109 protein-coding genes and 1 tRNA gene (2 of these 110 running past the window's edge) are annotated in these 111,414 nt (G+C 72.0%); 46 read left to right on the top strand and 64 right to left on the bottom strand.

Annotated elements, in window-relative coordinates; translation table 11 throughout:
* Both ACZ6B8_RS14915 and ACZ6B8_RS14910 read left to right on the top strand, forming a co-directional pair.
* A protein-coding gene (locus tag ACZ6B8_RS14915; RefSeq protein ID WP_471607448.1) for a YveK family protein crosses the window boundary here: on the top strand, positions 1–411 show its 3' portion. Its footprint begins 240 nt before the window's first position; 411 of the gene's 651 nt are visible here — the last part of the coding sequence; its start codon lies off the left edge, out of view; the stop codon is at positions 409–411.
* Positions 408–1,532, top strand: a complete 1,125-nt coding sequence (locus tag ACZ6B8_RS14910; protein WP_471087182.1) for a GNAT family N-acetyltransferase — start codon at positions 408–410, stop codon at positions 1,530–1,532. The genes ACZ6B8_RS14915 and ACZ6B8_RS14910 overlap by 4 nt, the downstream gene beginning before the upstream one ends.
* A gap of 30 nt (positions 1,533–1,562) precedes the next feature.
* Here the strand turns inward: ACZ6B8_RS14910 and ACZ6B8_RS14905 are convergent, their stop codons facing one another.
* On the bottom strand, positions 1,563–2,882 hold the full coding sequence (locus ACZ6B8_RS14905; RefSeq protein WP_471607447.1) for a glycoside hydrolase family 26 protein: 1,320 nt from the start codon (positions 2,880–2,882) through the stop codon (positions 1,563–1,565).
* Between the two features lie 102 nt (positions 2,883–2,984).
* Here ACZ6B8_RS14905 and ACZ6B8_RS14900 point away from each other — a divergent pair, with 102 nt between their 5' ends.
* Both ACZ6B8_RS14900 and ACZ6B8_RS14895 read left to right on the top strand, forming a co-directional pair.
* On the top strand, positions 2,985–4,328 hold the full coding sequence (locus tag ACZ6B8_RS14900) for a carboxylate--amine ligase (protein ID WP_471607446.1): 1,344 nt from the start codon (positions 2,985–2,987) through the stop codon (positions 4,326–4,328).
* Positions 4,321–5,589: an FAD-dependent oxidoreductase gene (locus ACZ6B8_RS14895; protein ID WP_471607445.1), complete on the top strand. Its 1,269-nt coding sequence runs from the start codon at positions 4,321–4,323 to the stop codon at positions 5,587–5,589. Before ACZ6B8_RS14900 ends, ACZ6B8_RS14895 begins: the two co-directional genes overlap by 8 nt.
* A 294-nt stretch (positions 5,590–5,883) precedes the next feature.
* Here the strand turns inward: ACZ6B8_RS14895 and ACZ6B8_RS14890 are convergent, their stop codons facing one another.
* From ACZ6B8_RS14890 to ACZ6B8_RS14880, 3 genes are all read right to left on the bottom strand, one after another.
* Positions 5,884–7,236 (bottom strand): chaplin, encoded by a 1,353-nt coding sequence (locus ACZ6B8_RS14890; RefSeq protein ID WP_471607444.1) that lies wholly within the window; start codon positions 7,234–7,236, stop codon positions 5,884–5,886.
* A gap of 96 nt (positions 7,237–7,332) precedes the next feature.
* A complete protein-coding gene (locus ACZ6B8_RS14885; RefSeq protein ID WP_471087676.1) occupies positions 7,333–7,524 on the bottom strand; it encodes a chaplin in 192 nt (63 codons plus the stop codon).
* A 309-nt stretch (positions 7,525–7,833) separates the two neighbouring features.
* Complete coding sequence (locus ACZ6B8_RS14880; protein ID WP_471087167.1) at positions 7,834–8,244, bottom strand: rodlin; 411 nt, start codon at positions 8,242–8,244, stop codon at positions 7,834–7,836.
* 198 nt (positions 8,245–8,442) lie between these two features.
* Between ACZ6B8_RS14880 and ACZ6B8_RS14875 the strand changes: the two genes are divergently transcribed.
* Both ACZ6B8_RS14875 and ACZ6B8_RS14870 read left to right on the top strand, forming a co-directional pair.
* The gene (locus tag ACZ6B8_RS14875; RefSeq protein ID WP_471087164.1) at positions 8,443–8,868 is read left to right on the top strand and encodes a hypothetical protein; all 426 of its coding nucleotides are present in this window, start codon (positions 8,443–8,445) and stop codon (positions 8,866–8,868) included.
* Positions 8,869–8,944: 76 nt separating this feature from the next.
* Positions 8,945–9,355 (top strand): rodlin, encoded by a 411-nt coding sequence (locus ACZ6B8_RS14870; protein ID WP_471087161.1) that lies wholly within the window; start codon positions 8,945–8,947, stop codon positions 9,353–9,355.
* 92 nt (positions 9,356–9,447) lie between these two features.
* Here the strand turns inward: ACZ6B8_RS14870 and ACZ6B8_RS14865 are convergent, their stop codons facing one another.
* Positions 9,448–9,594 (bottom strand): hypothetical protein, encoded by a 147-nt coding sequence (locus tag ACZ6B8_RS14865; protein WP_471087158.1) that lies wholly within the window; start codon positions 9,592–9,594, stop codon positions 9,448–9,450.
* Positions 9,595–10,019: 425 nt separating this feature from the next.
* Between ACZ6B8_RS14865 and ACZ6B8_RS14860 the strand changes: the two genes are divergently transcribed.
* From ACZ6B8_RS14860 to ACZ6B8_RS14850, 3 genes are all read left to right on the top strand, one after another.
* Positions 10,020–10,427 (top strand): rodlin, encoded by a 408-nt coding sequence (locus tag ACZ6B8_RS14860; RefSeq protein WP_355810763.1) that lies wholly within the window; start codon positions 10,020–10,022, stop codon positions 10,425–10,427.
* 245 nt (positions 10,428–10,672) lie between these two features.
* Positions 10,673–11,068, top strand: coding sequence for an ATP-binding protein (locus ACZ6B8_RS14855; protein WP_471087154.1), 396 nt, complete (start codon positions 10,673–10,675; stop codon positions 11,066–11,068).
* 163 nt (positions 11,069–11,231) lie between these two features.
* Positions 11,232–11,726 (top strand): hypothetical protein, encoded by a 495-nt coding sequence (locus tag ACZ6B8_RS14850; protein ID WP_471087151.1) that lies wholly within the window; start codon positions 11,232–11,234, stop codon positions 11,724–11,726.
* Between the two features lie 9 nt (positions 11,727–11,735).
* Here ACZ6B8_RS14850 and ACZ6B8_RS14845 read toward each other — a convergent pair whose 3' ends face one another.
* From ACZ6B8_RS14845 to ACZ6B8_RS14835, 3 genes are read right to left on the bottom strand one after another with little or no spacing between them, the layout of a single operon-like run.
* Positions 11,736–12,095, bottom strand: a complete 360-nt coding sequence (locus ACZ6B8_RS14845; protein WP_471087148.1) for an Asp23/Gls24 family envelope stress response protein — start codon at positions 12,093–12,095, stop codon at positions 11,736–11,738.
* A complete protein-coding gene (locus ACZ6B8_RS14840; protein ID WP_471607443.1) occupies positions 12,092–12,763 on the bottom strand; it encodes an Asp23/Gls24 family envelope stress response protein in 672 nt (223 codons plus the stop codon). The genes ACZ6B8_RS14845 and ACZ6B8_RS14840 overlap by 4 nt, the downstream gene beginning before the upstream one ends.
* Entirely contained in the window at positions 12,754–13,308 is a 555-nt protein-coding gene (locus ACZ6B8_RS14835) for an RNA polymerase sigma factor (RefSeq protein WP_471087142.1), read from the bottom strand. The genes ACZ6B8_RS14840 and ACZ6B8_RS14835 overlap by 10 nt, the downstream gene beginning before the upstream one ends.
* Before the next feature lie 251 nt (positions 13,309–13,559).
* Here ACZ6B8_RS14835 and ACZ6B8_RS14830 point away from each other — a divergent pair, with 251 nt between their 5' ends.
* The 5 genes from ACZ6B8_RS14830 to ACZ6B8_RS14810 all read left to right on the top strand — a co-directional run bounded on the left by ACZ6B8_RS14830 (position 13,560) and on the right by ACZ6B8_RS14810 (position 17,378).
* Positions 13,560–14,120 carry an Asp23/Gls24 family envelope stress response protein gene (locus ACZ6B8_RS14830; protein WP_471087139.1) on the top strand — a complete coding sequence of 187 codons (561 nt, stop codon included), beginning with the start codon at positions 13,560–13,562 and terminating at the stop codon, positions 14,118–14,120.
* Positions 14,121–14,181: 61 nt separating this feature from the next.
* Complete coding sequence (locus tag ACZ6B8_RS14825) at positions 14,182–14,367, top strand: hypothetical protein (RefSeq protein ID WP_471087136.1); 186 nt, start codon at positions 14,182–14,184, stop codon at positions 14,365–14,367.
* Positions 14,364–15,437, top strand: a complete 1,074-nt coding sequence (locus ACZ6B8_RS14820) for a DUF6286 domain-containing Asp23/Gls24 family envelope stress response protein (RefSeq protein ID WP_471607442.1) — start codon at positions 14,364–14,366, stop codon at positions 15,435–15,437. Before ACZ6B8_RS14825 ends, ACZ6B8_RS14820 begins: the two co-directional genes overlap by 4 nt.
* A 5-nt stretch (positions 15,438–15,442) precedes the next feature.
* Positions 15,443–16,072: an alkaline shock response membrane anchor protein AmaP gene (locus ACZ6B8_RS14815; RefSeq protein ID WP_471607441.1), complete on the top strand. Its 630-nt coding sequence runs from the start codon at positions 15,443–15,445 to the stop codon at positions 16,070–16,072.
* A gap of 364 nt (positions 16,073–16,436) precedes the next feature.
* A complete protein-coding gene (locus ACZ6B8_RS14810) occupies positions 16,437–17,378 on the top strand; it encodes a hypothetical protein (protein ID WP_471607440.1) in 942 nt (313 codons plus the stop codon).
* Between the two features lie 72 nt (positions 17,379–17,450).
* Here ACZ6B8_RS14810 and ACZ6B8_RS14805 read toward each other — a convergent pair whose 3' ends face one another.
* Complete coding sequence (locus ACZ6B8_RS14805) at positions 17,451–18,266, bottom strand: RNA polymerase sigma factor SigF (RefSeq protein WP_471087125.1); 816 nt, start codon at positions 18,264–18,266, stop codon at positions 17,451–17,453.
* Positions 18,267–18,601: 335 nt separating this feature from the next.
* Here ACZ6B8_RS14805 and ACZ6B8_RS14800 point away from each other — a divergent pair, with 335 nt between their 5' ends.
* From ACZ6B8_RS14800 to ACZ6B8_RS14790, 3 genes are all read left to right on the top strand, one after another.
* Positions 18,602–19,135 (top strand): GNAT family N-acetyltransferase, encoded by a 534-nt coding sequence (locus tag ACZ6B8_RS14800; RefSeq protein ID WP_471087122.1) that lies wholly within the window; start codon positions 18,602–18,604, stop codon positions 19,133–19,135.
* A gap of 91 nt (positions 19,136–19,226) precedes the next feature.
* A complete protein-coding gene (locus tag ACZ6B8_RS14795; protein ID WP_471607439.1) occupies positions 19,227–21,056 on the top strand; it encodes a S9 family peptidase in 1,830 nt (609 codons plus the stop codon).
* A 503-nt stretch (positions 21,057–21,559) separates the two neighbouring features.
* Positions 21,560–22,420 carry an SURF1 family protein gene (locus ACZ6B8_RS14790; protein WP_471087116.1) on the top strand — a complete coding sequence of 287 codons (861 nt, stop codon included), beginning with the start codon at positions 21,560–21,562 and terminating at the stop codon, positions 22,418–22,420.
* 67 nt (positions 22,421–22,487) lie between these two features.
* Here the strand turns inward: ACZ6B8_RS14790 and ACZ6B8_RS14785 are convergent, their stop codons facing one another.
* The 8 genes from ACZ6B8_RS14785 to ACZ6B8_RS14750 form a co-directional block, all read right to left on the bottom strand.
* Complete coding sequence (locus ACZ6B8_RS14785; RefSeq protein WP_471087113.1) at positions 22,488–23,660, bottom strand: hypothetical protein; 1,173 nt, start codon at positions 23,658–23,660, stop codon at positions 22,488–22,490.
* A 56-nt stretch (positions 23,661–23,716) separates the two neighbouring features.
* Positions 23,717–24,379, bottom strand: a complete 663-nt coding sequence (locus tag ACZ6B8_RS14780) for a SigE family RNA polymerase sigma factor (protein ID WP_471087110.1) — start codon at positions 24,377–24,379, stop codon at positions 23,717–23,719.
* A gap of 361 nt (positions 24,380–24,740) precedes the next feature.
* On the bottom strand, positions 24,741–25,802 hold the full coding sequence (locus tag ACZ6B8_RS14775) for an aspartate-semialdehyde dehydrogenase (protein WP_471087107.1): 1,062 nt from the start codon (positions 25,800–25,802) through the stop codon (positions 24,741–24,743).
* Positions 25,799–27,070: an aspartate kinase gene (locus ACZ6B8_RS14770; protein ID WP_355810719.1), complete on the bottom strand. Its 1,272-nt coding sequence runs from the start codon at positions 27,068–27,070 to the stop codon at positions 25,799–25,801. The genes ACZ6B8_RS14775 and ACZ6B8_RS14770 overlap by 4 nt, the downstream gene beginning before the upstream one ends.
* Positions 27,071–27,316: 246 nt before the next feature.
* The gene (locus ACZ6B8_RS14765; RefSeq protein ID WP_471087104.1) at positions 27,317–27,847 is read right to left on the bottom strand and encodes a Uma2 family endonuclease; all 531 of its coding nucleotides are present in this window, start codon (positions 27,845–27,847) and stop codon (positions 27,317–27,319) included.
* Positions 27,848–27,873: 26 nt separating this feature from the next.
* Entirely contained in the window at positions 27,874–28,710 is an 837-nt protein-coding gene (locus ACZ6B8_RS14760; RefSeq protein ID WP_471087101.1) for a hypothetical protein, read from the bottom strand.
* A gap of 407 nt (positions 28,711–29,117) precedes the next feature.
* Complete coding sequence (locus ACZ6B8_RS14755) at positions 29,118–29,306, bottom strand: DUF397 domain-containing protein (protein WP_471087098.1); 189 nt, start codon at positions 29,304–29,306, stop codon at positions 29,118–29,120.
* Positions 29,303–30,097, bottom strand: coding sequence for a helix-turn-helix domain-containing protein (locus ACZ6B8_RS14750; RefSeq protein WP_471087095.1), 795 nt, complete (start codon positions 30,095–30,097; stop codon positions 29,303–29,305). Before ACZ6B8_RS14750 ends, ACZ6B8_RS14755 begins: the two co-directional genes overlap by 4 nt.
* A gap of 83 nt (positions 30,098–30,180) precedes the next feature.
* Here ACZ6B8_RS14750 and ACZ6B8_RS14745 point away from each other — a divergent pair, with 83 nt between their 5' ends.
* Positions 30,181–30,588, top strand: a complete 408-nt coding sequence (locus ACZ6B8_RS14745) for a hypothetical protein (RefSeq protein ID WP_471087092.1) — start codon at positions 30,181–30,183, stop codon at positions 30,586–30,588.
* A 77-nt stretch (positions 30,589–30,665) separates the two neighbouring features.
* The gene (locus ACZ6B8_RS14740) at positions 30,666–30,968 is read left to right on the top strand and encodes a hypothetical protein (protein WP_471087089.1); all 303 of its coding nucleotides are present in this window, start codon (positions 30,666–30,668) and stop codon (positions 30,966–30,968) included.
* A gap of 58 nt (positions 30,969–31,026) precedes the next feature.
* On the opposite strand, the gene ACZ6B8_RS14735 is transcribed toward ACZ6B8_RS14740, so the two are convergent.
* The 3 genes from ACZ6B8_RS14735 to ACZ6B8_RS14725 all read right to left on the bottom strand — a co-directional run bounded on the left by ACZ6B8_RS14735 (position 31,027) and on the right by ACZ6B8_RS14725 (position 32,690).
* Positions 31,027–31,686 carry a DUF5063 domain-containing protein gene (locus ACZ6B8_RS14735; protein WP_471087086.1) on the bottom strand — a complete coding sequence of 220 codons (660 nt, stop codon included), beginning with the start codon at positions 31,684–31,686 and terminating at the stop codon, positions 31,027–31,029.
* Complete coding sequence (gene recR / locus ACZ6B8_RS14730) at positions 31,679–32,278, bottom strand: recombination mediator RecR (RefSeq protein ID WP_471087083.1); 600 nt, start codon at positions 32,276–32,278, stop codon at positions 31,679–31,681. Before recR ends, ACZ6B8_RS14735 begins: the two co-directional genes overlap by 8 nt.
* Positions 32,279–32,348: 70 nt before the next feature.
* Positions 32,349–32,690, bottom strand: coding sequence for a YbaB/EbfC family nucleoid-associated protein (locus ACZ6B8_RS14725; RefSeq protein ID WP_358709940.1), 342 nt, complete (start codon positions 32,688–32,690; stop codon positions 32,349–32,351).
* Between the two features lie 241 nt (positions 32,691–32,931).
* Between ACZ6B8_RS14725 and ACZ6B8_RS14720 the strand changes: the two genes are divergently transcribed.
* Positions 32,932–33,708 carry an SLATT domain-containing protein gene (locus tag ACZ6B8_RS14720; protein WP_471087078.1) on the top strand — a complete coding sequence of 259 codons (777 nt, stop codon included), beginning with the start codon at positions 32,932–32,934 and terminating at the stop codon, positions 33,706–33,708.
* Between the two features lie 37 nt (positions 33,709–33,745).
* Here ACZ6B8_RS14720 and ACZ6B8_RS14715 read toward each other — a convergent pair whose 3' ends face one another.
* The 6 genes from ACZ6B8_RS14715 to ACZ6B8_RS14690 all read right to left on the bottom strand — a co-directional run bounded on the left by ACZ6B8_RS14715 (position 33,746) and on the right by ACZ6B8_RS14690 (position 40,986).
* Complete coding sequence (locus tag ACZ6B8_RS14715) at positions 33,746–34,390, bottom strand: dihydrofolate reductase family protein (protein ID WP_471607438.1); 645 nt, start codon at positions 34,388–34,390, stop codon at positions 33,746–33,748.
* Positions 34,391–34,480: 90 nt separating this feature from the next.
* Entirely contained in the window at positions 34,481–35,131 is a 651-nt protein-coding gene (locus ACZ6B8_RS14710; RefSeq protein ID WP_471087072.1) for a hypothetical protein, read from the bottom strand.
* A gap of 153 nt (positions 35,132–35,284) precedes the next feature.
* Complete coding sequence (locus ACZ6B8_RS14705; protein ID WP_471607437.1) at positions 35,285–37,696, bottom strand: dolichyl-phosphate beta-glucosyltransferase; 2,412 nt, start codon at positions 37,694–37,696, stop codon at positions 35,285–35,287.
* Positions 37,693–38,388 (bottom strand): GntR family transcriptional regulator, encoded by a 696-nt coding sequence (locus ACZ6B8_RS14700; protein ID WP_471087066.1) that lies wholly within the window; start codon positions 38,386–38,388, stop codon positions 37,693–37,695. Before ACZ6B8_RS14700 ends, ACZ6B8_RS14705 begins: the two co-directional genes overlap by 4 nt.
* A 190-nt stretch (positions 38,389–38,578) precedes the next feature.
* Complete coding sequence (locus ACZ6B8_RS14695) at positions 38,579–39,937, bottom strand: aminotransferase class III-fold pyridoxal phosphate-dependent enzyme (RefSeq protein WP_471087063.1); 1,359 nt, start codon at positions 39,935–39,937, stop codon at positions 38,579–38,581.
* Positions 39,938–40,479: 542 nt separating this feature from the next.
* Positions 40,480–40,986, bottom strand: a complete 507-nt coding sequence (locus ACZ6B8_RS14690) for a hypothetical protein (RefSeq protein ID WP_471607436.1) — start codon at positions 40,984–40,986, stop codon at positions 40,480–40,482.
* Positions 40,987–41,070: 84 nt separating this feature from the next.
* Between ACZ6B8_RS14690 and ACZ6B8_RS14685 the strand changes: the two genes are divergently transcribed.
* Positions 41,071–41,820 (top strand): response regulator transcription factor, encoded by a 750-nt coding sequence (locus tag ACZ6B8_RS14685; protein WP_471607435.1) that lies wholly within the window; start codon positions 41,071–41,073, stop codon positions 41,818–41,820.
* Positions 41,821–41,823: 3 nt separating this feature from the next.
* The gene (locus ACZ6B8_RS14680) at positions 41,824–43,188 is read left to right on the top strand and encodes a sensor histidine kinase (RefSeq protein WP_471087054.1); all 1,365 of its coding nucleotides are present in this window, start codon (positions 41,824–41,826) and stop codon (positions 43,186–43,188) included.
* Here ACZ6B8_RS14680 and ACZ6B8_RS14675 read toward each other — a convergent pair.
* Both ACZ6B8_RS14675 and ACZ6B8_RS14670 read right to left on the bottom strand, forming a co-directional pair.
* Positions 43,127–43,933, bottom strand: coding sequence for a VTC domain-containing protein (locus tag ACZ6B8_RS14675; RefSeq protein ID WP_471087051.1), 807 nt, complete (start codon positions 43,931–43,933; stop codon positions 43,127–43,129). The genes ACZ6B8_RS14680 and ACZ6B8_RS14675 overlap by 62 nt on opposite strands.
* Entirely contained in the window at positions 43,930–44,577 is a 648-nt protein-coding gene (locus tag ACZ6B8_RS14670) for a DUF4956 domain-containing protein (protein ID WP_471087048.1), read from the bottom strand. The genes ACZ6B8_RS14675 and ACZ6B8_RS14670 overlap by 4 nt, the downstream gene beginning before the upstream one ends.
* A 140-nt stretch (positions 44,578–44,717) precedes the next feature.
* On the opposite strand from ACZ6B8_RS14670, the gene ACZ6B8_RS14665 reads away from it, so the two are divergent.
* Together ACZ6B8_RS14665 and ACZ6B8_RS14660 are read left to right on the top strand one after the other, a co-directional pair.
* On the top strand, positions 44,718–45,323 hold the full coding sequence (locus tag ACZ6B8_RS14665; RefSeq protein WP_471607434.1) for a DJ-1/PfpI family protein: 606 nt from the start codon (positions 44,718–44,720) through the stop codon (positions 45,321–45,323).
* A 14-nt stretch (positions 45,324–45,337) separates the two neighbouring features.
* Positions 45,338–45,832 carry a MarR family winged helix-turn-helix transcriptional regulator gene (locus tag ACZ6B8_RS14660; protein ID WP_471607433.1) on the top strand — a complete coding sequence of 165 codons (495 nt, stop codon included), beginning with the start codon at positions 45,338–45,340 and terminating at the stop codon, positions 45,830–45,832.
* Here ACZ6B8_RS14660 and ACZ6B8_RS14655 read toward each other — a convergent pair.
* Positions 45,800–46,966 (bottom strand): helix-turn-helix domain-containing protein, encoded by a 1,167-nt coding sequence (locus ACZ6B8_RS14655; protein WP_471087039.1) that lies wholly within the window; start codon positions 46,964–46,966, stop codon positions 45,800–45,802. The two genes, ACZ6B8_RS14660 and ACZ6B8_RS14655, sit on opposite strands and share 33 nt — an antisense overlap.
* A gap of 158 nt (positions 46,967–47,124) precedes the next feature.
* Between ACZ6B8_RS14655 and ACZ6B8_RS14650 the strand changes: the two genes are divergently transcribed.
* Both ACZ6B8_RS14650 and ACZ6B8_RS14645 read left to right on the top strand, forming a co-directional pair.
* Entirely contained in the window at positions 47,125–47,643 is a 519-nt protein-coding gene (locus ACZ6B8_RS14650) for a hypothetical protein (RefSeq protein WP_471607432.1), read from the top strand.
* Positions 47,644–47,940: 297 nt separating this feature from the next.
* Complete coding sequence (locus ACZ6B8_RS14645) at positions 47,941–49,932, top strand: serine/threonine-protein kinase (RefSeq protein WP_471607431.1); 1,992 nt, start codon at positions 47,941–47,943, stop codon at positions 49,930–49,932.
* A 60-nt stretch (positions 49,933–49,992) separates the two neighbouring features.
* Here ACZ6B8_RS14645 and ACZ6B8_RS14640 read toward each other — a convergent pair whose 3' ends face one another.
* Both ACZ6B8_RS14640 and ACZ6B8_RS14635 read right to left on the bottom strand, forming a co-directional pair.
* Positions 49,993–50,604, bottom strand: a complete 612-nt coding sequence (locus tag ACZ6B8_RS14640) for a Uma2 family endonuclease (RefSeq protein WP_471607430.1) — start codon at positions 50,602–50,604, stop codon at positions 49,993–49,995.
* Positions 50,605–50,770: 166 nt separating this feature from the next.
* A complete protein-coding gene (locus ACZ6B8_RS14635; RefSeq protein ID WP_471087027.1) occupies positions 50,771–52,054 on the bottom strand; it encodes an adenylosuccinate synthase in 1,284 nt (427 codons plus the stop codon).
* A gap of 176 nt (positions 52,055–52,230) precedes the next feature.
* Here ACZ6B8_RS14635 and ACZ6B8_RS14630 point away from each other — a divergent pair, with 176 nt between their 5' ends.
* Positions 52,231–53,217, top strand: coding sequence for a diacylglycerol kinase family protein (locus ACZ6B8_RS14630; RefSeq protein WP_471607429.1), 987 nt, complete (start codon positions 52,231–52,233; stop codon positions 53,215–53,217).
* 415 nt (positions 53,218–53,632) lie between these two features.
* On the opposite strand, the gene ACZ6B8_RS14625 is transcribed toward ACZ6B8_RS14630, so the two are convergent.
* The 7 genes from ACZ6B8_RS14625 to ACZ6B8_RS14595 form a co-directional block, all read right to left on the bottom strand.
* Positions 53,633–54,859: a cytochrome P450 gene (locus ACZ6B8_RS14625; protein ID WP_471607428.1), complete on the bottom strand. Its 1,227-nt coding sequence runs from the start codon at positions 54,857–54,859 to the stop codon at positions 53,633–53,635.
* Between the two features lie 44 nt (positions 54,860–54,903).
* Positions 54,904–55,572 carry a response regulator gene (locus ACZ6B8_RS14620; protein ID WP_471087018.1) on the bottom strand — a complete coding sequence of 223 codons (669 nt, stop codon included), beginning with the start codon at positions 55,570–55,572 and terminating at the stop codon, positions 54,904–54,906.
* Positions 55,569–56,999: a sensor histidine kinase gene (locus ACZ6B8_RS14615; protein WP_471607561.1), complete on the bottom strand. Its 1,431-nt coding sequence runs from the start codon at positions 56,997–56,999 to the stop codon at positions 55,569–55,571. The genes ACZ6B8_RS14620 and ACZ6B8_RS14615 overlap by 4 nt, the downstream gene beginning before the upstream one ends.
* Positions 56,996–57,874, bottom strand: coding sequence for an alpha/beta hydrolase (locus ACZ6B8_RS14610; protein WP_471607427.1), 879 nt, complete (start codon positions 57,872–57,874; stop codon positions 56,996–56,998). The genes ACZ6B8_RS14615 and ACZ6B8_RS14610 overlap by 4 nt, the downstream gene beginning before the upstream one ends.
* A gap of 92 nt (positions 57,875–57,966) precedes the next feature.
* Entirely contained in the window at positions 57,967–59,184 is a 1,218-nt protein-coding gene (gene kynU, locus ACZ6B8_RS14605) for a kynureninase (protein WP_471087012.1), read from the bottom strand.
* Positions 59,177–60,049, bottom strand: coding sequence for a tryptophan 2,3-dioxygenase family protein (locus ACZ6B8_RS14600; RefSeq protein WP_471087009.1), 873 nt, complete (start codon positions 60,047–60,049; stop codon positions 59,177–59,179). Before ACZ6B8_RS14600 ends, kynU begins: the two co-directional genes overlap by 8 nt.
* A gap of 171 nt (positions 60,050–60,220) precedes the next feature.
* Complete coding sequence (locus ACZ6B8_RS14595) at positions 60,221–60,808, bottom strand: CGNR zinc finger domain-containing protein (protein ID WP_471087006.1); 588 nt, start codon at positions 60,806–60,808, stop codon at positions 60,221–60,223.
* A gap of 111 nt (positions 60,809–60,919) precedes the next feature.
* On the opposite strand from ACZ6B8_RS14595, the gene ACZ6B8_RS14590 reads away from it, so the two are divergent.
* Entirely contained in the window at positions 60,920–62,059 is a 1,140-nt protein-coding gene (locus ACZ6B8_RS14590; protein WP_471607426.1) for an oxidoreductase, read from the top strand.
* Positions 62,060–62,304: 245 nt separating this feature from the next.
* On the opposite strand, the gene ACZ6B8_RS14585 is transcribed toward ACZ6B8_RS14590, so the two are convergent.
* From ACZ6B8_RS14585 to clpB, 11 genes are all read right to left on the bottom strand, one after another.
* Entirely contained in the window at positions 62,305–62,718 is a 414-nt protein-coding gene (locus ACZ6B8_RS14585; protein WP_471607425.1) for a DUF3151 domain-containing protein, read from the bottom strand.
* 77 nt (positions 62,719–62,795) lie between these two features.
* Positions 62,796–63,827 carry a class II fructose-bisphosphate aldolase gene (gene fbaA, locus ACZ6B8_RS14580; protein ID WP_471086997.1) on the bottom strand — a complete coding sequence of 344 codons (1,032 nt, stop codon included), beginning with the start codon at positions 63,825–63,827 and terminating at the stop codon, positions 62,796–62,798.
* A 127-nt stretch (positions 63,828–63,954) separates the two neighbouring features.
* Positions 63,955–64,506, bottom strand: a complete 552-nt coding sequence (pyrE, locus tag ACZ6B8_RS14575) for an orotate phosphoribosyltransferase (RefSeq protein WP_471086994.1) — start codon at positions 64,504–64,506, stop codon at positions 63,955–63,957.
* Between the two features lie 103 nt (positions 64,507–64,609).
* Positions 64,610–65,398 carry an aldose epimerase family protein gene (locus tag ACZ6B8_RS14570; protein ID WP_471086990.1) on the bottom strand — a complete coding sequence of 263 codons (789 nt, stop codon included), beginning with the start codon at positions 65,396–65,398 and terminating at the stop codon, positions 64,610–64,612.
* Between the two features lie 25 nt (positions 65,399–65,423).
* Entirely contained in the window at positions 65,424–66,314 is an 891-nt protein-coding gene (locus tag ACZ6B8_RS14565) for an SRPBCC domain-containing protein (protein WP_471607424.1), read from the bottom strand.
* Between the two features lie 59 nt (positions 66,315–66,373).
* Positions 66,374–67,942: a polyamine aminopropyltransferase gene (locus ACZ6B8_RS14560; protein WP_471086984.1), complete on the bottom strand. Its 1,569-nt coding sequence runs from the start codon at positions 67,940–67,942 to the stop codon at positions 66,374–66,376.
* A 102-nt stretch (positions 67,943–68,044) separates the two neighbouring features.
* Complete coding sequence (locus tag ACZ6B8_RS14555; protein WP_471086981.1) at positions 68,045–68,569, bottom strand: DUF2617 family protein; 525 nt, start codon at positions 68,567–68,569, stop codon at positions 68,045–68,047.
* Between the two features lie 381 nt (positions 68,570–68,950).
* Entirely contained in the window at positions 68,951–69,244 is a 294-nt protein-coding gene (locus ACZ6B8_RS14550) for a hypothetical protein (protein ID WP_471086978.1), read from the bottom strand.
* Positions 69,245–69,405: 161 nt separating this feature from the next.
* Complete coding sequence (locus ACZ6B8_RS14545) at positions 69,406–70,617, bottom strand: aminotransferase class I/II-fold pyridoxal phosphate-dependent enzyme (protein WP_471607423.1); 1,212 nt, start codon at positions 70,615–70,617, stop codon at positions 69,406–69,408.
* A gap of 213 nt (positions 70,618–70,830) precedes the next feature.
* Positions 70,831–71,373: a YbjN domain-containing protein gene (locus ACZ6B8_RS14540; RefSeq protein WP_471607422.1), complete on the bottom strand. Its 543-nt coding sequence runs from the start codon at positions 71,371–71,373 to the stop codon at positions 70,831–70,833.
* Between the two features lie 240 nt (positions 71,374–71,613).
* Positions 71,614–74,229 (bottom strand): ATP-dependent chaperone ClpB, encoded by a 2,616-nt coding sequence (gene clpB, locus ACZ6B8_RS14535; RefSeq protein WP_471607421.1) that lies wholly within the window; start codon positions 74,227–74,229, stop codon positions 71,614–71,616.
* 188 nt (positions 74,230–74,417) lie between these two features.
* Between clpB and ACZ6B8_RS14530 the strand changes: the two genes are divergently transcribed.
* Positions 74,418–74,843: a pyridoxamine 5'-phosphate oxidase family protein gene (locus tag ACZ6B8_RS14530; protein WP_471086966.1), complete on the top strand. Its 426-nt coding sequence runs from the start codon at positions 74,418–74,420 to the stop codon at positions 74,841–74,843.
* A 142-nt stretch (positions 74,844–74,985) separates the two neighbouring features.
* Here ACZ6B8_RS14530 and ACZ6B8_RS14525 read toward each other — a convergent pair whose 3' ends face one another.
* Positions 74,986–75,345 (bottom strand): hypothetical protein, encoded by a 360-nt coding sequence (locus ACZ6B8_RS14525; RefSeq protein ID WP_362374287.1) that lies wholly within the window; start codon positions 75,343–75,345, stop codon positions 74,986–74,988.
* A complete protein-coding gene (locus tag ACZ6B8_RS14520; RefSeq protein WP_471086962.1) occupies positions 75,342–75,587 on the bottom strand; it encodes a hypothetical protein in 246 nt (81 codons plus the stop codon). The genes ACZ6B8_RS14525 and ACZ6B8_RS14520 overlap by 4 nt, the downstream gene beginning before the upstream one ends.
* Positions 75,588–75,718: 131 nt before the next feature.
* Here ACZ6B8_RS14520 and ACZ6B8_RS14515 point away from each other — a divergent pair, with 131 nt between their 5' ends.
* A complete protein-coding gene (locus ACZ6B8_RS14515) occupies positions 75,719–76,702 on the top strand; it encodes a helix-turn-helix transcriptional regulator (protein WP_471086959.1) in 984 nt (327 codons plus the stop codon).
* A gap of 112 nt (positions 76,703–76,814) precedes the next feature.
* The gene (locus ACZ6B8_RS14510; protein ID WP_471086956.1) at positions 76,815–77,720 is read left to right on the top strand and encodes a helix-turn-helix transcriptional regulator; all 906 of its coding nucleotides are present in this window, start codon (positions 76,815–76,817) and stop codon (positions 77,718–77,720) included.
* A 47-nt stretch (positions 77,721–77,767) separates the two neighbouring features.
* On the opposite strand, the gene ACZ6B8_RS14505 is transcribed toward ACZ6B8_RS14510, so the two are convergent.
* The 5 genes from ACZ6B8_RS14505 to dnaK all read right to left on the bottom strand — a co-directional run bounded on the left by ACZ6B8_RS14505 (position 77,768) and on the right by dnaK (position 82,613).
* Positions 77,768–78,274, bottom strand: a complete 507-nt coding sequence (locus ACZ6B8_RS14505) for a hypothetical protein (protein WP_471607420.1) — start codon at positions 78,272–78,274, stop codon at positions 77,768–77,770.
* A gap of 85 nt (positions 78,275–78,359) precedes the next feature.
* Complete coding sequence (locus ACZ6B8_RS14500; protein ID WP_355811350.1) at positions 78,360–78,812, bottom strand: heat shock protein transcriptional repressor HspR; 453 nt, start codon at positions 78,810–78,812, stop codon at positions 78,360–78,362.
* Positions 78,813–78,816: 4 nt separating this feature from the next.
* Positions 78,817–80,010 carry a molecular chaperone DnaJ gene (gene dnaJ / locus ACZ6B8_RS14495; protein ID WP_471607419.1) on the bottom strand — a complete coding sequence of 398 codons (1,194 nt, stop codon included), beginning with the start codon at positions 80,008–80,010 and terminating at the stop codon, positions 78,817–78,819.
* Positions 80,011–80,052: 42 nt separating this feature from the next.
* Positions 80,053–80,751, bottom strand: coding sequence for a nucleotide exchange factor GrpE (gene grpE, locus ACZ6B8_RS14490; protein ID WP_471086947.1), 699 nt, complete (start codon positions 80,749–80,751; stop codon positions 80,053–80,055).
* Positions 80,751–82,613, bottom strand: a complete 1,863-nt coding sequence (gene dnaK, locus ACZ6B8_RS14485; RefSeq protein WP_471607418.1) for a molecular chaperone DnaK — start codon at positions 82,611–82,613, stop codon at positions 80,751–80,753. Before dnaK ends, grpE begins: the two co-directional genes overlap by 1 nt.
* A 305-nt stretch (positions 82,614–82,918) precedes the next feature.
* Between dnaK and ACZ6B8_RS14480 the strand changes: the two genes are divergently transcribed.
* Positions 82,919–85,207 carry a (Fe-S)-binding protein gene (locus ACZ6B8_RS14480; protein WP_471607417.1) on the top strand — a complete coding sequence of 763 codons (2,289 nt, stop codon included), beginning with the start codon at positions 82,919–82,921 and terminating at the stop codon, positions 85,205–85,207.
* Positions 85,208–85,293: 86 nt separating this feature from the next.
* On the opposite strand, the gene ACZ6B8_RS14475 is transcribed toward ACZ6B8_RS14480, so the two are convergent.
* From ACZ6B8_RS14475 to ACZ6B8_RS14465, 3 genes are read right to left on the bottom strand one after another with little or no spacing between them, the layout of a single operon-like run.
* Complete coding sequence (locus ACZ6B8_RS14475) at positions 85,294–86,085, bottom strand: ABC transporter permease (RefSeq protein WP_471086938.1); 792 nt, start codon at positions 86,083–86,085, stop codon at positions 85,294–85,296.
* Positions 86,082–87,029 carry an ATP-binding cassette domain-containing protein gene (locus ACZ6B8_RS14470; protein WP_471607416.1) on the bottom strand — a complete coding sequence of 316 codons (948 nt, stop codon included), beginning with the start codon at positions 87,027–87,029 and terminating at the stop codon, positions 86,082–86,084. The genes ACZ6B8_RS14475 and ACZ6B8_RS14470 overlap by 4 nt, the downstream gene beginning before the upstream one ends.
* A 45-nt stretch (positions 87,030–87,074) precedes the next feature.
* Positions 87,075–87,746 (bottom strand): DUF4097 family beta strand repeat-containing protein, encoded by a 672-nt coding sequence (locus ACZ6B8_RS14465; RefSeq protein WP_471086932.1) that lies wholly within the window; start codon positions 87,744–87,746, stop codon positions 87,075–87,077.
* A gap of 287 nt (positions 87,747–88,033) precedes the next feature.
* On the opposite strand from ACZ6B8_RS14465, the gene ACZ6B8_RS14460 reads away from it, so the two are divergent.
* From ACZ6B8_RS14460 to ACZ6B8_RS14435, 6 genes are all read left to right on the top strand, one after another.
* Entirely contained in the window at positions 88,034–88,798 is a 765-nt protein-coding gene (locus ACZ6B8_RS14460; RefSeq protein ID WP_471607415.1) for a GbsR/MarR family transcriptional regulator, read from the top strand.
* A 1,876-nt stretch (positions 88,799–90,674) separates the two neighbouring features.
* Complete coding sequence (locus tag ACZ6B8_RS14455) at positions 90,675–92,045, top strand: FG-GAP repeat domain-containing protein (protein ID WP_471607414.1); 1,371 nt, start codon at positions 90,675–90,677, stop codon at positions 92,043–92,045.
* A 138-nt stretch (positions 92,046–92,183) separates the two neighbouring features.
* Complete coding sequence (locus tag ACZ6B8_RS14450) at positions 92,184–93,617, top strand: FG-GAP repeat protein (protein ID WP_471607413.1); 1,434 nt, start codon at positions 92,184–92,186, stop codon at positions 93,615–93,617.
* A gap of 189 nt (positions 93,618–93,806) precedes the next feature.
* On the top strand, positions 93,807–95,294 hold the full coding sequence (locus ACZ6B8_RS14445; protein WP_471607412.1) for a VCBS repeat-containing protein: 1,488 nt from the start codon (positions 93,807–93,809) through the stop codon (positions 95,292–95,294).
* A gap of 118 nt (positions 95,295–95,412) precedes the next feature.
* Positions 95,413–96,903 (top strand): FG-GAP-like repeat-containing protein, encoded by a 1,491-nt coding sequence (locus ACZ6B8_RS14440; protein ID WP_471607411.1) that lies wholly within the window; start codon positions 95,413–95,415, stop codon positions 96,901–96,903.
* Positions 96,904–97,053: 150 nt separating this feature from the next.
* On the top strand, positions 97,054–98,094 hold the full coding sequence (locus ACZ6B8_RS14435) for a Yip1 family protein (RefSeq protein WP_471607410.1): 1,041 nt from the start codon (positions 97,054–97,056) through the stop codon (positions 98,092–98,094).
* Positions 98,095–98,191: 97 nt separating this feature from the next.
* On the opposite strand, the gene ACZ6B8_RS14430 is transcribed toward ACZ6B8_RS14435, so the two are convergent.
* From ACZ6B8_RS14430 to ACZ6B8_RS14420, 3 genes are all read right to left on the bottom strand, one after another.
* Positions 98,192–98,689, bottom strand: coding sequence for a phosphoribosyltransferase (locus ACZ6B8_RS14430; RefSeq protein ID WP_471086911.1), 498 nt, complete (start codon positions 98,687–98,689; stop codon positions 98,192–98,194).
* Between the two features lie 8 nt (positions 98,690–98,697).
* Positions 98,698–99,273 carry a dCTP deaminase gene (gene dcd, locus ACZ6B8_RS14425; RefSeq protein ID WP_362376648.1) on the bottom strand — a complete coding sequence of 192 codons (576 nt, stop codon included), beginning with the start codon at positions 99,271–99,273 and terminating at the stop codon, positions 98,698–98,700.
* Between the two features lie 167 nt (positions 99,274–99,440).
* On the bottom strand, positions 99,441–99,599 hold the full coding sequence (locus ACZ6B8_RS14420) for a hypothetical protein (RefSeq protein WP_471086908.1): 159 nt from the start codon (positions 99,597–99,599) through the stop codon (positions 99,441–99,443).
* Positions 99,600–99,880: 281 nt separating this feature from the next.
* Between ACZ6B8_RS14420 and ACZ6B8_RS14415 the strand changes: the two genes are divergently transcribed.
* The 4 genes from ACZ6B8_RS14415 to ACZ6B8_RS14400 all read left to right on the top strand — a co-directional run bounded on the left by ACZ6B8_RS14415 (position 99,881) and on the right by ACZ6B8_RS14400 (position 101,477).
* A tRNA-Gly gene (locus tag ACZ6B8_RS14415) sits at positions 99,881–99,951 on the top strand.
* Positions 99,952–100,135: 184 nt separating this feature from the next.
* A complete protein-coding gene (locus ACZ6B8_RS14410; RefSeq protein WP_471607409.1) occupies positions 100,136–100,483 on the top strand; it encodes a transcriptional regulator in 348 nt (115 codons plus the stop codon).
* A complete protein-coding gene (locus ACZ6B8_RS14405; protein WP_471607408.1) occupies positions 100,480–101,151 on the top strand; it encodes a nucleotidyl transferase AbiEii/AbiGii toxin family protein in 672 nt (223 codons plus the stop codon). The genes ACZ6B8_RS14410 and ACZ6B8_RS14405 overlap by 4 nt, the downstream gene beginning before the upstream one ends.
* Before the next feature lie 137 nt (positions 101,152–101,288).
* Positions 101,289–101,477, top strand: coding sequence for a hypothetical protein (locus ACZ6B8_RS14400; RefSeq protein ID WP_471607407.1), 189 nt, complete (start codon positions 101,289–101,291; stop codon positions 101,475–101,477).
* 46 nt (positions 101,478–101,523) lie between these two features.
* Here the strand turns inward: ACZ6B8_RS14400 and ACZ6B8_RS14395 are convergent, their stop codons facing one another.
* Positions 101,524–102,213, bottom strand: coding sequence for a hypothetical protein (locus tag ACZ6B8_RS14395; RefSeq protein ID WP_471607406.1), 690 nt, complete (start codon positions 102,211–102,213; stop codon positions 101,524–101,526).
* Between the two features lie 238 nt (positions 102,214–102,451).
* Between ACZ6B8_RS14395 and ACZ6B8_RS14390 the strand changes: the two genes are divergently transcribed.
* The gene (locus tag ACZ6B8_RS14390) at positions 102,452–103,132 is read left to right on the top strand and encodes a DUF4232 domain-containing protein (RefSeq protein WP_471607405.1); all 681 of its coding nucleotides are present in this window, start codon (positions 102,452–102,454) and stop codon (positions 103,130–103,132) included.
* 7 nt (positions 103,133–103,139) lie between these two features.
* Here the strand turns inward: ACZ6B8_RS14390 and ACZ6B8_RS14385 are convergent, their stop codons facing one another.
* Positions 103,140–106,280: a hypothetical protein gene (locus ACZ6B8_RS14385; protein WP_471607404.1), complete on the bottom strand. Its 3,141-nt coding sequence runs from the start codon at positions 106,278–106,280 to the stop codon at positions 103,140–103,142.
* A 533-nt stretch (positions 106,281–106,813) separates the two neighbouring features.
* On the opposite strand from ACZ6B8_RS14385, the gene ACZ6B8_RS14380 reads away from it, so the two are divergent.
* The 3 genes from ACZ6B8_RS14380 to ACZ6B8_RS14370 all read left to right on the top strand — a co-directional run.
* Positions 106,814–107,821, top strand: a complete 1,008-nt coding sequence (locus ACZ6B8_RS14380; RefSeq protein WP_471086891.1) for a helix-turn-helix domain-containing protein — start codon at positions 106,814–106,816, stop codon at positions 107,819–107,821.
* Between the two features lie 406 nt (positions 107,822–108,227).
* A complete protein-coding gene (locus tag ACZ6B8_RS14375; protein ID WP_471607403.1) occupies positions 108,228–110,420 on the top strand; it encodes an McrB family protein in 2,193 nt (730 codons plus the stop codon).
* On the top strand, positions 110,417–111,414 hold the 5' portion of the coding sequence (locus ACZ6B8_RS14370; protein WP_471607402.1) for a 5-methylcytosine restriction system specificity protein McrC. 316 nt of this gene lie beyond the right edge of the window; 998 of the gene's 1,314 nt are visible here — the first part of the coding sequence; its start codon is at positions 110,417–110,419; its stop codon lies beyond the right edge, outside the window. Before ACZ6B8_RS14375 ends, ACZ6B8_RS14370 begins: the two co-directional genes overlap by 4 nt.

Here is a 111,414-nt window from a genome sequence, read left to right as displayed (position 1 = left end):
CAGCTCGCGGTGCTGGCCGACGCTCAGGTGGCCGCGGGCATGTCGCCCGCGCAGCTCCAGGACAGCGTGAAGGTGGCCACCTCGCCCGACGCCCCGATGATCGCGGTCTCGGCCACCACCGCCGCCCCGGACACCGCCGCCGTCACCGCCAACGCGGTCGCCCGCTCGCTGGCCGACAGCGCCAACCACTCCAAGGACAGCACCCAGGTCAAACTCCTCGCGTTCTCCCGCGCCCTGGAGCCGAACGCCCCCTCCTCGCTGTCCGCCGGGGTGACGTCCCTGGTCGGCGGCTGCGCCGGCGGGCTGCTCGGCGGCCTCGCCCTGCTGGTCCGCCCGCGCGCCCGGACGGAGGCGGTGCCGGGCGCCTCCGTTCCCGGTCCCGCGTCGGCCCTGGTGAGGAGCGCCCCGTGAGCGACGTGACGCCGGACGCGTACCCCCGGGCCGAACTGTGCGTGGACGAGGACGAGTTCGAGGCGCTGGCCGAACCGTGGAGCCGGCTGTACCGCTCGTGCCCGGCGGCGACGCCGTTCCAGAGCCATGCCTGGCTGTCGTCCTGGTGGCGCTCGTACGGCGTCCCCGGGCGGCTGCGCGTGCTCCTGGTCCGCGACGGCGGGCGGCTGATCGCCGCGGCGCCGCTGATGCGGGTGGACCGGCCCGTGCCCGCGCTGAAGCCGCTGGGCGGCGCGATCTCCGACTTCACGGACGTCCTGCTCGACGGCTCCTGCTCCGAGGAGGGCGTGGACGCGCTCCTGTCGGGCCTGTACGCGCTGGCCCGTACCGCGGTGATCGACTTCGGTGAGGTGCGGCCGGGGGCCTGTGTGGAGCGGCTGTACGAGCGGTGGCCGGGCCCGCGCAGGACGCTCTCCGACTCCGCCTGCCTCGAGCTGCCGGGGCTGCCGATGGACGATCTGCTCAAGCGGCTGCCGACGCCGCGCGCGCAGCGCACCCGGGCCAAGATGCGCAAGCTGGCGGCGCTCGGCGTGGAGAGCCGGGTCGTCCCCGTCGAGGAGGTGGAGACGTCGGTACGCCGGCTGCTGCACCTGCACCAGTTGCAGTGGCAGGGGCGCAAGGTGACCACCGAGCACCTCCAGCCGCGCTTCCACGAGCACCTGCTCCGCTCCATGCGCCCGATGGTCGCGGCCGGCGAGGCGGTGGTGACCGAGTTCCGGCTGGACGGCGAGGTGATGGCCGCGGACCTGACGCTGCTCTCCGGCACGCTGGCGGGCGGCTATCTGTACGGCGCCCACCCCCGGCTCAGGGAGCGCAAGGTGGACGTCGCCACGATGCTCCTGGACGCGTGCACCCGCCACACCGGCGGCGAACACCCGCGCGCGCTGAGCCTGCTGCGCGGCAACGAGCCGTACAAGCACCACTGGCGGCCCGAGCCGGTCACCAACCGGCGCTATCTGCTGGCCCGCAGGCGCACCGCCGCGCTGGTGTCGGCGGTGACCTGGGGCGTCTCGGGCCGCGAGTGGGCGAAGCGGCGCCTGCGCGACCGCAGGGCGCGCCGCGACGGCGGAGCCTCGTCGTGACGGCTCACGCCACCGCGGCGGCCCGGCGCCTCAGGAGCGCCGCGGCGCCTTCCACCAGTCGAACCGCAGACACAGCTTGCCGCCCATCCACTGCTCGACCCACGCGCCGAGGTCCACCGGCGAACAGCCCGGCGGCTTCCCCGGCGGCGTCGGACCGGTCGGATCGGCCGGTCCGGTCGGATCGGTCGGCAGCACCTCACGGCCGGAGAGCAGATCGCGGTAGACCTTCGACGCGCCGGGGTTGCTCTTGCACTGCCACACGCCGTGCGGGCAGTAGTCGGTGACGGTGTTGTACAGCGGCTTCTTCTCGTCGATCCACTGCAGCATGCGGCGCATGTACTGCTCGTTGTCGCCGTTGCGGAAGAGCCCCCACTCCGGGTACGAGATGGGCTTCTTGTGGGCCGCCGCGAAGTCGACGTGCTCCTGAAGTCCGTACGGCTCCTTGATCTGCTCGTCGAACGACATGCCGCGCGGCTGGTCGTACGAGTCCATGCCGATGATGTCGACGACGTCGTCGCCGGGATAGCACTGGGTCCAGGGCACGGCGTCCCGCCCCCGGCTCGGCGTGAAGTCGAACCGGAACTTCTGCCCCGGTACCGAACGCATCGCGGTGACCGCCCTGTTCCAGTACTTCTTCCAGGACTCCGGGTCCGGGCCGCAGCGATGGGTGTAGGTCGTGCCGTTCATCTCCCAGCCCAGCACGATCACCGTGTCGGGCACGCCCAGGTCCACCAGACGCTTGCCGAGGGTGCGGAAGTGGTCGTCGAAGTCGCCGGCCGCCCCTTGCCGCAGCAACCGGGTGACCTCGCCGTCACCGACGCCTTCCTCGTTGCGTTCGAGCATCGGGACGTTGAGGACGAAGAGCCGGTCGTTCTTGCCCTTGCGCCACTCGGCCCACTTCTCCAGGAAGTTCGGGGCGCCCTCGATGTTGCTCCAGCGATCACCCGGGAGATAGGTGTGACCGACCCGCAGTTCGGCCCCGCCCAGCCAGCGGCTGAGCGCCTTCATGCGCTCGACGCCGCGCGGGCCGTAGTCGAGATACGCGCCGAAGGCGGGCCCCTTCTGCCCGGCCGCCGGGCTCTCGGCGGGCGCGGTGGGGACGGCCGGAGCCGCCGGGACCGTGGGGGCCGCCGGGACCGTGGGGCCCCCTGATGCCGCCGGGAGCGGCGGCTCGGCCGGCGGTGCCGGGGCGGTCGGAGTGGCGGGCGCCGCGGGCGCCGGGCCCGGAGGGTCGGCGTCACGCACGACACCCACCGTGTGTCCGGGCACGGATGCCAGGGCCACCGACGAGACGATCCCGGCAGCGATGAAGGCGACACGTTTACCGCGCTGACGACGCCGTGGGGACATATCTGCACCTCGTTTTCCGACCGCACTTCACTGACACCTCGTCATATGTATTTCTATTGCGCCAATCGAGTTTCTAATCCTGCCTTTCCCCACATCGCCCGCATGGGTGACCGACAAGCGAGAGTGACGTTGCAGCCTCCTCTGGACACCCGCATTCCTGCGGTCCTGTTGCGGATCGACAGGAATCCCTTTCACCACGGAACCCTCGGCGCCGTGCGCTCCCTCGGCCGCGCCGGCATCGAGGTCCACCTGGTGGCCGACGACCGCGAGAGCCCCGTACGCCGCTCCCGGTACCTGCACCGGATGCACGCGCCGCCCGCCCCGGGCGCCTCCCTCGCCGAGGTGGCCGCCGTGCTGCGCCGGGTCGCGCACCGCCTCACCGGACCCGCCGTCCTGATCCCCCTGGACGACGCCGGCGCCCTCGCGGTCGGCGCCCTGTACGCGGAGCTCACCGACCGGTTCCTGCTGCCCCGGATGCCCGCCGGGGTGGCCGAACGCGTGGCGGACAAGGCGTCCCTCGCCGAGGTCTGCGCGCTGGCCGGCGTGGCCCATCCCACGACGCTGGCCCCCGAGTCCGCGGCGGAGGCCGCCGGCGCCGTGCACCGGCTCGGCTCGCCCGCGGTGGCGAAGTGGAGCCGCCCCTGGCTGCTGCCCCGCGACACCGGCCTGCGCAGCACGACCGTGATCGGCTCCCCGCACGAGGCGGCCGCCCTGTTCGAACGCCGGGCCGAGGCCGGCAGCCCGCTGCTGCTCCAGGCGTTCGTGCCCGGGGCCCGCGGGGCCGACTGGTTCGTGCACGGCTGCGCCGGCCGGGACGGCGTCGTGCGCGGCGGCGGTACGGGCCGCAAGCACCGCTCCTGGCCGCGCGCGGCGGGCCTGACGGTGAGCGGCGAGTGGTCCGCCGACCCCGCGCTGCGGGCTGCCGCCGCACAGGTGGTGTCGGCCCTGGAGTACCGCGGGATCTTCGACCTCGACTTCCGCAGGGACGCCGCCACCGGCGCCTACCACCTCATCGACTTCAACCCGCGCCCCGGCGCCCAGTTCCGCCTCTTCACCGACGGCGCGGACACCGACGTCGTCCGCGCCCTGCACCTCGACCTGACGCACCGCCCCGTACCGGCCCCGGTGCCGCTGCCCGGCCGGGCCTTCGTGGTCGAGAACTACGCCCCGCTGGCCGCGCTGCGCCTGGTCTCCCGGCCCGTGCGACTGCCGGGTCAGCGCACGCCCTCCCCCGCCGGCGAACTCGCCTGGCACGCCGGCGACGACCCCGGGCCCGGCGCGGCCCTGCGCCGGCAGTGGCGCCGCCACCTGGCGCGACGGCTGCGCGAGGGCCTCGGCCGCCGCGCCCGCACGATCCTGACGTCCCTGTCGAGCCGGGCGCGGGAACACGCGCCCGCCGTCCTGCCCGGCCAGGCCGGCAGAGAGCGAGCGGTCACCGATGCATGACCTGCTGATCGTCGGCGCGGGCCCCTACGGCCTGTCGATCGCCTCGCACGCCGCCGCGGCCGGCCTGGACGTACGGATCTTCGGCCGGACCATGGCGTCCTGGCGGGACCACATGCCGCGCGGCATGTTCCTCAAGTCCGAGCCGTGGGCCTCCGACCTGTCGGACCCCGCGGGCCGCTACGGCCTCGCCGCCTTCTGCGCCCGCGAGGGCCTGCCCGCCGAACACGGCCGTCCGCTGCCCATCGAGCACTTCGCGTCCTACGGCCTGTGGTTCGCCGAGCGGGCCGCGCCCCCGGTCGACGAGCGCCTCATCGGCAGCGTCCGTCCCGCCCCCGACGGCGGCTACGAGGCGCGGACCGAGGACGGCGAGGTCCGCCGCGCGCGTGCCGTGGCCCTCGCGGTGGGCGTGCTGCCCTTCACCGAGATCCCCGCGGCCGTACGGGACCTGGGCCCCGCCCACGTCTCGCACAGCAGCCACCACGCCGACCTGCGGCGCTTCGCGGGACAGGACGTGACGGTGCTCGGCGCCGGACAGGCGGCCCTGGAGACCGCGGCCCTGCTCGCCGAACAGGGCACCCGGGTCCGCGTCCTCGCCCGCTCCCCGCGCGTGAACTGGAACACCCTGCCGCCGCCCCTGCGCCGGCCCTGGCGGGAGTCGCTGCGCGCCCCGCACACCGGCCTCGGCTGCGGCTGGCGCAACACCTTCTACGCCCGCACCCCCGGCCTCTTCCGACTCCTCCCGGAGCCGTCCCGCGCCCGGGTCGCCGCCGACGCGCTGGGCCCGGCCGGGGCGTGGTGGGTCAGGGAACGCGTGGAAGGCGCCGTCGACGTGCGCGTCGGCCACCGCGTCGAGTCCGCCGCACCCGCTGGCGGCCGCGTCCGGATCCGCACCTCCGCCCGCACCGGCGAGAGCCTGAGCTTCACGACGGACCACGTCATCGCCGCCACCGGGTTCCGCGCGAGCACCGACCGCCTCACCGTCCTCGCCCCGGACCTGCACGCCCGCCTGCGCTCCCTCACCGACGGCACGCCGTACGTCGGCGACCGCTTCGAGACCTCGGTCCCCGGCCTCTTCCTGGCCGGCCTGACGACCGCGTCGAGCTTCGGCCCGGCCATGCGCTTCGTATACGGGGCGGCGTTCACCGCGGAGCGTCTGGTGCGGGGTGTGGAACGGCACGTACGCAGCGGACGGCACGCCGCCCTTCCGGCGCGGCCCCACCCGGGCGCCGAGCCGGTGGGTTCCGGCCGCACTTCTGAGTGACAGGGCGGGCGAACGGGTGAACCTCGGTTCCGCGGCGGGTCATTCGGTGGTGCACTGAACGGGCTTCACTGGGACAGCCTCGAATCGCTCCCCGACAGCCGCCGGCATCCATGCCGTGAGGGCGCGACACTACCGACGGGCTGATCACCACCTCCTTTTGCGCCGGCAGGAAATCCGCTCCTCGGAGCATTCCTGCCGGCGCACTGCTGTGCCCCGGAACGACGAATTCCCCGTAACCCACTGCGGGTTACGGGGAATACGGGGGGACGGATTCACGGCATCACGGGGTCACCGCTATCGCCGGGAACCGGTGAGCCCGCGGCGGTAGAGGATCGCTCCGCCGAGCAGCAGGCCCATGCTGGCGGCCGCCCCACCGATCAGCGAGGAGTCCGCGCCGGTCTCGGCCAGCTGCTCCTGCGCACCGGCCACCTGGACCGGCCGGTCGGCACGCGTGCCGTGCTGCGCGTGGTGAGGCGCCGGTGCCGGATGGGTGACGATCCGGTCGTCGCCCGGCGTCACGGGACGGGGCACGGAGGGCATCGCCCGGGGCCGCGGGCCGGGGGACTCCGGCGTGTGGGCGACGGGCGGCGCCGTGGTGTGGTGGTGCGGGGCGTCGTGGTGCCGCGGGGTGTCGTGGTGGCGGGGCTCCTCGTGGCGGGGGTGGTCCTGGTCCCCGCCCGGGCACGTGTTGCCCATGGTGGGCGACAGGAGCCCGATGACACCGACGGTGTTGCCGCAGGCCTGGACCGGCACGTCCGCCGGGGCCTTGGCGTTGTTGCCGCCCAGCACGCCGGGCGAGTTGGCGGAGTCGCCGTGGGCGGCCGAGCCGCTCCCGGTGTGATCGCCCCCGCTGTGCTCGCTCCGGGTGTCGTCACTGCCGTAGCCCTCGTGCCGCGTCCGCTCCGGCGCCTTGTGGGGCGCGGTCCTGGCCTCGTGCTGCGGCTTCGGCGCGGCGTGCTTCGGCTCGTGCTTGCGCACGGGGTGGGCCGGCTCGTGCTTCGGCGCGGGCGCGGCATGGCTCGCCGTGTGCTCCGGCTCGTGCTTGGGCTTCGGCGCGGCGTGCTTCGGCTCGTGCTTCTGCGCCGGGTGGGCCGGCTCGTGACGCGGCGCGTGGTGCTGCGCCGCGGGACGGTGCTCGTGGTGATGCGCGGCAGGAGCGGGCGCGGGGTGGCTCGCCTCGTGCTTCGGCTTCGGCTTGGGCTTCGGCGCGGCGTGGCTCGGCTCGTGCTTCTGCACCGGGTGGGCCGGCTCGTGACGCGGCGCGTGGTGCTGCGCCGCGGGACGGTGCTCGTGGTGATGCGCGGCAGGAGCGGGCGCGGGGTGGCTCTGCGGGGCGCGGGCCTGCGGGGCCGGGGCCGGCGGGACGGGGCTCGGCATGGCCGGGGCGGAGTAAGCGGAGTGGGCGTAGGAGGTGGCGCACGCGTTGCCGAACGCCGGGTTGAGTCCCGCGGCGGCGTCGACCGAGTTGCCGCACGCGTTCACCGGCACCTCGACCGGGGCCTGCACGCTGTTGCCCGACAAGAAGCCTGGCGAGTCCAACGCCTGCCCGTTCGCTTCGGAAGCGGCGAACGCGTGGGTGCCGGACAGGGACAGGATGCTCGTGGCGGCCGCGGCGGAGAGCATTCCTTTGCTGAGGGCCTGTCGCAATCTAGTGGTCTTTCTCTGTCCGATGGGGAGCCGGCCCTGGCCCCGGGAGGGATGCCAGGGCCGGCTGGGCACAGCAGAAGCAGCTGGGCCGTTACGTCAGTCGTTGGCGCACTTGTTGCCGAACGCCGGGTTCAGCAGACCGATGACGTCGACGGTGTTGCCGCACACGTTGACGGGAACGTGGACGGGAACCTGCACGGCGTTGCCGGAGAGAACGCCCGGGGACCCGACGGCCGCACCCTCGGCACCGGCGTCGGCGAACGCCGGGGCGCCCATGCCCAGCGCCATGACGGCACCGGCGATGATCGTTGCGCTCTTCTTGAGCTTCACAGCTTTTCCCTTCTTTCGGGTCACGTCTAAACGCCGGCCGAGACCGGGCGGGCAGTTCCTGTTCCCGCACCGTGACCTGAGCTCTACTTAACGAGCGATAGGGGCGGAAGAAACCGTGAAGTTGACACCCCTCGGAAGTTCACTCGAATGCGACCCCTACCGAATTACCCCCGCATCAAGGCACGTTGTGCCCCGGCATGAGAAAGCCCGGGCCGCCCGCGGAGGAAGGAGAACGGGCGGCCCGAGCCGACTCGGCAGTGCGGCAGATCAGCCGTTGTTCACGCCGTTGCCGGACAGCGCCGGGATGTCGCTCAGGATGTGCGACAGCGGCTCGTCGCCCTTCGCCTGGGTCGAGTTCTCGGTGCACTGCTGGTTCTGCGGCGCCGACAGGATCGGGATGTCCTGGACGGCGATCGGCACGAGGCCGACGAGGGAGCCCACGTTGGCCTTGACCGGGAGGCCGATGCAAGGCTTGTTGAGCGAGCCCTGAACCGCCGTCAGCTGCGGGCTCATGTTGCCCTTGATGGCGGAGTTGCCGAACGACTGCTTGGCGCCGTTGCCGCTCAGCGACTGGGTGCCGCCGTCGTCACCGATGGCCATCGCGGCAGGCGAAGCGGCAGCAGAAATACCAACGACGGAGACGGCGACCGCGGCCGCTGCCATTGCCTTCTTGAGCATTTGATGTTCCTTTTCTGGCGGACGCTCAGGTTACTGCGAGCTGTTCAACTCGCCCTGCCACGTTTGGTTCCGGTCGTTCACTCCATCGGATCTTTCCCGTATCGCCGTGCTGCCGGGCGGTACGCCGCGCGTCCCACCCCCGTTCGGCATGAAGGTCGGATTATCCTCAGATCATCCGGCCGGTCCTGGAAGGAATTCATGAAACGTGTGAAATGCAAGCCCGCCGATTCCCGATCCCTTTCCGCGGCGCCGTGGAGCGAACGGGAACTGCGGTTGGTGGAGCGGCTGGCGACGGTGCACCAGGAGCTCGCGCGGGTGCGCCGGGAGCGCGCGGCACTCGTCTCCTACGTATGGCGTCTGCACGGCGGGAGCCTCGGTGTCCCGGACCGGGCCGGCGGGCGCGCGGTCCAGGTCGACACGGCGGCCGGCAGCCTGTCGTGGCGCATCGACGCCGAGGACACGGACCTCCTCGCCGAGACCGGCGGCCGGGCGCCGGGGCCCGCCGCCACGCCGGCCGAGACGCTGACCCGGCTGTCCTTCCTTCATCTGCACCGCAGGCCCAACCGCCCGACCCGGCACAAGCGGACAGCGGGCGCCGCGCTTGGCAATGGGCCATCGGAGTGAATTCCAGGAACTACTCACTGCCGCGGCAGTTGCTCAGGTTGCTCCTTGGACGGGGCTCACTCAGAAGGGAAAACCTGTGCTGAAGAAGGTTATGTCCGCCGCTGCGGTCACGGCTTCCGTCGTCGGCATGTCGGCTGCTGCGGCCCCCACGGCGCTCGCCATCGGCAACGACGGTGGCACCGAGACCATGAGCGGCAACAACGCCATGCAGTCGTTCGGCAACTCCGCCACGTACGGAAACATGAGCCCGCAGATGGCGCTCATCCAGGGTTCGCTCAACAAGCCCTGTATCGGCCTGCCCGCGAAGGCGAATGTCGGTTCCCTCGTCGGCCTGGTGCCGATCGCCGTCCAGGACATCCCGATCCTGTCGGCGCCGCAGAACCAGCAGTGCACCGAGAACTCGACCCAGGCGAAGGGCGACGAGCCGCTGTCGCACATCCTGAGCGACCTGCCGGTCCTTTCCGGCAACGGTGTGAACAACCACTGACCCGCAACACCGTTCAGCGGGCCGCCATGGTGTCGATGGCGGCCCGCTGCGCTGTTTCCGCCGTGCCGTTCTCCGCGGAGCCGAACGGCCGGTCAGTAACGCGGCCACGGATCGCGGTCGACCAGGCGCGTCCACTCGGGATCGGGGCGTCCGGGAAGAGTCTTTCCCTGCTCCCGCCAGTTCCTGATCAGGGATTCGTAGATGGGATCCGTACGGTGGTCCGGGGATTGCCTGCTCACCGGAATGACACCTTGCCGCTTCCAGGGTCCTGCGCGGTCAGCCATATGTCCTCGTCACGAGTGGGGGCGTCTGGCGATGTCGTTCCTGGCGACGTCGGAAACGAAACAGCACCGTCGCGGCGAACGAGTCGTTCGCCCGCGTCGGACACCTCTTTCCGTTCAACGCCCCGAAGGTCCCGGCGGCATGGAGAATCGTCCGAACGACGGACCCGGCGCGTTCCGCCGTCTGCACCGCCGTGCGGGACGGGCCATATTCCGTGTCACGTACGGGAGTTCGCGGGAACTCGAAACCGGAGATCATCCGCCCTGGCGTTCAGCACATTAATGCTCTGAACGGGTCACTGGCCGCAACCGCTGCCCCCTCAGTCAGTTGATCGTCATGCGGCTCCGATGCGGAGCCTCTCTTCGAAGGGAACCTCACCATCATGAAGAAGCTGTTCGCGACGGCCGCCCTCGCCGCTTCCGTCGCCGGTATGTCCGCCGCCACCGCCCCGCAGGCCCTCGCCATCGGCGACGACCAGGGCACCACCTCGGTCAGCGGCAACGGCGCCGAGCAGACCTTTGGCAACTCCTCCACGCACGGCAACATGAGCCCGCAGATGTCCCTGGTCCAGGGCTCGCTGAACAAGCCCTGCATCGGCCTCCCGGCCAAGGTCAACGCCGGTTCCCTCGTCGGCCTGGTGCCGATCGCGGTCCAGGACATCAACGTCCTCTCCGCCCCGCAGAACCAGCAGTGCACCGAGAACTCCACCCAGGCCAAGGGCGACGAGCCGCTGTCGCACATCCTGGAGGACATCCCGCTGCTCTCGGGCAACGGCACCGCCAACCACTGATCCGAACGCACCCCGCCGTGGCCGGGGGGCATTGCCGGGGAAGGCCCGCAGCACATCGCTGACGGCGCCTTCCCCGTCCCTTTTCTGGTCCGATTTCTGGTCAGAGCGGAAGCGCACGACCTTCTGGGCCCGGGCCTCCATTTCCTCCCTAAACGGGCGAAAGGCCCGAACGATGCGTGTGGTCACACCGACCCGGGGCAAGCGAACGGAAACAGCCCCCACGCGATCGGTGGAAGTGATGCGCTGTGACCACTGTCAGCAGGCCGGAACCCACCCTCCCCACCTGTCCCCAGAGCCCGTCCGCGGCCCGGGAAGCCGTACGTGACCTGCTGCGCGAGCACCGGCCGGTCGGTGAGACGGCCTTCACCGACGCCGTTCTGGTCACCTCGGAGCTGGTCACCAACGCGATCCGGCACGCGGGCGGCGTACGCGGATTCGAGTGCCGGGTGCGGTCGGGGCGCGTCGAGATCGCCGTCGAGGACGGCAGCGACGAGGTGCCGGTGACCCGCCCGCGTCCGAGCCTCCTGATGAGCGGCGGCCACGGCTGGCCCACCGTCCGCCGCCTCTGCGACGACGTGACCGTGACGCGCCTGCCCGGCGGCGGCAAACGCATCGTCGCCCGCGTCCCGCTGGCCGCCTAGGCCCCGGTCCCCCGCCCCCGTCCGGCTCCCGGCCCGCCACCCTGCCGGCCCAGCACACCCGCACGTCACCGTGTGGCTACCGGGAAGCCCGGCGCGGGCGGGGTTCCATGGGGAGGCCATGTCTCCCCTCCCGGAAGGGCCGGTTCCCGCGGTGCAGCGAAGCGTGAAGACAATCCTCGTGACGACGGTGGCCGCGCTGACGGCTCTGGCGCCCGGCGCGGCGAGCGCCGCCGAACGGCATGCGCTCACCCTCGACACCACGGCCCGCACCAGCGCGGACGGCTCGCGCGCGGTGCTCTCCGGCACGTACACCTGCGAGGGCTTCACCGGCCCCGTACGGCTGCGGGTCGCGCTGCGGACGCAGCAGACGCGGCCGCTCACCGCGGCCGAGACCGAGACGGTCAAGAACCTCTACCAGTGGCTGGGCGTCCCCGGCACGCCCGTCCCGAAGACGTCCACGTCGAACACCGCCATCCAGCACACGTTCACCGCGTCCTGCGACGGCAGCGCCACCGCCCACCGGTGGGAGCGCGGTCTCTCCGGGGCAGGACCGAAGGGCACCAAGGCGTCGGTCACCGTGACGATGCTGGACGAGAACGCCCGTACGCCCGAACGGAACCCGCTCGCCCGCACCTCCGCCGAAGTCACCTTCGCCTAGCCCGTACCGTCACACGCGGCCGGTCACCGTCACCGAGACCCGCGGGGGCTGCGCGTCGCCGGTCAGCCCCAGGAGTGCCTCGGTCACCGCGGCGCGCACCGCGCGGGTGACGTCCAGGGCGCGGTGGCCCCGGCGCAGGACCACGCGGATGTCGGCGTTCCAGGGTTCGCCGCCGCCGCCGGTGACCCGTACCCCCGAGGAGCGGGACGAGGTGCCGAGGGCGGCCGCCGCTCCCGCGGTCCTGGTCAGCGGGTTGGACGCGCGCAGGAGTTCGGCCACGCCCGGCCGGAGGAAGGCGACGCCCGGGGTGCCGAGCACCGCTTCCCGTACGGCCTCGGCGAGCGCGCCGGAGGTGGGTCGTTCGGTCACGGCTGCCGCCTCTCCACGCCGTCGCGCGGGGTGTCGGGGTCGTCGGTGTCGTCCATGAGGTCGGCGATCGTCACGTCGACGGTCGCGACACGCATCCCCAGCTCCTCGTCCACCGCGCTCAGGACCCGGTCACGGACCTGCTCGCCGACCTCCTGGAGGTTCCAGGTGAGGGCCACGGCCACCGAGATCCGGATGCGCACCGGCTCGCGCGAGCGGCGCGCCGGCGCGAGGAGCGCGCGGTCCTCGCCGTCCAGCGGCTCGATGCGGCAGCTGCCCGCCCGTACGCCCGGCAGGGTCTCCGCGGCGGCGCGGACGGTACGGGCCGCCGCCGCCTCCACGATCCACGCGTCCTCCGCCCGCTCGCCGAGCGGCAGGGTGCGGCCCGGCCGCAGTTCGAGGCGCACCACGTCCATGACGCGGCCGACCAGGGCGGCGGCGTCGGGTTCCGGCTCCCGCGGGTCGCTCTCGCGGGCCGCCGACACGACGTCCTCCAGGCGGCGCAGCGTGTTCAGCGCCTCGGCGCAGTGCGGGCAGGTCTCGGCGTGCGGATCGGGCTCGCCGTTCTCCGCGCGCTCCCAGACGCTCCACACGTCCCGGCCGCACGGCAGCAGTTCGTTCGGTTCGTCCGTCATCCCGTGGTCCGGCCCGTACTCCTCGTTCACCGCCATGCGGCCATCGCCTCCGTGAGATAGCGCCGCGCCCTGAAGACGCGGCCCCGTACCGCCTCCGGACTGATGCCGACCGTCTCGGCGATGGTTTCGTAGGCGAGGCCGTTCAGCTCGCGCAGCACCCAGCACACGCGCTGCTCGGGAGAGAGGCCCTCCATCGCCCGGCCGAGGTCCGCCACGGCCGCGTGCGACTCGGCCACCCGGGAGGGCGACGCCTCGTGCTCGGGCGCCTGCGGCTCGGGCACCTCGCCCAGGTCCACGGAGGGCCGGCGGGCCCGCAGCACGTTGAGGCACCGGTTGGTGACGATGCGGTGCATCCACGTGCCGAACTGCGCGTCCTTGCGGAACTCGGGCAGCTTGCGCCAGGCGCTCACGAAGGACTCCTGCACGGCGTCCTCCGCCTCCGTCCGGCTGCCGAGCAGCCGCGTCGCGAGCCGCAGCAGGGACGGCACGTGATGGCGCACGAGCGCCTCGAAGGCCTCTTCGTCGCCCTCCGCTGCCCGTACGGCCAGCAGTCTGTCCTCGCGGCGGGAGGAATCGTCCACTTCCTCCCGCGCACCGTCCCGGTCCCCCGGCACACGCGGCTCCTCTCACTCGGGTCGTACTCCTACGACACTGCGGCGTCCGGCCGCGTTACGCGAGGCGGGCGGGTGACCCGGGCGGAGAAGAGATTCGGCCGACCCGCGTAACGAATCGCGTACCCGGGTGTCAGACGAGCAAGGGAAGGGGCACCCGGCTTCCGAGCGATCGGACAGCAGGCGGTCAGCGACAGGTTCCGACGACGAGGAGATGGCTCATGACAACTCAAGAGACCGGTTCGAAGACGTTCACGTCCGGCACCCCCGGCACCTCCGGCACGCCCGGCACCTCCGGCGGCGAAGGGCGGGGCGCCGTCACCGGCACCACGCACCAGACCGTGCCGGGCAGCACCACCGTGACGGGGCGCACCGGCGCCGCCGAACCGGCCGCGACCCGCGGGAAGACCTCCATCGCCGACGTCGTGGTGGTGAAGATAGCCGGGACGGCCGCACGCGAGATCCCCGGCGTGTTCGACATGGGCGGCGGCCTCTCCCGCACCCTCGGGGCCGTCCGCGACCGCGTCCCCGGCGGCCGCCCCAACGTCGGACGCGGCGTGAAGGTCGAGGTCGGCGAGCGGCAGACGGCCATCGACCTGGACATCGTCGTCGAGTACGGCGTGCCCATCACCGACGTCGCCCACGACGTGCGCGAGAACGTCATCGCCGCGGTGGAGCGCATCACCGGCCTGGAGGTCGTCGAGGTCAACGTCGCGGTCAACGACGTGCGCCTGCCCGAGGACGACAGCGTGGACTCCACCGGCGAGACGCGCGTGGAGTAGGCATTCCACGTCCGGCCCGGGGTACGGCAGCGATGTCTTCTTCTGCGGTGAGGGGTGAGTGGTGAGCACAGCTCTGGTGGGCATGGTGGCCGGGATGGCGCTGGGATTCGCCGGGTGGTTCGGCGGCTTCGGGGCCTTCCTCCTGGTCGCCGCGCTGGGCGCGGTCGGCTTCCTGGTGGGGCGCCTCGTGGACGACGGCACGGACATACGGGGCTTCCTCGGCGGCCGTGACCGGAGGCGACGATGAGCACCCCGGCCGGGGAGCGCGGCTCGACGACCGTCGCCGACCGCGCGGTGCGCCGCATCGCGGAGCGGGCCGCCACGGAGGCGCTCGCCCCCGAGGAGGTGCGGGCCACCCGCGGTTCGGCGTCGGTGCGCGGGCGCCGGGCGCGGGTCGCCGTCACCGTGACGCTGCCGTACCCCGAGGTCCTCGACGACGCGGGGGAACGCGTGCGCTCACACGTCGCCGACCGCACGCGCCGGCTCACCGGGCTCGTGGTGCCCTCGCCGCGGATACGGGTGGGCGGGCTGCGGGTGCGGGGCGCCGGGCAGGCCGTCGAGGAGGCGGCGGCCGGCCGCGGGGCCCGCGAGACCGGGCGCCGGGTGCGGCGGCCGTGGGGGCAACGGCGGCTCCCCGTCGGGGTTCTGGCGCTGCTCGCCGCCCTGGCCTGCGGGGTTCTGCTGTACGACGTGCTCGCCGTGCACGCGGCGGGACGGCCGCCCGCGTGGTGGCGGACGGACCTGCTGCGGTGGCTCACCACACACGGCCCGGACAGCAGCGCCTGGCCGGGCCTCGTGGCCGCGCTCGCCGTGCTCGTGCTCGGCGTGTGGCTGCTCGTGCTCGCCGTCACGCCGGGCCTGCGCGGCCGGCTCCCGATGCGCGAGCCCCTGCCGGACCTCCGCGCGACCCTCGACCGGGGCGCGGCGGCCACGCTGTTGCGGGACGCGGTGTCGGACCTGCCCGGGGTCGCCCGGGTCCGGGTGTCGGTCGGCCGCCGGGCCGTCCGGGTGCGCGCCGGGCTCACTTTCGGCCAACTGGACGCGGCGCGGCAGGCGTTGCGGGATGTGGCGGAACGCACGGTGGCGTCCTGGGGAACGGCACGACGGCCACGGCTCCACGTACGGCTGACCCCGGAGCCGACGTGGCGCGACGCGGCGGGGGCGGACACGGCTTCGGGGGTGGCCGCGACGGGCGGTGCGACCGCCGGCGCGGGCGCGATCCCGGTGACGGAAGGCGCGGCGCCCATGACCGGCGGTGGCACCCCCGTGGCGACCGCGCCCGATGACCTTCCGGGGCAGGGCGGCGGGGTCCGGTGAGCCGGATGCGGGGCCCCCTCAACCGGACCGTCCTGCTCTGCTCGGCGGCGGCGCTGCTCGCCGCGGGGGCCGCCCTCGCGTCCGCGACCGACCCCGTACGGGACCGGCTGCCGACCGGTTCGCCGCGGCTCGGCGCCGGCCGGGTGTGGCTCGACGCGGACGACCTGAGCCGGTGGCGCGGCCACGACGGGTGGACGGCGCTGGTCGTCGCCGCGCTCTCCGTCGGCGTCCTCCTGTTCCTCCTCTTGGTCCTCGCCCAGCTCCGCGGCGGCCGGCTGCGCGAACTGCCCCTCGGCAGCCCCGGCATCACCCTCTCCGGGCCCGCGCTCGCCGCGGCGATGACCGAACGGACCCGCGCCGTCCAGGGCGTCGCCCACGCGCGTGTACGCCTCCGGGGAAGCCGCAGGAGCGGTCGGCGCGGCAGCCGTCGGGCCCGCCGGCGAGGGCTGCGCGCCCGCATCACGGTCGTCCTGCGGCCGGACAGCGCCCCGGAGGACGTCCTGCGCCGTCTGGCCCGGGAGACGGTGGCCGAGGCGCGCGCCGCGGTCGCTCCCCGGCCGCTGCGCGTCGACGTACGGCTCGTCACCCGGTCCCACACCAAGGGCCCGGCCCGGGGCGCGCGGCGGCTGCGCTGAACGGGTCACCCGGCGCCCCGGGCGCCCGCCCCGCCGTCACCCGCGCGTGCCACCCCGCCTCACCCGGCGGGATCGCATTGTAAGAACGATTCTGCACCGTCAGGGGTCGGTTGAGCGGTCTTCCATCTCAGCGGACCGTATGGCCGTAGGGCCGGAGAACAGACCCGAACGGCGGGCGCCTCACCCGCTCGGCCGCCCCGGACGGCGCAACCGTCCGACCAGCAGCCAGACGGTAAGAATGACTCGCCTGCTGATCGTAGGAGTAGGGCCGACCGGAGTACTCGACGGCAACCGCCATTTCCTTCAAAGACGTTGATCCGTTCAGCCGGTCATGGAACTCAGGGACCGGCTTGAGCGACATGCCGTGCTCGCAGACATGTACTGCGAGGCCAACGAACGTGTCGTGGACGCGCAGTTGACACTCGAGGAGCTGAGAAAGAACAGAAACCGTGTGCTGGCGGCGCTCGCCGTGACCCTCGGCAGCGACACCGGAGCCGCGCACGTGCTCGGCCTGCCGGAGCGCGACGTCCGTACGGCACGCAAGTCCGTGAACCGCGAGGAGGCCCTCGACCTGGCGACCAACGCGCTGGAGCTGCTGGCCGCCGAGTCGGCCGCCGCCCCCGCGTATCCGGCGTACGCGGAACGGCATTCCGTCGCACCCGACCCGCCCGAGGCACCGGACACCGGCCCCGCGCCCGAACCGGCCGCCCCCGCGCCGGAACCCGCGGTGGTGCACGCCCCCGCCCGGGAGGCCGTCGCACCCGCGCCTGCGCCGGTGGCGGCGCCTGCCCCGGTGGCCGCGCCCGCTGCCCCGCACGTGCAGGTCGCGGCCCCCACGGCGGTACCCGACACCGTCTCGTGGACCGCGCCGATGGACCAGCTGCTGGTCCAGGGCTGGCACGAGGGGGTGAACCCCAGCGTGCTCGCCACTCAGCTGGGCTGCGATCTGTCGGCACTGGCGCTCAGGGTGCAGGAGCTCTCGTACGCGGAGAGCGCACCCGCCCAGGCCGTCTCGGCGCAGGCCGACGTCCGGACGGGAGGTGACACTTGGGAGCCCGCGCAGGCTCCCTCGCGACAACCCGGGCGCCACCGGCGCCACCGAGCCAACGGGTCTGCTCATGGCCTTTTCCCGCAAGAGACGATGAGCCACCAGAGCCATCAGGGACACCAGAGTCACCAGGGCCACCAGCAGGAGCTGCGCCAGCCGCCGGACCACCTGGCCTATCACCCCTCGTACGCCCCCCAGGGGCAACCGGCCGGCTACCACCTGCCCTACGGGGACCACGCGTACTCGGTCGGCATGTGAGCGGCGCCGGAGCGGGGCCGGCGCCGCGCCGCCGGAGCGGGTGGGTCAGGCGGTTCAGGTGGGTCAGGTGGATCAGATCTCGGTGAGCATGCCCGAGCGCAGCTTGGCGAGGGTGCGCGTGAGCAGGCGCGAGACGTGCATCTGGGAGATGCCGAGCACCTCGCCGATCTGCGCCTGGGTCATCTCGCGGCCGAAGCGCATCTCGATGATGTGGCGCTCGCGGTCGTCCAGTTGCTCGATGAGGGGCGCCAGGGTGTGCAGCTCCTCGAAGAGGTCGAGCGCGGGGTCGTCCTCGCCGAGGACGTCGGCGTAGTCCCGTCCCTGGGTGCCGTCGTCCTGGCCGACGGGCACGTCGATGGAGCCCGCCGTATAGCCGTTCGAGGCGACGAGGCCGTCGTTGACCTCGCGCTCGGTGAGGTCGAGGTACTCGGCGAGCTCGCGCACGGTGGGCTCGCGGTCCAGCTCGCCGCCGAGCTGCTCCTTGGCCTTCACCAGGTCGACCCGGAGCTCCTGGAGGCGGCGCGGCACGTGCACGGCCCAGGTGGTGTCGCGGAAGAACCGCTTGATCTCGCCGGTGATGTAGGGCAGCGCGAAGGTGCTGAACGCGACGTCACGGGAGAGCTCGAAGCGGTCGATGGCCTTTATCAGGCCGATCGTGCCGACCTGCACGATGTCGTCGGAATCCGTGCTGCCGCCGCGGAACCGCGCGGCAGCGAACTGCACGAGCGACAGGTTCATCTCGATCAGGGTGTTGCGCGCGTACTGGTACTCGTGGGTGCCCTCTTCGAGGGTCTGGAGCCGGTCGAAGAAGATCTTCGACAGGGCGCGCGCGTCCTGCGGCGCGACGCTGCCCGCGTCTTCGACCCACGGCAGTTCGCTGCCGGACATCTCTTCCCGGGGGCCCGCGGGGCGCGCCGCCTCATGCGTGGACGCGGCAGTCAACTGTGTAGGCGGCCTCACAAGTTCACCTTCGGTCGGGGACATCGAACGGGGACGACAACAGCCGCCTGCCCGTTTCCGCCCAGGTTAAGCTCCCGACCGGAAAAGGGAGTTCACCGACCCGGCTTCCACGAGAGCTTCCGACCCGGCTTCCGCGACCGCTTCCCGCCCGGCTTACGGCCCGTCGCCCCCGTTCCGCTGGCCGTTCCGTGCTGACACCATGCGGAGTCCAGGGTGTCAGGGTGTGGGGGTACGCCCTCGGCAGGGCGGACGGGGAGGCGCACATGCCAGAGGTGTTCCTGCGACGGCTGAGCCGTTGGCAGGCGGAGCAGCAGCGCGAGGCCGTGGCCGACCTCTACGTAGAGGCCTTCCGAGGGTCGGCCGGGGCCGGGCAGCGCAGTCGGCAGGACTTCCTGCGGCGGTTCGAACACGACGTGCAGCAGACCGACTTCGACATGGTGGTGGCCGACGCGGCGGGTCTCGTCGGCTGCCTCTACGGGTACCGCGCCGAGCGCAGCGGCGAATGGTGGGAGGGGTTCCGGGGCGTCCTGCCCGCGGAGGTCGCGGAACAGACCGCGTCGGGACGGGTCTTCCGGCTCGGCGAGCTGATGGTGGCGCCCGCCGGGCGCAGGGCGGGCGTGGCCGCCCGGCTGCGGACGCTGCTCCTGACCCGGCACACGTCCGAGGTCGTCGTCACCGTCATCAAACGGGACGACGACCTGGGGCGGGAGGTGCTGCGGGCGTGGGACTGGCGGGAGCTCGGCGAGTTCGCGCCCGAGCGGGAGGGCTGGCTGCGGCCGCCGTCGCCGCTGCCGTGAGGGCGGGGACAGGGGCAGGGGCATCGGCGAACGGAGAGTTATCCACAGGCTGGGGACTCCTGCCAGCGGTTTGTCGCCGGTGGCGTGCACTATGGGGGGCATGAGCGATACGGGTGCCGAGAAGGCGACAGGGTCGACGTCCATGCCGGACTGGGAGAAGCGGTTCAGGGCGCCCCGGGTGTCGCTGCCGGACTGGGCGGAGGACGCCCCGCAGCGCTCCCTGTTCGTGTCGAACGCGACGGGGACGTACGAGTTGTACGCGTGGGACCGGGCCACCGGCGCCCAGCGCCAGGTGACCGACCGGACGAACGGCACGACGGACGGCGTCCTCTCGCCGGACGGCGAGTGGATCTGGTGGTTCAACGACAAGGACGGCGACGAGTTCGGCGTGTGGATGCGCCAGCCCTTCGGCGGCGGCCCCGACGAGCCCGCGGTGCCGGGCCTCGACGCCTCGTACCCCGCGGGGCTCGCCCTCGGCAGGGACGGCGGGACGGTGATCGTCGGCCGCTCGACGGACGAGGAGGGCTCGACGATCCATGTCGTACGCCCCGGTGCCCCCGCCCCGGCGGAGGTGTACCGCCACCGCGAGTCGGCCGGCGTCGGGGACCTGTCGCACGACGGCACCCTGATCGCCGTCGAGCACACGGAGCACGGCGACGCGATGCACTCCGCCCTGCGGGTGATCCGGGCGGACGGCTCGACCGTCGCCGAGCTGGACGACACCAAGGGCGGCACGGTCGAGCTGGGCCTCGAGGTCCTCGGCTTCGCGCCGGTGGACGGCGACACGCGCCTGCTGATCGGGCACCAGCGGCGGGGCCGCTGGGAGCCGATGGTGTGGGACGTGGCGAGCGGCGAGGAGAGCGACCTCGCGCTCGGCCTGCCGGGCGACGTGAGCGCCGAGTGGTACCCGGACGGCTCGGCGCTGCTGATCGCGCACGGCTTCGAGGCGCGCGGCGAGCTGTTCCGCTACGACCTCGCCTCGCGCGACCTGGTCCGCATCGAGACGCCCGCGGGATCGGTGTCGGGCGCGACGGCCCGCCCCGACGGCACCGTGGAGTACATGTGGTCCTCGGCCGCCGAGCCGCCGGTGGTCCGCTCCACGTCGGGCGACGTGGTCCTGGACCCGCCCGGCATGAAGGCGCCGAAGTCCGTCCCCGTGGAGGACGTGTGGGTGGACGGACCCGGCGGCCGCATCCACGCGCTCGTGCAGCGGCCCGCGGGCTCCTCGGGGCCGCTCCCCACCGTCTTCGAGGTGCACGGCGGCCCCACCTGGCACGACAGCGACTCCTTCGCGGCGGGCCCCGCGGCCTGGATCGACCACGGGTACGCGGTGGTCCGGGTGAACTACCGCGGCTCGACGGGGTACGGCCGTGAGTGGACGGACGCGCTCAAGCACCGCGTCGGCCTCATCGAGCTGGAGGACATCGCGGCGGTCCGGGAGTGGGCGGTGACGTCGGGCCTCGCGGACCCCGACCGCCTGATCCTCTCGGGCGGCTCCTGGGGCGGCTACCTCACCCTGCTCGGCCTCGGCACGCAGCCGGACGCCTGGGCGGTGGGCCTGGCGGCGGTGCCCGTCGCGGACTACGTGACGGCGTACCACGACGAGATGGAGGCGCTGAAGGCGATGGACCGCACGTTGCTCGGCGGCACGCCGGAGGAGGTCCCGGAGCGGTTCCGGGCGTCGTCCCCGCTGACGTACGTGGACGAGGTGAAGGCCCCGGTCTACATCTCGGCGGGCGTCAACGACCCCCGGTGCCCGATCCGCCAGATCGACAACTACGTGGACCGCCTCGCGGCGCGGGGCGCGGTCCACGAGGTCTACCGCTACGAAGCGGGCCACGGGTCACTGGTCGTGGACGAGCGGATCAAGCAGGTGGGGTTGGAGCTGGACTTCGCGGGGCGGCATGTGCGGCGGGCTTGAACGGTGCTTCGCCTGGCGGCGGGCTTGAACGGGGCTTCGCCTGGCGGCGGGCTGGTCGCCTGCGGCGGGCTTCGGCTTCGCCGGTGGGGGTGCCGGCCGGGGTGGCCCGCTGAGGCCGGGGGTGGGTTTGCCGCCTGCGGCGGCCTGGCCCGCCGCTGTGCGGCGGATTGATCCCACCCACCCACCCGTTCACCCGGCACCGCTCTGTGCGGGGAGGGCGGGTGGGTGGGGGTTCACCTGGTGGTGCGGCTTTCGGCGCGTGGGGGGGACGAGCGGGCTCCTACCCGCGCCGGACGGTGCGGGGTAAACGGGCGGGTGGGTGGGACGCATCCGCCGCGCAGCGGCGGGGCAGGCCGCCGCAGGCGGCGAACCCACCGCCCGGCCTCAGCGGGCCCCTGGCGGCAAACCTCCCGGGGGGCCCGCGCACGGAGGCGCCCCCACCCGCAGGGTGACCCAGGACCCCACGGCTCAGCCCCCCGCAGGGGCCCCGTACCGTGGGAGGTGTGTACCGGTTTCTGCTGACGCCCCGCTGGTGGGGGATCAACGTCTTCGTCGTGCTGGCCATCCCCTTCTGCATCTTCATGGGTTCCTGGCAGCTCGGCCGCTTCGAGGACCGCGTACAGGACCACGAGTCCGCCAAGGACCAGGTCGCCGCGCAGGACCGGGAGCGGAACACCGAGGGCAGGCCCCTCGACTCGCTGCTCCCCGTCGACAAGGAGACCTCCGGCGAGCAGGCCACGGCCACCGGCCGTTACGGCAAGCAACTCCTCGTACCCGACCGCGAGTTGGACGACAAGCGCGGTTTCTACGTGCTGACGCTGCTCCGTACGGACGGCGGAAAGTCGCTGCCCGTCGTCCGCGGCTGGCTCCCCGGCGACGCGAGCGCCGCGAAGGCCCCGGCCGCCCCCAAGGGCGAGGTCACCGTCACCGGCGCGCTGCAGGCCTCGGAGAGCCCCGGTTCCAACGGGGTCAGCGCCGCGGGCGGTCTGCCCCAGGGCCAGCTGGGCGCGATCAGCTCGGCGTCACTGGTCAACCTCGTCCGTGACGACATGTACGACGCGTGGATCACCCTCGGCAAGGCCGACTCCGGCATGAAGGCCGTCCCGGCCGCCGCGCCGAGCAACACCGGCCTCGACCTGAAGGCCTTCCAGAATCTCGGCTACACCGGTGAGTGGTTCGTCTTCGCCGGGTTCGTCGTCTTCATGTGGTTCCGCCTCTTCCGCCGCGAGGCCGAGTTCGCCCGCGACGCCCGCCTGGGCCTGCTTCCCGACCCGGAGACGAACGAGGAGACGGGCGAGGGGACGAACGAGGGGACAGGCGAGGAGAAGGGCGACGGCAACCGGGAACGGGCCGTCGACGCCTGAGCAAGCCCCACGCGGTCCCGCGGTCCCCGCGCAGGCCCCCCCGCCGGCCCCGCCACTCACCCACGCCCTACGAAGCCGGCAGGATTCCCGTCCGGTACACCGTCCCGGCGCACGCGTTCGGAATCGTCGTCCCCGCCGAGGGCGAGCCGGGCTCCGCGGTCAGGGAGACCACGACGCTGCCGTCGACCACGCCACCGTCATCCCGCCCCAGCTGCGGTTCGACGCCCTCGGGCGTGCCACCGTCCGGCGTGCCGCTGGTGCCCTCCGACGGGGACGGGTCGGGCGTCGGCTCCCCGCCGTCCGAGGGACACGAGTCCGACGGCACCCAGACGAACCGCACCTCGTACGCCGCGCCGGGACGCAGTACGAACGGGGTGGCCTCCTGCGAGGGGTCCGGCAGCCGGGTCGCCGCGTCGCCCGCCGTGTGGTCGACCACGGTGATCTTCGCGGGGTCGGCCCCGCCCTGCGCCACCGTACCGACGGCGCCGGCGGCCTCGACCGTACAGCTGCTGCCGGAGACGTTGGAGACGCGGAAGGAGCCGTACACCTTGTTGTCGGCCTCTGCCGTGCCCGCGCTGCCCGTGGCGCCGAGCTGGGTCGCGGCGCAGGCCGGTGAGCTGGCGGCCTCGGAGGTGGAGGGGTCCGGCGATCCCGTGCCACCGCCGCCCGTGCCGCCCTTCTCCTTGCCGTCCCTCTTGTCCTTCTTGTCTTTCTTGTCCTTGCTCTTGGACTTGCCGGGCTTCTGGCCCGCGCCCTTCTCGGCGCCGTCGGGGCCCTTGCCCTGGCTCGAACCGCCCTGGGCGTCCTGGCTGTTGCCGGCGATGGAGGTGCGGTCGTCCGAGTCGCCGCCCGAGTTGGTGACGTGCACCAGAGCGGGGACGGCGGTGCCGATGAAGAGCGCGGCGGCGGCGAGGCCGACGACGGCCTGGCGCTTGCGGGCCCGACGGGCGGGGACGGCCTGCCGCAGGTGTTCGAGGGTGCGGTCGCTCGGCTCGATCTCCTCCACGGCCTGCCGCATCATCCGCCGCAGCGCGAGCTCGTCGGCGCCGAACCCGTCGGAGCCGGACTCGCCGGAGCCGGATTCGCCGGCGTCGTCACGAGCCGATCCGGGACCGGAGGCATCCGTGGAGCGCGCGGAGCCCGTGGCTCCGGCGGACCCGGTGGCGTCCGGCTCCGCGGCATCCGGCTCCCTGGCATCCGGCTCCCGCTCGGGCCCGTCGCCTTCGGGGCCGTGGTTCACGTCTGCGTTCCTGCCATGCCGATCAAATCCGCCCTGCTCATCACGCTTGCGCTCACTCATGCCGGCGCCTCCATGGCGACCCTCAGGGCCGCGATGCCGCGCGAGCCGTACGCCTTCACCGAGCCCAGCGATATGCCCAGGGTCTCGGCGACCTGCGCCTCGGTCATGTCGGCGAAGTAGCGCAGCACGAGGACCTCGCGCTGGCGCCGCTGCAGACCGCGCATGGCCTTGATCAGCTCGTCGCGCTCCAGCTGGTCGTACGCCCCCTCCTCCGCGCTCGCCATGTCGGGCATCGGCTTCGACAGAAGCTTCAGCCCGAGGATGCGGCGGCGCAGTGCGGACCGGGAGAGATTGACCACGGTCTGGCGCAGGTACGCGAGCGTCTTCTCCGGGTCCCGCACGCGCTTGCGCGCCGAGTGCACCCGGATGAACGCCTCCTGGACCACGTCCTCGCAGGACGCCGTGTCGTCCAGGAGCAGCGCGGCGAGACCGAGGAGCGACCTGTAGTGGGCGCGATAGGTCTCGGTGAGATGGTCGACTGTGGTGCCCGCGGTGACGTGCAAGTCATCGCCCTCGCGCTGCGCCGGAATGCGGGCGGGCCGCGCTGCGGGCATGGGAGCGATCACCGGCATGCCGCCGGTCGTGCGGGGTCGACGAGGCGGACGCAGCGCCGCTGCGCCTCTCGCCTGTACCGCTGTGAAGTCGAGTACCTCTGCCACGCTTGTTGGACACGCTTCCCCCCATCAGGGTTGTACGCATCCGGGATCGCGTTTGCTGCATGCTGCGTGCGCACCGCTCGTGACGATGCATCAAATGCCCCCATGCGTACCAGCTCTTCCCCTATGCCCCATTTTCCGACAGCGCTCGGGCCACCCCTGAGGGCGACCGCTAAAGACGCCCCCCGCCCCGCCGTCGGTTGCATTGATCAGACGCGAATCTTCGAACGCGGAGCTGGTCCAGTTCAAGCGATCGCCGTGACCAAGTTGGACACAGAACTTACACAGATCCCTCAAAGAGATCCGCTTCAGGGTGGTCCATACCAATCGGTCGGCGCAACCACGAACGGGGCGCCGCAGCCGGTCAGCCGCCGGACGTCAGCTCCGCCGCCACCAGCTCCGCGATCTGCACGGTGTTCAGCGCGGCGCCCTTGCGCAGGTTGTCCCCGCACACGAAGAGCTCCAGAGCGGTCGGGTCGTCGAGCGACCTCCGCACCCGGCCCACCCAGGTCGGGTCGGTGCCCACCACGTCGGCGGGGGTGGGGAACTCCCCCGCGGCCGGGTCGTCGAACAGCACGACGCCGGGGGCGGTGGCGAGGATCTCGCGCGCCTTGTCCACCGTGACCTCGTCCTCGAAGCGGGCGTGCACGGTCGCGGAGTGGGTGGTCACGACGGGCACCCGGACACACGTGGCGGCGACGCGGAGGCCGGGAAGGCCGAGGATCTTGCGGGACTCGTCCCGCACCTTCATCTCCTCGGAGGACCAGCCGTCGTCCCTCAGGGTCCCCGCCCACGGCACCACGTTCAGCGCGACCGGCTCGGGGAAGGGGCCCGTGTCGTCACCCACCGCGCGGCGTACGTCGCCGGGGCTGGTGCCCAGTTCGGTGCCCGCGACGAGGCGCAGCTGGCGGCGGAGCGTGTCGACGCCCTCGCGGCCCGCGCCGCTCACGGCCTGGTACGAGGAGACGATCAGCTCGCGCAGGCCGAACTCGGCGTGCAGAGCGCCGACGGCCACGATCATCGAGAGGGTGGTGCAGTTGGGGTTGGCGACGATGCCGCGCGGCCGCACGCGCGCGGCGTGCGGGTTGACCTCGGGGACCACGAGCGGGACATCCGGGTCCATCCGGAAGGCGGCGGAGTTGTCGATGACGACGACGCCCTTGGCGGCGGCGACGGGCGCCCACTGCGCGGCGACCTCGTCGGGCACGTCGAACATGGCGACGTCGGCCCCGTCGAAGACATCCTCCGACAGGGCCAGTACCTCGGTCTCCGCACCGCGCACGGCCAGCTTCTTGCCGGCCGAGCGCGGTGAGGCGACGAGTCTGATCTCGCCCCAGATGTCGGCGTGCTGCGACAGGATCTGGAGCATGACCGTGCCGACGGCCCCGGTCGCTCCGACGACCGCGAGCGTCGGCTTCCGGTTCATCGCCCGGTGCCTCCATAGACCACGGCCTCGTCCGTGTCGGAGTCGAGACCGAAGGCGGTGTGCACGGCCCGTACGGACTCGTTCACGTCGTCGGCGCGCGTGACGACCGAGATGCGGATCTCGGAGGTCGAGATGAGCTCGATGTTCACTCCGGCGTCGCTGAGCGCCTCGAAGAAGGTCGCGGTGACGCCCGGGTTGGTCTTCATGCCCGCGCCGACGAGGGAGATCTTCGCGATCTGGTCGTCGTAGCGCAGCGAGTCGAAGCCGACCGACTGGCGGGTCTTCTCCAGGGCGTCGATGGCGCGGCGACCCTCGGCCTTGGGCAGGGTGAACGAGATGTCGGTCAGACCCGTCGAGGCGGCCGACACGTTCTGCACGACCATGTCGATGTTGACCTCGGCGTCCGCGATGGCGCGGAAGATCGAGGCGGCCTCGCCCGGCTTGTCCGGCACGCCGACGACCGTGATCTTGGCCTCGGAGGTGTCGTGCGCGACACCGGAGATGATGGCCTGCTCCACCTTGCGGTCCCCTTGCGGTTCGTTGCTGACCCACGTGCCCTGCAGCCCGGAGAACGAGCTCCGTACGTGGATCGGGATGTTGTAACGACGTGCGTACTCCACGCAGCGGTGGAGGAGCACCTTGGACCCGGAGCTCGCGAGCTCCAGCATGTCCTCGAACGAGATCCAGTCGATCTTCCGCGCCTTCTTCACCACACGGGGGTCGGCGGTGAAGACGCCGTCCACGTCCGTGTAGATCTCGCAGACCTCTGCGTCGAGGGCCGCGGCGAGGGCGACGGCGGTCGTGTCCGACCCGCCGCGGCCCAGCGTGGTGATGTTCTTGCCCTCCTGGCTGACGCCCTGGAACCCGGCGACGATGGCGATGTTGCCCTCGTCGATCGAGGTCCGGATGCGGCCGGGGGTGACGTCGATGATCCGCGCTTTGTTGTGGACGGAGTCGGTGATGACGCCGGCCTGGCTGCCCGTGAACGACTGGGCCTCGTGGCCCAGGTTCTTGATCGCCATGGCCAGCAGGGCCATGGAGATGCGCTCACCAGCGGTCAGCAGCATGTCGAATTCGCGTCCGGCAGGAATCGGGGATACCTGTCCGGCGAGATCGATCAACTCATCCGTCGTGTCGCCCATCGCCGACACCACGACAACGACCTGGTGGCCGTTCTTCTTGGCGTCGACAATTCTCTTGGCGACCCGCTTGATGCCCTCGGCATCGGCTACGGAGGAGCCTCCGTACTTCTGCACGACAAGGCCCACGTGCGCTCCTCGCTCAATCCGTTGTGCGGTCGGCTCAGTTTAACGAGCGGCCGAAATTCGCCTCGGCTATATCACATCGTGAGATGTCCCGCTCACAACCTGATCACCACGGGCGTACGGCCCCGTTCTTCGGGGAGTACGTTCCGACCGCTCGGCTTGGCACATGCCCGCTCCGGAGCGGGGCACTCCGAAAGTGGGGCGGGTCACAGGGTCTGGCGGGCTCGGGCGGGGCTCTGGCCGAGGGCCTCAGACGGCGTGGTTCTTCAGCTGCTCGGTGTTCAGGGTGACGGCGACGGGGGCGGGGAGCGTGACGGTGGCGCCGTACGCATGGGAAGAGGCCTGCCGGTAGTCACCGTCTAGGGGATCGCTGAACACGGTCAGGGAGTCGTCGCCCCTGTCGACGCGGAGGTGGACGGGGATGCCCGCGCGGGCATACGCGCGGCGATGACGATGACTGCCGTCGCACGAAGTGACCTCGACCGTCATGACGACACCGCCGGGGTCGGCCCACTCCCCCTGTCCCGCGAAGGTTCCGATCGGAGCGAGCACCCCGTCGGGTCTGGCCCTGCCCGCCAGGCGGCCCGCGATCGCCATTCCCCGCCCGTGGTACAGGCCCAGCTCAGGTCGCTGCTGCATGCACTGCCTCGTCAGCCACATGACGATCTCACCGTGGTTACCGTCCTGCATGGGCCGCACCTCCAGCTTCCCGTCGATGAGTTCGAGCGTCACGGTCTCCGGTGCCTCGCGGGCGAGCTCCTCGAAGTCATCGGGGGTCATCTGTGGCCGCTCTTCAGCACCGGACGTCATGCCTTGGCACCCTTGAGGCCCGCCGCGCGACGCAGCGCATCGACCCGTTCGGCGACGTCGACCTGCGGCGCATGCCGGGAGGCGGGGAGGAACGTCGCCGGAAGGGTCCCGGGGGCCTTCCCCGCCGCTTCCGGCACGAGCTCCGCGTAGCAGTCGACGCAGAGACCTCTGATGAGCCGCGCGCCGGGCAGGTACTCCTCGCACATCGTGCACATCATCACGGCACGGTCGATGCGGGCCCGGAGGGCAGGCGGCGCCGAGGGCTTCGGGGGCATCTTGCTCTCCAACCGCGTACGAGCGATCCCGCCCGGGTTGTGGACAGTGTCAGGAAGTCCGCAGGTCAGGGCCCTGACGATCTCGGTTACGGTGGCCCCTCGCGCCAACCACTCGGCCGCGAGTGCCTCCAGTGCCCGGCAGTCGGCGTCGGAGAGGGACATACGGGGGTCCGTGGCACGCAGACTCGCCAGAGCGCGGTACGCGGGGCTCTCCTCCGGCGCGACGCCCGACTGGTCCGGGTTCCGCGGCGCGGCTTCAGCGGCCGAGGGATCCGCCTCCGGATCCGAGTCAGGGCCCCTGAGGTGAGCAAGTCCGCCTTGGTAGGAAGGAGTTACGTCACGCCCGTGCCTGGCCTCCACGAACTCGGTCCACCACTCCACCGACCTGGGCTTTCCCGACCAGTACGTCCTGGTCACCCAGCGCTTGGTGTTGTCCTCGGCGGTGATGTGCTCCTTGACCCAGCGGATGTGCCCGGCGAGGGACAGGCGACCCATTGATGTCCGCACCGCCTGCTGGCCGTAGTTGGGGTGCTCGGACGCGACGGCTTTGTGTCCCATGGCGGCACCTTCCTGAAGGTGGTGAAGGAACGTCCCGATCTCGCCGTCCCGTTGGCACACGCGACCGAAATCGGCTTCGGTGTGCGGGGATTCGTCATCCACGGAGCGCTTCCCGTACCCCGTTTTGGCCATCGGGTGGGACGGGGAGGGCAGGACGGGATTAGGCTGTGAGCAAGTCACGGTCGATCCTCGTTCGACTCGTAGGACTAGGCCTCGGAACTGGTGTTGGCGCACCGTCCGGGGCCGTTCTATTGCCGCGAACCTAGGGCGGCTTTACGTTCCGACGCAAGCTGACCACGGAACGTCACCCTTGAGGGTGACGTGCTCCCCAACTTCCGCTCTGGGTTAGCTGGTTGGGCTTTTCCCAGCGGTTGCCCAACCCAAGGAAAGAGCTCGGGACCCGAGGCTCAAGCCCCGGGCTGAACTGCGGCGACGAACGCGGACCACGCGGGGGCGGTGACGGTTATCTCGGGGCTCGCGGGGAGTTTCGAGTCGCGGAGCCGTATGAACTCGCTCCGGTCCAGGGCGACTTCGACGCAGTTGCCGCCTTCGTCGTCGCTGTAGCTCGACTTGAACCACTTCAGCGCGTCACTCACTGGCCATCCACCATCCGCTCGATGAAAGGAGCTGACTTAGCGGGGCTGAGAGCCTCCGTGCGGATCATGCTAAGCCGCTCCGTCGTCGTGCAGACCACTTCCGGGTCATCGCTGAGTTCGCTCATCAGCGGCCCTTCCGCGAAGGCGAGCCTCTCGTGGCTGCGGGTCTCCAGCAGGACCATCGGCCCGAGCAGCGCCGCAGGGATGGCGCACGCGAAGGGGAGCACCTGGAGGGTGATGTTCCGCCGCTGCCCCATGTCCAGCAGGTGGAGCAGCTGCTCCCTGTCCACCTGCGGAGTTCGGAGCACGGCCTCGTACAGCACGTAACTGAAGGCCACGGGAGGGTTGCTGGCCAGCAGACTCTGGCGCTCCAGTCGCGCGGCGATCCTGCTCTCGACCGTGTCGTCATCCAAGGGCGGATGGCGATTACCGATCAGCGCGGTCGCGTAGCCCTTCGTCTGCAACAGCCCCGGGATCAGGGTCGCTTCGTACGACCAGAGGCTGATCGCCTCCCGCTCGCGCTCCATGAAGTCCTGGGCCCGGGCCGGGAACTTCTGGCCCCTCACGTACTCCTTCGCGGCGCTGAGCATCCCCTGCGCCCCGCACAACTCGTCCGCCGCGTCCAGCACGCGCGGCGTCGGCATGCGGACACCCTGCTCCATCGCCTTGATGGTGTCGGGCGCGTAATGGGCGGCAGCCCCCAGCTCCTCTCGCGTGACGTTCGCCTTCATCCGCCACCGCTTCAGCTGGTTCCCCCCGTACCGCCACGTCGGGTTGTACTGAACGGACACAGAGCCCACCTCCGACCGGTACACCCCGGCGTGTACCACCTGAGTCACTACCGAGCGTAACCCGCCACCCCCACGCTGTAGTCATGACGAACGCAATTCACTGGCCCGAGTGGGTCCCGGTGGCCGGGCACCAACTCCGCGTGTCCGGCGTCCACTTCGACGCCCTCCGCATCCAGGGCGTACGCGGGGAACAGGTCGCCGCCGGTCTGGTCGAGGCGACGGGCGGGGACGCCGGGCCCGTCGTCTGCGAGGCCGTCGGCTTCCGGTGGATGTACTTCCTCGTGGCGCCCGGCGCCTCGAAGGACCACCCCTGGCCGCTCGGCGTGCAGCGGTTCGGCGGCGCGGGGTGCCGCACGGTGACGTACGTCGGCGTCCCCGCCCTCAACGGCAACACCTGGCCGCTCCAGTGGTACTCGGAACCGACGCCTACGGCGCCCTACGTGGCGGCGGACCAGCTGCTCGCGGTGATCGGCGGGGCGAAGGGGACATAAGATCATCCGGAACGGTTCGGGGGGTCCGTCGACCGCCCCGTGCCGCCAGCACGTGAGCAGTTGACCATGGAGAGAACATGAAGCGCGTCATACGCGGCCTCGGTGCCGCCGCGGCCACCACCCTCATCGCCGGCGGAATGCTCGTCGCCCTGCCCGGCGCGGCGAGCGCCAACGACTACGGCTACAGCTGCAAGAACTGGAAGACCGGCAGCTCGACCTGGTCCGCCGACTGCCACGTGACGCGCGGCAAGGCGCGGACCGTGACGGTGTGCTCGAACAAGACGCACTACGGCGACTGGGTCGGCAAGGGCTACTGGAAGTTCGAGGGCGACTGCGGCAAGTACGCGCTCAGGGCCACCGACATCAACTGGAAGGCCTGACGCTCACAGACACGCGCGGCGGGCCGGGCCGGTGAGATGAACCGCCCGCCGCGCGGCCCTACTTGACCGTCCTGAGGCCCAGCGGGCCCGCGATCTCCTCCGCCATGACCCGGCCCGCCGCCTCCTCCAGCGCGTCCTCCGTCAGGTCCTCGTCCGTGTCCAGGCCGTCCAGGTCCTCCAGGGGCTGGTTCAGGCGGACGTGGGCCACCAGGGACTGGAGGGCGCGCAGGGCGCCCGAGGCGGTGGAGCCCCAGTTCGAGAAGTAGGAGAACTGCCACCACCACAGGGCCTCCGTGGTGCGGCCCGCGCGGTAGTGGGCCAGGCCGTGGCAGAGGTCGGCGACGACGTCCGCCAGGTCGTCCGAGATGCGGCAGGCCACCGGCGCCTTGCGGGGCTCGTACGGGTCGAAGACCTCGGAGTAGACGTCGATCGGGTTCAGGAGGGCGGCGAGGCGCTCGCGCAGGTCGTCGACGTCCTGTTCCGGGCCGAGGTCCGGCTCATAGCGCTCCTCGGGGACGATGTCCTCGTGCGCGCCCAGGCGGCCGCCGGCGAGCAGGAGCTGGGAGACCTCCAGGAGGAGGAAGGGGACGGCCGAATCCGGTTCGTCGCCCTTCGCGACCTCGCGGACCGAGACGATGAAGCTCTCGATCTGGTCGGAGATCTGGACCGCGAAGTCGTCCGGATTGTTGGTCACGGTGTTCAGCGTGGCGTCAGACATCTAGGAGTCGTCTCCCCTCGAAGGCGCGGCCCAGGGTGACCTCGTCCGCGTATTCCAGATCTCCCCCGACAGGGAGTCCGCTGGCCAGGCGGGTGACCTTCAGGCCCATGGGCTTGATCATGCGCGCGAGGTACGTGGCCGTGGCCTCGCCCTCCAGGTTCGGGTCGGTGGCCAGGATCAGCTCCGTGACCGTGCCGTCCGCGAGACGCGCGAGCAGTTCCCGTATGCGCAGGTCGTCCGGGCCCACGCCCTCGATCGGGCTGATCGCGCCGCCCAGGACGTGGTACTTCCCCCGGAACTCGCGCGTACGCTCGATCGCCACGACGTCCTTCGGCTCCTCGACGACGCAGATGACGGACGGGTCGCGGCGCGGGTCGCGGCAGATGTTGCAGAGCTCTTCCTGCGCCACGTTCCCGCAGGTCGCGCAGAAGCGGACCTTGTCCTTCACCTCGATCAGGGCGTGCGCGAGGCGGCGGACGTCGGTCGGCTCCGCCTGGAGGATGTGGAAGGCGATCCGCTGCGCGCTCTTGGGACCGACGCCGGGCAGCCTGCCCAACTCGTCGATGAGGTCCTGAACCACGCCTTCGTACAACGGAACGCCTTTCCTGAGGTCCTCTGGAGGGTGTCGGCTCTCTACGTACGGTAGTTGGCCGGGGGGTTTCTTAGAAGGGAAGCCCCGGGATGCCGCCGCCGCCCAGGCCCTGCGCCAGCGGGCCCAGCTTCTCCTGCTGGAGCGCCTGCGCGTTCTCGTTCGCCGCCTGGACCGCCGCGACCACCAGGTCCGCCAGCGTCTCGGTGTCCTCCGGGTCGACCGCCTTCGGGTCGATCACCAGGCCGCGCAGCTCGCCCGAGCCGTTGACCGTCGCCGTGACGAGGCCGCCGCCGGCCTGGCCCTCCACCTCCGTGCGCGCCAGTTCCTCCTGCGCGGCCGCGAGGTCCTGCTGCATCTTCTGGGCCTGCTGCAGCAGCTGCTGCATGTTGGGCTGGCCACCACCGGGGATCACGATCAGCTCCGTTTCGTACGGGTCCGTCTGGCGGGGTTCTCCGCCTGGAACGAGCCTACGTGGTCGGCGGGCGGGTCGCCCCAGCACTCTCGCCGGCACTCTTTCGAGTGAGATCAGCCGTCTTCCTATACCTGATCAAGCACCTCTTCCGGGCGGAAAAGCCGTGAATCCGGTCTCATGGCCACCCATTGGGCGGTAGGACTTAGCGTCGATTACGCGCGATCTCGTAGAGGAGTACCGGGTGAGCCAGCCGGAGATGCAGCCCGAGGGGGTGCCCCCCGAGGGGCAGGGTTCGGGGGCCGGTCCGGGGTCCGGGGGCGCCGGTCCGCATCCGGGGGCGCGGCTCGGCGATCTCACCGGACGGGCCTTCCCCCTCGGCGACTGGGGCGAGCCCGCCGAGCGGCTCGACGAGCTGTACCGCTGGGTGGAGCGGGGCGCCCTGGACACCGCCGAGTGGTACCTCACCGACCGCGGGCGCAAGCGCCTCGCCGCCCGGACGCTGCGGGTGGGCGCCGCGCTGGGCGCCGTGGGCGGCGGGGTGCTGCCGCTGCTGGATCTGGCGGGCGCGGTGGGGCCCGTCGCCACCTGGGGGTTCGTCTCGCTGCTGGCCGGGGTGGCGTGCGTGGGGTGCGACCGGTTCTTCGGGCTGACGTCGGGGTGGATGCGGGACGTGGCGACCGCGCAGGCCGTGCAGCGGCGGCTCCAGGTGCTGCAGTTCGACTGGGCTTCGGAGAGCGTCCGGGAGGTCCTCGGGCCCACGGAGGGCACCGCGGGGGAGGCCGCCGAGCGGTGTCTCGGGGTGCTGCGGAAGTTCTCCGAGGACGTGACGGAGCTGGTCAGGGCGGAGACGTCGGACTGGATGGTGGAGTTCCGGTCGGGGCCCGTGCCGCTGGCCATGCAGGCGCTGGTGCCGGGCGGGGGGCCGCCCCGGGAGGCGCCGGCCTCCCCCGGGCGGTTCCCGATGCCGCCCGGGGCCCGGCCGAACATGCCGCGGCAGCGACCGCCGGAGCCGCGCTGAGCCCCCCCCTTCCGAGGAGGCCCTTCGGGCGCTTTCGTCACTTCCGCCAGAACAGGTGGTGCGTCACGCCGCTCGCGCTCGGCACCACGTCCCGGTGATAGCGGTCGAGCAGCTCGTCGGAGGACTCCCACAGGCGGACCCCCGAGCCGAGCTTCACCGGCGCGACCGCCACGTGCAGGGTGTCCACGAGGCCGGCCGCCAGGAACTCCCGGACCGTCGTCGCGCCGCCGCCCAGCCGTACGTCCTTGCCGCCCGCCGCCTCCTTCGCCCGCTCCAGGACCTCGGCCGGCTCGCCGTCGACGAAGTGGAACGTGGTGTCGGAGAGCGTGAAGGAGGGGCGCGGGTGGTGCGTCAGGACGAACACCGGGGTGTGGAACGGCGGCTCGTCGCCCCACCAGCCCCGCCACTCGTGGTCCTGCCAGGGCCCGCGCTGCGGCCCGAACTTGTTGCGGCCCATGATCTCGGCGCCGATGCCGTGGGCGAAGTCGCGCGTGAAGTAGTCGTCGAGGCCCCGGCTGCCGCCGGGGTCGGTGCGGTTCGGCCAGCTCGCCGTGGCGATCGCCCAGGACATCAGGGCGTACGGATCGGCGTGGCCGAACGGCCGCTCCAGGCTCTGTCCCTCACCGGTGCCGAAGCCGTCCTCCGAGACGGCGAAGTTCTGGACCTTCAGCAGCTGCTGCACTGGTTTCTCCTGTGTCGTCCGGACTCCCTGCCATACAGACCGTCCGGACCGGGCGAACTCATCGCTCGGCCGCGCCCCGGCCCGGCCCCGTCAGCTGTAGACGATCATCGAGCCCTGGGCCAGGCTGCGGGTCGCCGCCGCGTGCAGGCCCAGCCAGACGTGCCGCTCGCGCGCGAAGGGGCTCGCGTCCGCGGGGGGCACCGTCGCCGGCTCCTCCAGGGACGTGGGGGCCCGCGGCGCGGCCGGGGGCGCGGGCGGGTTCGCCGGGTCTATGCCGATGGACGGGGCCACGTACTCCAGCTCGCGCAGGAGCGCGTGCGAGGAGCCCAGCGGGCCGCCGCCGGCGAGCAGCTCGTCGTTGGAGAGCGGGGCGGGGAAGTCCACCGGGACGTAGGCGCCCGCGTGGTCGTAGTGCCAGACCAGGTGCGACTGCTGGGCCGTGGCGTCGAACATCTCCAGGAGCTGTTCGTAGTCACCGCCCAAGGCGTCGACCGGCGTGACCTCCAGGCCGCAGATCTGCAGGAGGTAGGCGCGGCGCAGGAAGTGCAGCGCGTCGTAGTCGAAGCCCGCGACCGGGGCCACGTCGCCGGAGAGGCCCGGCATGTAGGCGAAGACCGGGACGGACGGGAGTCCGGCCTCGTGCAGCGCCTTGTCGTAGACGGCGAGCTCTTCCGCGAAGGGATTGTCGGCGCTGTGGCACAGCACGTCGACGAGGGGGACCAGCCACAGGTCGCAGGCCAAGAAGGACTCCTCGGGTCGGTCGATCGGGTCGGTCGGGGTACTCGGTCGGGGTACTCGGTCGCTGTGCGTCGCCCGGCGTGCAGGCAGCGTAGTCGGGCCCGGGGCGCTTGGCTGCCCTCGTGCGCACCCGGGTCTCCGGCCCGTCGCCGCCCCTCACTTGCCCCGGTGCACGTCCCATACCCATACGCCGCCTACCCACTTTCCGGGGCGCCCAAGGAGCTCGCTCAGGGTGGTGCGCAGCGCGGAGGCGTGCGGTTGCGGCGCGAGGACCAGGACGCCCGCCTTCCAGAACCGCAGATCCTCGCGGAGCGCCGCACGCCAGGCCGGGGTGATCTCGGGGACGCGGCCGGTGTCGCGGACCTCGCGCAGCAGGTTGGAGGTGTTGCGGGGCGGGGGCCCGTAGATGCCGACGCGGTCCGGGCCCCAGGGGCCGTTGAAGTAGCCGCCGGGGATGCGGAAGGCCAGGTGAGCGCTGGTCTGCCAGTGCAGGCCCTCCGCGTTGGCGGGGTCCGGGACCGGCACCGGGACGAGGGTCTCGTCCGCGCCGACGTACCGCCGCCAGGTGCCCTGCGCGACGAACTCCGGCACCTCGGCCCGTTCCACGGCCGTCAGCGGCGCCGGCAGGATCGGCAGCAGCGCGAGGACGGCGGCCGTGAGACCGGCGTACCGGTACGCGGCGCGGCGCGGGGCGGCCGCCAGGCGGGCGAGGGCCAGCGCGAGCAGCATGCCGAGCGCCGGGGCGCACACCATCGCCACGCGCGCCTCGATGACGGACTCGAAGAGCGGGCGGCCGGCGAGCGCCGCCCACGGGCCCGGCAGGACGACGTCCGTCAACGGGAGGCGGATCTCGCGGCCCAGCGAGAGCAGCGCCGCCCCGAGCACGGTGACGGCGAGCGCCTTGACCGCCGCGCGCTCCCAGAGCCGTACGACGATCGCGAAGGCCAGGGCGACGAGCGGCCAGCCGTAGAAGGCGTTCTGCTCGGTGCGGTTGAGCGCGAGGTGGTCGGAGCTCCCGGCGCTGCCCGCGAGGGAGCGCTCGGCGAAGGAGAGGAAGGCGAGCGGGCCGTTGCCCGCGTTCTCGCCGTGCAGCACGCTCTTGTAGCTCTGCGGCCCGAAGAACTGCCAGTACAGCGGGAAGGCGACCAGCGGCACGGTCACGGCGAGCGCGATGCCCACGCCCCGGACGAGCGGGCGCCAGGCGGCCTTCGCCGCCTCCGGGCGCGCGGCGGCGTAGCCGAGGACGAAGAGCAGGATGCCGAGCGCGGCGAGGAGGAGCGGCTCCTCGCCGAGGAAGATCTGGTACGTGGTGAAGAGGCCGAGGAGGACTCCGTCGCGCACGACGCGGGTGCCCTCGCAGAGCCGCAGCGTCCTGTCGATGATCAGCGGGATCATGAACAGGACGACGAAGTTCGGGTGGGCGTTGGCGTGGCTGACCATCGGGGGTGCGAAGGCCGCGAGGGCGGCGCCGACGGCGGCGGCGCCGCGGTGCGGGACGAGGAGCCGGCGGATCAGCCAGTACCAGGAGACGGCGGTGGCGGCGAGGCCGCCGGTCATCGCCACGTTCAGGGCGACCGCGGGGCCGAGCAGCCAGGTCACGGGGGCGAGCGGCACGGAGAGGCCGAGCATGACCGTGTTGGCCATGAGGTTCACGCCGTCCGGGACGTTCTGGAGGGTGGTGAACAGGGGGTTGTGGAGGTGGCGGACGTTGTCCGCCGTCACCGCGAAGAACCACTCCCACTGGTTCTGGTCCTGCATGGAGTCCGGGAAGTAGCGGGAGGCGGGGGCCGCCCAGCGGCCGGAGTAGAGCGTCACGGACAGGGCCAGGAAGAGGAGGCCGGCCAGGACGTCGGCGCGGCGCACCGCGCGGGCCTTCAGCGCGGTCAGCTCGGCGAGGACCCGTACGTAGTCCAGCGGCCGGACCTTCGATCCCTCCTGGTGGGACCAGCGCACGGGCACCTCGGCGACGGGCCAGCCGGCCCGCCGGAAGTACTGCAGTATCTCGACGTCGATGCCCCAGCCGTGCAGCCGGGACGCGGCGAACGCCTCACGGGCCCGGTCGCCGTCGAAGAGCTTGAAGCCGCACTGGGTGTCGCGGATTCCGGGGACGGCGACCGTGCGTATGAGGAAGTTGCCGGTGCGGCCGAGGAGCTCGCGCAGCCGGTGCTGGTGGGCGCCGATGGACGCGCCGGGGCGGGCGCGGGAGCCGATCGCGGCCGCGTGGCCGTCGGTGAGCGCCTTGTCGAGGTGGTCGAGCTCCTCGATGGGCGCGGCGAGGTCGGCGTCGGTGATCAGGACGCGGCGGCCGTAGGAGGCCAGGACGCCCAGGCGCAGGGCGTGGCCCTTGCCGCGGTTGCGGTCGCCGCGCAGCAGCTGGATGCGCGGGTCGGCGGCGGCCGCGTCGGCGGCGATCTCCGCGGTGCGGTCGGTGGAGCCGTCGTCGACGACGATGAGCTCCCACGCGCCGCGGTCGGTGAGCTCCAGGTGCTCGCGCAGGGCGTCCAGGGTGGGGCCGAGGCGGCGCTCCTCGTTGTACGCGGGGACGACGACGGTCAGGTCGACGCTCATGCGCCGGCCAGCCGCTCGATGAGGGCCAGGGAGTGCGCGTTGTACTCCACGACGATGGCGTGGGCGGTCCGCGGCTCGCGGCGGGCCAGGGCGTCGACGAGCTCGGTGTGCCGCGACCACAGCACGCCGCGCAGGTCCTCGCCGCTGCTCTCGCACCAGCGCCGCAGGTGGGTGACGGCGCAGACCCAGGACTTCACGCGCAGCCGGTGCAGGAAGTCGGAGAGGTGGGGGTTGCCGAAGAGGGCGCTGAGCTCGCGCCAGAAACGCAGGTCGTAGCCGATCAGGACGGTCAGGTCGCCGGCGCAGGCGGCGCGGGCGGCCTCCTCGCCGCGGCGGCGTACGGCGATCAGGGCGTCGGAGACGTCCCGGCGGGCACCGTGCTCGGCGAGGTCGCGGAAGATGCCGTCGGCGACCAGGCCGCGGGCCTCCAGCATGGCGCGGTACTCCGCCAGGGTGTGCTCGTGGACGCGGAAGCCGCGGTGCTGGTCGGCGTCGAGCAGGCCCTGCGCGGTGAGGTTCACCAGCGCCTCGCGGACGGGGGTCGCGGAGACGCCGTACTGCTCGGCGATCTCCTTGACGGTGAACTCCTGGCCCGGTTCGAGGCGGCCGGCCAGGACCTCGTCCCGTAGGGCGTCGGCGATCTGCTGGCGCAGAGTGCTGCGGATGACGGCGGGGCCGTCGGTGCCGGGCATCTGGGTTCCCCCGCGGAGTCTGACGTGGTCGTCTCGGTCTGGCTCTTGCTTACGAGCACGTCAGACTACGTGGTCGGGGTTGCGGGGCGGGGAGCCGGAATCCGGCCCCCCGTCCGCTGTCACCGCAGGTGAGGACGTGTCACCCGGTGTGCGGGGGCTCCGGGTCACGCCGTGTGCGTGGGCCCTCGGGTCACACCGTGTGCTCGTCGGCCACCGACAGTGCCTCGTCGAGCGCCGCGAGGCCCTCCTTCGCCTCGGCCTCGGTGATGTTGCAGGGCGGGACGACGTGGGTGCGGTTCATGTTGATGAAGGGCCACAGGCCGTGCTTCTTGGCGGCAGCGCCGAACGCGGCCATGGGGGCGTTGGCCTCGCCGGTGGCGTTGTAGGGCACCAGCGGCTCGCGGGTCTCCCGGTCCTTCACCAGCTCCAGGGCCCAGAACATGCCGACGCCGCGCACCTCGCCGACCGAGGGGTGGCGCTCGGCGAGCGCGCGCAGGCCGGGCTCGATGACCTCGGCGCCGAGCCTCGCGGCGTGCTCGACGACGCCCTCCTCCGCCATCACGTTCAGCGTGGCGACGGCGGCGGCGCAGGCCAGCGGGTGGCCGGAGTAGGTGAGGCCGCCGGGGTAGGGGCGCCTGGCGAAGGTCTCGGCGATCTCGCCGGAGATGGCGACGCCGCCGAGCGGCACGTACCCGGAGTTCACGCCCTTGGCGAAGGTCATGAGGTCCGGCACGACGCCCTCGAAGAGGTCGGCGGCGAACCATTCGCCGGTCCGCCCGAAGCCCGCCATGACCTCGTCGAGGACGAGGACGATGCCGTACTTGTCGCAGAGGGCGCGGACGCCCGCGAGGTAGCCCGGCGGCGGGATCATGATGCCGGCGGTGCCCGGGACGGTCTCCAGGATGATCGCGGCGACGGTCTGCGGGCCCTCGTAGACGATGGTGTCCTCGAGGTGCTGGAGCGCGCGCTCGCACTCCTGCGCTTCCGTCTCGGCGTAGAAGCGGGAGCGGTAGAGGAACGGCGCCCAGAAGTGGACGACGCCCGCGGTGCCGGTGTCGGAGGCCCAGCGGCGCGGGTCGCCGGTGAGGTTGATGGCCTGCTGGGTGCCGCCGTGGTACGAGCGGTAGGCGGCCAGCACCTTGGGGCGGCCCGTGTGCAGACGGGCCATGCGGGTGGCGTGTTCGACGGCGTCGGCGCCGCCGTTGGTGAAGAAGATCTTGTCCAGGTCGCCGGGGGTCCGCTCGGCGATGAGGCGTGCGGCCTCGGAGCGGGCTTCCACGGCGAAGGCGGGGGCGAAGGTCGTCATGGTCGCCGCCTGCTCCTGGATCGCGGCGACGACCTTCGGGTGCTGGTACCCGATGTTGGTGTAGACGAGGCCGCTGCTGAAGTCGAGGTAGCGGTTTCCGTCGAAGTCCCAGAAGTACGAGCCCTCTGCGCCGGCGACGGCCAGGGGGTCGATGAGCTCCTGTGCGGACCAGGAGTGGAACACGTGTGCGCGGTCCGCGGCCTTCACGGCGGCGCCGACCTGGGGATTCGGCTGAGGGGTCATGGGCCGAGGGTAGATGTCCACGGAGTGGACGGGACATGGGCGTCTTGTCGGGCGGCATCGCCGTAACGCGACACACTGTCGTGTGGCCTGGGCGGGCCTGTCTGTACGTCCGCCGTTCGGTGCGGGGAGCCGGGGTGATCGCGCAGTTCCCCGCGCCCCTGGGTGGGCCCCCTGGACGTCCGCCGTCTCGCGCACGGAGCCGGGGTTTCGCGCAGTTCCCCGCGCCCCTGAGTAGGACCCCTGGACGTCCACCGTTGCGCGCGCGAAGCCGGGGCGATTGCGCAGTTCCCCGCGCCCCTGAGTAGCCCTCCCGGACGTCCACCGTTCCGCGCACGGAGCCGGGGTTTCGCGCAGTTCCCCGCGCCCCTGGGACATCCGGGGGGGCTTGGCGGGTGGCGTCGGGGGGCCTACCTAGGGGCGCGGGGAACTGCGCGAGCAACCCCCACCGACCCGCGCGACGACCAACAAGGCCCAGGGGCCAGAGGGGCGCGGGCACCCCCACCCGCCCGCGCCGCGGAACCTCACCCCGCCCCGGAGGGGGCTCAGTCGTCCGGGGCGGGGCGCGCCCCCGGCACCCCCTCCGCGCAGCGGATCTCGTAGTGCAGGTCGTCCCCGTCCACGTCGTCCCCCGGTTCCGCCTCCACCCGCGCCACCCGCGCGGGCCCCCGCTCCACGTCGTCGTCGATGTGGAAGCCGTCCGACGGACTCCACGAGACCAGGTAGACCGTCCCGTCGGCCCGGCACTCCGCCGTGGCCGAACCCCCGGTGAAGCGGACCGTCGAGCGTTCCGGAGTCGGCGCCGTGGAGCCCGCGGAGGGCGGCGCGGGACTCGGCCGTCCAGAGCGAGGCGGGTGCGCCCGCGACGGGGCGCCCGGAGACGACGACGCCGCCGCCAAGGCCTTCCGTACCGCCCCCTCGTCCAGCGGACGACTGTGCGCCGCACCCCCCGAACCGTCGGAACTCGCCAACTGCCAGGCGCCCAGCGCCCCCGCCGCCGTGCCCACGGCCACCCACGCCGCCGTGACGACGGCGTTCCGCCACTTCCTCATGGCGCCACTGTGCCGCATCGTTTCCCAACGTCCGGTCAAGGCCCCGACAAGGGTGCTTCCCTTGCCCCTGACTACGGTGGTTGTATGGCGCATCTTCTCGTCGTCGAGGACGACCCCCAGCTCCGCGGCGCGCTGGTCCGGGCCCTGCGCGACAAGGGCCACGCCGTGGCCACCGCCCCGAGCGGCATGGCGGGCCTCGACGCGGCGATGACCGGCCGCCCCGATCTGGTCGTCCTCGACCTGGGGCTGCCGGACGTGGACGGCGCCCAAGTGCTGCGCATGCTCCGCGCCGTCAGCGACGTCCCCGTCATCGTGGCGACCGCCCGCGACGACGAGACCGGCATGGTCGCCGTCCTGGAGTCGGGCGCCGACGACTACATCGTCAAGCCGTTCGGCGCCGCCCAACTGGACGCCCGCGTCAAGGCGGTGCTGCGGCGGCTCGGCGCCGCCGAGACCGAGGAGCCGCTGCGGGTCGGCGCCCTCGTTGTCGACCCGGCCGCCCGCGAGGTCACCCTGGACGGCGCCGCCCTCGACCTCACGCCCCGCGAGTTCGACCTGCTCGCCTATCTGGCCCGCCGCCCCGGCCAGGTCGTCTCGCGCCGCGAACTCCTCGCCGAGGTCTGGCAACAGCCCCTCGGCGGCGCCGACAAGACCGTCGACGTCCACCTGTCCTGGCTGCGCCGGAAGTTGGGCGAGACCGCCCAGCACCCCCGCTACCTGCACACGGTCCGCACGGTGGGCGTGAAACTCGCGGCACCCGACGGGCCTGCGGGCCGGGCCACCCAGGACGCCGAGCAGGACGCCGACCAGGACGCCGAGCAGGACACGGACTGAGCCATGCGCCGCAGCCTCCTCCTGCTCACCGCGGCGACCACCGCCCTGGTCCTCACCGCCCTCCTCGTCCCGCTCACCCTCCTCACCCGCACCCACGCCGCGGACCGCGCCACCGCCGAGGCCACCGCCCGCGCCCAGTGGGTCGCGCACGCCCTCGGCCCCGCCCTGGCCACCCCCGACGAGCGCGAGACGGCGGAACAGACGGTCGAGAGCGTCAACGGCCCCGATCTGCCCACCACTTCGCTGATCCTCGCCGACGACGACGTCATAGGCCCGCGCGCGCACCGCTCCCCCGCGGGCACCGACCCCATCCGCCTCGCCCGCACCGGCCGCGCCTTCACCTACGAGACGAGCTCCGGCGCCCGCCTGGTCCTCGTCCCCGTCCAGGGCGCGAAGGACGGCACCGCGGTCGTCCAGGTGACGCTGACGGAGAGGCAGTTGTACGCGGGCACGCTCGCGTCCTGGCTCGTCCTCGCCGGCATCGGGGTGGGCCTCGTCCTGCTCGGGCTGCTGCTCGCCGACCGGCTCGGCGCCCGTCTGGTGGGCGCCACCCGCCGCCTCGCCCGCACCGCCGACCGGCTCGCCGCGGGCGATCTGACGGCCCGCGCGGAGCCGGAGGGCCCGCCCGAACTCCGGCTGATCGCGGGCGAGCTGAACCGGCTCGCCGCCCGCATCGACGAACTGCTCACCGCCGAGCGGGAGAACGCCGCCGACCTCGCCCACCGGCTGCGCACCCCGGTCGCCGCCCTGCGGCTGGACGCGGAGACCCTGCGCGACACGGACGAGGCCCGCCGTATCACGGCGGACGTCGCCGCCCTCGAACACAGCGTCGACGAGGTGATCCGCAAGGCGCGGCGCCCCCTGCGCGAGGCGCCGCGCGCGGACCTGGCGGCGGTGACGCGGGAGCGGGCCGCGTTCTGGGAGCCGCTGGCGGAGGACCAGAACCGCGCCACCCGCGTCACGACACCGCCCCACGGGGAGCCGGTCCCGGTGCCGGTCCCCGCGGACGAACTGGCCGCCGCCCTGGACGCGTTGATCGGCAACGTCCTCGATCACACGCCCCAGGGCACGGCGTTCACCATCACGGTCCGCCGCACGCCCGCCGGCGGAGCCGAGCTGGCCGTCACCGACGAGGGCCCCGGCTTCCCCGGCGGCACGGCCCCCGACCGCGGCACGAGCGGCGCGGGCTCCACGGGCCTCGGCCTGGACATCGCCCGCCGCACCGCCGAGGAGGCGAACGGCCGCTTCGAGACGGCGAGCGGCGGCGCCGGGACCCGGGAGGAGACCACCGGCGCCCGCGTCACCCTCACCTTCCCGCCAGCGCCTCCCGGGGAAACGCCGTCCGGACCGCCCTCGCCCACCTGTTGACGCCGAGCTCCGGGCGGACCGCCGCATACCCGCCGCAGTACTTGGTGAAGTCCGCGGCCCGCACGCCGAAGCGGTGCAGCACCCGGTCGGCCTCGGTCAGCCGGCCCCTGGTCTTGGTCTCCACCAGGACCAGGCCGCTGTCGGCGGCGGCGCTGCGGCCGGTCACCGTGTCCCGTACGACGAGACCCGCGTCGCACGTGACGCGCTGCCCGTCGGCGACGAACGTGGCCCGCTGGTAGTCGGTCACGAGGGACGGCGTGAGGCCTTCGGGCGCCTCGATGCCGTACGAGCCGCGGAGCACCCCGGCGAGGAAGCCGAGCCGCACCGCGTCCAGCGCGTGGTCGTCCCCTTCGAGGCGCTGACGGTGCTTGACGGTCTCGCCGCGCCCGCTCTTCAGCTTGATCTCGAACTGCCGCTCGCCGCTGTCCCGGTAGACCCGCTCACGGATCCGGTAGCGCAGCCGCCGGCCCTGCCGGTGGTCGTGGAACGTGCCGAGCCCGGGGGTGTCGTAGTACGTCGAGTGGTAGCGGAACCAGCGCTTTCCGCCGATGCTCAGCGCCCGGAAGGGGCCGCTGGGCCGCCGGGGGTCGGTCAGCAGGGCCGCGAGGTCCTCGAATATCGCGACCGGCACGAGATAGCTGTTGTCGTAGCGGGCGAGCAGCTCCGCCCTGGCGTTCACTTCGTCGAGCGCGATGGGGTGCGCGGCGAGAGCGGCGCGGCCGATGGCGCGTACGGCGGGGTTCACACGGTCTCCTTCGGGTACCTGGGGGCGATCGTGTCGGACCGGGTCGTGCGTCGTCGTCCCGTCAACTCCCGGGACGGCGCCGAAGGTTCCGGCTGACGGAAACGGACTTCCAGCACCATGAGGTCGCGTACGTAGTCCACTTCCCGGACGGTCCATCCGAGCGGCTCGCCGAGGCGCCGGGCCAGCTCGGCCCGCAGGGCCCGCTCGTCGCGGTGCACGGCGTCCAAGGTGACGACGGTCCGCCGGTCGCGCGCGAACAGGCGGGGGTGGTCCGCCCCGTACATCACCGCGAGCAGTACGCCGGCGAGCAGCGCGGCCACCGCGAGGCTCATCCCGGGCAGACCGCACAGCAGCCCGAGCACCAGGGTGATGAAGTAGTACGCGACCTCCTGGTGCTGGAGCGCGTCGGAGCGCAGCCGCACGATCGAGAGCACGCCGAAGAGCCCGAAGCCGAGGGCGAGTCCGCCGTTGCCGCCGACCGTCCCGAGCCCGGCGACCACCGCGAACAGCGCGACGTTCAGGGCGAGATACGCCGGGACCAGCTCGCGCCTGCGGTGCCGCGGATAGAAGACACCGAAGGTCAGCAGGGCGACGGCGGCGAGATCGAGGCCCAGGTGGGCGCCGAGGGTCAGGGTGCTTTCCATGCCGAGGACGCTAGGGAAGCGCGGGTTAAGGCCGCCCCCTGTGGACGTTAACGATGCGGCGGGCCCCTCCACGGCCCATTGACAGCATGCTGTCGATTTGACAGCATGCTTACGTAGCCGCAGCGCCCGAGGAGGCCGTCATGTCCGTCACGTCCCGCAAACCCGTGCACCTGGCCCTCTACGACACGTTCGCGGACTGGGAGACCGGCCACACCACCGCCTGGCTCGCCCGGTCGGGATACGAGGTCCGCACGGTCGCCCCCTCCGCCGTCCCGGTCACCTCCATCGGCGGCCTGCGCGTCCAGTCCGACCTGACCCTCGACGAAGTGCGCCCCGAGGACAGCTCGCTGCTCGTCCTGCCGGGCGCCGACCTGTGGGACACGAGCGACGACCTCGCCCCCTTCGCGCGCACCGCCCGCGCCTTCCTCGACGCGGGCGTGCCGGTCGGCGCCATCTGCGGGGCGACGGCCGGGCTCGCCCGCGAGGGGCTCCTCGACGACCGGGCGCACACCAGCGCCGCGTCGGTGTACCTGGCGGCCACCGGATACCGGGGCGGCGAACGGTACGTCGAGGCGGACGCCGTCACCGACGGCGACCTGATCACGGCAGGCCCGACCGAACCGGTCGCGTTCGCCCGGGAGATCTTCGGCCGGCTCGGCGACGTCCTCGACGGCGAGAAGCTCGACGCCTGGTACCGCCTCTTCCACGACTCCGACCCGGCCGCGTACGAGACCCTCAACTCCTGACCTAAGGACGGCAGATGACCGAACACACGAGCCGGGCGGCACAGGACCTGCTCACCCGCACCGCCCTGACCGTCTTCCGCCTCAACGGCCAGTTCCTCGCGCTCTCCGAGGAGCTGGCCGGTCCCGCGGGCCTGACCGCGGCCCGCTGGCAGGTGCTCGGCGCCGTCCTGCACGAGCCGCTGCCGGTGGCCGGGATCGCCCGCGTCATGGGCATCACCCGGCAGAGCGTGCAGCGCGTCGCCGACCTGCTGGTGCGGGACGGCCTCGCCGCGTACGCCCCGAACCCCGCCCACCGCCGCGCCAAGCTGCTGGGGCCGACCGACGCGGGGCGGGCCGCCGTGGCGAAGATCGCGCCGGGCCACGCCGGGCTCGCGGGCCGGCTCGCGGAGGCGCTCGGCACGGACGGATTCGAGGAGACGGTCCGGGTGTTGGAGCGCCTGGCCGCCGTGCTCGACGGGCCCGGCGCGGGGCCTGGCTCACGTCCCCTCCCCCAACCCGGCATGCGGTGAGGGTGCTACGACTTCGCGCGCCGTGTCGGCCAGCCAACGCGGGCCGTCCCTCTCGAGGACGCGCAAGGTCGTGCGCAGGCGCCTGCGGTTGCGCGACGAGGTCACGTTGCGCAGGATCGCCGGAAGCCGCAACAGTGGCTGCTCGGCCTCGCGCCACGAGTTGCTGCGTACCAAGGCGTCCAGTTCGGCGGTTGCGTAGTACAGCGCTCCACGTCCGACCGGGTTGATCGAGTCGACCAGCGCTCGGGCCCGCTCGAAGCGGGGCACCGCGCGTGCCGGGTCAGCCAGGAGCAGGGCGACTTCCGCCTCGTGACCGGTGACTTCGAGGTCGTTGACCCACCATGACCATCCAGGGTCACGAGGGTTGAGGGAGTCCTCCAGACTGCTGCGCGCCTTTCCGATCGCGTGTCGTGCGCGCGCCTGGTCACCGGCCGCGGCGAGGGCACGACTACGCCGCAGCTCGGTAAGGAGGGCGACTCGGGGTGGCACTCCACGCCCGGTGATCTCCTCGCACAGCGCCAGTGCTTCGCCCAGCCGCCCGCTCTCAACCGCTTCCAAGGACAGAAGATCCATGGCGAACCACTGCATGGGATGGTCGCCCGCGCTGCGTGCCAGGTGGAGGGATTCCAACCAGGCAGCGCGCGCCTCTTCGCGGCGTGCCGCGTCGAACAGTAACCACCCGGCGATCTCCGCGAGTTCGGCGACCACGCGCAGGTGCGCCTTGTCTCCTCCAGTGATCTTCGAGCGCTCGGATCGCCATACCTGGATCGCCGCGTCTGCGACATGGTCGGCGCCGTGGGCATCGTCGTGGGCGAGCAACCATCCCGCCCGCGCCAGAACGATGGCGTGGGGGTGGTCGTCCTGCGGCTGCTCGGCGGCCTCGCCGCGTGCGACCGCGGCCGCGTGCTCCAATTCATCGAACGGCAAGGAGAAGACCGTGCTCAGGGACGCCAGCCAGGCGCCGGGTACGCGCTCTCCGCGTTCCCACCGCGAGATCTCGTTGCGGGTGAGGGTGGCCGTTCCGCTGAGCAGGCAGAGCCGGGAGGCGAGTTGCGCTTGCGAGAGGCCCGCTCGCTTGCGCAGGGCAGCAAGATACGCACCGAACGTGCGGCGTGCCGTCTTCGCGTCGTCCATGCAGGGGCCTCCTCCTCGCCAAGTTACTGGGCGACAGGCCCCTGGCGGGCCCCCCGGTGGGCCCCTCCACCCGTACTGACGACGCACTTCGATGGGAGGACAGCGCCCCGGCGACCGTGCCAACGGCCCCGGGGCATGGCCGACTGACAGGAGTCGACATGGCCGAGTTCACGCACCGAGCCTCCGCTGCGGAAAGCAGCGATGCTCCGCATCTGCTCAGCGCCGCCTTCGACTGGCTGGCGCGCGCCCAGGCGGCGCCGCAACAGGCGCACGCGGACTGGGCGGAAACGGGCATCACGCTGCTGCCGCTCGGCGTCCGCTTCAACTCCGTCTGCCTGTCAGCCCGGACCGTCCACGCGGGAGTGGGCACCGATGACCCGGACATCGTCATCGCGACGCTCGCCGAGCTGCTCGGTGGACCGGTCCTCCACAACCGGGTGCAGCACCGTTACCACGCACTGGTCGAGCCGTACCCGCTCGCCCGGTGGCGCTACCCGGAGGAGGCCCCGATGCTGGGAGCCGGCCACTTCCTGAGTGTCCCCGCATCCGACCTCACCGGACCGACCGGCCTGTACTGGGCAGTGCGTCCCCGGGTCGTCGGCGACCTGTGCGCCATTCCGTCGGTCGCCGCGCTCATCCACCTGGCCCGCGACCCGCAGCGGGCAGGCACACGATGAGCGCGCCGCTGGTCTTCTCGGTGTTCAGCCCGGAGGGGGCCGCGCACCTGCTCACCAACCGCCTGCGCGGGCACACGCCGGGGTGCCCTGGATGCCGCACCGACGAGTGCGAGGAGGGCGCGCGCATGCGCCGTGCCCTGCGGGCCGTGCAATCCGTCCTGAAGGACCCCGAGCCGCCCGGCCCGGCCCCCGTAGGCCAACCCGTTACGCAACCGTAGAGCGAAGCCCGCTCCACCCTGTCGTGCCCGCGCACTATCCTCACTCTGTTGCACACCAGTGGGGGAGGTCGGTGCGGCGATGGAGAAGCTCGTGCCCGGGGATCCGCAGAGAATCGGCGCGTACCGGCTGCTGGCGCGGCTCGGCGCCGGCGGCATGGGACAGGTGTACCTCGCGCGGTCGGACCGCGGACGTACGGTGGCGGTCAAGCTGGTCCGCCAGGAGCTCGCCGAACAGGACGAGTTCAGGAACCGCTTCCGGCAGGAAGTGCAGGCCGCGCGGCGGGTGGGCGGCGCGTGGACGGCGCCCGTCCTGGACGCGGACACGGAGGCGGCGATCCCGTGGGTCGCCACGGGGTACGTGGCGGGGCCCTCGCTGCAGAGCGTCGTCTCGCACGACCACGGACCGCTGCCCGAGCGGTCGGTGAACATCCTGGCGGCCGGGCTCGCCGGCGCGCTGAGGGACATCCACGCGGCGGGCATCGTGCACCGCGACCTCAAGCCGTCGAACGTCCTGGTCACCATCGACGGGCCGCGCGTCATCGACTTCGGCATCGCCCGCGCGCTGGAGACGGTCACCGACGGCGGCCTGACCCGGACGGGCGCGCTGGTCGGCTCGCCGGGGTTCATGGCCCCCGAGCAGGTGCGCGGGGACCGCATCACCCCGGCGTGCGACGTGTTCTGCCTCGGCTCCGTCCTCGCCTACGCGGCCTCCGGGGCGCTGCCCTTCGGCACGGCCAACAGCGGTGTGCACGCGCTGATGTTCCGCATCGCGCAGGAGGAGCCGGACCTGACGGGGCTCCCCGAGAGCCTCACCGAGCTGATCGGCGCGTGCCTGCGCAAGGATCCGGCCGCCCGGCCCTCCCTCGACGAGATCCAGGAGCGCACGGGCGCGGCGGACGCGCTCGGCGACGGCCGCACGCTCGACCCCTGGCTGCCGGGCGCCCTCGTCGCCCAACTCGGTCGGCACGCCGTGCAGTTGCTGGACTCCGAGGATCCCGAGGAGACGTCGTCGGGGGCGCCCGCCGGGAAGGCGGGAGCGGTCGACGGGGTCCCGTCCCCGGCGCGGGCCGCGGCTGCTGGGGCGGTCGGGGCCGTCGGCGCGGGCGCGGGTGCCGGTGCCGGTGACGCGAAGGGGGACGGTGACGCGAAGGGTGAGGGGGACGGCAGCGGCGACGGTCCGGGCGGCGGGCGGCGCGACGGTGAGGTCCCGCCTCCGCCGCCCGGGAGCCCCGGCCCCGCCGCGCCCCTCGACCACCTGCCCACCATGGTGTCCGGACAGGCCCCGCCGCCCACGCCCCCACCCGGCACGCCCCCACCGGGCGCCCCGGGCGCTCCCGGGTACGGCTATCCGCAGCAGTACGCCCAGCCCGCGGGCTACGGCTATCCGCAGTTCCCCCAGCAGGCCCCTCAACTGCCGCCCGGCTACGGGCCGACGCCCCCGTACGGGCCCGGCGCCACGCCCCCCTACGGGCCCGTCCCGCCGCCCGAACCCCCGCGCCGCAGCGGGCGTTCCACGGCGGCGCTGATCGTGGTCGCGCTGATAGTGGCCCTCGGAGCGGGCGGCACGGTCTACGCCGTCATGAACGGCGACGGCACCGACGACAAGGCCGACGACGCCAAGAACAGCGCCAACAGCTCCCCCAAGACCCCGGGCCCCTCGGCGTCGACGCCCGGCCCGAGCAGCGCGAGCCCGTCACCGTCGGCCTCGGACGAGGACGGCGGCACCGTCCCGGAGAAGTTCCTGGGCTCCTGGAGCGGCGGCCTGGACACCAAGAGCGGCCACAGCACCCGCGAACTCACGCTCCGGCAGGGCGAGGAGGGCGACACGGTCCTCACGGTGACGGCGGACGGCCCGCGGGACGACGGCGGCACCTACCACTGCGTCTTCGAGGGCAAGCTGCAGTCCGCGTCCGACGACCGCCTGCACATCGGCCCCACCGTGATCACGGCCGGCGAGCCGATGACGTCCTGCACCCCGGGCGATCCGAGCGTCGTCACGATCCTCGGCAACGGAAAGCTGCGGCGCGCGAACACCGACGGCAGCGGGGAGCTGACGTACGACAAGAACTGAGGTAGGACAAGGGCTGACGAACCGGCGGACACCGCATCCCGCGTCCGACCCCGGCAGCGCTCAGGAGCGGTAGCGGGGGAACGTTCCGGTGTCCACCGACCACGACCCCATCGGCACGGTGTCACCGAACTTGTAGTGGCGCGGGGCGTCGGCGTAACGGGGCTCGCCCGCGGAGGTGTCGGGGCCCGAGTGCACGGTGATCGTGCCGTCACGGGGGTCGATGATCACGTACACCGGGATGCCCATGCGAGGGTACTCACGGAGTTTGGTGACGTAGTCACGGCCCGGATCCGAAGGGGATACGACTTCGACGGCCACGGATACGTCGGGCGCGAACGCTGCGAAGTCCGCGGTCTCCTGCTCGTGCGCTTCCTTCGTCATGGCGAGGAGATCAGCAGTGCGGCTCATGCCGAGCTCAGGGTGGTCGACCCGTGTTTCGGCGAGAACTACCGCCTCCGGGTCCTGGGACCGGATCTGGAATCCGATCTCCATCACGATCTGGCCATGCGGCTTCGACGGGGACATCATGTGGACGGTGATCTCCTGGTTCGTGATGTCTGCCCGTACCACGTGGCCGTGGTCGTCCTCTTTGGCCTCGATGAACTCGACGAGTTCCGTGAGCTGCTCATAGGTGACCTGCCGTACCTCTGGCTCCACCGGCTGCGCGCTCATCGGCCTACTCCTCGCTCGGGCATGACGGAGATGCCCTCCCACGGTAACGCCGGTCGCTGTCATGCCCGCAGTCTCGCCGGGCACGCGGAAGGGGTGGGTCGCACTTTCGCGCGACCCACCCCTTCGAGTGAGCGACCCAGGCCGGGGCCCGGGCTCAGACTCAGGCTCAGACGAACGAGTTGATCTCGATCGTCTCGGTGCGGCCCGGACCCACGCCGATCGCGGAGATCGGCGCGCCGGACATCTCCTCCAGGGCCTTCACATAACCCTGCGCGTTCTTCGGCAGGTCGGAGAAGGTCTGGGCCTTGGTGATGTCCTCGGACCAGCCCGGCAGCATCTCGTAGACCGGCTTCGCGTGGTGGAAGTCGGTCTGGTTGTACGGAAGCTCCTCGACGCGCTTGCCGTCGATCTCGTACGCCACGCAGACCGGGATCTGCTCCCAGCCGGTGAGGACGTCGAGCTTGGTGAGGAAGAAGTCCGTCAGGCCGTTCACGCGGGTCGCGTAGCGGGCGATCGGGGCGTCGAACCAGCCGCAGCGGCGGTCACGGCCGGTGGTGACACCGCGCTCGCCGCCGATGCGGCGCAGGTCCTCGCCGTCCTGGTCGAAGAGCTCGGTCGGGAACGGGCCCGCGCCGACACGCGTGGTGTACGCCTTCAGGATGCCGATGACACGGCTGATCTTCGTCGGGCCGACGCCCGTACCCGTGCAGGCGCCGCCCGCGGTCGGGTTCGAGGAGGTGACGAAGGGGTACGTGCCGTGGTCCACGTCCAGGAGCGTGCCCTGGCCGCCCTCGAACAGGACGACCTTGTCCTCGTCGAGCGCGTTGTTCAGGATCAGCGTGGTGTCGGCGACGTACTGCTTGATGTTCTCGCCGTGCTCCAGGAGCTGCTCGACGATCTGCTCCGCCTCGATCGCGCGGCGGTTGAAGACCTTCGTCAGGAGCTGGTTCTTCTGCTCCAGGGCCGCTTCGACCTTCTGCGTCAGGATCGACTCGTCGTAGAGGTCCTGCACGCGGATGCCGGTGCGGTTGATCTTGTCGGCGTAGGTCGGGCCGATGCCGCGGCCGGTGGTGCCGATCTTGCGCTTGCCGAGGAAGCGCTCGCCCACCTTGTCGACGGTCACGTTGTACGGCGTGATGACGTGCGCGTTGCCGCTGATCAGCAGCTTCGACGTGTCGACGCCGCGCTCGTTCAGACCGCTCAGCTCGGAGAGCAGGACCGACGGGTCGACGACGACTCCATTGCCGATGACAGGCACACAGTCCGGGGAGAGAATCCCGGAAGGGAGGAGGTGCAGCGCGTACTTCTGGTCGCCTACGACGACCGTGTGGCCGGCGTTGTTGCCGCCCTGGTAGCGCACCACATAGTCCACCGAGCCACCGAGCAGGTCGGTGGCCTTTCCCTTGCCTTCGTCACCCCACTGAGCACCGAGCAGCACAAGTGCGGGCACAGGCGTACACCCCTTCCGGGCGGGGCATGTCCAAGGTCAGGGGCCGTAGCCGCCGTATGGGTGTGCCTTGGATGCTGCCCCGGAATAGACGAAGCCCCTGGCGCAATAGCGCAAGGGGCTCTTGCACAAAGATGCTACCCGAGGTCTCAAAGAACGGCTAAAAGAAAGGGCGCACCTTGTCGGCTCGCGACCAGCTCCTAGTCGTCATCGACCCGGTCGCCCGGCGCACGGACGGTGAGTCGGTACGGATCGCGAAGGACGTGCTCGGGGCGGGCGCCGCGGTCCGGATCTGCCTCCCCGACGGGCCGGAGGACTTCACGAAAGCGCTGGCCAGGAGGGGTTCGCGGCGGTTGGTGGTGGTCGGGGACGACCGTGCGCTGCTGCGGGCGGTCGGCTCGCTCCACCGTGAGCGGGAGCTCGCCGGGTGCGGGCTTTCGGTCGTTCCCGTGGGCGCGGCGCAGACGCTGGCGCGGGCGCTGGGGGTGCCGGCGGGGGCGGTGGCGGCGGCGCGGGCGGTCCTGGAGGGCGCGGAGCGCCGTCTGGATCTGCTGGTGGACGACAGTGACGGGGTGGTGCTGGGCGATCTGCGGATTCCGCCGGTGGCGGGGGCGGGTGCGGGGCCGGGGGCCGGGGCGGGTGCGGGTGTGGGTACGGGTAGGGGTGCGGGTCTGTTGGGGCCCGCTGAGGCTCCGGCGGCTGCCGGGGCCGGGGTGTCGGTGTCCCGGGTGGGCGCCGGTGGTGGCGGCGAGGGGCATGCGTGGCTGCGGAGCTGCCAGTCGTTCGTCCGGACGCTGGCGGCGCGGCCGTCGCGGGCCGGGGCGGGGGCGCAGGTGCCCGCGCGGCTGCGGGTCGAGGCGGACGGGGTGACGCTGGTGGATCTGGACGAGCCGGTGGAGGACGTGCGGGTGTCTCAGGTGTACGGGGGGCTGGCGCAGGTGGAGGTGCGGCGGGCGCGGTCGGGGGCGGGGGCGGGGGCCGGTGCGGGGCTGGGGCCGGGGCCGGGGCCTGGTTCGGGGGCCGCGCCGTTGCGGGTGCGGGCGCGGACGGTGACGGTGTCGGGGGCGGACTTCCGGTACCGGGCGGATGCGGCGGTGGCGGGGCCGGTGCGGACGCGGACGTGGACGGTGCGGCCGCTGGCCTGGGGCCTGACGTTGCCTCGCTGAGGTGTGGCTGTGCCTCGGGGGCGGGGGCGGGGGCGGGTGTGCTTTGGGCTGGGGTCTGCGCCTTGGGTCCGTCTGTGGGTGCGGGGCCGCGGGGGTATGTGCGTACTCGCCATCCCTGCGGCGCTGCCTCGCGGACAATGTTGCTAGAGCGCGCTCGGTGCTCCGTGCGCACATACCCCCACGTCCCCTCCCGCGCGTTTGCGGGTGCGGGCCGGTGGGGCGGCTCCGCGCCAGCCACCCGTCGCCGGGTGGACCCGGCCGCTCGCTCCTACTCCGACCCTGCGGTGCGGGGCAAACGGGTGGGTGGGATACATCCGCCGCGGAGCGGTGGGGCTGTTTGCGGTCTGCGGGGGGAGCGGGGGAGGAACCCCCACGCACCCACCCCCCGCCGCGGAGCGGAGCCGGGCGGCCCGGTCTACGGTTCGACCAGTAGTTCCTGGAGGCCGCGGATCACGAAGTTCGGGGTGCGGCGGGGTTCCGCGGCGAGGGTGAGGGCAGGGGCCCGGCGCAGCAGGGCCCGGAGCGAGGCCGCCAGCTCCATGCGGGCCAGCGGCGCGCCCACGCAGTAGTGGATGCCCGCGCTGAAGCTGATGTGCGGGTTGTCCCGGCGGGCCACGTCCAGCTCGGCGGGGCGCGCGAAGACCGCCGGGTCGTGGTTGGCGGAGCCGAAGAGCAGCGCCAGCTCCGCGCCGCGCGGGACCGTCACCCCGTCGATCTCGATGTCGTCGAGGACCCACCGCTCGAAGAGCTGGAGCGGGGTGTCGTAGCGCATCAGCTCCTCGACGGCGCCCGGCACCAGGCCGGCCGGGTCCGCGCGCAGGGCGGCCAGCTGCGCCGGGTTGCGGAACAGCGCGTACCAGCCGTTGACCGTGGCGTTCACCGTCGCCTCGTGCCCCGCATTCAGCAGCAGCACGCACGTCGAGATCAGCTCCTGCTCGCTGAGCGACTCCCCGTCCTCGTACGCCGCGATGAGGCCGGAGATCAGGTCCTCGCCCGGCTCCTCGCGGCGGGCGGCGATCAGCTCGCGCAGGTACGCGGAGAATTCGAGCGAGGCGCGGACCGCCCCGGCCGCCGTCTCCTCGGACGGCTTCAGCTCGTACATGCCGCAGATCGCCGCCGACCAGGGCCGCAGCAGCGGCCGGTCGGACTCCGGGACGCCGAGCATCTCGGCGATGACCGCCACCGGCAGGGGTTCGGCGACCCGCGCCGCGAGGTCCCCGCCGCCGTCCGCCACCAGGTCGCGCACGAGGCGGTCCGCCAACTCCTCGATGTACAGCCTGAGTCGCTCGACCGTGCGGGGCGTGAACGCCTTCGACACCAGGCGGCGGATGCGGGTGTGCGTGGGCGCCTCCAGGTCGAGCATGCCGTTGTCGTTGAGGACGTGGAACGGCTCGTGCGCGGCCGGCGGTGGCGTACGGCCGAACTCCTCGTGGGTGAAGCGGTGCAGGTAGGTGCGGCCGAGGCGGCGGTCGCGCAGCAGCGCCGCGACGTCCGCGTGGTGCGGGACCAGCCACTGGCCGGTCGGCGCGTAGTGGTGGACGCGGCCCGCCGCCCTGAGGCGCGCGTACGCCGGGTAGGGGTCGGCGACGAACCCCGGCGAGGCCGGGGCGAAGACCTCGGTGACGTCGAAGGCCGGCTCCATGGCGCGACGCTAGTCCGCCCGCCCCGCCGTGAACAGCCCCCGTCTCACCCCGGCGTGACCAGCCGCGCCTCGTACGCGAACACCGCCGCCTGCGTGCGGTCCCGCAGACCCAGCTTCACCAGGACCCGGCTCACATGCGTCTTGATCGTGGACTCGGCGACCACCAGCCGGGAGGCGATCTCCGCGTTCGACAGGCCCTGCGCGATGAGGACGAGGACCTCCGTCTCGCGCTCGGTGAGCTCCCCGTACTGCTGGGCCTGGACCGCCGCCGAGAGCCGCGGCGTCTCCGCCAGCCTCGAGAACTCCGTGATCAGGCGGCGCGTCACGGTGGGCGCGAGCAGGGCCTCGCCGGATGCCACCACCCGTACGCCGTCCGCCAGTTGGCGTGCCGACGCGTCCTTCAGGAGGAAGCCCGAGGCGCCGGCGCGCAGCGCCTGATAGACGTACTCGTCGAGGTCGAACGTGGTCAGGACCAGGACCTTGGCCTCGCCCTCGGACGCGATGATCTCGCGGGTCGCCTCGATGCCGTTCAGCTCGGGCATGCGGATGTCCATCAGGACCACGTCGGGGGCGAGCTCCCGCACCCGCCGGACCGCCTCGCGGCCGTTGACCGCCTCGCCGATCACCTCGATGTCGGGCATGGCGTTCAGCAGCACGGAGAAGCCCTCGCGGACCATCATCTGGTCGTCCGCGATCAGCACACGGATGGTCATGCCAGGTCCTCTCCGGCCGGGTCGATCCGGTCCGCGTGCGGGACCGGCAGGAAGACGGTGACCTCGTAGCCGCCGTCGGCCGTCGGCTCCGCCGTCATCTCGCCGTTCAGCATCGTGACACGCTCGCGCATGCCCGTGATGCCGTGGCCGGCCCCCGGGGACGGCTTGACGAGGCCCGTCGCCGGACCGTTGACGACACGCAGGCCGAGGCCGCCGAGCACGTAGCCGACCTCGACGCGGGCGTCCGCGCCGGGCGCGTGGCGCAGGCTGTTGCTGAGCGCCTCCTGCACGATGCGGTACGCCGACAGCTCCACGCCCTGCGGCAGCTCGCGGACCGCCCCGGTGATCACCTTGTCGACGGTCAGGCCGGCGTCGCGGACGTTGTCCAGGAGCCGGTCGAGGTCGGCGAGCGTGGGCTGCGGGGCGTCCGGCGCCTCGTAGTCCTCCGCCCGGACGACACCGAGGACGCGGCGCAGCTCGGTGAGGGCGGACACCGCGTTCTCGCGGATCGTCACGAACGCCTGCTCCAGCTCGGGCGGCGGGTTCTCCACCCGGTAGGGCGCGGCCTCCGCCTGGATGGCGACCACCGACATGTGGTGGGCGACGACGTCGTGCAGCTCGCGGGCGATGTTGGTGCGCTCCTCCAGGAGCGTGCGCTTGTCCCGCTCGATGGCGGTGACGGTGCGCTGCACGGTGACCTCGCGCTGCGCCTCGCGGCGTACGTGCACCATGGTGGTGATCAGCAGCGCGACGGCGGAGAAGAACAGCATCTCCGGGCTGTCGTTGACGGGGGTGCCGCCGAGGAACACCTGCGTCGCCAGCGCGTACGCCGCCGTCCCGAGCCACATCCACACGGCGGTGCGCGGGCCGGTCCGTGCCGCCACCACGACCATCACCACGAGGTGCGCGAAGAAGGCGGCGGGCGCCCACGGCCAGCCGTCCCAGGTGTTGCCGAGCACCCCGGTGAACGGGGTGGAGAGCAGCGCCACCCAGTAGGCGCCGACCGGCCTGGCCAGCGTCATCAGGACCGCGACGGCGGGGATCAGCCCGGTCAGCGCGTACGCGAGGGTGTTGCCGAACCCGCCCCCGCCGAGGCCGATGAACAGGGTGATCAGGGCGGCGGACCCCACCAGGGCGTGCGGGAGCCAGGCCGCGTACCGGCGTATCCGCCGGGGCAGCCGGCCGATGAGCGGCCCGTCGGTGGCCCGGGGCGGCAGCGGGCGGTAGGCGAAGGCGTCGTGGAACAGCGTCTGGCGCAGGCCGCCGAAGACGCCCACGACCAGGCGGTACTCGGGACTCTGCTGGCCTCTGGCCGCGAGCGGCTCGGTCTTCTCGGTCACCTCTACGACGGTACGGGGGCGGCCGCGCGAGGTCGTCCGCAGCAAGACGGGTTCCGCGGCATCCGTCCCAGGTACTACAGGGGTCAGTACGCCAGCTGCGCGATCTCCTCGGCCACCACCGCGCACGCGTCCGCCGCCGGGTCGATCAGCGGGAAGTGGCCGACGTCCTCCAGGAGCGTCAGGCCCACCACCTCGCCGGCCTTCGCCGCCGCGTCCGCGTACGCCTCGGCGACCGCCTCGGGGACCGTGATGTCGGCGCGGCCCTGCACCACGGTCGTGGCGATGCCGGTGGGCAGCAGCGCGGCCGGGTCGGCGTACGGGAGCCGCTCGTCGAAGCGGTCGGCGCCGCCCAGGAGCTGCGCGCAGGCGCCGCCGCAGACCTCCAGCTCCTCGGCGGCCCGGAAGTCCGCGATGGGCGCGAGCGCGACGACGCCGCGCAAGGGCGCCGGGCGTGCGGTGCGCCAGGGGGCGTCCGCGGGCAGCAGGTGCCGCGCCGCCGCCCACAGGGCGAGGTGGCCGCCCGCGGAGTGCCCGGTGAGCACCGTGCGGCGCGGGTCGGCGGCCGGGAGCGCGTCCCGTACGAGGGCGGGCAGCGCGTCCAGGGCGGCCGCCACGTCGTCGAAGGTCTCCGGCCAGCGCCCGGCGACCGGGTCGGTGCCGCCCTGCGCGGGGATCGGGCTGCCTCTGCGGTACTCGACGCTGGCCACCGCGAAGCCGCGGCGGGCCAGGAAGTCCGCGAAGGGGGTGAGGTGGTGCCGGTCGTACGGGGCCCGCCACGCGCCGCCGTGCAGCACGACGACGAGCGGGGCGGAGGCCTCCGCGTCGCCCCGCGGGGCGTAGAAGTCGACGACCTGGTCGGGGTGGTCCCCGTACGCGGCGGTGGTGTCCGGCTCCACGGCGGGATGCGCGAAGGCGGCCTCGGCCTCGGCGGCATCGCGGGCCACGGCGGCGTCGTCCGGCATGCGGCAACCTCTCAACAGCAGTGCGGCTGACGGGCCCCCGCCCTCCCGGCGCCAAGGAGCGGGAGAACGGGAGCAAGATCCGCCGGACGTTATCAGCCCAGCGTCTCCGCCAGCACCCGGGCGGCCCGCTCGGCGTCGCCGAACGAGACGTAGAGCGGCGTGAAACCGAACCGCAGCACGTCCGGCGCGCGGAAGTCGCCGACCACGCCCCGCTCGATCAGGCGCCGCATCACGTCACCGGCGTCCGCGCAGCGCAGGGCGACCTGGCTGCCGCGTTCGGCGTGCGCGGCGGGCGTGAGGGAGTGCACGCGCCCCTGCGGCACGTACGCGCCGACACAGCGCAGGAAGAAGTCGGTCAGCGCCAGGGACTTGGCGCGCACCTCCTCGACCGACACGCCGTCCCAGACGTCGAGCGCCGCCTCCAGAGCGAGCGTCGACAGGATGTCCGGCGTGCCGACGCGACCGCGCAGCGCCCCGTCGGCCGCCTCGAACTCCGGCCGCATCCCGAAGGGTTCGGCGTGCGAGTTCCAGCCGGGCAGCGGCGAGTCGAAGCGGTCCTGGAGCTCCGCCCGTACGTAGAGGTAGGCGGGCGAACCCGGGCCGCCGTTCAGGTACTTGTACGTGCAGCCCACCGCGAGGTCCACGCCGTGCTCGTCCAGGCCGACCGGCAGGGCGCCCGCCGTGTGGCAGAGGTCCCAGACGGCGAGGGCGCCCACCGCGTGGACCGCCGCCGTCAGACCGGGCAGGTCGTGCAGCCGGCCGGTGCGGTAGTCGGCGTGGTTGAGCAGGACGGCGGCGGTGCGCTCGCCGAGGACGCCGGGCACGTCGGCGGGGGCGGCCGGGATCAGCCGGCAGCCGGTGAGGCGGGCCGCCGACTCGGCGATGTACCCGTCGGTGGGGAAGGTGGTGGCGTCGACGACGATCTCGTCGCGCCCGGCGTCCGGGCCCTCGGCCGTCCGGGCCATACGGACGGCGGCCACCAGCGCCTTGAAGACGTTCACGCTGGTCGAGTCGCCGACCACGATCCGGCCGGGTCCGGCGCCGACCAGCGGCGCGATGCGGTCGCCGATCCGCTCGGGCGCGGTCCACCAGCCGCTCTCGCCCCAGGAGCGGATGCGCAGCTCGCCCCACTGCCGTGTGATGACGTCGGCGACGCGGTCCGGGACGTGCGCGGGCAGCGCGCCCAGCGAGTTGCCGTCCAGGTAGACCGTGTCGTCGAGGACGAACTCCTTGCGCTTGGCGCGCAGTTCGTCCCGGGCGTCGAGCGCCTCGGCCTCGGCCCGCAGATCGTCCGTGCGGGGTTCAGACATGGCTCCTCGCAGTCCACAGCTCGGGGAAGACGTTCTTCTGCGCGCGCTTCTCCAGCCACGCGACGCCGGCCGAGCCGCCCGTGCCGGTCTTGGAGCCCATCGCGCGGCGGGTGGCGACCAGGTGGTCGTTGCGCCAGCGCCACACCAGCTCGGCGACGTCCGTCAACGTCTCGCCGAGGCGGGCCAGTTCGCCGCTCTCGTCGCCGGCGTAGAGCTCCGTCCAGACGGCCTCGACCTCGGGCGACGGCTCGTACTTCCTGGTCAGGTCGCGCTGCAGGACGGACTGCGGTATCGCGTGGCCGCGCCGGGCGAGGAGCGCGAGCACCTCGTCGTACAGGCTCGGCTCCTGCAGCGCCTTCTCCAGCTCGGCGTGGACGCGCGGCGCGCCCCGGTGCGGGACGAGCATGGACGCCGACTTGTCGCCGAGCAGGAACTCCATGCGGCGGTACATCGCCGACTGGAAACCGGAGCCCTCGCCGAGCGAACCGCGGTAGGAGTTGAACTGGGCCGGGGTGAGCTGGGCGAGCGGGTGCCAGGAGGCGTTCAGCGCCTCCAGCTCGCGCAGGCTGCGCTTGAGCGCGTTCTGCGCCACGGGGATGTCGTCGCGCCGCAGGGCGTGCGCCGCGGTCTCCCACTCGTGGACGATCACCGTGAACCACAGCTCCATGACCTGGGTGGTGACCAGGAAGACCATCTCGCCGGGGTCGTCCGAGCGCAGGTGCTGGAGGTGGGTGAGGACGTCCGCCTGGACGTAGTCCTCGTACGGGGTGGTGCCTGCGAAGTCGAGGTTCGGGCTCTCGGCCTCGGGGACCTCGGTGGACGCCGCGCGCTCCTCGGGGGATGCCTCATGCGTCTCTGGGGACATCGCTGTCTCCTCGATACGTGCTCCGGGTAGCGGTCCGCCCCTGCCGTTACCGGCACGGGGGCCCCGGTCCCCACCGGAATCTTCTGCAACTTTCCCGCAATCGGCAAGGGAGCCAGAAACCCGCACAGCACCGAAACGCATACGGGACTGTCTGCCCGGATGACGTCCCGCTCAGTCCCGCACGCGGCGGCGCTCCCGGCAGGCCCGCAGATGGGCGGCGTTCCCACAGCCGCGCACCGAGTGCCAGACGCCGCTGTTGTTGCGGGAACGGTCGTAGAAGGCGGCCGCGCAGTCGGCGTTGCGACAGATCTTCAGCCGCCGCCACACCCCCGTGGCCTGGGCGAGCAGCCCCTCGGCGAGCACGGCGGAGACCAGCCAGCGGGCGCCCGCGCCCTCCGGCTCCACGGCCAGCGCGCCGTCCCCGGACAGCGCGACCACGACCGGCGCGGAGGTGAAGCGCACCGCGCCGCCGCCCTCGTCGCAGGCGGCGAGCGCGCGGCGCAGCTGGTCCCGCAGGCAGCGCAGATTCGGCAGGTCCTCCGCGGTCAGCACGAGCCGTACGTCACCGCGGCCCGTCTCGTCCCCCCAGGACCGCACGGCCCGGTCGGCCCACTCCTGGGCGGCGTCCAGCGCCCCGTCGGCGAGCAGGTCGGCGGGGTCGGCGGGGGCGGCGGACGCGGTGTTCAGGAGCTCCTGGACGAGGGCGAGGCCGCCGGGCGCGGGGGCCAGGGAGAGACGCTCGGTCGCGGGCCAGTTCATGCCGTTCACGGTACCCGCCTTGGCCAGACAGGGGCAAAGTGCTTACAGTGCTGTCAGGCGTGAATGACCCCCGTTCGCACCGGACACCCTCGCAGCACCCCAGGAGAGCGCATGGACGCCACGGCCCCCACCGATCCGACCACCTCGCGCGCCGCGCGGATACTCGGCCGCCCCTTCGACATCAACGGCCTCACCCTCCGCAACCGGATCGCCATGGCGCCCATGACCCGCCAGTTCTCCCCGGACGGCGTACCGGGCGAGGACGTGGCCGCCTACTACGCGCGCCGTGCCGCGGGCGGCGTCGGCCTGATCGTCACCGAGGGCACCTACGTCGACCACGCGTCCGCGGGCAGCAGCCACCGCGTCCCGCGCTTCCACGGCGAGGCCGCCCTCGCGGGCTGGCGGCGGGTCGCCGAGGCCGTGCACGCCGAGGGCGGCGCCGTCGTCCCGCAGCTGTGGCACGTGGGCGCGACCCGCAACGCGGGCGACGGCCCCTTCCCCGACGCGCCCCCGGCAGGGCCCTCGGGCCTGGACCTGGACGGCGCGGCGAAGGGCCACGCGCTGACGTCCGCCGACATCGACGAGATCGTCGCGGCCTTCGCGCGCGCGGCGGCCGACGCCGAGCGGACCGGCTTCGACGGCATCGAACTGCACGGCGCGCACGGCTACCTGATCGACCAGTTCTTCTGGGGCCGCACCAACCGCCGCACCGACGGCTACGGCGGCGGGCTCGCCTCCCGCGCCCGCTTCGCCCGGGAGATCGTCGAGGCGGTGCGCGCGGCGGTCTCGCCGGACTTCCCCGTGATCCTCCGGCTCTCCCAGTGGAAGGCGAACGCCTACGAGGAGAAGCTGGCCGCCGACCCGGCCGAACTCGACGCGCTGCTCGCGCCGTTGGCGGCCGCGGGCGTCGACGCCTTCCACGCCTCCACGCGCCGCTACTGGCTCCCCGAGTTCGCCGGCGCCGACCTGAACCTCGCGGGCTGGGTCAAGAAGCTGACCGGCAAGGCCGCGCTGTCCGTGGGCTCGGTGGGCCTCGACAAGGAGTTCACGGCCGCGGAGTCCTTCTCCACGGAGACCACCACCACGACCGGCATCGACCTGCTCCTGGACCGGATGGAACGCGACGAGTTCGACGTCATCGCGGTGGGCCGCAGCCTGATCGCGGACCCGGAATGGGCGAACAAGGCGCTGACGGACTGCCTGGCGGAAGCGGCACCGTACGAGGCGGGCCTGCTGCGCACGCTGGTCTGAGTTCGAGTTCGAGTTCGAGTTCGAGTTCGAGTTCGAGTTCGAGTTCGCCTGCGGGTCCGTCGTGGCCGGTCGCGCAGTTCCCCGCGCCCCTAAACCCACCCCGGCGCCGGGGCCCAGCCCGTCCGGCGGGCGCGGCACGGGGTTTCAGCCCGTCCGGCGTTTGAGGACGAGGCCGTCCAGGCCGATACGGGGGGTCCGGGGGCGGAGCCCCCGGGGCCGACCTCACCCCGGGGGCACCGCCGACGTCAGCCGAGCGTCTCCGCCGCGGTCTCCGAGGAGTCCCGGAGGAAGCCCGCGCAGCGCTCGTACTCCTCCTGCTCCCCGATCGCCTGCGCGGCCCGCGCCAACGCGTGCAGGGCGCGCAGGAAGCCCCGGTTGGGCTCGTGCTCCCACGGCACCGGGCCGTGGCCCTTCCAGCCCGCGCGGCGCAGGGAGTCCAGGCCCCGGTGGTAGCCCGTACGGGCATACGCGTACGACTCGACGACGCTGCCGCGCTCGTACGCCTCGTCGGCGAGACGGGCCCAGGCGAGCGAGGACGTGGGGTACTTCGCGGCGACGTCGGCAGCCGCGGTGCCGTTCGCGAGCAGCTCGCGCGGCTCCGGGTCGTCGGGCAGGTGGGTCGGGGGCGGTCCCCCGAGCAGATCCTTGTGAATGGCCATGGGTTCCAGTCTGCTGCATACGCGGACGGGCCCGGCACCCAGGGAAGGGTGCCGGGCCCGTACGGACGCCGTGGGCGTTACTTCAGCTTCGTGCCCGTGGAGCGCAGGTTCGCGCAGGCCTCGGTGACGCGCTTGGCCATGCCGGCCTCGGCGGCCTTGCCCCAGGTGCGCGGGTCGTACGTCTTCTTCGAGCCGACCTCGCCGTCGACCTTCAGGACGCCGTCGTAGTTCTTGAACATGTGGTCCGCGACGGGACGCGTGAACGCGTACTGCGTGTCCGTGTCGAGGTTCATCTTCACGACGCCGTTCTCCAGGGCGGTCGCGATCTCCTCGGCGGTCGAGCCGGAGCCGCCGTGGAAGACGAAGTCGAACGGCTGCGCACCGGCGGGCTTGCCGTACTTGCCGGCGACGCCCTCCTGGAGGTCCTTGAGGAGCTCGGGGCGCAGGACGACGTTGCCCGGCTTGTAGACGCCGTGCACGTTGCCGAAGGACGCGGCCAGGAGGTAGCGGCCCTTCTCGCCCAGGCCCAGGGCCTCGGCGGTGCGCAGCGCGTCGTCGACGGTCGTGTACAGCTCGTCGTTGATCTCGTGGGTGACGCCGTCCTCCTCGCCGCCCGTCGGGGTGATCTCCACCTCGAGGATGATCTTCGCGGCGGCGGCCTTCGCGAGCAGCTCCTGGCCGATGGCCAGGTTGTCGGCGAGGGTCTCGGCGGAGCCGTCCCACATGTGCGACTGGAACAGCGGATCACGGCCGGCCTTGACGCGCTCCGCGGAGACGTCGATCAGCGGACGGACGTAGGTGTCCAGCTTGTCCTTGGGGCAGTGGTCGGTGTGCAGCGCGACGGTGACGTCGTACTTCGCGGCGACGATGTGCGCGAACTCGGCGAGCGCGACCGCGCCGGTCACCATGTCCTTGTTGTGCTGGCCACCCAGGAACTCCGCACCACCGGTGGAGATCTGGATGATGCCGTCGCTCTCGGCCTCCGCGAAGCCGCGCAGGGCCGCGTGCAGGGTCTGCGAGGAGGTCACGTTGATCGCCGGGTAGGCGAACTTGCCTGCCTTCGCCCGGTCGAGCATCTCGGCGTAGACCTCGGGGGTTGCGATGGGCATGTGTCCGCTCCTTGTGATGTGCGGGTGTGTGCTTGGCCCTGACCTAAGGGGGCGACGTCATCGTCGCCCCCATCTTTCCAGACTCGCCGGGCGGCTCCGGCCCGTCCGGATCCCGGACGCGGCCGGGTCAGTCGGTGAGGCCGAGGTCGTCCTTGGAGTACGCGAAGAGGTACGGCACGCCCGCGCCCTCGGTGATCTTCTCGCCGGCGCCGGTCGCCCGGTCCACGATCGTGGCGACGCCGACGACCTCGGCGCCCGCCTCGCGGACCGCCTCGACGGCGGTCAGCGGCGAGCCGCCGGTGGTGGAGGTGTCCTCGACGACCAGGACCCGGCGGCCCTTGATGTCCGGGCCCTCGACGCGGCGCTGCATGCCGTGCGCCTTGGCGGCCTTGCGCACCACGAAGGCGTCCAGGCGCCTGCCGCGGGCGGCCGAGGCGTGCAGCATCGCGCCCGCGACCGGGTCGGCGCCCATGGTCAGGCCGCCGACGGCGTCGAAGTCGAGGTCGGCGGTAAGGTCCAGGAGGACCTGGCCGACCAGCGGGGCGGCCGCGCCGTCGAGGGTGATCCGGCGGAGGTCGATGTAGTAGTCGGCCTCCAGGCCGGAGGAGAGCGTCACCTTGCCGTGCACGACGGCCTTGTCCTTGATCTGCTGCAGCAGCTCGCCGCGTACGTCAGTCATGCCCAAGAGCTTAAAGCCGCCGCACGGACCCCCGGCACACCGCTCGGCACGCCGCTCGACGCACCGCTCGACGCCGGGCTCGGCACGCCACCCGGCGCACCGCTCAGAGCCGTCGCCAGGTCCAGGTCGTCGCCGTCTCCAGCGGCTCGATGGGGGTGACCAGGCGCGGTTCGGTGTTGAGCCCGTTCGGCGGCCCGGTCTGGGGCTCCACGCAGACCGCGGCCTCCTGCTCGTCGTAGACGACGGCCCACTGCTCGCGGCTCGTGACGTTCACCTGGAGCTGTCCGGGCCAGGTCAGCGTGACGTCCACCCCGTCGGGCATGCCGAAGCAGTCGTCCCAGGGGCCCGGCCGCGGGTCGACGCGGCGCCCGGTGGGCAGGTGGTCCTCACCGCGCTCCTCCTGCCAGGCGGCCGTGAAGTCGAGCAGGACGTCCTCGCCGCCGAGGTTCCGGTTGAACCACGGGTGCCAGCCGGCCTGCGCGGGGAAGGAGCCGCCGCGCGTCTCGATGCCGAGGCGCAGCGTCAGCGCCTCCTCGGTGAGCTCCACGATCTGGGTGACCCGGCCCGGGTAGGGCCAGGGGTCGGTCAGGTCGTACGTGAAGACCGCCTCGCCCGCGCCGGTGCGGGCGGTGCGCCACTCGGCGTCGCGGCCGAAGCCGTGGATGGCGTGCGGCGGTGAGTTCAGCGGCATCTGGTGGACGGTCGCGCCGTCGTGGAACCGCCCCTCCCGGATGCGTCCGCACCACGGCACCATCGGGAAGCAGCCGTACTTCTCGCCCTGGCGCAGCAGCTCGACACCGCCGATGCGCAGGCCGGTGATGCGGCAGCCGTTGCCCGGCTGCACCGTCAGTTCCGCGTCGCCCGCGGTCAGGATCACGTTGTCGGTACTCACGGGGCCGACCCTACGGCGTGCGGGGTCAGCGGCGGCGGCGCAGGGCCCGGCCCACCACGATGGCCGAGGCGATCGCGACGGCGGCGGCGGGCGCGGCCCAGCGCAGGGTGGCGCCGGCGGTGAGGGCCTCGGGGGCGGGCGCCGGCGCGTACCGGCCGCGGGGCGGGGCGTGGTCGACCTCTTCGGCGCTGCGGCCGATCATGGTGCGGCGCGCGTGGGCGGCCTCGGCGGGCGGTACGTCGAGGTCCTCGATGTTCCCGAGGTTCTCGATGTCCTCCGCGTCGATGGCCTCGGCCTCGGCGATGACGTCGTCGGCGTCGCCCACGTCGGGCAGGCCGTCGAGGTCGTCGTCGTCCTCGTCGTCCTCGTCGAGCTCGCCGGCCTCGTCCAGGTCGTCGCTGAGCGGGTCGAGGGCGGGCGGCGGCACCGCGGTGTCGAAGACGGTGGCCTGCCGGGTCCCGGACGCGTCGTCCGGCGCCGTGTCGGGCGGCGCCGCGGCCGCGAGCCCCTCGCCGAAACGTTCGAGCAGCCGGTGCATCGCGGCCTCGACGATCTCGGGGGCGCCCTCGGTGATCCGGCCGTCGGCCGTCGCGCTCCCGTCGAAGACGAGGGTCGTCCCGTCCGTGCCCTGCACCAGCCGCAGCGCGAGGGAGAGCCGCACGGATCCGGACCCGCGCACCTCGGCGCCCTCGGCCCGCAGCGTGTACGCCCCGTCGGAGCCGGACTCGACCTCGCCGGTGCCGCGGTAGGTGATGGAGTGCCCGCCGACGCGCACCTTGAGGCGCCCGGAGAGCGGCTTCGCCGCCTCCTCCGCGTCGCGCTGAAGCCCGGGTACCGCCCCGGCGACCCGCTCGGGGTCGGCCAGGACCTGCCGGAGCCGCTCTGCCGAAACCGGAACGAACACCTCATGCTCCATGTCAACCGAGCCTACCCACGAGTCAGCCACTTGCACGCCAGTTCGTCGGAGCTTGTACTTCAGTTCGCGTAACGCGGGTGTACGAGCGTGGAGGGCGCGAGCCCGGGCTGTCTGCTCCGCTCGGCCGACAGCACCCCGGCGCGCACCACCTCGGATCCGGCCGCGCGCAGCAGGACGGGCCGGGTCCGCGAGGCGAGCACGAAGCCCCAGTCCCTCGGCGCCCGGCCGCCCCGGGCCGTGCGGTCGGGCCCGGCGGCGAAGCCGGTCTGCCGGCCGCCGACGCGGTAGGGCACGGTCCGCAGGCCCGCCGCGCGCAGCGTCGCCTCCACCGTCCAGAAGGTGCGCGGGCGGGACGCGAGCGGCCCGGCGTGCACGGCGAGCCGGCCGGTGCCGGCGAGGACGTGGGTGGCGAGGCCGTAGAACTCCTGGGAGTACAGCTTCGTACTGGCGGTGATGCCGGGGTCCGGCAGGTCGCAGATGACGACGTCGTACCTCGCGCGCGCGGAGCGCAGCCAGCGGAAGGCGTCGGCGTTCACCACGTGGACCCGCGGGTCGCGGAAGGCGTGGCCGTTCAGCTGGCTCAGCGCGGGGTCGTGCCGGGCGAGGTCGAGCACGCCCGCGTCCATCTCGACGATGTCGAGGCGGCGCACGCCGGGGTGGCGGAGGATCTCGCGCGCCGCGAGGCCGTCACCGCCGCCGAGGACCAGCACGCGCGCGTGCGGCCCGCGCATCGCGGGAGAGACCAGGCCCTGGTGGTAGCGCTTCTCGTCGCGGCCGCTGATGCGCAGCCGCCCGTCGAGGAAGAGGTTGAGGGAGCGCCGCCTGCCGCCGGTGAGGACGACCTCCTGGACGTCGGTCTGCACGGCGACGCGGATGTCCCCGCCGTACACCGCGCGCCGGGCGGCCCGCTCGAAGTCGTCGACGAGCACGGCGGCGGAGGCGAGCAGGGAGAGGACGAGGACGTTCGCGGTGAGGAGCGCCCAGCGCCCGCGCACGCTGAGGTCGCGCCGGAACAGGCCGAACACGAGCGCGCCGCCCACCAGGGCGTTGACCGCGCCGGTGAACAGGGCGCCGGTCAGCTGGCCGAAGAACGGCAGCAGCAGGAAGGGAAAGGCGAGCCCGCCGACGAGGGCGCCCACGTAGTCGGCGGCGAAGAGGTCGGCGACGGCGCCGCTGGCGTCCTGGCGCCGGATGCGCTGGATCAGCACCATCAGCAACGGCACCTCGGCGCCGATCAGGACGCCGATGGCGAGGGAGAACCCGACGAGCAGGTACCGCGATCCGCCGGCCCACATCTCGCCGCGCTCGCCGGTCCACGCGAACGCCGCGTACAGCGCCATGGCGCTGCAGCCGCCGGTCAGGGCCAGCGCCGACTCCACGAGGCCGAACCAGACGGAGGCGCGGCACCGCAGCCGCTTGGCGAGGAGCGAGCCGACGCCCATGGCGAAGACCATCACGGAGAGCACGACGGAGGCCTGGGTGACGGAGTCGCCGATCAGGTAGGAGGCGAGGGCGACCAGTTCCAGTTCGTAGACGAGGCCGCAGGCAGCGCAGACGAACACGCCCGCCAGGACGAAGAACCGTCCTGTCTGGGGCGAGACCGGCAACCGCACCGACGACTCGATCACGCCAGGAACGCTACGTCACGGCATGCTCACTCCGGGTCCCCCACATGGGTGTAACTCCGGCTCCATGCCGGGCACATGTGCGCGATTCCCGCCCCCGCGCCGTCACAGCGCCGCGGACATCGGCATGCGCACGCCCACCCGGGTCCGGGTCGCCACCAGCTGGCCCTCCTGCGGATACGCGTGCCACGTACGCCACATGAGCGCGTCCTCGTCCCGCTGCGCCAGCATCGCGGTGAAGGCGTACGGACTGCCGGGGAACTTTCCGGCGAGGCCGTGCGGGTGTTCGGCGACCAGGGCGAGCAACTCCTGTGCTCTGCCGACGAACTGACCATGCGACAACGTTTCTACGCGCGCCGCGAATTCGTAGTCCCATTCGCCCATGCGCTTGGAGACGCCGAGCGGGAGCGGGGTGCTGCTGCCGGGGATACAGGCCACCGTCTCCGAGCAGCCGCCCTGCTCCTCCTCGAGGAGGACCTGGTGGGAGGCCCCGAGCAGTCTCAACTGCATCTTCGCGCCGCCCAGTTCGAGGTCCAGGGTGGCGAGGGCGGGCAGGGGCTCGCGGCCCAGGGCCCAGGCGAGGTCCTCGGCGCGCGTGTCGGTGTACGCGGTGTTCAGGGTCGTGAGCATGGGTCGGCTCCGCTAACACTCAATGGAGGTGGGGCCGGCGCACCCGGTGCGGCCACCGGGAGGTCGGAATGCCGGCTCGTGCCCACGAGAACGTCATCTGACGGGTTTCCAGAACACGGTCCGCGAAACCTGCGACGTACGAGGGCGGTGCTGACGGACAAGAGGGAATCATGGTCGGCGACGCTGCCACAGCGTTTTTACCCAACTTCGTAGGGTTTCCATCCCCATGAGGGCTGCACAGTTCAACTGTTCAGTACAGCAATCACAGCACGGCTTGCGAGCACGCCCCCGTCGCACTCCGCGCCCGACGCCGAAGCGCCCGGCGGGAAACATCCGCCCCCGCCGGGCACTTCGTCGAACCGGTGGACCAGCTGCCCCGTGTCAGCTGCCTCCGCCGCATCCGCCCCCGCCGCCTCCGCACGAGGAACCGCCCCCGCACGAAGACCCGCTGCTCCCGCAGGACGAACCGCCTCCGCAGGAGTGACCGCCGTGGTGGCCCCCGTGGTGACCGCCGCCGCCGTCACTGCTCCCGGCCCACCAGCTGCCCCCACCCACCGAGCCGCTCGTCGCGCCGCCACCACCCCATCCGCCGCGCGCCTTGCCGCTCTTCTTGCGGCCGAACACCACGGCCAGGACGACGACGACCACCCCGATGAGGATGAAGAACCCGATCACGGCCACCACACTCCTTCTGCGTCCCCCGAAGCAGGTCCCCCGTGGGCCGTGCTCCGTCGTGCCAGGGGGATGCCCCTGCCCGTCCCACCGCAAAGCCGAGTTGAGGAACTCCAGAGGTTCACGGCCCGGCGCTCGCGGCGGCCGGCTGTTCCCTCAGCCACTCACCGCGCGCTGATCAGCTGGTCCACCGCGGTGCGCAGGGACTGCTCCCGCTTGCAGAGCGAGAAGCGGACGAGCCAGGACGGGGCGTCCGGAGACAGGTAGAACGCCGAGGTGGGGATGGCGACGACGCCCGCTCGTGCGGGGAGGTCGCGGCAGAACCGCACGCCGTCCTCGTACCCCCACGGCCGCACGTCCGCCTGGACGAAGTAGCCGGCGTCGGCGCGGAAGGGGCGCAGGCCCGCCCGTGTCAGGCCGTCGCTCAGGAGGTCGCGGTTGCGGCGCAGGGTGCCGCGCAGTTCCGCCGCCCAGCCCTCCACCGAGCCCAGCGCCCGGGCCAGCGCCTCCTGGTACGGGGTGCCCGAGGCGTACGTCAGGAACTGCTTCGCCGCCCCCACCGCGGCGACGAGCGGCGCGGGACCGCAGACCCAGCCCACCTTCCACCCGGTCGTGTTGAAGGTCTTGCCGGCCGAGGAGACGATCAGCGTCCGCTCCCGCATGCCCGGCAGCGACGCGATGGGCAGGTGCCGCGCCCCCTCGTCGTACACGAGGTGCTCGTACACCTCGTCCGTGACCACCGTGAGCGAGTGCTCCCGCGCGATGCCGGCGACGACGGCCAGCTCGTCCGGCGTGAACACCTTGCCCGTGGGGTTGTGCGGGGTGTTCAGGACGAGCACCCGCGTGCGCGCGGAGACCGCGGCGCGCAGCGCGTCGGCGTCCAGGGCGAAGCCGTCGCCGTCGAGGGCGAGGGGGACACCCACGAGCCGGGCGCCGGCCAGCCGGGCGTCGGCGGCGTACGCGTCGTAGCAGGGGTCGAAGGCGACGATCTCGTCCCCCGGGTCGCAGAGCGCGAGCAGCGCCGCGGCCAGGGCCTCCGTCGCGCCGGTGGTGACCAGCACCTCGCCCGCGGGCGAGTAGTCGAGCCCGTACCGGCGCAGTTGGTGCGCGGCGATCGCCTCGCGCAGGGCGGGGAAGCCGACGGCGGGCGGGTACTGGTTGGCGCCGGACAGCACGGCGTCCGCGACGTCCTTGAGGAGCTCGGGCGGACTGGGCAGCTCCGGGACGCCCTGGCCGAGGTTCACCGCCCCGGTGCGGCGGGCCAGCTCCGTCATCTCCGTGAAGATCGACGTTCCCATGCCCCGCACCCGCGCGGCCGGTGCCCATTCCTTCGAGCCCACGGCGCCGCGTGCGCCGGCGGTCCCCACCGATTCCATGCCACCCTGCTTCCCGAGTCGGTTGTAGCCGAGTTGTAGCCGAGGGGACCAGGCTACGGACAACCCCGCGCGGCGCCGCGCGCTCGCCCCGGGCAGGACGAGAGCCCGGCCGGGGAGCGCCCACCTGGTGGTGTGCGCCCCGGCCGGGCTCTCGCACGCGTACGGGACCGTGTCCGGTGACGACGGCCCGTATGTATCCCGCCGCGGGGCCGCTCAGGCCTCGTCGTCGCCCGGCTTCTCCTCGCCGTCGGCGGCGTCGACGTCGGCCTCCAGGCCGAGCTGCTCGACGAGCCAGCGGTCGAACTCGATCGCGGCGCGCACCCAGCTGACCGTCGACGACACGAAGTGCTCCAGGGAGACACCGGTGCCGATCAGCATCTGGGCCTCGCCGATGAGGCGGACCGTGCCTTCGTCGTGCGTGTGGCTGTAGACCTTCGGCCACAGCGTGCGGCGGTTCCAGTCGTCGATCGACTCGAGAAGCTGTTGCTTCTCCTCGATCTGGTGCGGCCGGTCGTAGAACGTCCGTACGGAGAAGACCTGCTGGTCCCCTTCGCCGCGGAACATGAAGTACGTACGGAACTCCTCCCACGGCGCCGCGAGGTCACCCTCGTCGTCGACGACGTGCTTGAGCTCCATCTGGTCCAGGAGCTGCTTGACCAGGTCCTGGTCGGGGACGACGGGGCCCGCCGGTCCTGCGCCCTGCTGCGGGTCGGGCTGGCCCCCGAAATTCGGAATGGAGGACGGGTCGATGCTCACGTACTTTGTCCCTTCGTATGGATGGGCCCATCCTCTCTCAGGATGGGGCCCCCGGGGCAAGCCCGGCCCCTCGACTGCCGGGTTCCGCCGTTCGCCGACTGCGGACAGGCCTGGGCCGGTCGCGCAGTTCCCGCGCCCCTGAGGGGCGCGCAGCGCCCTCCCAGGGGCGCGGGGAACTGCGCGAGGACGGACCACCGCCCGCTGACGGGCACCGAGCGCCCCCGGCAGACGGGATGCCGCTTACAGCGACTTACCCGCAGGGGAACCCTGCGCCGGGCCCACGATCAGTCCGTCCCCGGCGTGGTCCACGCGGACCACGTCGCCGTCCTTCACCTCGCCCGCCAGGATCTCCTTGGCGAGCCGGTCGCCGATCGACGTCTGGATGAGGCGCCGCAGCGGCCGCGCCCCGTACGCCGGGTCGTTGCCCTCGTCCGCCAGCCAGGCCAGCGCCTCGGGCGTGACCTCCAGGATGAGCCGGCGGTCGGCGAGCCGCTTGGCGAGCCGGTTGATCTGCAGCTCGGCGATGTGCGCCAACTCGTCCCTGCTGAGCGCGGAGAAGACCACGAGGTCGTCGAGCCGGTTGAGGAACTCCGGCTTGAAGGAGGCCCGCACGACCTCCAGGACCTGCTGCTTCTTCTCCTCCTCGCTGGTCAGCGGCTCCACCAGGTACTGGCTGCCGAGGTTGGACGTGAGCACCAGGATGGTGTTGCGGAAGTCCACCGTCCGCCCCTGCCCGTCGGTCAGCCGCCCGTCGTCGAGCACCTGGAGCAGCACGTCGAAGACTTCGGGGTGCGCCTTCTCGACCTCGTCGAGGAGCACGACGCTGTACGGGCGCCGCCGCACGGCCTCCGTGAGCTGGCCGCCCTCCTCGTACCCGACGTAGCCGGGCGGGGCGCCGACGAGCCGGGCCACGCTGTGCTTCTCGCCGTACTCGCTCATGTCGATGCGGACCATGGCCCGCTCGTCGTCGAAGAGGAAGTCCGCGAGCGCCTTGGCGAGTTCGGTCTTGCCGACACCGGTCGGGCCGAGGAACAGGAACGAGCCGGTCGGCCGGTCGGGGTCGGCGATGCCGGCGCGGGTGCGCCGCACCGCGTCGGAGACGGCCCGCACGGCCTCGGTCTGCCCGATGAGCCGCTTGCCGAGCTCGTCCTCCATGCGCAGCAGCTTCTGCGTCTCGCCCTCCAGGAGGCGGCCTGCGGGGATGCCGGTCCACGCGCCGACGACATCGGCGATGTCGTCCGGACCGACCTCCTCCTTCACCATGAGGTCCTTGGCCGATACGGCCTCCTCCTCGGCCTCCGACGCGACCTCCAGGTCGTGCTCCAGGGTCGGGATCTCGCCGTAGAGCAGCTTGGACGCGGTGTCGAAGTCGCCGTCGCGCTGGGCGCGTTCGGCCTGGCCGCGCAGCTCGTCGAGCTTCTCCTTCAGCTCACCGACGCGGTTGAGGGACTGCTTCTCCTTCTCCCAGCGTGCGGTGAGGCCGCGCAGCTCCTCCTCCTTGTCGGCGAGGTCGCGCCGCAGCTTCTCCAGGCGCTGCTTGCTGGCCGGGTCCGTCTCCTTGCCGATCGCCAGCTCCTCCATCTTCAGCCGGTCGACGGCGCGCTGGAGCTCGTCGATCTCGACGGGCGAGGAGTCGATCTCCATGCGCAGCCGGGACGCGGCCTCGTCGACGAGGTCGATGGCCTTGTCCGGCAGGAAGCGGGAGGTGATGTAGCGGTCGGAGAGGGCGGCGGCGGCGACCAGCGCGCTGTCGGCGATCTGGACCTTGTGGTGCGCCTCGTACCGCCCCTTGAGCCCGCGCAGGATCGCGATGGAGTCCTCGACGGACGGCTCGGCGACGAGGACCTGCTGGAAGCGCCGCTCCAGGGCGGGGTCCTTCTCGATCCGCTCGCGGTACTCGTCGAGGGTGGTCGCGCCGACCATCCGCAGCTCACCGCGGGCGAGCATCGGCTTGAGCATGTTCCCGGCGTCCATGGCGGAGTCCCCGCCCGCGCCGGCCCCGACGACGGTGTGCAGCTCGTCGATGAAGGTGATGATCTGCCCGTCGCTCTCCTTGATCTCGGAGAGGACGGTCTTCAGGCGCTCCTCGAACTCACCGCGGTACTTCGCGCCCGCGACCATCGCGCCGAGGTCCAGGGAGACGAGCCGCTTGTTCTTCAGCGACTCGGGGACGTCCCCCTTCACGATGCGCTGGGCGAGCCCCTCGACGACGGCGGTCTTGCCGACCCCGGGCTCACCGATGAGGACGGGGTTGTTCTTGGTCCGCCGCGAGAGCACCTGCACCACGCGCCGGATCTCCTGGTCCCGCCCGATGACGGGGTCGAGGCGCCCTTCGCGGGCGGCGGCGGTGAAATCGGTGCCGAACTTCTCCAGGGCCTTGTACTGGCCCTCGGGGTCGGGTGTGGTCACCCGGCGCCCTCCCCTGCTCTTCTCGAATGCGGCCAGCAGCTTCTTGCTGCCGGCTCCGTGCTGTGCGAGGACGTCCCCCGCCTTGCCGCCCTCGGCCGCGACGCCGATGAGCAGGTGCTCGGTGGAGAGGTAGTCGTCGCCGAGCTCCTTCGCGCGCTTGGCGGCGTCGGCGACGACGGCCAGCATCTCGCGGTCGGGCTGCGGCGGCGAGACGGTCGATCCGGTGACGCTGGGCAGCGCCGCGAGGGCCCGCTCGGTGTCCGCGCGCACGGCCGCCTGGTCGGCGTCGACCGCGGCGAGCAGGTCGGTGATGTTCTCGTTGTCCTGCCCCTCCAGCAGCGCGAGCAGCAGGTGCGCGGGGGTCAGATCCGGGTGCCCGTCCTGCACGGCACGGCTGGTGGCCGCGTTGATCGCGTCCCGGCTCCTGTTGGTCAGCTCGGCGTCCACGTGCGCTTCTCCTCCTTACGGGGTCCGACCATGTCGTGTGTCGTACGGTCGCGGGTTCACTCTCACTGTCGTACGGCTACGGGTTCCACGGACCCGCGTCCGTAACACTGACTTGGTCAACGTACACAAAGTTGAGTCTATTCCACTCAAGGCGAATGCGGGAAGCCCGGGCGGCTATGTTCCGGGCCATGACTGCGCCTGCGTACATCGACCCCCGGAACCCGCCCGAGCCCTACCTCAGCTTCTGGCGGGAACGGCGCGTGTGCACCCTGACGACCCTGCGCCCCGACGGCACGCCGCACGTGGTGCCGGTGGGCGTGACGTACGACCCCGGGGCGGGCGTCGCCCGGGTCATCGCGCGCAGGACGAGCCGGAAGATCGCGCACGTCCTCGCGGCGACGGACACGGACGGCGCCGGGGCGCGGGTGGCGGTGTGCCAGTTCGAGGGCCGGCGCTGGGCGACGCTGGAGGGCCGGGCGAGGATCGTGACGGAGCCGGCGGCGATCGCGGAGGCGGAGGAGCGCTACGAGGAGCGCTACGGCCGCAGGCCGTCGCCGAACCCGGAGCGGGTGCTGATGGAGATCACGGTGACGCGGGCGATGGGGAAGGCGTGAGGCGCGGGGCGCCGTGAGAGGCGGGGCCCCTTCCCGGCGGGGGGAGCCGCACACACCACAGCGGCGCCACCGTGTTCAGGTCCACGGTGGCGCCGCTGCTGGGGGAAGCGCCTGCGCGATTTACAACGACGGGGGAATCGCGTCAGGCACTGCGGGGGGTGGCTGTGATGTTGTCCTGGGCACTCGCGGCGTCCCGGCCCTGCCGGTCCTGACCACCGCCGACCACCTGGTGGTCACGCCGGTCGAGATTGACGAAGACCATCCCGTACCGGATGGCGCACCGCACGGGCTGCGGCGCCCCGCGGGGCCGGCGCAGGCACCGGTAGGCCCTTATCTCTTCCTCGTCGTCACGCGTGACGACGATCGGCTCGCCGAGCAGGGTCACCATCAACGAGTCGCCGCGGTGGGGGATCGCGGTCACCAGATCGATGAAGTGCCATCCGGAACGGTAGGCGGTGGCCATTTCTCGGCGGAAGGTGCGGTCGTCGGGAGGGGTGCTCATGCGTTGCCGCCCCCCTTCGGGGTGGAGCCCCAGATGACGTCTTCCTTGGACACGGAGTTCCAGATCACGTCATTGTGCGGACCGCTCCCCCAGATCACGTCGGGCGGGGCCACGGCCACCCCCGACACGGTGCGTTCAGTGGCATCGGCATCCGGGAGCGCGCCCACCACACTGAAGGCGCTGACAGCCAACCCAACGGAGAAGGCACAGACAAGTACCGAGCGAAGCTTTCCCTGGCGCATAGCGGGCTTCGTCCTCACTTCCATCGCGACTCTCCCCCGGCCTTCCATGACGATGGCTCATTCAGCCATGCGAACACCACAGGACCGATGCATCATGTTCCTGCACGTTCAGGACCCTGGGGGGTGGAGCTATGCCAACAAACAGCCCAATTAGGGCGCATTCACACGCCATGGCCGAACTATGCGATGAAGGCAAGCGGCTCTACGCCGGCGCTCTACGTACCGGACGTATCCGGCGCACCGAAGCGGAAGCCGCTCCTTGCCTCATGGATTTCGCGCTTCTGGTCCCCGATCCGGACGATGCGGAGTGGCTGCGCCCTGTTCCGCCCACTTCGGCCCTCGCCCAACGGCTCCGCCCCATCGAGCGTGAGATTCAGCAGCGGAGGACGCTCGCCAACGACCTCGCCGACGCTTTCGAGCCATTCATGGCCATTACCGCCCAGGACCGGCCGACCGCCCACTCGATCACCGTTCTGGAAGGCGCAAGCCGCATCAACGCGGCCATACAAGTCGCCATAGCCGAATGCCAGTCGGAGGCCATCACCGTCCAACCCGGCGGCGGCCGCAGCGAGGCGATCGTCACGGAAGCGGTGAAGCAGAGCCAGAGCATCCTCGACCGAGGCATCAGGATGCGTACGCTCTACCAGCACACGGCACGCCACAGTCAGACCACCATCGCCTACGCCGAGCACATGCGGCAAGGCAAGGTGGAGGTACGCACCCTCGAGGAACTCATCGAACGCCTGATGATCTTCGACAGGACCGTCGCCTTCATCCCGGCCCGCGAGGATCGCCAGACGGCCCTGGAGCTCCGCCATCCCGGGCTCGTCCAGTACCTGGCCAACGTCTTCGAGCAGCTCTGGCAGCGGGCCGCGCCGCTGCTCGACGAGGCGCCCTACGCACCCTCCACCGACGGCATCACGGGAGTCCAGCGCTCCATCGCCAAACTCCTCATCGAGGGCCACGTCGACGAGGCCATCGCCCGCCGCCTCGGCATGAACGTCCGCACGTGCCGCGCCCACATCGCGAAGATCGCCGCGGCCCTGGGCAGCGGCAGCCGGGCGCAACTGGGCTACCTGATAGCGCAGTCGGGAATGCTCGACCAGGGAAGCTGAAGGTCAACGGCAATACTCGTCCAGAAGCAGACACTTCAACTATCGCGTCCCGCCCGCCCCGCCCGCGCCTGCATAGAATCGCGACGCTTCAACCAGGCAGGAGGGGGCCGGCATGGGTACGAAGCACGCGAGGCACGGCACGAAGCACGTGGCGCACGCCGTCGGTGAGATCTGTGCGGAAGGGCTGAACGTCTACCGGCACGCCCTGCGCGTGGGGCGGATTCCGTGCGGCGAGGCCGCTGCGGTGCCCTGCCTGATGGAGTCGGGGCTGCTCGAGGCCGTGGACGGGCACGAGGCCGGCCGGACCTGGTTGCGGCCCGCCACCGCGGTCGGCCCCGCCGTACGCGACATTCCGCCCGGCCCCGGCGCCATCACCGTCCTCGACGGCCTCGACCGCATCAACTCGGCCATCGACCGCGCCATGAACGAGGTCACCGAGGAGTTCCTCGCCGTCCAGCCCGGTGGCACGCGGCCGGCCGAGACGCTGGCCGAAGTCTTTCCCCGGGACCAGGCGATCCTGACCCGCGGGTGCCGGATGCGCACCCTCTACCAGCACACAACGCGCCATTCTCTGCCCGTGCTCGCCTACTTCGAGCAGCTCGACGGCGACACCGAGGCCCGCACCCTCGACGAGGTCACCGACCGGCTCTTCGTCTTCGACCGGACCGTCGCGTTCATCCCGGCGAGCAAGGACCGCAGCATCGCCCTGGAGCTGCGCCACCCCGCCCTCGTCGAGTACTTCGCGACCACCTTCTGGCGGCTCTGGCGGCTGGCCACCCCCATGTGGCCGCAGGCCGCGCCCGAACCCTCCGAGAACGGCGTCACGACCCGTCAGCACGCCATCGCCGGCCTCCTCGTCGAAGGGCTGACCGACGCCGAGATCGCCGACCGGCTCGGCATGAACGTCCGCACCGCCCGCGTCCACATCGCCAAACTCGCCGCCACCCTCGGCAGCAACAGCCGCGCCCAACTCGGGTACCTGATCGGTCGGTCCGGGATCCTCGACCGGGTCGGGTGACGGCGGCCGACCACTCCTCCCCCGTAGCCGACCGGGGCGCTCCCCGCCTAAGCCCGCGTCCACTCCCGCAGCAACCCCTCCCGCTCCGCCGCCCGCGGCGTCCCGCCCTCGTGGCGGCGGCCCCAGTCCGCCATCGCCGTCAGCGTGGTCAGGAGCGTGCCCGCGCCCTCCGTGAGGCGGGCCAGGAGGTCGCGGGAGAGGTCGTACTCCGTGCGGGAGTAGCCGACTGCCGGGGCCGTGTACGCCGTCAGGTCCGTCGTCGTGTCCGCCGCGTCCGTGAGCCGTACGGTCATCATCGGCGCCTCGTCGCCGCCGCCGAGGCCGAGCGTGAGCGCCATGTCGAACGCCGCGCCCACGTGCCGGCCCAGGGACTTCACCGGTACGTCTTCGACGGCCAGCGCGTGCACGTCCTCCCACGGCCACATCCCCGACTGGCGGTCGCCCAGGGCCAGGACGCCCTCCGGGGTGAGGCGCACGCCGGGGGCGAGCCCGGCCGGCTTCGCGCCCACGTACACGTCGCCCTCGGCGATCCAGAACAGCCCCACCATGGCCATGGTCAGCCCCACTCCCCGTAACCCGGATACAACGATGCGGGGCCGGGAGGTTGCCACCTCCCGGCCCCGCACAAGACTACGAAACCTACTGCTCGGTCGCCCGCTTGGGACGCCACACCACCAGCGCGCTCGCCTGCTGCACGTCCTGGTAGGGGACGAGGTCGCGGCGGTACGAGGCGTGCACCGCCGCCTCACGCTGCTGCATGGCGGCGGCGGCTCCCTCCACGGCCGCGGAGAGCTCCGCGATCCGCGACTGGAGCGCCGTGACCTGGTTCTCCAGCTCGATGATCCGCTTGATGCCGGCGAGGTTGATGCCCTCTTCCTGCGACAACTGCTGCACCGTGCGCAGCAGTTCGATGTCGCGGGCGGAGTAGCGTCGGCCGCGCCCCGCGGTCCGGTCCGGCGAGACCAGACCGAGGCGGTCGTACTGCCGCAGGGTCTGCGGGTGCAGACCGCTCAGCTGGGCGGCCACCGAGATGACGTACACCGGTGTCTCGTCGGTGAGTTGGTACGGATTGCGACGGCCGACCCTGTCCATGGGGTCACGCTCCCTTCGCGGCCTGGAACAGTTCTGCCCGCGGGTCGTCACCCGCAGTCGCCTTGCGGTAGGACTCCAGTGCTTCCTTCGCCTCGTCGCTCAACGACGTCGGAACGAAGACCTCCACCGTCACGAGCAGATCTCCCCTGCTGCCGTCCTTGCGGACCGCGCCCTTGCCGCGGGCCCGCATCGTACGGCCGTTGGGGGTGCCCGCGGGGAGCTTCAGGGTGACCGGCGGGCCGCCCAGGGTGGGCACCTTCACCTCGCCGCCCAGCGCCGCCTCGGGATACGTCACCGGCACCGTGACCGTGAGGTTGTCGCCCTTGCGGCCGAAGACCGGGTGGCTGTCGACGTGCACCACCACGTACAGGTCGCCGGCCGGGCCGCCGCGCTCGCCGGGCGCTCCCTTGCCGCGCAGCCGGATGCGCTGCCCGTCCGAGACTCCGGCCGGGATGCGCACCTGCATCGTCCGCGAGGACTTGGCGCGGCCGCTGCCGCCACAGGTGTCGCAGGGGTCCTGGGCGATCAGCCCACGGCCCTTGCAGTCCATGCACGGGTCGGTGAGGGAGAACCCTCCGCCGCCGCCCCGCGAGACCTGGCCGGTGCCGACGCAGGTCGGGCACACGCGCGGCGTGCCGTTCTTGTCGCCGGTGCCGGAGCACGCCTTGCAGGCCGCCTGGGAGGACATCCGCAACGGCACCGTCGCGCCGTCCACCGCCTCCGTGAAGCTCAGCGTGACTTCGGACTCGATGTCCTGGCCGCGCCTCGGCTGCGTCCGCGCGCCGGCACCGGCGGCGCCGCCGCCACGGTTGAACAGGCCCCCGAAGACGTCACCGAGGCCGCCCCCGAAGCCGCCGCCGGCCGCTCCACCGCCACCCGGGGCGCCGCCTCCGAAGAGGTCGCCCAGGTCGAAGTTGAACGAGCCGCCGCCGCCTCCGGGGCCCTGCCGGAATCCGCCGTTGCCGAAGAGAGCACGCGCTTCGTCGTACTCCTTGCGCTTCTTGGGGTCGCCGAGGATGTCGTTCGCCTCGGAGATCTCCTTGAAGCGCTCCTCCGCCTTGGTGTTGCCCTTGTTGGCGTCCGGGTGGTTCTCGCGGGCGAGCTTCCGGTACGCCTTCTTGATCTCGGCCTCGGTGGCGTCCTTGGGGACGCCGAGGACCTTGTAGTAGTCCTTCTCGATGAAGTCCTTGGTGCTCATCCTCGACGCACCCCCTTCCGGTTGTCCCTCGTCAGTACAACGTCAGCCCTCGTCCGGGCCACCGCTGTCCTTCTCCGTCGGCTCGGCCGACTCGGCGTCGGCCTCGGCCGTCTCGCCCTTGACCGTCTGCGCGCCGGGCTGCGGCTCGGCGACGGCCACCCGCGCGGGGCGGATGGTGCGCTCGCCGATGCGATACCCCGGCTGCAGGATCGCGACGCACGTCGTCTCGGTGACGTCCGGTGCGTAGCTGTGCATCAGGGCCTCGTGGATCGTCGGGTCGAAGGGCTCGCCCTCCTTGCCGAACTGCTGCAGCCCCATCTTGGCGACGACGGTCTCCAGGGACTCCGCCACCGACTTGAAGCCGCCCACCAGCTCGCCGTGCTCACGGGCGCGGCCGATGTCGTCGAGGGTGGGGAGGAGCTCGGAGAGGAGGTTCGCCGCGGCGATCTCCTTCACCGTCACCTTGTCCCGCTCCACCCGACGGCGGTAGTTCTGGTACTCGGCCTGCAGCCGCTGGAGGTCCGCGGTGCGCTCGCCGAGCGCGGTGCGCACCTGGTCCAGCTGGGCGGTCAGGCCCACGTCCTGTGCGGACGTCTTGCTCTCTGCGTCCCCGGCCGGGGCCGCCGCGCCCTCCTCGGTGGAGGGCTCGGCGGCCTTCGGCGTCGCGTCATCAGGGGTGGCGCCGGAGGGGACGTCGGGCTTCTCGGCGTTCTCGCCGAAACCCGGGGTCTCCTCGGTCATCAGGCAGCGCCGCCCTTCGCGTCACCGGGCTTCTCGTCGTCGACGATCTCGGCGTCGACGACGTCGTCGTCGGCCTTGGCGTCGGCGTCCGGACCCGGGGCGGCGCCCTCGGCGCCCGCGCCGGCGGCCTGGGCGTCGGCGTACATGGCCTGGCCCAGCTTCTGCGAGACGGCGGCGACCTTCTCGGTGGCGGTGCGGATCTCGGCCGTGTCGTCGCCCTTGAGCTTCTCCTTCAGCTCGCCGACGGCGGTCTCGACCTCGGTCTTCACGTCACCGGGGACCTTGTCCTCGTTGTCCTTGAGGAACTTCTCGGTCTGGTAGACGAGCTGCTCGCCCTGGTTGCGGGACTCGGCGGCCTCGCGGCGGGCGTGGTCCTCGTCCGCGTACTTCTCGGCCTCCTGGCGCATCCGGTCGACCTCGTCCTTCGGCAGCGAGGAGCCGCCGGTGACGGTCATCTTCTGCTCCTTGCCCGTGCCCAGGTCCTTCGCGGTCACGTGCATGATGCCGTTGGCGTCGATGTCGAAGGAGACCTCGATCTGCGGGACGCCGCGGGGCGCCGGGGGCAGACCGGTCAGCTCGAACATCCCGAGCTTCTTGTTGTACGCCGCGATCTCGCGCTCGCCCTGGTAGACCTGGATCTGCACGGACGGCTGGTTGTCCTCGGCCGTCGTGAAGATCTCGGAGCGCTTCGTCGGAATCGTGGTGTTCCGCTCGATGAGCTTGGTCATGATGCCGCCCTTGGTCTCGATGCCGAGGGACAGCGGGGTGACGTCGAGGAGCAGGACGTCCTTGACCTCGCCCTTGAGGACACCGGCCTGGAGCGAGGCGCCGATGGCGACGACCTCGTCCGGGTTCACACCCTTGTTGGCGTCCTTGCCGCCGGTGAGCTCCTTGACGAGCTCGGCGACGGCGGGCATGCGGGTGGAGCCACCGACGAGAACGACGTGGTCGATCTCGGAGAGCTGGATGCCCGCGTCCTTGATGACGTTGTGGAACGGCGTCTTGCAGCGCTCCAGGAGGTCGGACGTGAGCTGCTGGAACTGGGCGCGCGTGAGCTTCTCGTCCAGGTGCAGCGGGCCCTCGGCGGAGGCCGTGATGTAGGGCAGGTTGATCGTGGTCTCCGTGGAGGAGGACAGCTCGATCTTGGCCTTCTCGGCCGCCTCGCGCAGGCGCTGGAGCGCCATCTTGTCCTTGGAGAGGTCCACGCCGTGGCCGTTGTTGAACTGCTTGACCAGGTAGTCGACGACGCGCTGGTCCCAGTCGTCACCACCGAGGTGGTTGTCGCCGTTCGTGGCCTTCACCTCGACGACGCCGTCGCCGATCTCGAGCAGCGAGACGTCGAAGGTGCCGCCACCGAGGTCGAAGACCAGGATGGTCTGGTCGTCCTTGTCGAGGCCGTAGGCCAGCGCGGCGGCGGTGGGCTCGTTGACGATGCGCAGGACGTTCAGACCCGCGATCTCACCGGCCTCCTTGGTGGCCTGGCGCTCGGAGTCGTTGAAGTACGCCGGGACGGTGATGACCGCGTCGGCCACCTTCTCGCCCAGGTACGACTCGGCGTCGCGCTTCAGCTTCTGCAGGATGAACGCGGAGATCTGCTGGGGGTTGAACCCCTTGTCGTCGATGTCCACCTTCCAGTCGGTGCCCATGTGGCGCTTGACCGACCGGATGGTCCTGTCGACGTTGGTGACCGCCTGGCGCTTGGCGACCTCGCCGACCAGCACTTCACCGTTCTTCGCGAAGGCGACGACGGACGGCGTGGTCCTGGCACCCTCGGCGTTGGTGATGACGGTGGGCTCGCCGCCTTCGAGAACGCTGACGACGGAGTTAGTCGTGCCCAGGTCGATGCCGACCGCACGTGCCATTTCGATGCCTCCAGTGACTTCTTGAGTGGAACTGACTCAAGGATGCATGAGCGCTGCGCTTGCGTCAACAGAAGTGAGTCGAGGGGGCTCAACTCTTATCCCGCCCTTACGCGCAGGTAGGGGCTTCCGGCCTTGTGGGGCGGGGTCTCGGCTGCGGGCCGGTCGGGGCCGGTCGCGCCGTTCCCCGCGCCCCTTACGGGGCGCTCCCGGCGCGGATCCGCTGTCGCTGGCTACAGTGCGGCGGAGTGAGCGGGCGGTTTCCGCTCCGTCGTCGTCGTTCGTCCCACAGGCCCGTGGAGCCCCCCATGCAACTCGCCGCGATCATCGTGTCGCTGGTCCTCATCGCGGTCGGTGTCGCGCTGTTCTGCCGTGCCATCGTGCAGATCTACCGGTTCGTACGGCTCGGTCAGCCGGTGCCCGCCGGGCTGCGGACCGACGCACCCGGCCGCCGCACCCTCACCGTGGCCAAGGAGTTCCTCGGCCACACACGCATGAACAAGTGGGGCGTGATCGGCCTCGCGCACTGGTTCGTGGCCGTGGGCTTCTTCACCCTGCTCCTGACCATCGTCAACGCCGTCGGCCAGCTCTTCCGGGCCGACTGGATCCTGCCGGTCATCGGCGACTGGACGCCGTACAACGTCTTCGTCGAGTTCATCGGCACGATGACGGTCCTCGGCATCCTCACGCTGATCGCCGTCCGGCAGCTGAACCGGCCCGACAAGGCGGGCCGCAGGTCCCGCTTCGCGGGGTCCAAGACCGGCCAGGCGTACTTCGTCGAGGCCGTCATCCTCGTCGTCGGCGTCTGCATCGTCACGCTGCACGCCCTGGAGGGCGCCCAGCACCACGTCGACGGCTACGAGGCCTCGTTCTTCCTCTCGTACCCGTTCGTCTCCTGGTTCTCCGGGATGGACCTCTCCACCCTGCAGAACCTCACGTACTTCTTCGCCGGCCTGAAGATCGCGACCTCCTTCATCTGGATGATCGTGGTCGGCCTCAACACCAACATGGGTGTGGCCTGGCACCGCTTCCTGGCCTTCCCGAACATCTGGTTCAAGCGCGAGGCGGACGGCGGCACGACGCTCGGCGAGCTGCAGCCGATGACGTCCGGCGGCAAGCCGATCGACTGGGAGGACCCGGCCGAGGACGCGGTCTTCGGCGTCTCGCAGGTGGAGCAGTTCTCCTGGAAGGGTCTGCTGGACTTCTCCACGTGTACGGAGTGCGGGCGGTGCCAGTCGCAGTGCCCGGCCTGGAACACCGGCAAGCCGCTCTCGCCGAAGCTGCTGATCATGTCGCTGCGCGACCACGCGTATGCGAAGGCTCCGTATCTCCTCGCCGGTGGCGGCAAGACGATGGAGGGCGAGGAGAAGGCGAGCGCCGAGCAGCTCGCCGACGTGCCCGCCGCCGCGCTGGCGGAGGCGGAGCGCCCGCTGATCGGGACGGTCGAGGCCGTATCCACTGATGGCTCCGCCATGGGCGGGGTCATCGACCCCGACGTCCTGTGGTCCTGCACGACGTGTGGCGCGTGTGTGGAGCAGTGCCCGGTCGACATCGAGCACGTCGACCACATCGTCGACATGCGCCGCTACCAGGTCATGATCGAGAGCGCGTTCCCCTCCGAGGCCGGGACGATGCTCAAGAACCTGGAGAAGAAGGGCAATCCCTGGGGCCTGGCCAAGAAGCAGCGTCTGGAGTGGACGAAGGAAGTCGACTTCGAGGTGCCGGTCGTCGGCAAGGACATCGAGGACCTCACCGAGGTCGAGTACCTGTACTGGGTCGGCTGCGCCGGCGCCCTGGAGGACCGCGCGAAGAAGACCACCAAGGCCTTCGCCGAACTCCTGCACATCGCCGGCGTGAAGTTCGCCATCATGGGCGGCGACGAGAAGTGCACCGGTGACTCCGCCCGCCGCCTGGGCAACGAGCCGCTCTTCCAGCAGCTCGGCCAGGAGAACGTCCTGACGCTGAACGCCGCGTTCGGTGAGGACGAGGAGTACGAGTCGACCAAGAAGCCGAAGTCGGCCAAGAAGATCGTGTCGACCTGCCCGCACTGCTTCAACACCATCGCCAACGAGTACCCGCAGCTCGGCGGCGACTACGAGGTCATCCACCACACGCAGTTGCTCCAGCACCTCATCGACGCCGGGAAGCTGGTGCCGGTGACCCCGGTCGACGGCCTGATCACCTACCACGACCCCTGCTACCTGGGCCGCCACAACAAGATCTACACACCGCCGCGCGAGATCATGGACAAGGTGCCGGGCCTGCGCCAGCAGGAAATGCACCGCCACAAGGAGCGCGGCTTCTGCTGCGGCGCCGGCGGTGCCCGCATGTGGATGGAAGAGCGCATCGGCAAGCGCATCAACAACGAACGCGTCGACGAGGCACTCAGCCTCAACCCGGACATCGTGTCCACGGCCTGCCCCTTCTGCCTCGTCATGCTCACCGACTCCGTCAACGGCAAGAAGAACGACGGCCAGGCCAAGGAGAGCATCAACGTCGTCGACGTCGCCCAGCTCCTCCTGGACTCCGTGAAGACACCGGCCGAGACGCCCGCCGAAGCACCGGCCGAAGCACCGGCCGAGACACCCGCCGAGTAGGCACGAACGCACATCAGGCCGGTTCCGCCTTCGGGCGGGACCGGCCTGTCGCTTTTCGTTCCGGGTCGTGCTCACTGCCATCCGGCTTACCGGGGGTCGCGGTTGAACTTCGACGTCGACCAGAAGTAGCCGAGCACCGCGAGCCCGACGCACCAGCCGATGGCGAGCCAGCCGTTGTCGCCGATCTCGCTGCCGAGCAGCAGCCCGCGCAGGGTCTCGATGGCGGGGGTGAACGGCTGGTACTCGGCGATCGGCCGGAACCAGCCCGGCATCGCGTCGACCGGCGTGAACGCGCTGGAGAGCAGGGGCAGCAGGATCAGCGGCATCGCGTTGTTGCCGGCGGCCTCGGCGTTCGGGCTGACCAGGCCCATGCCGACCGCGATCCAGGTGAGCGCCAGGGAGAAGAGCACCAGCAGCCCGAACGCGGCCAGCCACTCCAGGGCGGTGGCGTCCGTGGACCGGAAGCCGATGGCGAGGGCGATGGCGCCGACGAGCACCACGCTCATGACCGACTGCAGCACGCTGCCGACGACGTGTCCGATGAGCACCGACGGGCGGTGGATCGCCATGGTGCGGAGGCGGGCGATGATCCCCTCGGTCATGTCGTTGGAGACGGAGACCGCGGTGCCGATCAGCGTGCTGCCGACGGTCATCAGCAGCAGGCCCGGGACGACGTACGCGATGTACGCGGCGCGGTCGACGTGTCCGTCGCCGATCCCCGAGCTCATCGCGTCGCCGAAGATGTAGACGAAGAGCAGCAACAGCATGACCGGGGTGAGCAGCAGGTTCAGGGTGAGGGAGGGGTAGCGGCGGGCGTGCAGGAGGTTGCGGCGGAGCATGGTGGAGGAGTCGCGTACGGCGAGGGAGAAGGTGCTCATCGAAGGGCCTCCATGGGCTGCTGGACGTCGCCGGTCAGGGCGAAGAAGACGTCGTCGAGGTCGGGGGTGTGGACGGTGAGTTCGTCGGCCTGGATGCCGGTGGCGTCGAGGCGGTCGAGGGTGGTGCGCAGGGCGTGCTGGCTGCCGTCGCTGGGGAGGTGCAGGGCGAGGGCCTCTTCGTGGTGGGTGGCGTCGTGGAGGGTGGCGGCGGCGGTGCGGTAGGCGGCGGGGTCGGTGAAGCGCAGGCGGACGTGGCCGCCGGGGATGAGGCGCTTGAGTTCTTCGGCGGTGCCGTGGGCGGCGATCCTTCCGTCGTTCAGGACGGCGATGCGGTCGGCGAGTTCGTCGGCTTCCTCGAGGTATTGGGTGGTGAGGAAGACGGTGACGCCGTCGGCGACGAGGGCGCGGATGATCTGCCACATGGTGTGGCGGGAGCGGGGGTCCAGGCCGGTGGTGGGTTCGTCGAGGAAGATGATGCGGGGGCCGCCGACGAGGGTCATGGCGATGTCGAGGCGGCGTTTCATGCCGCCGGAGTAGGTGGCGGCGGGCTTCTTGGCGGCGTCGGTGAGGTCGAAGCGTTCGAGGAGTTCGGCGGCGGTGCGGCGGCCTTCCCGCTTGGACAGGTGGTGCAGGTCGGCCATGAGGAGCATGTTCTCCTCGCCGGTGATCAGGCCGTCGACGGCGGAGAACTGTCCGGTGACGCCGATGGTGGCGCGCACCGCCTGGGGGTGGGTGGCCAGGTCGTGGCCGCCGACGTGCAGGTCGCCGGAGTCGGCGCGGATGAGGGTGGAGAGGATCTTCACGGCGGTGGTCTTGCCGGCGCCGTTCGGGCCGAGCAGCGAGAAGACCGTGCCTTCGGGGACGGCCAGATCGATGCCGTCGAGGACGGTCTTGTCCCCGTAGGACTTGCGCAACCCGTGCGCCGCGATGGCCAGGTTCGTCATGGTGGGTGTTCCCTTTCGAGGCTGCGAGGGGGCTTCGGCGGCGGCTCAGAGGCTGCGGGCGGAGATGTCGCCGTAGGCGGTGGTCGCGTGGATGTTCAGGCCGGCGTCGGCGCCCTCGGCGTTGCGGAGCGTGTTGTGGATCCGGCCGTACGTGGTGCCGGCGTCCAGCGAGGCGGAGACGCCGCGGGCGGCGCCGACCGAGATCTCGCCCGCGTCGGTACGGAGTTCGACGGTGCCGCGGACGGCCTCGGCGATCCGGAGGTCGCCCTTCATGGTGCTGATCTCCGCGGATCCGGTGAGGCGGCCCACCGAGACGTCGCCGTCCATCAGGGCGAGCCGGGCGCCGGCGGCCTCGTCGAGCTTGACGGTGGCCTGCGCGCTCTCGAAGTCGACGTCGCCGAGCCGGCCGACGCCGCGCAGTTCGGCGGTGGCCGCCTTCGCCTCGACCCGGGATCCGGCGGGCAGTTGGACGGTGACCTCCACGGAGCCGGAGCTGCCGAGGAGGCGGTTCTTGGGTGCGGCGGCCGCGATCCGCAGCACGCCGTCGGCGTACTCGACCGCGACCCGCTCCGCCGCCTTGACGTCCTTGCCGTTCGAGGCGTCCGCGGGCCGGACCTCGACCGCGGTGTCGGACCGGTCGGCGGCGATGAACTGGAGGCGGCCCGCGGGGATGTCGAGGACGGCGGAGATGGCGGCGGGGGTGTCGAACTTCTGCACGGTGTGCTCCTTGGCTGTGTGCGCTTCCCGGCTGGGCTGTGCGCTTCTTGGCTGTGTCCGCTTCGGCGGTGTGTGTGCGCCTCGGCGTTTCCGATGAGGGAAAAGCTACGTTGCCTTTCCATTCTCGGCAACGACTTCGTTGCACCCGGATCGCGAACTAGCAGCTCAGCACCACCATTTCATTGCAACGGAAGTAAATCTAACGCAACGCACAGGAGCCGTTGCGTTGCAATGGCTAGGAATCGAACGCTATGCTGCCCCTATCGCAGACGACCGAGGAGGCCGTGATGCCGGGAGGCAGACTCACTCAGCAGGAACGCCGGCAGATCGCGCTGGGCCTGGCCGACGACCTCGCCTACGCGGAGATCGCCCGCCGCCTGGAGCGCCCCACCTCGACGGTCACCCGCGAGGTGATGCGCAACGGCGGCCCCGCCGGCTACCGCGCCGACCTGGCCCACCGCGCCACGGAACACCGCGCCCACCGGCGCAGGCAGGCCCCGGCCCGGAGCGCGCAGGCGTCCGCGCCGTCCTCACGGGGGCGCGACGAGGAGGCGGTACGCGAGTACGAGGAGGTGCTCGCCACCGTCTTCATGCAGTCGGGCCTGCCCAAGATGACCGCCCGGGTCCTCGTCGCCCTCTTCACCACGGACGAGGGCAGCCTGACCGCGTCCGAACTCGTCCAGCGGCTGCAGATCAGCCCGGCGTCCGTCTCGAAGGCGATCGCCTTCCTGGACAGCCAGGGCCTGGTCCGCCGGGAGCGCGACGAGCGCCGCCGCGAGCGGTACGTGGTCGACAACGACGTCTGGTACCAGTCGATGATGGCCAGCGCACGGGCCCACGCCACGCTCGTCGAGACGGCGCGCCAGGGGGTGACGGTCCTGGGCCCGGACACCCCCGCCGCAGCGCGCCTGGAGAACGTCGCCCGCTTCGTCGACTTCGTCTCGGAGAGTCTTGTGCGGGCGGCGGAGCAGGCTCGGGGGATCCTCAGTGCGAAGCCGGAGCCGGAGCCGGGGGCGGGAGCGGAGCCGGGGTCGGAGCCGAGCGCTCCGTAGCGGGGGGGGTGTCGTGAGGCGCGGGTGCCGGGGACTTCGGTGGGCCGGTGTCTTCGATGGGTACCGGGGCCGCCCGGGTGTTTGCGGAGTGTGGCGCCTCCGGGCCGGGAGTAAAGGGCGCTCCTTCGTCGCGTCGGCTTCGCCGATTCCGCTGCGCTCCACCCTTGACTCCCGTCCCTCCAGCGCACGTTGACGTTCGACCCGGACGGCCAGGGGTGAGGCGGCGGACCTAGCCGGTCGGGTCATCAGCTTTCGCGGCCGGGTGCGGACCGGCCCATCGCGGGCGGACGCCACGGTGCGCGCTCGGCCAGCCACGCGGCCCGGCTGGTCGGGTCATCAGCTCGCGTCGCCGGGTGCCGACCGGCCCATCGTGAGCCGACGCCACGGTGCGAGCTCGGCCCACGGCCCGGCTGGTCGGGTCATCGGCTCACGCTGCCGGGTGCGGACCGGCCCATCGTCGGCGGATGCCACCCTCGCTGCAACGCCCGGGGGGTCTGGCACCTACTTCGGCAAAGTTGCGAATGAGGACGCCGCGCGCCCCCTGCCACCACGGCGAATGCGCCCCAACTCGCCGACTCGGGCACCTACTTTGGGAAAGTTGCGAAGCAGGTACCCGCGCGCCCCCTTTCCGCGCTCCATGCGCCGCCGCCACGGTCGCGGCTCGGCCAGCCACCCCCAATCGCGCCTCAGCCCTTCAGCCTTCGCCGCCGACGCAGACCGGATCATCGTGGGCACGGCCCACGGGGGGCGGTCAGCCCGGGGGCATCTCTGCTCGGGTCGGGCACCTACTTTGGGAAAGTTGCGAATTGGGGTGCCGCGCGCCCCGGCGACGCGACCCGTGCGCCGCCACGCATCGGGGCCTGGGGGCGGTCACGTGCAGTGGGGGCGCGCGGGCGGGAGCAGAGGGGGCGCGCGACGATCCGATTCGCAACTTTCCCAAAGTTGGTGCCGCCGGGGTCCCGGATTATTCCCCCTGCGGCCCTTACCGTCGCGGGGCCCCGGCCCCATAGCTGGGGCGTGCTGCAAGAAGTCTGCTGGGAGTCCCATTCTCTCTGCGAGTTGCCTGCAATCCCCCAACCCGACACCCACATGCCAACGTTGACCGAGCCGGAGATGCCCCCGCCTCCCGGCGCCAGGCCCGAAGACCGGGCGGCGCACAGAGCGCGGGAAGGGGGCGCGCGGGAATCTGCTTCGCAACTTTCCCCAAGTAGGTGCCAGACCCCCCGGCGGGACATCGGGACATCGGGACATCGAGGGTGACGTCCCCCGACGATGGGCCGGTCCGCACCCGGCAGCGTGAGCCGATGACCCGACCAGTTGGGCCGTGGGCCGAGCTCGCATCGTGGCGTCGGCTCACGATGGGCCGGTCCGCACCCGGCCGCGCGAGCTGATGACCCGACCAGCCGGGCCGCGCGGCTGGCCGAGCTCGCACCGGGGCGTCGGCCCACGATGGGCCGGGCCGCACCCGGCAGCGAAAGCCGATGACCCGACCGGCTAGGTCCGCCGCCATCCCCTGGCCGGCCGGGTCGGACGTTTCGCTGCGGTGGAGGGACGGGAGTCAAGGGTGGAGCGCAGCGGAATCGGCGAAGCCGACGCGACGAAGGAGCGCCCTTTACTGCCGGCCCGGAACCGCCACACTCCGCAAACACCCGGGCGGCCCCGGTACCCATCGAAGACACCGGCCCACCGAAGGCGCAGAGCAGGACCGAGCCCCGCCCCCCCCGGCGTAATGGAAACGGGACCCCGCCGTCCTTATGCCGGGAGAGGGAGGGGAGCATCATGGGCTGGTTGTTGTCTGGCGAGGTCGTCGGGGCGGGTGAGGGGCATGCGGAGTGCCGGGATACGGGGCACGCGGGGTGCGCTAGGCACGAGGGGTATGTGGAGTACGCGAGGCGCGGGCCTCGGCTCACGACGCCACGCCCTGGCCGGCGCCCTCGCCTGCGCATTGGTCCTCGCGGGCTGCGGCAGCGGAAGCGACGACGGCGACGGCGCGAAGGACCACCGCGGCCATCCCGTCGGCATGGCGGGCAAGGACCCCGCCCAGCGCCCCATCCCGCCCGGCAAGGGCAGCAAAGCCGGCGACGACTTCAACGGCGACGGCGCCCGCGACCTCGTACTCGACGACCTCGTGCACCGCGACCACGGCGACGACGCGGGGATCGGCATCGTCTACGGAGGCAAGGACGGGCTCGTCCCGGGAGCCCGGCAGTTGCTCAGCGCCCACGCCAACGGCGCCCGCATCAAGGGCGAGCTGCCCGCCGCCTTCGAGTCCGAGGCCTCCTGCGACCTGGACGAGGACGGCTTCACCGATCTGATCGTCTCCACCGACCCCCCGTACGACGGCCGGGGCCGCCCGCCCGTGCCGCTGCAGATCCTCTTCGGCTCGCCCAAGGGCCTGACCGGCAAGGCGGTGCGGCTGCGCGTGCCCGACCAGGCACGCTTCGGCAACGACTGGCCGGACCAGCCCGTCTGCGGCGACTTCGACGGCGACGGCGCCCACGACCTCGTCCTGCACGCGAGCGAGGCCCGACTGACGTTCCTGCGGGGGCCGTTCAAGCGGACCGGCGCGCCGCGGGCCGCGGGCAAGCCCGTCACCGGCCCCGGCAACAACCTCGTGTCGGGCCGCGCCACGGACGTGGACGGCGACGGCTACGACGACGTACTCGTCCGCAAGGCCGCGAACGCCTCCGGCGCCGCCGTCAGCGCCCTCGTCCTGGGCGGCCCGAAGGGGCCCGGCGAGACCGGCGTGCTCTTCCCGGCGGGTACGGACGTCGCGTTCGGGCGGTTCGGCAGGGGCAAGGGCATGGACGCCGCCGTCGCGTCGCCGAAGGGCATCGCGCTGCGGTACGAGGTGCCGGGCACCCTGCGCGGTTCCCTGGAGGCCAAGAACGTGTCGGTCGACGCGGGCGACCTCGACGGAGACGGCCTGAGCGAGCTGATCATCAGCGGCGAGGGCAGCGGCAGCGGGGGCGGCGCGGGCGACGTGCGGATCCTGAGGGGACGTACCGCGGGGCTCGCCCCCAACGCCACGGCGATCACCCGGCCCGCCGCCAAGGGCACGACCCAGGTGCTCCAGGTCGCGGACTTCGACGGGGACGAGCGGGCGGACCTGGTGGTGCGCACGTATCGCGGGGACAGCGCGGACACCGTGGCCGTGCACCCCGGCCGGGAGAGCGGCGAGCTGATCGCGCGCGACCCGCAACTGACCTTCTCTACGGCGGAGTTCCTGTCGTTGAGCGACGACTGACGGCGACTCGCCCCGCCACCCCCGACGCACAACCCTTCCCGCACCCCACGCGTCACACTCCCGGAAGACATGTCCTGCCCACGGCCTCACCCAGAGTCCGCGGACGCCCAGCCAGCCCCACCCCTTCCGGGAGTCACCGTGCGCGTACGAAATCTGGCCGTCACCACCACCGTCGCGGCCCTCGCCGCCACGGGCCTGACGCTGCCCCTGGCCGGTACGGCGGGCGCCGCGCCCTCGAAGATCCGCGCCGACTACAACGGCGACGGCTTCGTGGACCTCGCCGTCGGCGTGCCGGACGCGACGGTGGACGGCAAGGCCAAGGCCGGTTACGTCAACGTCGTCTGGGGCGGTGCGGGCGGCCTCGGCAAGCACGGCTCCACCACCGTCAGCCAGGCCACCGCCGGCGTGCCCGGCACCGTGGAGGCGGGTGACGGCTTCGGGTCCGCCGTCGCCTCCGACGACATGAACGGCGACGGATACAGCGACCTCGTCGTCGGCGCGCCCAAGGAGGACACCGACATCGGCCTGAGCACCGGCACCGTCGCGGTCGTCTGGGGCGCCGCCACCGGGTTCAAGGGCGGCTTCACGGCCGCCAACGGCAGCTTCGGCGACGCGTCGTTCGGCGCGCTGCTCGCCACCGGCGACTTCGACAAGGACGGCGACAAGGACATCGCCCTCAACTCCCACTTCGACGAGTCCAGTTCGGTCGTCGTGCGCCCCGGCCCCTTCACCGCGGGCTCGTCCCCCGCACTCTCCCGGGTCGACGGCTGGCACTTCGCGGGGCCCGCCGCCCTCGCGAGCGGTGACTTCGACGGGGACGGCGGCGACGACCTGGCGATCTCGTACCACGGCATGGAGACGAACGGCACGACCGTGCTGAGCCGCGCCTCCGGCCAGTGGAAGGAGACGTGGGGCACGTCCGACCGCAGCGACAGCGCCCTCGTCGCCGGCGACTTCGACGGTGACGGCACCACCGACCTCGCCGTCGGCGACGTCCGGCCCAACCCCGAGTCCGAGGAGACCCTCTGCGCCGACCGGCTCGGCGGCGCGGTCCTCACCGTCTACGGCAAGCGGGGCGGCGCACTCGGTGACGGCGGCACCTCCTGCACCACCCAGGCCTCCCCCGAGGTCGGCGGCACCGCGGAGGCCGGTGACAACTTCGGCGCGCACCTCGCGGCCGGCAACCTCGACCGCGACGGCATCGACGAGCTGATCGTCGGCGCGGACGCGGAGGCCGTCGGCGACGCGGGGAACGCGGGCACGTACTGGGTCCTCGCCGCCACCGGCCCGGGCCGGCCCCTGGCGGGGCCCGCCTTCAGCCAGAACTCCGCGGGCGTCGCGGGCACGGCGGAGGCGGACGACCGCTTCGGCGCGGACGTCTCGGCGGGCGACTACAACGGTGACGGGTACCCGGACGTGGCGGTGGGCGCGCCCGGCGAGGACGCGCGCAAGGGCGGTGTCTGGTACGCGCCGACCCCGAAGGACGGGCCGAAGCCGCCGGTCACGTCGGTGACGCCCGGCAAGCTCGGTCTCGCGGGGGCGCGGGAGTACGGGATGGTTCTCGGTCGATGAGTCGATGAGTCGATGAGTCGGCGGGGCGGTGAGCCAGTGGGGGTGAGCCGGTGAGCCGGTGGCCGTCCTGCCAACTCACGCGCCCCATACAACCCTTGCCCCCCTCCAGCGGTCTCCCCTTCGCCGCCCCCACATCCCATTGACCGCGGATGCCCGCCAGGCATCCCCGCCCGCCGCAGGAGAACCCGCATGGCCAAGCACAAGCGCACCTCCACCGCCGCCCGCTCCAGACGCGGCCGCCTCGCCGCGTCGACGGCCGTCGCCGCCGCCCTCACCGGGGGGCTGCTCACCGTCACGGCCGCCTCGGCGTCCGCCGCGCCCGCCGAGCCGCTGCCCTCGCACGAGGCGGACTTCAACGGCGACGGCGTCGCCGACCTCGCCACCTCCGCGTCCGGCGCCCACGTCGCCGGCAAGGACTCCGCGGGCCAGGTCTCCGTCACGTACGGCGGCAGGACCCTGCGCCACAAGACGTTCAGCCAGAACAGCGCGGGCGTCCCCGGCTCCGCCGAGAAGGGCGACGGCTTCGGCGCGGAGACCGCGTACGGCGACTTCGACCGCGACGGCTACGACGACCTCGCGGTCGGCGTGCCCGGCGAGGACGTCGGCAGCGACACCAACGGCGGCACCGTGCAGATCCTGTGGGGCTCCGCGAACGGCCTCACCGGCGGCACGACCGTGCAGGACCCCCGGCCCTCCGGCCACGACTTCTTCGGCTCGCCCATGCAGGCCGGCGACTTCGACGGCGACGGCACCACCGACCTCGCCATCGGCGCCCGGTCCGGCGCGGCCACCATCGACGTCATCAACGGCGGCATCTCCCGCGACAACGACACCAGCGCGAGCCACTACACGATCAAGCCCGCCATCATCGGCGGCGAGGGCGCGGGCCCGTTCAACCTGCACTCCGGCGACGTGAACGGCGACGGCCGGGACGACCTGATCGTCGACGGCTACTCCACGGCCGACGACTACAACGCCAACCTGTGGGTGCCCGGCACCCCGGACGGCCTCAAGACCGCCCGGCAGCAGCGGCTGCCCGGCGGTCTCATCACCGACGTCGGCGACACCGACGGCGACGGGTACGGCGACATCGTCATCGGCCTCCAGTGGGACGACGAGATCGCGGGCGCGCACAAGGGCGGTTCGGTGCACGTCGTGCACGGCAACGCGAACGGCCCGTACGGCGACACGCAGGTCTTCACGCAGGACAGCGCGGGCGTGCCGGGCACGGGCGAGAAGGGCGACTCGTTCGGCACCGAGCTGGACCTCGGCGACATCAACGGCGACGGCCACCTCGACCTGGTGGTGGGCGCGGCGGGCGAGGACCTCGACGGCGTCGTGGACGCGGGCTCGGTCACCGTCATCTACGGCGCGGCGGACGGCTCGGGCCTGTCCACGCGGGGCGCGGCCTTCCTCGACCAGAACACGCCGGGCGTCCCCAACTCCAACGAGAAGTACGACTTCTTCGGCTCGGACGTCCATGTGGACGACCTGAACGGGGACGGGCGGGGCGACGTCACGGTCGGCGCGTCCGGCGAGAACGCGGAGAACGGCGCGTTCTACCCGCTGACCAGCAAGGCGGACGGCACCTTCGCGGGTGCGTCGGGTGTCTACACGTCGACGCTGGGCATCTCGGCGACGGGCCGGGCCCGCCTCGGCTCGAACTTCGCGGACTGACCCAACCCGTCCCCACCACCTGGCAGTTACGCCATGTGACCGGCCGGTCCCGCATCCTTCCACCGCGGGCCCGGCCCCTCCTCCCTCCCCCCCAGAGAACCGAAGAGTCGGAGCCCCCATGCGACCACGCACCCTCGCCCTCGCCGTCGCCACCGCGCTGGCCGCCACCGGCCTCGCTCTGCCCCTCACGGCCACCACCGCGACCGCGACCCCCGCCGCCCCCTCCGCCCCCTCCGCCCCCACGAACCGCGTCGAGAGCGACTTCGACGGCGACGGACGTGCCGACCTCGCCGTCGGCGTGCCCTCCGGCACCGTCGACGGCAAGGCGCGCGCCGGATACGTGAGCGTCCTCTTCGGCGGCGACGACGGCACCAACCCGCACAACGTGCGCCGCATCACCCAGGCCACCGTCGAGGTGCCCGGCACCCCGGAGGCCGGCGACCGGTTCGGCTCCGCGCTCACCACCGCGTACATCGACGACGACCAGTACGCCGACCTCGTCATCGGGGCGGCCGGCGAGGACATCGACGCCAAGAAGGACGCCGGCTCCGTCACCGTCCTGTACGGCACCGGCGACGGCTTCGCCCTGGCCAACACCGCGGCCCGCGGCGCCAAGGCCGGCGACGCGTACGGAAACGCCCTGACCGCCGCCGACTTCACCGGCGACACCGACGTCGACCTCGCGATCGGCGGCACGGACCAGATCGTCTTCAACGCCAACCCGTACACCGCCCGCACCACACCCGTCATCACCCGCCCCATGGGCGGCCGCGCCCCCGTCATGACGACCGGCGACTTCGACTCCGACGGCCACCCCGAGCTCGCCGTCGCCTACTACAAGCAGAGCCCGCAGTACACGCAGTCCCACGTCCAGCTCTACCGCTACGACCGGGACGACGAGTACGACGGCGACTTCGGCCTCACCTGGAGCAGCGACAACAGCGCGGCCAACGCGCTCGCCGTCGGCGACTTCAACGGCGACGGCCACGACGACCTCGCCCTCGGCAACTGCCGCGAGATCGCCGACGAGAACATCGACGACCCGTGCGGCCCCGAGGAGACCGCCGAGGGCGGCGGCATCCACATCCACTACGGGGACGGCGACGGCCTCGTCTGGAAGGGCCAGACCCTCAACCAGGACACCCCGGGGGTCCCCGGCGTCGCCGAGAAGGGTGACGACTTCGGCAACGCCCTCGCCGTCGCCGACCTCGACGGCGACGGCCGCGACGACCTGATGGCCGGCGCCCCCGGCGAGGCCATCGGCAGCGCCGCCCGCGCGGGCGCCGTCACCGTCCTCAAGGGCGGCGCGCACGGCATCCTCGACGCGGACGGCACGGCGGCGGGCGCGGTCGCGTACCAGCAGAACTCCCCCGGCGTCCCGGGCGCCGCCGAGGCCGGCGACACCTTCGGCGCGGCGCTCGCCACCGCCGACCACGACGGCGACGGCCGCCCGGACCTCTCGATCGGCTCGCCCGGCGAGAACGCCGCGACGGGCGGCGTCTGGGAGTTCCCCTCCGGCGCGCCCGGCGGCCTCGCGATCACCCCGAACTCCATTGACCTTCCGGCGTCTTCGGACCCCGAGGCGTACGGGGCGGTGCTCGGCCGCTGATGCGGGTGGGGCGGAGGGACGGGCGAGAGGCTGAGGGGTCCCACCCGTACCCCTCAGGGTCCCCCTAGGGGTTGTCACAGGTCGGCCGCAAAGCCGGTCTCCTCCGGAGGAGGGACGCCCCCACCCTCCGAGACCAGGTACGTTCGATTCGTGGCTGGATTCAGGATCGGACGCGGCCGGGACAACCGCGCCCCGCAACCGCAACAACAATCGCGGCAGCAGCCGTACGGACAGCAGGCCCCCCAGGGCAGGCGGCAGGCCCCCCAGGGCCGGCCGCAGGCCCCGCAGGGCAGGCAGCAGCCGTACGGCTACCCGCCCGCGCCGTCGCATCCGCAGCAGCAGTACGGCGGAGGCGGCCCCCAGTACGGCGGGGGCGGCCCGCAATACGGCGGAGGCGGTGGAGGCGGCGGTCAGCAGCAGTGGCCGCAGGCCGGCGGGCACCAGGGCGGCCACCACGGCAACCACGGTGAGCCGGAGTACTTCGGCGGCCCCGACGACCAGGGCCACGGCCAGGGCCCGGGCGGCCAGGGCGGGTACGACCCGTACGCGGCCAACAACCCCGGACACACCCAGGCCTTCTCCATCGGCGAGGACCCCTACACCCAGGGCGACACCTACCGCGCAGGCCAGGCGGCCACGCCCCCCGTCGGCCCCCGCCTGCACTGGAAGGACCTGCTGCGCGGCATCGTGCTGCGCCCCGGACCCACCTTCCTCCAGATGCGGGACTACGCGATGTGGGGCCCCGCCCTCATCGTCACGTTCCTCTACGGCGCGCTCGCGATCTTCGGCTTCGACGACGCCCGCGAGGACGCGATCAACGCGACGCTGTCCTCGGCGGTCCCGTACGTCCTGACCACCGGCGTCGCGATCACCATCAGCGCCTTCATCCTGGGCGTGGTCACGCACACCCTCGCCCGCCAGCTCGGCGGCGACGGCGCGTGGCAGCCGACGGTCGGCCTCTCGATGCTGATCATGTCGCTGACGGACGCGCCGCGTGTGGTCGTGGCGATGTTCCTGGGCGGCGGCGAGACGTTCGTCCAGCTGCTCGGCTGGCTGACCTGGATCGCGGCGGGCGCGCTGCTGACGACGATGGTCGCGAAGTCCCACGACCTGCCGCTGCCGAAGGCGCTGGGCGCGTCGGCGATCCAGCTGCTCGCGATCCTGTCGATCATCAAGCTGGGCACGTTCTAGCGACCCGGGACGGACGACGGACACAGGAAGGGCCCCGGCGGACTACGGTCCGCCGGGGCCCTTCTCCGTACCACGCTCCGGGTACCGCGCCCTGGGCTCAGGCGTCGAGAACCTGACCCTCACGCCGCACGACGGGCGGCTCGACGCTCCACGGGAAGTTGATCCACTCGTCGGTGCGCTTCCACACGTACTCGCACTTCACCAGCGAGTGCGACTTCTCATAGATGACGGCGGACCGCACCTCGGCGACGTGGTCGAGGCAGAAGTCGTGCACGAGCTTCAGCGTCTTCCCGGTGTCGGCGACGTCATCGGCGATGAGCACCTTCTTGTCGGTGAAGTCGATGACGTTGGGGACGGGCGCGAGCATGACGGGCATTTCCAGGGTGGTGCCCACGCCGGTGTAGAACTCCACGTTCACGAGGTGGATGTTCTTGCAGTCGAGCGCGTAGGCGAGCCCGCCCGCGACGAAGACGCCACCGCGGGCGATGGAGATGATCACGTCGGGCCGGTACCCGTCGTCGGCGATGGTCTGCGCGAGCTCGCGCACCGCGCCGCCGAACTTCTCGTAGTCAAGGTTCTCGCGCACGTCACTCATACCGCTGCTCACACCTGCGTCCGATGGAAATTGAGGAAGGAACGGGAGGCGGTCGGCCCGCGCTGCCCTTGGTAACGCGACCCGTACCGCTCCGAGCCGTACGGCTCCTCGGCGGGCGAGGTGAGCCGGAACATGCACAGCTGCCCGATCTTCATGCCCGGCCAGAGCTTGATCGGCAGCGTGGCGAGGTTCGACAGCTCCAGGGTCACGTGCCCGCTGAACCCCGGGTCGATGAACCCGGCGGTGGAGTGCGTGACCAGCCCGAGCCGCCCGAGGCTGGACTTGCCCTCCAGCCGGCTGGCGAGGTCGTCCGGCAGGGAGATGACCTCGTACGTCGAGGCGAGCACGAACTCCCCGGGGTGCAGGATGAACGGCTCGTCGCCCTCGGGCTCCACGAGCCGCGTCAGGTCGGCCTGCTCGACGGAAGGGTCGATGTGGGGGTAGCGGTGATTCTCGAACACCCGGAAGTAGCGGTCCAGCCGCACGTCGATGCTCGAGGGCTGCACCATGGATTCGTCGTACGGGTCGATCCGCACCCGTCCGGAGTCGATCTCGGCCCGGATGTCCTTGTCTGAGAGAAGCACGCACCGAGGATACGCAGAGCGCGCGGGCCCGCCCCAATCGGACGGGCCCGCGCGCGCTGTGCGGTTCGCTGCTGCCGCTCCCCGGTCGGCCCGAAGGCCGCCGCTGTCGCTACTGCTTCTGCTTCAGCTACTGGGCTACTGAGCTACTGAGCTACTGAGCTACTGAGCTATTGCTTCTGCAGGGACACCGGCACGGCGTGCCGGAGCCGGGCGCAGCGCGGACAGCGGATGAGCCGGCCAGGACCGAGCCGGTCCGCCTGCTGCATCGGGAACGACGTGGTGCTGAAGACGTGCCCTTCGGCACATCGGACGACGGTGCGGTCCATCAAGTCTTCGAGTCCCTTCCCCGGTCGTGGGTGAGCTCGTACGTACCCGTACTCACTCGTCTCTCGCTCGCCTCCGAGCCGACGACGAAAGCCCACATTACGGTATGAAAGGGACGCCGCTCCAGGCGGCACGACCGCGAGCTACGGTACGCCCCAACTCCCTTCGGCCGCACGGCGCATCCACCCCGCGGACAGCACTCGGGCCCCGCGGCGAGAGCGCCCGGGGCCCGTGATGGGGTAGAGTGTGCGACGGTACGACACCGCTTACGGCGGCGTATTTCGCGGGTGTAGTTTAGTGGTAGAACATCAGCTTCCCAAGCTGAGAGTGCGAGTTCGATTCTCGTCACCCGCTCTTGAATCAAGGCCCAGGTCATCGACCTGGGCCTTCTTCGTACGTCTGGACCGATCAGTGGGCGCGTGCCGTTCGGGGACAAGCGAGCAGGGGCCCGTCGACGCAGCGGAAGACTCCTGGGGAGAGCGTGCGCAGCCGGGCGGATCACAGAGCCTGTCGCGGGCCTTTCCTGGATAATCGGCGTATGGCAACGCAGCCCGGACCCACTGATCTTCGCCGTGCCAGGTTCGCTCGGCGTGCGCCTGCAGCCCTCTCCGAGCTCGCAGGCCCGCGGCACGGAACCGTGACCCTGCCGCTGCACCTGACGTGGTCGGGGCTGACCACGTTCGATCTCGATCAGCCGCGCCTGCGGATGAGTTACTACCGGATCGTCCTGGCCGAGGGCCTGCACGACGACCTGGTCCGGTTCCTCAACCACGACCTTCTGGTCAGCCTATGGCCCGTACTGCGCACGCTGATCAGCCGTGACCTGCGGGAGGTGTGGGAGAGCTCCTTCGAGGAGCTGGCTCACGACGCCCGGGACGCTGCGTGAACCTCACGGATCTGCACCGTCGCCTGCTTGCGGATGTCCTCGACGTGGGCGGTGTCTACCCTCTGGCGCTCACGGGCGGCTACGCGGTCCAAGCACATGGGTTGGTCGACCGTCTCAGCCAGGATCTCGATGTGGCGACCGAGAACCCGGAGCGCATGGAAGACATTGCCACGGCCGTGTGCACCGGCCTGGAAGAGCGTGGATGGCACGTGCGAGCGCTGGAGACAGACCCCCTCTCGGCACGGCTCATCGTCACCGATCCCACCAGCTGTGAGGAGTGCGAGGTCGACGTCCTCAAGGAGACACTCTGGCGGCCTCCGGTACACACCGAGCACGGGCTGGTCCTGTCCCTCGAAGATGTCGTCGGCACCAAGGTTCGCGCCTTGGCCGACCGGGGACTCGCCAGGGATCTGGTCGACGTCAAAGCTGCGGCGAACTCCTGGAGCAACATCGAGCTGGAGGAGCTCGGTCGTCGCCACGCCCGCGACTCCTTCGACCTGGGCGAGCTGCAAGCACGGCTGGGCGGGGCCGACTGGATCGACGACACGGAGTTCGCCGCCTACGGGCTCGACGAGCCGGTGATCGCCGAACTGCGTCGCTGGGCACAATCCTGGGCCGACGACATTGGAGAACGCCTCCACGAACTGCGTGCCCCACACGAAGACTGAGGCCGGGACGAACGTGGGCGTCGTCGCCGATGGGTCGGCGGTGCTTATCGGGTCGCCGGGTGGGCTCCGCGTCCGTATGGTCTGCGGCGGGGGCCGTGAGGTGGGGGCGGCGTGATCTGGGTGGGGGCGGCAGGGCCGTGAGCAAGAGACGTTACGTGGCCAGAGGTGTGCCGGGGGGTTACCGCATCTGGGACCACCGGCGCCGTGGGTGGTGGGGCGATCATTACGAGCTGTGCCCCGACGATCTCTTGGCCGAGCTCAATGGTGAGGCCGACCAGGCGCGGATCATCGCGCTGATGAGGCGGTACCGGGCGCTGAAGCGGTAGCGGGACCCCGCCTCCGCGTACACGGAACGCTCGGCGCGGTGAGGCGTCAGGCGTTGATCGTTCGTAGGAAGTGGTCCGCGTCGGACGGGCCCGTCAGGTGGCCCAGCTCCAGCCACGAGCCGTCCCTGAAGCGGAGCTTGAACGTGGCGAAGCCGCGGGGCTGGTTGGGGTCGCCCTCCGCGTGCGCCTCGCTCAGGGGGAATTCCGCCACCTTCCGGAAGTCGTCCGCCGCGGTCGGGAACAGGCGGCGGCCCGGCGACGCCGTCACGTGGATGCGGTCCTGCGTCAGCAGGATCAGGCGGGTCTTGCTGGGTGAGTCGCTGTACCAGCGCAGCAGCAGACGGCCCGCCGTCAGGGTCCAGTCGCCGTCGAAGACAGGGGGAGGGGGCGGGGTGCCCTCCGGCCCGCCATCGGCGTTAGCGCCGCGCCTGGCCGACTTGTCTTCGCGGCCCCCGCGCTTCGGGAACCTCCACCAACCCGGCTCCCCCCTCAGCGCCGACCCCAGCCTCTCGGCGAACTTGTCGAGCAGGATGTACGGCACCACGAGGAAGAAGAACACCACCGCCCCCGCGTACACCAGCCAGTGGTGCCGCGACTTCAGCCGGCCCTTGCCCGCGGCGCGGTGAACCTCCTTGGGCGGGGCGGGGATCGGCTTGTGCAGCTCGCACCAGACCAGGGCCTTCGGGTCCTCACCCAGGATCTTCCGTGCCCGTCGCCGGACCTTGCGCTTCGCCATGGTGGTGATCTTAGGCGGGACGAGACGGGGCAATGCGGGTGGGCAGGGTCGCATCGGCGACAGCGGTCGGTCCCTTGGCGAGCTGTTTGACCGGTTCGTCCCTACGTGCGTAACGAGCATGTACTAGGGGTGAGGTGCGGGGAACGGTTGTACGGGGACTCCGTGTCCTCGTACTCAGTAACGTTCGCTCCCCCACGAGCAGCGCCGTTCCCGCCCCCTCCCCCCAAGGAAGAACATCATGCGCGCCAAGAAGCTCACGCTCGCCGCCCTCGCCCTCGTCGCAGGCCTCTCCCTCACCGCCTGCCAAGGTGACGACGACTCCACCGCGAGCGGGAGCGCGGGCGCGAACGGAGGCGCGGAGAGCTCCGACTCCAACTCCGGCCCCGGAGCTGGGTCCGAGACCGGCGCCGGGTCCGACGCCGGCTCCGGGGGCAACTCCGGCACCTCCGGCGGCCAGGGCGGCAACGACTCCCCCTCCGCCGGTTCCGCCGACGGCAGCGGTGGCGGGCAGATCACCGCCGGCAGGTGCAAGACGGCCGACCTCGCCTTCGGCACCGCCCACGGCATGGGCGAGGGCACCTTCATGGTGAGCCTCAAGAACACCGGGGGCGACGCCTGTTCGCTCAAGGGGTTCCCCGGCGTCGACCTCAAGGCGGACAGCGGCCCCGGAGCCATCGGTGCCGAGCGCAGCGACCTCGCCGCGCCCGCCGTCGCCCTCAAGTCCGGTGAGACGACCCGCTTCACGCTCCACTACCCGCGCAACGACACCGGCGGCTCGGGTCTGCACATCACCACCCTCGTCGTCACCCCGCCCGACGAGACCCACTCCAAGACCCTGCCGGTCGACATCAACCTCCCCACCACCGACAAGTCCGTCGCGACCGTCACGGTGGACCCGGTCGGCACCGGTAAGCAGTAGCGCGGAGCTACGTCACCTGGCGCCGCCTGCCCCTGCGCGGCATCCGCTCTTCGGTGGCCCGTCCCCGTGCGGCGCTGGGCTGCCAGGGGCCCGAGACGTCGCCGTCCGCGGTCAGGCCGTAGCGCGGCAGGTGGGCCCACCGTGCGTCCGCGTGGCTGTGCAGACGGCCCCAGGGGACCAGCGCCCCGCCGTGGCCCGCGTCCGTGGCGGCTCTGTACAGGCGGTCGGCGGCGCTCACCGCCCCCTGCCGGGCGTACAACTGCGCCAGCTCGGACAGGACCTCCACGTGTCCCGCACGGGCCGCGGCGCGGGCGTGGCCCTCCGCCGCTTCGTGGTCGCCCGCCTGGTGTCTGAGGCGGGCCAGCTCCCCGAGTGCCCGTGTCCGGCCCAGGTCTGCCGCGCGCCGGTAGAGACGCTCCGCTTCCGCCGTCCTGCCGTCCGCCTCCCACATCTCGGCGAGCTGCAGCAGCACCCGCCCGCCCCTCGCCGCGGCCAGCCGTTCGGCTCCGGGGCTGTCACCGCTCTTCTCCCTGCGCAGCACGAACTCGTTGAGCACATGGCTGTCACCGGCCCTCGCCGCGTGGAGCACGAGGGCTTCGGCGCCGCTCCGGTCCCCGGCCTCCTCACGCAGCCGGGCGAGGAGGACGAGGGCCCCCGAGTTGCCGGCCCGGTGCGCCGTGTGCGCCAGCCGCTCCGCGCCCTGGGAGTCGCGGCTCTTCTCGCGCAGCCACGCCAGTTCGAGGAGCGCGAAGGTGCTTCCGCCGTCCGCGGCCCCGCACGCCATGCGTTCGGCCTCCTCCCCGGCTCCCTCCTCCTCCTTCAGGAGGGCGAGGTGCGCCAGCGCGTCCGTGCTTCCGCCCGCGACCGCGCTCCGGTACAGCCGCACCGCCGACCGGCGGTCGCCGGCCTTCTCCCGCAGCCGGGCCAGCTCGGTCATGGCACAGACGCTGCCCCGGCTCACGGCGGTGCGCAGGAAGCTCTCCGCCCCTTCGCTGTCCCCCCACCGCCGCTTGAGCCGGGCCAGCTCCGTCAGGGCGAAGACGCTGCCCGAACCCGCCGCGAGATCGAGGACGCGCGTCGCGCCCTGCCGGTCCCCGTTCTGCCGGCGCAGACCGGCGAGCCTGATGGCGGGGCGCACCTTGCCCCGGTCGACGGCCATCAGCACCAGGCGCTCCGCCGCCTCGGCGGCACCGGACTTCTCCCGCATGCCCGCCAGCTCCGACAGGGCGTACGTACTGCCCGTGTTGGCCAGGGCCAGCAGGGCGAGCGTCTCGGCCTCCTCCCGGTGCCCCGCCTGCTCCCGGGACCGGGCGAGGCCCGCGTACGTCCTGATCATCCCGCCCGCGGCGGCGTTCCTCGTCAGCCGCTGCGCGCCCTCCTCGTCCCCGGCCTCCTGGCGCAGCTGGACCAACCGGGCCAGCGAGGTGCTGTCGCCCTGGGCTGCGGCCTGATGGGCCAGGTTCTCCGCTCCCGCGGGTTCTCCGGTGATCTGGCGCAGGCGTACGAGCTCCCAGCGCGCCCGGTCGTCGTCCCGCCACGCCGCCTCGTGGAGCTCCTTCGCCCGGTCGGTGTCGCCCACGCCTTCCGCCAGGCGGCCCAACTCGATCCGGACGCCGGTGTTTCCGGACGCCAGGGCCCTTCCGAAGAGCGACGCGGCGATCCGCAGCCGTCCCCTCGTCTGCGCGGCCCGCGCGAGCGCGACGCTGTCGTCCGTGTTCAGACCGTGCCGGATCGCCGCCTCCCAGAAGGAGGCCGGCGGGCACACGAGCCGCCGCTCCACCCGGCCGTGCTGTTCGAGGTAGTCGGCGAGCCGGTACGTCCGACCGGCGTCGTACGCCGGGCCGCCGCCGCACGTGCCGCCCCGTCGGGTGACCGGCGTCAGCGGACCGGGGACTCCATGGCAGGGCATGGCGCAGTACGCCAGGGCCTCCTCCAGCCAGTCGTTCCCGCGCAGGACGAGTTCCCGGTCCTTGAGGTAACCCCCGACGGCCTCGGCGAGGAGCTCGTGCGGGAGCACCGGGCCGTGCCCGAGCCTGCGGAAGTCCATGGCGGCGTGGACCAGAGCCTGTTCGACGGGCGACGCACACAGGTAGCGCCGCATGAGCTCCGGGACTCCGGCGAGGAACTGGGTGATCTCGCCGTCGCTGGCTCCCGCCAGAGCGCTGGCGAGGCGTGGGTCGTCGTGCGCCTTGCGCCGCGCCTGGAGCAAGTCGTGCTCGCTGAACGCCTTGGGGACCGCGATGCACCGGCCGAGCCCGGTGAGCAGCTTGCGCTGCTGCTCGAACCGGTCCTCCGCGCCCGTCCTCGACGGAACCGTCAGAGGTTCCCAGAACCGGGGCCAGATCGTGGCGAGGACCAGCACCGGACCGCGGCGCCCGTCGGTCAGGACCGACCGCAGGCTCGCCGCGATCCCCTCGGCCGTCCTCGGCTCGGGGGCCAGGAGGTAGTGCTGCGCCTCGTTCAGCCAGATCACCGTCTGCGGGCCGACGTCCGCAAGGTGCACCGAGGCCGCGTCCGGACGCGTCGGGTCGAAGGGGTGCCACACGCGCCACCCGGGGGGAAGCCGTCGCAGCACCTCCCAGCACGCCCGGGTCTTGCCGGTCGAGGACTCGCCGACCAGCGTGACCATGAGGCTCTCGCCGTCGATCGCCCGGTCCACCAGATCCGCCAGCTCCGCGTCGTGGTCCCTCGGTACGTAGGCGGGCAGTCTCGGAAGCGCGTTCTCGCCGGGCACGCTGATCGCCCGGTGGACCTCCAGGGCGAAGGGGTCGAGGCCGGTGACGAGGGTGCCCGGCGGCCGGGCCAGGAGGGCGGCGCTCCACATGCGCCGTACGCGGGTCGCCACGCGGTCCGGCTCCCGGCCCGCTCCCCGGGCCAGCAGGAGCGCGACGGAGACGACGTCCTCCTGTCCGGTCGGCAGCTCCGGCGAGCCGATGATGCGGTGGATGGTCGCCTTCGACGGGCTGCCCGGGAGAGCGTCGTCCTGGCCGATCTCGTCCGCCATGCACTGGGTCGAGGGCGTCCCGGCATCCACGTAGAGCTCGTAGACGTAGTCCTTCAAGTCGCGCAGCGGCGCGGGGGTCATGCCCGAGGGACGCGGGATCGGTCGCTGGCTCCCCTGCCGCGCACCACCCTTGTGACTGGTCATCGAAGCATCCTTGCCTGTGGGAGTCGCAGCCGTCCGTAAAGTCACGGAATCGGCCACGGGGGACGCGTGTGGCGAGCGGGGCAGTTGTACGGGGCAACCGCGAGGCGTCGTCCGGGGACCGCGGTTCTCCTGCGGCGTCCCCGCCCGTCAGGGAAACAGCGCCCTGAGGGCCCCCTCGGCGGCGGCTCCGATGACGGCGGACACGACGCCGCTCAGGAGGAACCCGACCAAGGTCAGTCGCTCACGACGGCTCAGCGGACGTCGGGGCATGGCGGCTCTCCCGTCTCGGTGCGAGCGGCCGGTCGGACGGCCGGCCACGCACCACTTTCGCGGACGTGAATGCGCTGTGGACGAGTTGAGACGAGAAGGCGACGGCCGACACGGCGGTCGGCCTCGGTTAGCGTGCTGTGTGGGCGTGCTGTGTGCCGCCCGCGCTTCATGTCCGGTTCCGGCGAAGGGCGTTGAGGTGGTGAGCGGGGGGAGCCGGCCGAGGGGGACGAGCAACGTACGAGCGTACGAGGAAGTGGGCAAGCATGATGCGAGCGAGCCTGTCCAGCGAGGCCGTGCCCCCGGCGGAGCGGTTCGACTGGTGGTACGGGAAGAAGTCCGCGTCGCCGATCTCGACGACGCTGCACAGCGACTTCACCGATGACTTTCCCGTCGCGGTGGACCACGTGGACCTCGGGGCGACGACCCTGACCACGATGGCGTACCCGTCGGCCGAGGTGCGGCGCACCGCGCGGCACATCCGTAGGGGTGACCCCGACAGTCTGCAGGTCTCCCTGACGCTTCAGGGGCTCAGCGGGTTCGAACAGGGCGGCCGCAACGTCCGGTTCGGGGCGGGCAACCTGCTCCTCTACGACTCCTCCTCACCCTTCGAGGGGTGGATGCGGCGTCTCGACGGCAGCGGCGCCCCGACCCGCAGCATCGTGGCCACGCTGCCCCGCCATCTGCTGCCCTTCCCGGCGGAACGGCTCGCCACGATCGTCGCCAAGCCGATGTCCGGGGAGGAGGGGTTCGGGGCGTTGCTCGCCCACTTCATGCGGCACGTCGCGGACGACGTGGGGCAGTTCGGGGAAGGGGCCGGCGCCTCCGAACGGCTCTCCCACACCCTCGTCGACCTGGTGGGGCATCTGGCCGCGCAGCATCTCGACCGCGAGCGCGAGCTGCCGCCGGAGAGCCGTCGGCGCACGCTGCTGCTGCGGGTGCAGAGCCACATACGGCGTCACCTACGGGATCCCGCCCTGAACCCCGACAGCATCGCCGCCGCCCACCACATCTCCACCCGCTATCTGCACCTGCTCTTCCAGGAGCAGGGGCTCACCGTCTCCTCCTGGATACGGCAGCTCCGCCTCGAACGGTGCCGGCGCGCGCTCGCCCACCCCGCCCTCGCCGCCGTGCCGGTCGGCGCGATCGCCGCCCGGTGGGGCTTCACCCGGCCCGCCGTCTTCACCCGCGCGTTCCGCGCCGCCTACGGGGTCACGCCCAGCGACGTACGCGCTCGCGCGCTGGCGTCCGGTGTGCCGCCGACCGTGCGCTGACGGTCAACGGGTGTGCGCTCCTGGTCAAGGACACCGGCCGAGGTGGCCGGAAGACTCTTGCCCGGCGGCGAGATCGGGGCCGGGAGCTCAGGGCTCCGGTTTCGGGGGACCGTCGCCCGTGCCCGCCGCCGCGCCCGTGACAACGGGGGAGGGCGCCGGGGCGCGCACGCCAGGTGGGCGGCGTGCCGGGCCACTTCTGCCCGGCACGCCGCCCTGGGGCCGGCCAATCGGCCCGGGCTCCGGGCTCGACCTCGGCTACGCCGCCGTCGGGCTCACAAGCCGCTCTCTTACGGGTCCGCCGGCACGGGAGCCTCCCCGCTCACCGCCTCTTGCCGGCGGACACCTGATCCCAACCAAACTTCATGCAACGCTGCGTGGGGCTCACGGGGTGCGAAAGAATGCCCGCATGGGTGAGGGTGGGGACTTCTTCGAAGGTCTCGCGGCGCGCGTCGCACGCTTCGATCACGATGCGGCCGAACGCGAAGCCGGTCGGGCGGAGCAAGAGCGACGACGGGTGCTGGAGGAGTTCCCGCTGAAGTCCTGGGCCGATCTGCCGCTGGAGCGATACGCGTTGGGGCCCGACTCCTACGGTGGCCCTCTGCACTCGTTCTGCCGTCTGCTGGAGTACGGAACCAACACCATCGGCAGCATCCGTGGCGGCAGTGCGGCGAAGCACATCGTCTTCCAGCACAGGACCGGTGAATGGCGGGTCGTCCCGAGCTCTCTGCGTGGACTCGGCGTGCGTGAGGCCTGGACGGAGGTGCGGGCCGAGTTCGTGAGCGCCTTCGCGGCGGCCGGCGAAGAGGCCTACGAACGCATCGACGAGCTGGAGTCGCTTTCGTACGGACAGGCTCTGACCACGAAAGCCCTGGCGATCTACTTTCCCGGCCAGTTTCTGCCGATCTTCTCCGCCCCGCACGTCCGTCACTTCACCGAGCTCTTGGGCCGCCACCCGAACCAGTACTCCTCAGGCGTACGGACCTGGCGGGCCAACCGTGAACTGCTCGAACTCGTGCGGAGGGTGCCCGAGTTCCATGGATGGAGTCCGCATGCGGTCATGCGGTTCCTGTACACCTTCCACGATCCCCGGCCGCGGGATCGCATGATCTGGAAGGTCGCGCCGGGCGAGCGAGCCATGCTCTGGAACGACTGCCTAGCCAACCGTCGCATCCGGATCGGGTGGGACGAGGTCGACAGCTTCGGACAGTACGAGAGCGACCAAGAGCTCAAGCAGTCCCTGGACGACCACTGGCCGTACAGCGCCGGAGGGAATCTACGGCTCGCCCGGCAACTGCTCGCCTTCCGCGACCTGGAGCCCGGCGATCTGATCGTTGCCAACCGGGGCAAATCCGAAGTCCTGGCGGTGGGCACCGTCACCGACGGCTACTCGTACGACGCGAGCCTGGAGGACCACCGGCACACCGTGGGCGTGGACTGGGACACGTCGTACTACCAGGTCTTCGACTCGCCCCGGCATGCCTGGCAGCAGACGCTCGCCAAGGTGTCGGCCACGCTATGGCGGGAGATCAGGGACGGGCGCAAGGCGGCTCTCGCCGAAGCGGACCATCCCGCACCGGGCGCCGGCAAGAGCACCGGTACGGGCCCCGAAGCCGATCGGGATGCGGAACTCCCCGAGCTGGTACGCACGGTACGGGATCTGCTCGCCCACAAGGGGCAGGTCATCCTGCAAGGGCCGCCGGGTACCGGCAAGACCCGCCTGGCCCTCAGCGTCGCTCTGGCCATGGCGGGTTACGGCGACCGCATCGACGCGCCGCCGGAGGACCGTGGCAAGGCGCTGGCCGAGTTGTCCGAAGTGCCGGAGGGGGCCTCGGCGGCCCGCCTCACTCTGGTGACCTTCCACCCGTCCTACGGGTACGAGGACTTCGTAGAGGGTTTCAAGCCGGACACGGCCGCGGATGGTGCCGGGCTCCATCTGAAAATGACGGACGGGCTGTTTCGACGGGTCTGCGCGGCGGCCACGGCGGCCCCGGACGACACCTTCTTGCTCGTCGTGGACGAGATCAACCGCGGGGACCTGCCCAGGATCCTGGGTGAGCTGGTCACTCTGCTGGAACTCGACAAGCGGGACTCCCTCTCCATCACTCTGCCCACGAGCGGGCGGCAGCAGATGGTGCCGGGGAACGTCCGGATCATCGGAACCATGAACTCCGCCGACCGGAGCGTCGGCCACATCGACTCCGCGATCCGGCGCAGGTTCGCCTTCCTCGACGTACCGCCGGATCTGGACGTGCTGGACGGCGAGGTCGAGGGCCTCGGACTTGCCGACTTCCTGCAGGGCCTGAATGCCAAACTCGATGTCGCCTTCGGGCCCGACCATCTGCTCGGTCAGGCCTATCTGCTCGCCGATGACCGGCCGCTCGTCACCGCGGAACAGCTCTCCAACGCCTTCCACCACGAGATCGTGCCCCTCGTGGCCGACTACTGCCTCGGCCAGCCCGACCTGCTCAGGAGCGTGCTGGGCTCGCTGGTGAACGACCGCACAGGGCGCGTCGTGCAGACCAACCCGCGGGATCTTCCCGGGATCCTCGCCGACGAGTTCGTCGCCAGGGAAGCCCTGGACGAGGTTTTGCACGGATGACACGACGCGAGGTGGTCCTCAAGGAATACGAGTCCGTCACCGTTCCCCGCTCCGAGCTGTACGGGTCCGACCTCGACCGGGTTCGGGCGACCACCGGCGTGGCCGTCACGGAGACCCGGACCGGATACGCACTCAAGGCAACGGCGACCACCGGGGTTCTGCAGCTCGATCGGATACGGCTGGTGCTGCGGCCCAAGTTCCAGATCGACGGCAGACGTCTGATCGACTGGCTCTGTTACGCGAACGATCGGCGCGAGCCGGACGAGACGCTGCGCAACTGGCCCATCGGCCGGGACGGATACGCGGGGCTCGTGCCCGCCGCCCTGCTCCACGAGTGCCGACTGTTGCTCGCGCGAGGACTGCGCCGGGACTACGTTCGACGGACCCGCGTCGACTCCACCCTGCGGGGGCGACTCGATGTGGAGGCCCAGGCGACCCGCTGCTACGGCGCGGTCGACCGTCTCCATCTCCAGACCTTCGAGTACGAGGACGGCGGCTGGGAGAACATGGTGTGCGGAGCCGCCCTGACCGTCGCGGCCCGGCGGTCCACGGACGCGCGGCAGACGAAGTGGCTGCTCGACGCCGCCGCTCACTTCCCGAGCCCGCCGCAGCCGCTCGACGCCCTCTCTTTGCTCGCCCGCGCCCGGTATACGCGCCTGAACACCCACTACCGGGCCGCGCACGCCTGGGCCAGGATGGTGCTGGGCGGGGGTGGCGTCAGCGACCTGCTGGAGCCGCACGGCTTCGCCGCGAGGAGTCTGCTGCTCAATCTGAACGTCCTGTGGGAGAACGTCGTCCGACGGATGGCCGTCGAGGCGGCCGTGCGGGTGGGCGGCAGGAGTGCCCGGCTGCACGAGGGGGCGATCAGGACGTTCGGGGGCCTCAACGACGGCGCTCCGCCGTTCCGGCCGGACGCCTTGCTGGCCTTCCCGCCCCCGGCCGGCGAGAGCACCGCCACCCGGTTCCTGGTCGTCGACGCGAAGTACAAGGGGTA

Source organism: Streptomyces sp. NPDC041122 (genome assembly GCF_055592445.1).
The sequence above is the reverse complement of the archived record's forward strand: the minus strand, read 5'-3'. Positions and strand labels throughout refer to the sequence as shown.

Excerpts from the sequence above, each read along its gene's own strand:
- ACZ6B8_RS14905 (WP_471607447.1), bottom strand. The coding sequence starts at position 2,882 with ATGTCCCCACGGCGTCGTCAGCGCGGTAAACGTGTCGCCTTCATCGCT.
- ACZ6B8_RS14900 (WP_471607446.1), top strand. The coding sequence starts at position 2,985 with ATGGGTGACCGACAAGCGAGAGTGACGTTGCAGCCTCCTCTGGACACC.
- ACZ6B8_RS14895 (WP_471607445.1), top strand. The coding sequence starts at position 4,321 with ATGCATGACCTGCTGATCGTCGGCGCGGGCCCCTACGGCCTGTCGATC.
- ACZ6B8_RS14885 (WP_471087676.1), bottom strand. The coding sequence starts at position 7,524 with ATGGCGCTGGGCATGGGCGCCCCGGCGTTCGCCGACGCCGGTGCCGAG.
- ACZ6B8_RS14880 (WP_471087167.1), bottom strand. The coding sequence starts at position 8,244 with ATGCTCAAGAAGGCAATGGCAGCGGCCGCGGTCGCCGTCTCCGTCGTT.
- ACZ6B8_RS14875 (WP_471087164.1), top strand. The coding sequence starts at position 8,443 with ATGAAACGTGTGAAATGCAAGCCCGCCGATTCCCGATCCCTTTCCGCG.
- ACZ6B8_RS14860 (WP_355810763.1), top strand. The coding sequence starts at position 10,020 with ATGAAGAAGCTGTTCGCGACGGCCGCCCTCGCCGCTTCCGTCGCCGGT.
- ACZ6B8_RS14840 (WP_471607443.1), bottom strand. The coding sequence starts at position 12,763 with ATGGCGGTGAACGAGGAGTACGGGCCGGACCACGGGATGACGGACGAA.
- ACZ6B8_RS14830 (WP_471087139.1), top strand. The coding sequence starts at position 13,560 with ATGACAACTCAAGAGACCGGTTCGAAGACGTTCACGTCCGGCACCCCC.
- ACZ6B8_RS14820 (WP_471607442.1), top strand. The coding sequence starts at position 14,364 with ATGAGCACCCCGGCCGGGGAGCGCGGCTCGACGACCGTCGCCGACCGC.
- ACZ6B8_RS14815 (WP_471607441.1), top strand. The coding sequence starts at position 15,443 with ATGCGGGGCCCCCTCAACCGGACCGTCCTGCTCTGCTCGGCGGCGGCG.
- ACZ6B8_RS14805 (WP_471087125.1), bottom strand. The coding sequence starts at position 18,266 with ATGTCCGGCAGCGAACTGCCGTGGGTCGAAGACGCGGGCAGCGTCGCG.
- ACZ6B8_RS14800 (WP_471087122.1), top strand. The coding sequence starts at position 18,602 with ATGCCAGAGGTGTTCCTGCGACGGCTGAGCCGTTGGCAGGCGGAGCAG.
- ACZ6B8_RS14795 (WP_471607439.1), top strand. The coding sequence starts at position 19,227 with ATGGGGGGCATGAGCGATACGGGTGCCGAGAAGGCGACAGGGTCGACG.
- ACZ6B8_RS14775 (WP_471087107.1), bottom strand. The coding sequence starts at position 25,802 with ATGAACCGGAAGCCGACGCTCGCGGTCGTCGGAGCGACCGGGGCCGTC.
- ACZ6B8_RS14765 (WP_471087104.1), bottom strand. The coding sequence starts at position 27,847 with ATGACCCCCGATGACTTCGAGGAGCTCGCCCGCGAGGCACCGGAGACC.
- ACZ6B8_RS14760 (WP_471087101.1), bottom strand. The coding sequence starts at position 28,710 with ATGGGACACAAAGCCGTCGCGTCCGAGCACCCCAACTACGGCCAGCAG.
- ACZ6B8_RS14745 (WP_471087092.1), top strand. The coding sequence starts at position 30,181 with ATGACGAACGCAATTCACTGGCCCGAGTGGGTCCCGGTGGCCGGGCAC.
- ACZ6B8_RS14740 (WP_471087089.1), top strand. The coding sequence starts at position 30,666 with ATGAAGCGCGTCATACGCGGCCTCGGTGCCGCCGCGGCCACCACCCTC.
- ACZ6B8_RS14735 (WP_471087086.1), bottom strand. The coding sequence starts at position 31,686 with ATGTCTGACGCCACGCTGAACACCGTGACCAACAATCCGGACGACTTC.
- ACZ6B8_RS14705 (WP_471607437.1), bottom strand. The coding sequence starts at position 37,696 with ATGAGCGTCGACCTGACCGTCGTCGTCCCCGCGTACAACGAGGAGCGC.
- ACZ6B8_RS14700 (WP_471087066.1), bottom strand. The coding sequence starts at position 38,388 with ATGCCCGGCACCGACGGCCCCGCCGTCATCCGCAGCACTCTGCGCCAG.
- ACZ6B8_RS14695 (WP_471087063.1), bottom strand. The coding sequence starts at position 39,937 with ATGACCCCTCAGCCGAATCCCCAGGTCGGCGCCGCCGTGAAGGCCGCG.
- ACZ6B8_RS14690 (WP_471607436.1), bottom strand. The coding sequence starts at position 40,986 with ATGAGGAAGTGGCGGAACGCCGTCGTCACGGCGGCGTGGGTGGCCGTG.
- ACZ6B8_RS14685 (WP_471607435.1), top strand. The coding sequence starts at position 41,071 with ATGGCGCATCTTCTCGTCGTCGAGGACGACCCCCAGCTCCGCGGCGCG.
- ACZ6B8_RS14680 (WP_471087054.1), top strand. The coding sequence starts at position 41,824 with ATGCGCCGCAGCCTCCTCCTGCTCACCGCGGCGACCACCGCCCTGGTC.
- ACZ6B8_RS14670 (WP_471087048.1), bottom strand. The coding sequence starts at position 44,577 with ATGGAAAGCACCCTGACCCTCGGCGCCCACCTGGGCCTCGATCTCGCC.
- ACZ6B8_RS14665 (WP_471607434.1), top strand. The coding sequence starts at position 44,718 with ATGTCCGTCACGTCCCGCAAACCCGTGCACCTGGCCCTCTACGACACG.
- ACZ6B8_RS14660 (WP_471607433.1), top strand. The coding sequence starts at position 45,338 with ATGACCGAACACACGAGCCGGGCGGCACAGGACCTGCTCACCCGCACC.
- ACZ6B8_RS14655 (WP_471087039.1), bottom strand. The coding sequence starts at position 46,966 with ATGGACGACGCGAAGACGGCACGCCGCACGTTCGGTGCGTATCTTGCT.
- ACZ6B8_RS14650 (WP_471607432.1), top strand. The coding sequence starts at position 47,125 with ATGGCCGAGTTCACGCACCGAGCCTCCGCTGCGGAAAGCAGCGATGCT.
- ACZ6B8_RS14645 (WP_471607431.1), top strand. The coding sequence starts at position 47,941 with ATGGAGAAGCTCGTGCCCGGGGATCCGCAGAGAATCGGCGCGTACCGG.
- ACZ6B8_RS14640 (WP_471607430.1), bottom strand. The coding sequence starts at position 50,604 with ATGAGCGCGCAGCCGGTGGAGCCAGAGGTACGGCAGGTCACCTATGAG.
- ACZ6B8_RS14625 (WP_471607428.1), bottom strand. The coding sequence starts at position 54,859 with ATGGAGCCGGCCTTCGACGTCACCGAGGTCTTCGCCCCGGCCTCGCCG.
- ACZ6B8_RS14620 (WP_471087018.1), bottom strand. The coding sequence starts at position 55,572 with ATGACCATCCGTGTGCTGATCGCGGACGACCAGATGATGGTCCGCGAG.
- ACZ6B8_RS14610 (WP_471607427.1), bottom strand. The coding sequence starts at position 57,874 with ATGCCGGACGACGCCGCCGTGGCCCGCGATGCCGCCGAGGCCGAGGCC.
- kynU (WP_471087012.1), bottom strand. The coding sequence starts at position 59,184 with ATGTCTGAACCCCGCACGGACGATCTGCGGGCCGAGGCCGAGGCGCTC.
- ACZ6B8_RS14600 (WP_471087009.1), bottom strand. The coding sequence starts at position 60,049 with ATGTCCCCAGAGACGCATGAGGCATCCCCCGAGGAGCGCGCGGCGTCC.
- ACZ6B8_RS14595 (WP_471087006.1), bottom strand. The coding sequence starts at position 60,808 with ATGAACTGGCCCGCGACCGAGCGTCTCTCCCTGGCCCCCGCGCCCGGC.
- ACZ6B8_RS14590 (WP_471607426.1), top strand. The coding sequence starts at position 60,920 with ATGGACGCCACGGCCCCCACCGATCCGACCACCTCGCGCGCCGCGCGG.
- ACZ6B8_RS14585 (WP_471607425.1), bottom strand. The coding sequence starts at position 62,718 with ATGGCCATTCACAAGGATCTGCTCGGGGGACCGCCCCCGACCCACCTG.
- fbaA (WP_471086997.1), bottom strand. The coding sequence starts at position 63,827 with ATGCCCATCGCAACCCCCGAGGTCTACGCCGAGATGCTCGACCGGGCG.
- pyrE (WP_471086994.1), bottom strand. The coding sequence starts at position 64,506 with ATGACTGACGTACGCGGCGAGCTGCTGCAGCAGATCAAGGACAAGGCC.
- ACZ6B8_RS14565 (WP_471607424.1), bottom strand. The coding sequence starts at position 66,314 with ATGGAGCATGAGGTGTTCGTTCCGGTTTCGGCAGAGCGGCTCCGGCAG.
- ACZ6B8_RS14555 (WP_471086981.1), bottom strand. The coding sequence starts at position 68,569 with ATGCTCACGACCCTGAACACCGCGTACACCGACACGCGCGCCGAGGAC.
- ACZ6B8_RS14545 (WP_471607423.1), bottom strand. The coding sequence starts at position 70,617 with ATGGAATCGGTGGGGACCGCCGGCGCACGCGGCGCCGTGGGCTCGAAG.
- ACZ6B8_RS14530 (WP_471086966.1), top strand. The coding sequence starts at position 74,418 with ATGACTGCGCCTGCGTACATCGACCCCCGGAACCCGCCCGAGCCCTAC.
- ACZ6B8_RS14525 (WP_362374287.1), bottom strand. The coding sequence starts at position 75,345 with ATGAGCACCCCTCCCGACGACCGCACCTTCCGCCGAGAAATGGCCACC.
- ACZ6B8_RS14520 (WP_471086962.1), bottom strand. The coding sequence starts at position 75,587 with ATGCGCCAGGGAAAGCTTCGCTCGGTACTTGTCTGTGCCTTCTCCGTT.
- ACZ6B8_RS14515 (WP_471086959.1), top strand. The coding sequence starts at position 75,719 with ATGCCAACAAACAGCCCAATTAGGGCGCATTCACACGCCATGGCCGAA.
- ACZ6B8_RS14510 (WP_471086956.1), top strand. The coding sequence starts at position 76,815 with ATGGGTACGAAGCACGCGAGGCACGGCACGAAGCACGTGGCGCACGCC.
- ACZ6B8_RS14505 (WP_471607420.1), bottom strand. The coding sequence starts at position 78,274 with ATGGCCATGGTGGGGCTGTTCTGGATCGCCGAGGGCGACGTGTACGTG.
- ACZ6B8_RS14500 (WP_355811350.1), bottom strand. The coding sequence starts at position 78,812 with ATGGACAGGGTCGGCCGTCGCAATCCGTACCAACTCACCGACGAGACA.
- dnaJ (WP_471607419.1), bottom strand. The coding sequence starts at position 80,010 with ATGAGCACCAAGGACTTCATCGAGAAGGACTACTACAAGGTCCTCGGC.
- grpE (WP_471086947.1), bottom strand. The coding sequence starts at position 80,751 with ATGACCGAGGAGACCCCGGGTTTCGGCGAGAACGCCGAGAAGCCCGAC.
- dnaK (WP_471607418.1), bottom strand. The coding sequence starts at position 82,613 with ATGGCACGTGCGGTCGGCATCGACCTGGGCACGACTAACTCCGTCGTC.
- ACZ6B8_RS14480 (WP_471607417.1), top strand. The coding sequence starts at position 82,919 with ATGCAACTCGCCGCGATCATCGTGTCGCTGGTCCTCATCGCGGTCGGT.
- ACZ6B8_RS14475 (WP_471086938.1), bottom strand. The coding sequence starts at position 86,085 with ATGAGCACCTTCTCCCTCGCCGTACGCGACTCCTCCACCATGCTCCGC.
- ACZ6B8_RS14470 (WP_471607416.1), bottom strand. The coding sequence starts at position 87,029 with ATGACGAACCTGGCCATCGCGGCGCACGGGTTGCGCAAGTCCTACGGG.
- ACZ6B8_RS14460 (WP_471607415.1), top strand. The coding sequence starts at position 88,034 with ATGCCGGGAGGCAGACTCACTCAGCAGGAACGCCGGCAGATCGCGCTG.
- ACZ6B8_RS14455 (WP_471607414.1), top strand. The coding sequence starts at position 90,675 with ATGTGGAGTACGCGAGGCGCGGGCCTCGGCTCACGACGCCACGCCCTG.
- ACZ6B8_RS14445 (WP_471607412.1), top strand. The coding sequence starts at position 93,807 with ATGGCCAAGCACAAGCGCACCTCCACCGCCGCCCGCTCCAGACGCGGC.
- ACZ6B8_RS14440 (WP_471607411.1), top strand. The coding sequence starts at position 95,413 with ATGCGACCACGCACCCTCGCCCTCGCCGTCGCCACCGCGCTGGCCGCC.
- ACZ6B8_RS14430 (WP_471086911.1), bottom strand. The coding sequence starts at position 98,689 with ATGAGTGACGTGCGCGAGAACCTTGACTACGAGAAGTTCGGCGGCGCG.
- ACZ6B8_RS14420 (WP_471086908.1), bottom strand. The coding sequence starts at position 99,599 with ATGGACCGCACCGTCGTCCGATGTGCCGAAGGGCACGTCTTCAGCACC.
- ACZ6B8_RS14410 (WP_471607409.1), top strand. The coding sequence starts at position 100,136 with ATGGCAACGCAGCCCGGACCCACTGATCTTCGCCGTGCCAGGTTCGCT.
- ACZ6B8_RS14395 (WP_471607406.1), bottom strand. The coding sequence starts at position 102,213 with ATGGCGAAGCGCAAGGTCCGGCGACGGGCACGGAAGATCCTGGGTGAG.
- ACZ6B8_RS14390 (WP_471607405.1), top strand. The coding sequence starts at position 102,452 with ATGCGCGCCAAGAAGCTCACGCTCGCCGCCCTCGCCCTCGTCGCAGGC.
- ACZ6B8_RS14385 (WP_471607404.1), bottom strand. The coding sequence starts at position 106,280 with ATGACCAGTCACAAGGGTGGTGCGCGGCAGGGGAGCCAGCGACCGATC.
- ACZ6B8_RS14380 (WP_471086891.1), top strand. The coding sequence starts at position 106,814 with ATGATGCGAGCGAGCCTGTCCAGCGAGGCCGTGCCCCCGGCGGAGCGG.
- ACZ6B8_RS14375 (WP_471607403.1), top strand. The coding sequence starts at position 108,228 with ATGGGTGAGGGTGGGGACTTCTTCGAAGGTCTCGCGGCGCGCGTCGCA.